At 46.3% G+C, this 115,343-nt stretch carries 95 protein-coding genes, 7 tRNA genes, 2 rRNA genes and 3 pseudogenes (1 of these 107 running past the window's edge); 39 read left to right on the top strand and 68 right to left on the bottom strand.

The window, feature by feature from the left end; all coding sequences use genetic code 11:
• Window positions 1-1,202, top strand: partial view of an ATP-dependent DNA helicase RecG gene (gene recG / locus B853_RS00560; protein ID WP_038883411.1) — the 3' portion only. The gene continues 880 nt to the left of window position 1, outside the view; the window shows 1,202 of its 2,082 coding nt (coding positions 881-2,082); its start codon lies beyond the left edge, outside the window; the stop codon is at window positions 1,200-1,202.
• Window positions 1,203-1,436: 234 nt separating this feature from the next.
• Entirely contained in the window at window positions 1,437-2,828 is a 1,392-nt protein-coding gene (locus B853_RS00555; protein WP_038883408.1) for a uracil-xanthine permease family protein, read from the top strand.
• 77 nt (window positions 2,829-2,905) lie between these two features.
• Here the strand turns inward: B853_RS00555 and envZ are convergent, their stop codons facing one another.
• Window positions 2,906-4,198: a two-component system sensor histidine kinase EnvZ gene (gene envZ / locus B853_RS00550; RefSeq protein ID WP_005448471.1), complete on the bottom strand. Its 1,293-nt coding sequence runs from the start codon at window positions 4,196-4,198 to the stop codon at window positions 2,906-2,908.
• A gap of 125 nt (window positions 4,199-4,323) precedes the next feature.
• Window positions 4,324-5,043: an osmolarity response regulator transcription factor OmpR gene (gene ompR / locus B853_RS00545; protein ID WP_005430151.1), complete on the bottom strand. Its 720-nt coding sequence runs from the start codon at window positions 5,041-5,043 to the stop codon at window positions 4,324-4,326.
• A gap of 511 nt (window positions 5,044-5,554) precedes the next feature.
• Between ompR and greB the strand changes: the two genes are divergently transcribed.
• Complete coding sequence (gene greB, locus B853_RS00540) at window positions 5,555-6,040, top strand: transcription elongation factor GreB (protein ID WP_005448472.1); 486 nt, start codon at window positions 5,555-5,557, stop codon at window positions 6,038-6,040.
• 71 nt (window positions 6,041-6,111) lie between these two features.
• On the opposite strand, the gene B853_RS00535 is transcribed toward greB, so the two are convergent.
• Window positions 6,112-7,992 (bottom strand): putative ATP-dependent zinc protease, encoded by a 1,881-nt coding sequence (locus tag B853_RS00535; protein WP_038883405.1) that lies wholly within the window; start codon window positions 7,990-7,992, stop codon window positions 6,112-6,114.
• A 212-nt stretch (window positions 7,993-8,204) separates the two neighbouring features.
• Here B853_RS00535 and B853_RS00530 point away from each other — a divergent pair, with 212 nt between their 5' ends.
• On the top strand, window positions 8,205-10,523 hold the full coding sequence (locus B853_RS00530; RefSeq protein WP_038883403.1) for a Tex family protein: 2,319 nt from the start codon (window positions 8,205-8,207) through the stop codon (window positions 10,521-10,523).
• 105 nt (window positions 10,524-10,628) lie between these two features.
• Here the strand turns inward: B853_RS00530 and B853_RS00525 are convergent, their stop codons facing one another.
• A complete protein-coding gene (locus B853_RS00525) occupies window positions 10,629-11,093 on the bottom strand; it encodes a hypothetical protein (RefSeq protein WP_038883402.1) in 465 nt (154 codons plus the stop codon).
• Window positions 11,094-11,220: 127 nt separating this feature from the next.
• Window positions 11,221-11,991 (bottom strand): pimeloyl-ACP methyl ester esterase BioH, encoded by a 771-nt coding sequence (bioH, locus tag B853_RS00520; RefSeq protein ID WP_038883400.1) that lies wholly within the window; start codon window positions 11,989-11,991, stop codon window positions 11,221-11,223.
• A gap of 79 nt (window positions 11,992-12,070) precedes the next feature.
• Here bioH and B853_RS00515 point away from each other — a divergent pair, with 79 nt between their 5' ends.
• The 4 genes from B853_RS00515 to cysQ all read left to right on the top strand — a co-directional run bounded on the left by B853_RS00515 (window position 12,071) and on the right by cysQ (window position 15,067).
• The gene (locus B853_RS00515) at window positions 12,071-12,793 is read left to right on the top strand and encodes an amidophosphoribosyltransferase (RefSeq protein ID WP_038883398.1); all 723 of its coding nucleotides are present in this window, start codon (window positions 12,071-12,073) and stop codon (window positions 12,791-12,793) included.
• Between the two features lie 97 nt (window positions 12,794-12,890).
• On the top strand, window positions 12,891-13,475 hold the full coding sequence (gene nfuA, locus B853_RS00510; protein ID WP_010445007.1) for a Fe-S biogenesis protein NfuA: 585 nt from the start codon (window positions 12,891-12,893) through the stop codon (window positions 13,473-13,475).
• Window positions 13,476-13,626: 151 nt separating this feature from the next.
• A complete protein-coding gene (gene nudE, locus B853_RS00505) occupies window positions 13,627-14,196 on the top strand; it encodes an ADP compounds hydrolase NudE (protein ID WP_010445006.1) in 570 nt (189 codons plus the stop codon).
• Between the two features lie 43 nt (window positions 14,197-14,239).
• Entirely contained in the window at window positions 14,240-15,067 is an 828-nt protein-coding gene (gene cysQ / locus B853_RS00500) for a 3'(2'),5'-bisphosphate nucleotidase CysQ (RefSeq protein ID WP_038883396.1), read from the top strand.
• Window positions 15,068-15,356: 289 nt separating this feature from the next.
• Here cysQ and B853_RS00495 read toward each other — a convergent pair whose 3' ends face one another.
• The 12 genes from B853_RS00495 to gspC are packed head-to-tail and all read right to left on the bottom strand — an operon-like array spanning window position 15,357 to window position 26,668.
• The gene (locus tag B853_RS00495; protein WP_038883394.1) at window positions 15,357-16,118 is read right to left on the bottom strand and encodes a type II secretion system protein N; all 762 of its coding nucleotides are present in this window, start codon (window positions 16,116-16,118) and stop codon (window positions 15,357-15,359) included.
• Window position 16,119: 1 nt separating this feature from the next.
• Entirely contained in the window at window positions 16,120-16,611 is a 492-nt protein-coding gene (locus tag B853_RS00490) for a type II secretion system protein M (RefSeq protein WP_045386204.1), read from the bottom strand.
• A gap of 7 nt (window positions 16,612-16,618) precedes the next feature.
• Entirely contained in the window at window positions 16,619-17,818 is a 1,200-nt protein-coding gene (gspL, locus tag B853_RS00485) for a type II secretion system protein GspL (protein WP_038884249.1), read from the bottom strand.
• On the bottom strand, window positions 17,787-18,797 hold the full coding sequence (gspK, locus tag B853_RS00480) for a type II secretion system minor pseudopilin GspK (RefSeq protein WP_010444994.1): 1,011 nt from the start codon (window positions 18,795-18,797) through the stop codon (window positions 17,787-17,789). The genes gspL and gspK overlap by 32 nt, the downstream gene beginning before the upstream one ends.
• Window positions 18,790-19,467 carry a type II secretion system minor pseudopilin GspJ gene (gspJ, locus tag B853_RS00475; RefSeq protein WP_038884248.1) on the bottom strand — a complete coding sequence of 226 codons (678 nt, stop codon included), beginning with the start codon at window positions 19,465-19,467 and terminating at the stop codon, window positions 18,790-18,792. The genes gspK and gspJ overlap by 8 nt, the downstream gene beginning before the upstream one ends.
• Window positions 19,454-19,849: a type II secretion system minor pseudopilin GspI gene (gene gspI, locus B853_RS00470; protein ID WP_045386198.1), complete on the bottom strand. Its 396-nt coding sequence runs from the start codon at window positions 19,847-19,849 to the stop codon at window positions 19,454-19,456. The genes gspJ and gspI overlap by 14 nt, the downstream gene beginning before the upstream one ends.
• Window positions 19,830-20,429 (bottom strand): GspH/FimT family pseudopilin, encoded by a 600-nt coding sequence (locus tag B853_RS00465; protein ID WP_038884247.1) that lies wholly within the window; start codon window positions 20,427-20,429, stop codon window positions 19,830-19,832. The genes gspI and B853_RS00465 overlap by 20 nt, the downstream gene beginning before the upstream one ends.
• A 31-nt stretch (window positions 20,430-20,460) precedes the next feature.
• Window positions 20,461-20,904: a type II secretion system major pseudopilin GspG gene (gene gspG / locus B853_RS00460; protein ID WP_010444986.1), complete on the bottom strand. Its 444-nt coding sequence runs from the start codon at window positions 20,902-20,904 to the stop codon at window positions 20,461-20,463.
• Between the two features lie 60 nt (window positions 20,905-20,964).
• Entirely contained in the window at window positions 20,965-22,185 is a 1,221-nt protein-coding gene (gene gspF / locus B853_RS00455; protein WP_038884246.1) for a type II secretion system inner membrane protein GspF, read from the bottom strand.
• On the bottom strand, window positions 22,185-23,684 hold the full coding sequence (gspE, locus tag B853_RS00450) for a type II secretion system ATPase GspE (protein ID WP_038884244.1): 1,500 nt from the start codon (window positions 23,682-23,684) through the stop codon (window positions 22,185-22,187). Before gspE ends, gspF begins: the two co-directional genes overlap by 1 nt.
• Window positions 23,684-25,708 (bottom strand): type II secretion system secretin GspD, encoded by a 2,025-nt coding sequence (gene gspD / locus B853_RS00445; protein WP_038884243.1) that lies wholly within the window; start codon window positions 25,706-25,708, stop codon window positions 23,684-23,686. The genes gspE and gspD overlap by 1 nt, the downstream gene beginning before the upstream one ends.
• A gap of 36 nt (window positions 25,709-25,744) precedes the next feature.
• The gene (gene gspC, locus B853_RS00440) at window positions 25,745-26,668 is read right to left on the bottom strand and encodes a type II secretion system protein GspC (protein ID WP_038884241.1); all 924 of its coding nucleotides are present in this window, start codon (window positions 26,666-26,668) and stop codon (window positions 25,745-25,747) included.
• A 250-nt stretch (window positions 26,669-26,918) separates the two neighbouring features.
• Here gspC and hslR point away from each other — a divergent pair, with 250 nt between their 5' ends.
• The 4 genes from hslR (at window position 26,919) to B853_RS00420 (ending at window position 32,481) form a co-directional block, all read left to right on the top strand.
• Complete coding sequence (gene hslR, locus B853_RS00435; protein ID WP_029560895.1) at window positions 26,919-27,305, top strand: ribosome-associated heat shock protein Hsp15; 387 nt, start codon at window positions 26,919-26,921, stop codon at window positions 27,303-27,305.
• 31 nt (window positions 27,306-27,336) lie between these two features.
• Complete coding sequence (gene hslO, locus B853_RS00430) at window positions 27,337-28,212, top strand: Hsp33 family molecular chaperone HslO (RefSeq protein ID WP_010444980.1); 876 nt, start codon at window positions 27,337-27,339, stop codon at window positions 28,210-28,212.
• Between the two features lie 336 nt (window positions 28,213-28,548).
• A complete protein-coding gene (pckA, locus tag B853_RS00425) occupies window positions 28,549-30,177 on the top strand; it encodes a phosphoenolpyruvate carboxykinase (ATP) (RefSeq protein WP_038884239.1) in 1,629 nt (542 codons plus the stop codon).
• 120 nt (window positions 30,178-30,297) lie between these two features.
• The gene (locus tag B853_RS00420; protein WP_038884237.1) at window positions 30,298-32,481 is read left to right on the top strand and encodes an AsmA family protein; all 2,184 of its coding nucleotides are present in this window, start codon (window positions 30,298-30,300) and stop codon (window positions 32,479-32,481) included.
• Here the strand turns inward: B853_RS00420 and B853_RS00415 are convergent.
• From B853_RS00415 to B853_RS00405, 3 genes are all read right to left on the bottom strand, one after another.
• Window positions 32,467-33,384 (bottom strand): bifunctional GNAT family N-acetyltransferase/hotdog fold thioesterase, encoded by a 918-nt coding sequence (locus tag B853_RS00415; RefSeq protein ID WP_038884236.1) that lies wholly within the window; start codon window positions 33,382-33,384, stop codon window positions 32,467-32,469. The genes B853_RS00420 and B853_RS00415 overlap by 15 nt on opposite strands.
• Before the next feature lie 108 nt (window positions 33,385-33,492).
• Window positions 33,493-33,927, bottom strand: coding sequence for a D-aminoacyl-tRNA deacylase (gene dtd / locus B853_RS00410; protein ID WP_038884235.1), 435 nt, complete (start codon window positions 33,925-33,927; stop codon window positions 33,493-33,495).
• Window positions 33,899-34,843: a virulence factor BrkB family protein gene (locus B853_RS00405; protein WP_010444975.1), complete on the bottom strand. Its 945-nt coding sequence runs from the start codon at window positions 34,841-34,843 to the stop codon at window positions 33,899-33,901. The genes dtd and B853_RS00405 overlap by 29 nt, the downstream gene beginning before the upstream one ends.
• Before the next feature lie 35 nt (window positions 34,844-34,878).
• On the opposite strand from B853_RS00405, the gene B853_RS00400 reads away from it, so the two are divergent.
• Window positions 34,879-35,520: a DUF2959 domain-containing protein gene (locus B853_RS00400; RefSeq protein WP_005448522.1), complete on the top strand. Its 642-nt coding sequence runs from the start codon at window positions 34,879-34,881 to the stop codon at window positions 35,518-35,520.
• A gap of 95 nt (window positions 35,521-35,615) precedes the next feature.
• Here the strand turns inward: B853_RS00400 and B853_RS00395 are convergent, their stop codons facing one another.
• Together B853_RS00395 and typA are read right to left on the bottom strand one after the other, a co-directional pair.
• Window positions 35,616-36,167, bottom strand: a complete 552-nt coding sequence (locus B853_RS00395) for an AAA family ATPase (RefSeq protein ID WP_038884233.1) — start codon at window positions 36,165-36,167, stop codon at window positions 35,616-35,618.
• A 75-nt stretch (window positions 36,168-36,242) separates the two neighbouring features.
• Complete coding sequence (typA, locus tag B853_RS00390; protein ID WP_010444969.1) at window positions 36,243-38,072, bottom strand: translational GTPase TypA; 1,830 nt, start codon at window positions 38,070-38,072, stop codon at window positions 36,243-36,245.
• A gap of 530 nt (window positions 38,073-38,602) precedes the next feature.
• On the opposite strand from typA, the gene glnA reads away from it, so the two are divergent.
• The 6 genes and pseudogenes from glnA (at window position 38,603) to add (ending at window position 47,190) form a co-directional block, all read left to right on the top strand.
• Window positions 38,603-40,012: a glutamate--ammonia ligase gene (gene glnA, locus B853_RS00380; protein WP_038884230.1), complete on the top strand. Its 1,410-nt coding sequence runs from the start codon at window positions 38,603-38,605 to the stop codon at window positions 40,010-40,012.
• Window positions 40,013-40,210: 198 nt separating this feature from the next.
• Window positions 40,211-40,798, top strand: coding sequence for a DUF4124 domain-containing protein (locus tag B853_RS00375; protein WP_038884229.1), 588 nt, complete (start codon window positions 40,211-40,213; stop codon window positions 40,796-40,798).
• Between the two features lie 157 nt (window positions 40,799-40,955).
• Window positions 40,956-41,966, top strand: coding sequence for a nitrogen regulation protein NR(II) (gene glnL, locus B853_RS00370; RefSeq protein ID WP_216604290.1), 1,011 nt, complete (start codon window positions 40,956-40,958; stop codon window positions 41,964-41,966).
• A gap of 60 nt (window positions 41,967-42,026) precedes the next feature.
• Entirely contained in the window at window positions 42,027-43,430 is a 1,404-nt protein-coding gene (gene glnG / locus B853_RS00365; RefSeq protein WP_010444958.1) for a nitrogen regulation protein NR(I), read from the top strand.
• A gap of 97 nt (window positions 43,431-43,527) precedes the next feature.
• A pseudogene (gepA, locus tag B853_RS00360) lies at window positions 43,528-46,073 on the top strand (phosphodiesterase GepA).
• 112 nt (window positions 46,074-46,185) lie between these two features.
• Window positions 46,186-47,190 carry an adenosine deaminase gene (gene add, locus B853_RS00355; RefSeq protein ID WP_010444953.1) on the top strand — a complete coding sequence of 335 codons (1,005 nt, stop codon included), beginning with the start codon at window positions 46,186-46,188 and terminating at the stop codon, window positions 47,188-47,190.
• Between the two features lie 67 nt (window positions 47,191-47,257).
• Here the strand turns inward: add and hemN are convergent, their stop codons facing one another.
• From hemN to B853_RS00330, 5 genes are all read right to left on the bottom strand, one after another.
• Complete coding sequence (hemN, locus tag B853_RS00350) at window positions 47,258-48,649, bottom strand: oxygen-independent coproporphyrinogen III oxidase (protein ID WP_010444951.1); 1,392 nt, start codon at window positions 48,647-48,649, stop codon at window positions 47,258-47,260.
• A 183-nt stretch (window positions 48,650-48,832) separates the two neighbouring features.
• Window positions 48,833-49,321, bottom strand: coding sequence for a DUF2489 domain-containing protein (locus tag B853_RS00345; RefSeq protein ID WP_038884226.1), 489 nt, complete (start codon window positions 49,319-49,321; stop codon window positions 48,833-48,835).
• 7 nt (window positions 49,322-49,328) lie between these two features.
• The gene (yihI, locus tag B853_RS00340) at window positions 49,329-49,871 is read right to left on the bottom strand and encodes a Der GTPase-activating protein YihI (RefSeq protein ID WP_010444947.1); all 543 of its coding nucleotides are present in this window, start codon (window positions 49,869-49,871) and stop codon (window positions 49,329-49,331) included.
• Window positions 49,871-50,509: a class I SAM-dependent methyltransferase gene (locus B853_RS00335; RefSeq protein ID WP_038884225.1), complete on the bottom strand. Its 639-nt coding sequence runs from the start codon at window positions 50,507-50,509 to the stop codon at window positions 49,871-49,873. The genes yihI and B853_RS00335 overlap by 1 nt, the downstream gene beginning before the upstream one ends.
• Before the next feature lie 743 nt (window positions 50,510-51,252).
• The gene (locus B853_RS00330; protein ID WP_010444943.1) at window positions 51,253-51,870 is read right to left on the bottom strand and encodes a c-type cytochrome; all 618 of its coding nucleotides are present in this window, start codon (window positions 51,868-51,870) and stop codon (window positions 51,253-51,255) included.
• 159 nt (window positions 51,871-52,029) lie between these two features.
• On the opposite strand from B853_RS00330, the gene yihA reads away from it, so the two are divergent.
• Window positions 52,030-52,689, top strand: coding sequence for a ribosome biogenesis GTP-binding protein YihA/YsxC (gene yihA / locus B853_RS00325; protein WP_010444941.1), 660 nt, complete (start codon window positions 52,030-52,032; stop codon window positions 52,687-52,689).
• Between the two features lie 516 nt (window positions 52,690-53,205).
• On the opposite strand, the gene spfP is transcribed toward yihA, so the two are convergent.
• From spfP to hemB, 4 genes are all read right to left on the bottom strand, one after another.
• A complete protein-coding gene (spfP, locus tag B853_RS26960; protein WP_438356636.1) occupies window positions 53,206-53,253 on the bottom strand; it encodes a small protein SpfP in 48 nt (15 codons plus the stop codon).
• Between the two features lie 193 nt (window positions 53,254-53,446).
• Complete coding sequence (gene polA / locus B853_RS00315; RefSeq protein ID WP_010444938.1) at window positions 53,447-56,239, bottom strand: DNA polymerase I; 2,793 nt, start codon at window positions 56,237-56,239, stop codon at window positions 53,447-53,449.
• Window positions 56,240-56,843: 604 nt separating this feature from the next.
• Window positions 56,844-57,278, bottom strand: coding sequence for a GNAT family N-acetyltransferase (locus B853_RS00305; RefSeq protein WP_038884224.1), 435 nt, complete (start codon window positions 57,276-57,278; stop codon window positions 56,844-56,846).
• Window positions 57,279-57,403: 125 nt separating this feature from the next.
• The gene (gene hemB, locus B853_RS00300) at window positions 57,404-58,465 is read right to left on the bottom strand and encodes a porphobilinogen synthase (RefSeq protein WP_010444934.1); all 1,062 of its coding nucleotides are present in this window, start codon (window positions 58,463-58,465) and stop codon (window positions 57,404-57,406) included.
• Between the two features lie 186 nt (window positions 58,466-58,651).
• On the opposite strand from hemB, the gene B853_RS00295 reads away from it, so the two are divergent.
• On the top strand, window positions 58,652-59,416 hold the full coding sequence (locus tag B853_RS00295) for a TatD family hydrolase (protein WP_038884223.1): 765 nt from the start codon (window positions 58,652-58,654) through the stop codon (window positions 59,414-59,416).
• A 64-nt stretch (window positions 59,417-59,480) separates the two neighbouring features.
• On the opposite strand, the gene B853_RS00290 is transcribed toward B853_RS00295, so the two are convergent.
• From B853_RS00290 to rmuC, 8 genes are all read right to left on the bottom strand, one after another.
• A complete protein-coding gene (locus B853_RS00290; RefSeq protein ID WP_038884222.1) occupies window positions 59,481-59,930 on the bottom strand; it encodes a lysozyme inhibitor LprI family protein in 450 nt (149 codons plus the stop codon).
• Between the two features lie 271 nt (window positions 59,931-60,201).
• Window positions 60,202-60,951 carry a twin-arginine translocase subunit TatC gene (gene tatC / locus B853_RS00285; protein WP_005429982.1) on the bottom strand — a complete coding sequence of 250 codons (750 nt, stop codon included), beginning with the start codon at window positions 60,949-60,951 and terminating at the stop codon, window positions 60,202-60,204.
• A 68-nt stretch (window positions 60,952-61,019) separates the two neighbouring features.
• Window positions 61,020-61,418 (bottom strand): Sec-independent protein translocase protein TatB, encoded by a 399-nt coding sequence (gene tatB / locus B853_RS00280; protein WP_005430029.1) that lies wholly within the window; start codon window positions 61,416-61,418, stop codon window positions 61,020-61,022.
• A 3-nt stretch (window positions 61,419-61,421) separates the two neighbouring features.
• Window positions 61,422-61,670, bottom strand: coding sequence for a Sec-independent protein translocase subunit TatA (gene tatA / locus B853_RS00275; RefSeq protein WP_005429959.1), 249 nt, complete (start codon window positions 61,668-61,670; stop codon window positions 61,422-61,424).
• Between the two features lie 48 nt (window positions 61,671-61,718).
• A complete protein-coding gene (gene ubiB / locus B853_RS00270) occupies window positions 61,719-63,353 on the bottom strand; it encodes a ubiquinone biosynthesis regulatory protein kinase UbiB (protein WP_038884221.1) in 1,635 nt (544 codons plus the stop codon).
• Window positions 63,350-63,985: a ubiquinone biosynthesis accessory factor UbiJ gene (locus B853_RS00265; protein WP_038884219.1), complete on the bottom strand. Its 636-nt coding sequence runs from the start codon at window positions 63,983-63,985 to the stop codon at window positions 63,350-63,352. The genes ubiB and B853_RS00265 overlap by 4 nt, the downstream gene beginning before the upstream one ends.
• Window positions 63,986-63,996: 11 nt before the next feature.
• A complete protein-coding gene (gene ubiE / locus B853_RS00260; protein WP_010444918.1) occupies window positions 63,997-64,776 on the bottom strand; it encodes a bifunctional demethylmenaquinone methyltransferase/2-methoxy-6-polyprenyl-1,4-benzoquinol methylase UbiE in 780 nt (259 codons plus the stop codon).
• 78 nt (window positions 64,777-64,854) lie between these two features.
• Window positions 64,855-66,387, bottom strand: coding sequence for a DNA recombination protein RmuC (rmuC, locus tag B853_RS00255; RefSeq protein ID WP_038884217.1), 1,533 nt, complete (start codon window positions 66,385-66,387; stop codon window positions 64,855-64,857).
• A 169-nt stretch (window positions 66,388-66,556) separates the two neighbouring features.
• Between rmuC and B853_RS00250 the strand changes: the two genes are divergently transcribed.
• The 3 genes from B853_RS00250 (at window position 66,557) to B853_RS00240 (ending at window position 70,692) form a co-directional block, all read left to right on the top strand.
• Entirely contained in the window at window positions 66,557-67,462 is a 906-nt protein-coding gene (locus tag B853_RS00250; RefSeq protein WP_038884216.1) for a DMT family transporter, read from the top strand.
• 199 nt (window positions 67,463-67,661) lie between these two features.
• Window positions 67,662-70,109 (top strand): sensor domain-containing protein, encoded by a 2,448-nt coding sequence (locus B853_RS00245; protein ID WP_010444911.1) that lies wholly within the window; start codon window positions 67,662-67,664, stop codon window positions 70,107-70,109.
• A 142-nt stretch (window positions 70,110-70,251) separates the two neighbouring features.
• Window positions 70,252-70,692: a hypothetical protein gene (locus B853_RS00240; protein WP_038884214.1), complete on the top strand. Its 441-nt coding sequence runs from the start codon at window positions 70,252-70,254 to the stop codon at window positions 70,690-70,692.
• A 51-nt stretch (window positions 70,693-70,743) separates the two neighbouring features.
• Here B853_RS00240 and B853_RS00235 read toward each other — a convergent pair whose 3' ends face one another.
• The 3 genes from B853_RS00235 to ftnA form a co-directional block, all read right to left on the bottom strand.
• Window positions 70,744-71,937 (bottom strand): BaiN/RdsA family NAD(P)/FAD-dependent oxidoreductase, encoded by a 1,194-nt coding sequence (locus B853_RS00235; protein ID WP_010444909.1) that lies wholly within the window; start codon window positions 71,935-71,937, stop codon window positions 70,744-70,746.
• Between the two features lie 147 nt (window positions 71,938-72,084).
• Window positions 72,085-72,408: a universal stress protein UspB gene (gene uspB, locus B853_RS00230; protein WP_010444905.1), complete on the bottom strand. Its 324-nt coding sequence runs from the start codon at window positions 72,406-72,408 to the stop codon at window positions 72,085-72,087.
• Between the two features lie 90 nt (window positions 72,409-72,498).
• A complete protein-coding gene (gene ftnA / locus B853_RS00225; RefSeq protein WP_010444903.1) occupies window positions 72,499-73,026 on the bottom strand; it encodes a non-heme ferritin in 528 nt (175 codons plus the stop codon).
• 210 nt (window positions 73,027-73,236) lie between these two features.
• Between ftnA and uspA the strand changes: the two genes are divergently transcribed.
• Both uspA and B853_RS00215 read left to right on the top strand, forming a co-directional pair.
• Window positions 73,237-73,662: a universal stress protein UspA gene (gene uspA, locus B853_RS00220; RefSeq protein WP_010444901.1), complete on the top strand. Its 426-nt coding sequence runs from the start codon at window positions 73,237-73,239 to the stop codon at window positions 73,660-73,662.
• A gap of 70 nt (window positions 73,663-73,732) precedes the next feature.
• Window positions 73,733-74,611, top strand: a complete 879-nt coding sequence (locus B853_RS00215) for a carboxylate/amino acid/amine transporter (protein WP_010444899.1) — start codon at window positions 73,733-73,735, stop codon at window positions 74,609-74,611.
• A 74-nt stretch (window positions 74,612-74,685) separates the two neighbouring features.
• Here B853_RS00215 and B853_RS00210 read toward each other — a convergent pair whose 3' ends face one another.
• The 3 genes from B853_RS00210 to B853_RS00195 all read right to left on the bottom strand — a co-directional run bounded on the left by B853_RS00210 (window position 74,686) and on the right by B853_RS00195 (window position 79,803).
• The gene (locus B853_RS00210) at window positions 74,686-75,285 is read right to left on the bottom strand and encodes a hypothetical protein (RefSeq protein ID WP_038884213.1); all 600 of its coding nucleotides are present in this window, start codon (window positions 75,283-75,285) and stop codon (window positions 74,686-74,688) included.
• A gap of 516 nt (window positions 75,286-75,801) precedes the next feature.
• Complete coding sequence (locus tag B853_RS00200; protein ID WP_038887271.1) at window positions 75,802-76,581, bottom strand: class I SAM-dependent methyltransferase; 780 nt, start codon at window positions 76,579-76,581, stop codon at window positions 75,802-75,804.
• An 87-nt stretch (window positions 76,582-76,668) separates the two neighbouring features.
• Window positions 76,669-79,803 carry an ABC transporter substrate binding protein gene (locus tag B853_RS00195; protein ID WP_038887269.1) on the bottom strand — a complete coding sequence of 1,045 codons (3,135 nt, stop codon included), beginning with the start codon at window positions 79,801-79,803 and terminating at the stop codon, window positions 76,669-76,671.
• A gap of 116 nt (window positions 79,804-79,919) precedes the next feature.
• Here B853_RS00195 and asnC point away from each other — a divergent pair, with 116 nt between their 5' ends.
• Entirely contained in the window at window positions 79,920-80,384 is a 465-nt protein-coding gene (gene asnC, locus B853_RS00190; protein ID WP_038887268.1) for a transcriptional regulator AsnC, read from the top strand.
• Between the two features lie 85 nt (window positions 80,385-80,469).
• Here asnC and prlC read toward each other — a convergent pair whose 3' ends face one another.
• Window positions 80,470-82,512: an oligopeptidase A gene (gene prlC / locus B853_RS00185; RefSeq protein ID WP_038887266.1), complete on the bottom strand. Its 2,043-nt coding sequence runs from the start codon at window positions 82,510-82,512 to the stop codon at window positions 80,470-80,472.
• A 405-nt stretch (window positions 82,513-82,917) separates the two neighbouring features.
• Between prlC and B853_RS00175 the strand changes: the two genes are divergently transcribed.
• The 3 genes and pseudogenes from B853_RS00175 to gorA all read left to right on the top strand — a co-directional run bounded on the left by B853_RS00175 (window position 82,918) and on the right by gorA (window position 86,236).
• Entirely contained in the window at window positions 82,918-83,757 is an 840-nt protein-coding gene (locus B853_RS00175; protein ID WP_005533522.1) for a 23S rRNA (adenine(2030)-N(6))-methyltransferase RlmJ, read from the top strand.
• Between the two features lie 152 nt (window positions 83,758-83,909).
• A pseudogene (locus tag B853_RS00170) lies at window positions 83,910-84,607 on the top strand (glutathione S-transferase family protein).
• 273 nt (window positions 84,608-84,880) lie between these two features.
• Window positions 84,881-86,236 carry a glutathione-disulfide reductase gene (gene gorA / locus B853_RS00165; protein WP_038887265.1) on the top strand — a complete coding sequence of 452 codons (1,356 nt, stop codon included), beginning with the start codon at window positions 84,881-84,883 and terminating at the stop codon, window positions 86,234-86,236.
• Window positions 86,237-86,347: 111 nt separating this feature from the next.
• Here gorA and B853_RS00160 read toward each other — a convergent pair whose 3' ends face one another.
• Window positions 86,348-86,959, bottom strand: a complete 612-nt coding sequence (locus tag B853_RS00160) for a bifunctional 4-hydroxy-2-oxoglutarate aldolase/2-dehydro-3-deoxy-phosphogluconate aldolase (RefSeq protein WP_005430025.1) — start codon at window positions 86,957-86,959, stop codon at window positions 86,348-86,350.
• 9 nt (window positions 86,960-86,968) lie between these two features.
• Window positions 86,969-88,345, bottom strand: coding sequence for a GntP family permease (locus tag B853_RS00155; protein ID WP_038887263.1), 1,377 nt, complete (start codon window positions 88,343-88,345; stop codon window positions 86,969-86,971).
• A 152-nt stretch (window positions 88,346-88,497) separates the two neighbouring features.
• Between B853_RS00155 and B853_RS00150 the strand changes: the two genes are divergently transcribed.
• A complete protein-coding gene (locus B853_RS00150; RefSeq protein ID WP_010444873.1) occupies window positions 88,498-89,019 on the top strand; it encodes a gluconokinase in 522 nt (173 codons plus the stop codon).
• A complete protein-coding gene (edd, locus tag B853_RS00145) occupies window positions 89,016-90,812 on the top strand; it encodes a phosphogluconate dehydratase (RefSeq protein WP_038887261.1) in 1,797 nt (598 codons plus the stop codon). The genes B853_RS00150 and edd overlap by 4 nt, the downstream gene beginning before the upstream one ends.
• 298 nt (window positions 90,813-91,110) lie before the next feature.
• Here edd and B853_RS00140 read toward each other — a convergent pair.
• The 9 genes and pseudogenes from B853_RS00140 to B853_RS00100 all read right to left on the bottom strand — a co-directional run bounded on the left by B853_RS00140 (window position 91,111) and on the right by B853_RS00100 (window position 100,680).
• Window positions 91,111-91,442 (bottom strand): annotated as a pseudogene (locus tag B853_RS00140) (SMR family transporter).
• A 2-nt stretch (window positions 91,443-91,444) separates the two neighbouring features.
• A complete protein-coding gene (locus tag B853_RS00135; RefSeq protein ID WP_038887259.1) occupies window positions 91,445-91,822 on the bottom strand; it encodes an SMR family transporter in 378 nt (125 codons plus the stop codon).
• Between the two features lie 203 nt (window positions 91,823-92,025).
• Window positions 92,026-92,952 (bottom strand): LysR family transcriptional regulator, encoded by a 927-nt coding sequence (locus B853_RS00130; protein ID WP_038887258.1) that lies wholly within the window; start codon window positions 92,950-92,952, stop codon window positions 92,026-92,028.
• A 54-nt stretch (window positions 92,953-93,006) separates the two neighbouring features.
• On the bottom strand, window positions 93,007-94,014 hold the full coding sequence (locus B853_RS00125) for a substrate-binding domain-containing protein (RefSeq protein ID WP_038887256.1): 1,008 nt from the start codon (window positions 94,012-94,014) through the stop codon (window positions 93,007-93,009).
• Between the two features lie 133 nt (window positions 94,015-94,147).
• Window positions 94,148-95,074 carry an SPOR domain-containing protein gene (locus B853_RS00120; protein WP_038887254.1) on the bottom strand — a complete coding sequence of 309 codons (927 nt, stop codon included), beginning with the start codon at window positions 95,072-95,074 and terminating at the stop codon, window positions 94,148-94,150.
• A gap of 148 nt (window positions 95,075-95,222) precedes the next feature.
• The gene (locus B853_RS00115; RefSeq protein WP_038869936.1) at window positions 95,223-96,179 is read right to left on the bottom strand and encodes an ABC transporter permease; all 957 of its coding nucleotides are present in this window, start codon (window positions 96,177-96,179) and stop codon (window positions 95,223-95,225) included.
• A gap of 2 nt (window positions 96,180-96,181) precedes the next feature.
• Entirely contained in the window at window positions 96,182-97,159 is a 978-nt protein-coding gene (locus B853_RS00110; RefSeq protein WP_010444857.1) for an ABC transporter permease, read from the bottom strand.
• Between the two features lie 146 nt (window positions 97,160-97,305).
• On the bottom strand, window positions 97,306-98,859 hold the full coding sequence (locus B853_RS00105) for an ABC transporter substrate-binding protein (RefSeq protein ID WP_038887253.1): 1,554 nt from the start codon (window positions 98,857-98,859) through the stop codon (window positions 97,306-97,308).
• Between the two features lie 105 nt (window positions 98,860-98,964).
• A complete protein-coding gene (locus B853_RS00100; RefSeq protein WP_005434636.1) occupies window positions 98,965-100,680 on the bottom strand; it encodes an ABC transporter ATP-binding protein in 1,716 nt (571 codons plus the stop codon).
• Between the two features lie 686 nt (window positions 100,681-101,366).
• Between B853_RS00100 and B853_RS00090 the strand changes: the two genes are divergently transcribed.
• Window positions 101,367-102,092 (top strand): HAD family hydrolase, encoded by a 726-nt coding sequence (locus B853_RS00090; protein WP_038887251.1) that lies wholly within the window; start codon window positions 101,367-101,369, stop codon window positions 102,090-102,092.
• A gap of 337 nt (window positions 102,093-102,429) precedes the next feature.
• Here B853_RS00090 and B853_RS00085 read toward each other — a convergent pair.
• The 5 genes from B853_RS00085 to B853_RS00065 form a co-directional block, all read right to left on the bottom strand.
• Window positions 102,430-102,506, bottom strand: a tRNA-Pro gene (locus tag B853_RS00085).
• A gap of 64 nt (window positions 102,507-102,570) precedes the next feature.
• Window positions 102,571-102,646 (bottom strand) — tRNA-His (locus B853_RS00080).
• Window positions 102,647-102,693: 47 nt separating this feature from the next.
• Window positions 102,694-102,770 (bottom strand) — tRNA-Pro (locus tag B853_RS00075).
• A 76-nt stretch (window positions 102,771-102,846) separates the two neighbouring features.
• Window positions 102,847-102,922, bottom strand: a tRNA-His gene (locus tag B853_RS00070).
• 33 nt (window positions 102,923-102,955) lie between these two features.
• Window positions 102,956-103,032: transfer RNA gene (locus tag B853_RS00065), tRNA-Arg, on the bottom strand.
• Window positions 103,033-103,393: 361 nt separating this feature from the next.
• Between B853_RS00065 and B853_RS00060 the strand changes: the two genes are divergently transcribed.
• A complete protein-coding gene (locus B853_RS00060) occupies window positions 103,394-103,807 on the top strand; it encodes a c-type cytochrome (RefSeq protein ID WP_010444846.1) in 414 nt (137 codons plus the stop codon).
• A gap of 72 nt (window positions 103,808-103,879) precedes the next feature.
• Here B853_RS00060 and rep read toward each other — a convergent pair whose 3' ends face one another.
• Window positions 103,880-105,895, bottom strand: coding sequence for a DNA helicase Rep (rep, locus tag B853_RS00055; RefSeq protein ID WP_038887249.1), 2,016 nt, complete (start codon window positions 105,893-105,895; stop codon window positions 103,880-103,882).
• Window positions 105,896-106,065: 170 nt separating this feature from the next.
• Between rep and B853_RS00050 the strand changes: the two genes are divergently transcribed.
• The 4 genes from B853_RS00050 to ubiK all read left to right on the top strand — a co-directional run bounded on the left by B853_RS00050 (window position 106,066) and on the right by ubiK (window position 111,289).
• Window positions 106,066-106,647 carry a TetR/AcrR family transcriptional regulator gene (locus B853_RS00050; RefSeq protein ID WP_010444841.1) on the top strand — a complete coding sequence of 194 codons (582 nt, stop codon included), beginning with the start codon at window positions 106,066-106,068 and terminating at the stop codon, window positions 106,645-106,647.
• Window positions 106,648-106,665: 18 nt separating this feature from the next.
• Window positions 106,666-107,772: a multidrug efflux RND transporter periplasmic adaptor subunit VmeC gene (gene vmeC, locus B853_RS00045; protein ID WP_010444839.1), complete on the top strand. Its 1,107-nt coding sequence runs from the start codon at window positions 106,666-106,668 to the stop codon at window positions 107,770-107,772.
• 11 nt (window positions 107,773-107,783) lie between these two features.
• The gene (vmeD, locus tag B853_RS00040; protein ID WP_038887247.1) at window positions 107,784-110,906 is read left to right on the top strand and encodes a multidrug efflux RND transporter permease subunit VmeD; all 3,123 of its coding nucleotides are present in this window, start codon (window positions 107,784-107,786) and stop codon (window positions 110,904-110,906) included.
• Between the two features lie 131 nt (window positions 110,907-111,037).
• On the top strand, window positions 111,038-111,289 hold the full coding sequence (gene ubiK / locus B853_RS00030; RefSeq protein ID WP_005427244.1) for a ubiquinone biosynthesis accessory factor UbiK: 252 nt from the start codon (window positions 111,038-111,040) through the stop codon (window positions 111,287-111,289).
• Window positions 111,290-111,754: 465 nt separating this feature from the next.
• On the opposite strand, the gene ilvC is transcribed toward ubiK, so the two are convergent.
• A complete protein-coding gene (gene ilvC, locus B853_RS00025; RefSeq protein ID WP_038887245.1) occupies window positions 111,755-113,239 on the bottom strand; it encodes a ketol-acid reductoisomerase in 1,485 nt (494 codons plus the stop codon).
• A gap of 142 nt (window positions 113,240-113,381) precedes the next feature.
• Between ilvC and ilvY the strand changes: the two genes are divergently transcribed.
• Window positions 113,382-114,272, top strand: a complete 891-nt coding sequence (gene ilvY, locus B853_RS00020; RefSeq protein ID WP_038887244.1) for an HTH-type transcriptional activator IlvY — start codon at window positions 113,382-113,384, stop codon at window positions 114,270-114,272.
• Between the two features lie 205 nt (window positions 114,273-114,477).
• Here the strand turns inward: ilvY and B853_RS00015 are convergent.
• The 4 genes from B853_RS00015 to B853_RS26150 form a co-directional block, all read right to left on the bottom strand.
• Window positions 114,478-114,554 (bottom strand) — tRNA-Trp (locus tag B853_RS00015).
• 68 nt (window positions 114,555-114,622) lie between these two features.
• A tRNA-Asp gene (locus tag B853_RS00010) sits at window positions 114,623-114,699 on the bottom strand.
• A gap of 32 nt (window positions 114,700-114,731) precedes the next feature.
• Window positions 114,732-114,848: ribosomal RNA gene (gene rrf / locus B853_RS00005) — 5S ribosomal RNA — on the bottom strand.
• Window positions 114,849-114,935: 87 nt separating this feature from the next.
• Window positions 114,936-115,343: ribosomal RNA gene (locus tag B853_RS26150) — 23S ribosomal RNA — on the bottom strand; the annotation flags it as partial.

Below are 115,343 nucleotides of genomic sequence, written 5' to 3'. Positions count from 1 at the left end.
TTCAAGGTGACGTAGGCTCGGGGAAAACTCTAGTTGCTGCGCTTGCTGCCGTCAGAGCCATTGAACACGGCTATCAAGTCGCTTTAATGGCACCGACCGAGCTGCTCGCCGAACAGCACGCGATTAACTTCGCTAATTGGTTTGAGAAAATGGGCATTCAAGTCGGTTGGCTGGCGGGCAAATTAAAAGGTAAAGCCAAAGAAGCCGAATTGGCGCGTATTGCCAGTGGTGAAGCGCAAATGGTCGTGGGCACTCACGCCCTCTTCCAAGAACATGTTGAGTTCCATCATCTTGCTTTGGTCATTATTGATGAACAGCACCGCTTTGGCGTCCACCAGCGCTTAGAGCTGCGCGAGAAAGGTGCTAAACAAGGCGCTTATCCACACCAGCTCATCATGACAGCAACGCCAATTCCGCGAACATTAGCCATGACAGCTTATGCTGACTTAGAAACCTCAGTGATTGATGAGTTACCGCCAGGTCGAACACCAATCCAGACCGTCGCGATTCCAGACACTAAACGCGATGATATCGTCGAACGAGTGCGCAATGCTTGCTTAAACGAAGGCAAACAAGCGTATTGGGTATGTACCTTAATTGATGAGTCCGAAGTCTTGGAGGCTCAAGCCGCCGCCGACACTGCAGAAGAGCTGCAACGTAAACTTCCTGACGTAAAAATTGGTCTCGTGCACGGACGAATGAAACCCGCAGAGAAGCAAGCGGTGATGCAAGACTTCAAAGACAACAAGCTGCATTTGCTAGTCGCAACGACCGTGATTGAAGTTGGCGTAGACGTACCCAATTCTAGCTTGATGATCATCGAGAACCCAGAGCGTTTAGGTTTGGCTCAGTTACACCAGTTAAGAGGACGTGTCGGTCGAGGTTCAGTCGCCAGCCATTGTGTCCTGCTATACCACTCACCACTATCAAAAACCGCGCAAAAACGTTTAGGCGTATTACGAGAAAGCAACGACGGCTTTGTGATTGCACAGAAAGATTTGGAGATTCGCGGCCCGGGCGAACTTCTTGGTACCAAACAAACTGGCTTGGCAGATTTTAAAATTGCCGACTTGGTGCGAGATCAGCGCTTAATTCCAGAAGTTCAACGCATTGCGCGCTACATTCATGACAATTACCCAACTAATGCAACAGCGATCATTGACCGTTGGCTAGGTGAACGCGACATTTACTCCAAAGCGTAAGAGATTAAGGCGAGCAATTTGGTTCGCCTTTTCTATCAACACCAAAGCAAACGTTTGCTTTTTGAATAAATCCATCTATAATCCCGCACAAAATTTATGGTGTGCGCCTTGTCACATCAAACCAACCTGAGTTGACACTGATTAACAGCAATCACAGGTCATAACGTCAACTCCACCCAGCACTCCCATTCAGCGAGCTCTGGGGCAAGAATTATTGCGACTAGCGAGACAAACATGACAACTTCAAACCGAACTTCGGAACTGGTCTATCAGTTAAACGATCGTCCACCACTACCTCAGACCATTTTTGCTGCACTTCAGCACTTATTGGCGATGTTCGTAGCCGTTATTACCCCTTCTCTGATCATTTGTCAGTCTTTGGGTGTGCCTGCTGACCAAACCAACACCATCATCAGCATGTCGCTGTTTGCATCTGGCGTATCTTCCTTTATTCAAATTCGAACCTTTGGCCCTATCGGCTCTGGCTTGCTTTCAGTGCAAGGCACCAGCTTCAACTTCCTTGGTCCAATCATTGGTGCGGGTCTTTCTCTTAAAGCCGGCGGCGCGGACATCAGCACCATGATGGCAGCGATTTTCGGTACTATCTTGGTAGCGTCTTTTGCAGAAATCCTGCTATCTCGCGTTTTAGAACACGCACGCCGCATCATCACTCCATTGGTATCTGGCATCGTCGTGACGCTTATCGGTCTGACGCTTATCCAAGTGGGTTTGGTATCAATGGGCGGAGGCTATGCGGCGATGAGCGATGGCTCTTTCGGTAGCCTAGACAAGTTAGCCCTCGCAGGCACAGTGCTTGGCTTGATCGTTATTCTTAACCGCTCAAAGAACCCATACCTACGTGTAGCTTCTATCGTAATTGCAATGCTGGTTGGCTACATCATGGCGTACTTCATGGGCATGGTCGACACATCAACACTGGGCGAAACTGACCTCATCGCACTGCCGATTCCAATGCAATACGGCTTAAGCTTTGACTGGTCGCTGTTTATTCCACTGGTTCTGATTTTCTTTATCACGGCACTAGAAGCGATCGGTGACATTACCGCAACGTCTGAAGTTTCCGGTGAGCCAGTGAAAGGTCCGGTTTACATGAAGCGCATCAAAGGCGGCGTATTAGCTGACGGTCTGAACTCAGCGATTGCAGCAGTATTCAACAGCTTCCCGAACTCTACCTTTAGTCAAAACAACGGCATCATTATGCTCACTGGCGTAGCCAGCCGTTACGTAGGTTACTTTATCTCAGGCATGCTAGTGATTTTGGGGCTGTTCCCGGGTGTGGCAAGTTTTGTGCAGTTGATTCCTGAGCCAGTTCTGGGCGGCGCGACTATCGTGATGTTCGGTACCATTGCCGCAGCGGGCGTACGCATCATCTCTCGTGTCGACCTCGATCGCCGCGCAATCCTGATTATGGCGCTGTCATTCTCAATGGGCTTGGGCATTGCACAAAAGCCAGAAATTCTGCAATTTATGCCTGAGTTCATTAAGAGCATTTTCTCCACCGGCGTAGCAGCAGGCGGCATCACCGCTATCGTATTGAACCTACTGCTTCCTGAGAAATTGGAAGAGGAAGATGAGCTGGTAGCTCAAGAGGTAAAAGAATCCTAACCTTGCCTAGGATGATCGGGAAGCCCAACCAGCAATAGGTTGGGCTTTTTTATTGGAAGTGATTGAGCGAAGAACGCTTACTTGGTTGGGAAACTGATTTGTGCGCTTAACCCGCCTTCACTGCGGTTACGTACCACAACCGAACCAGAGTGTTGACTGACGATACGTTTAACAATGGCTAAGCCCAAACCTGTTCCTTCACTACCACGTGCAGTATCACCACGAGTAAAAGGTTCAAACAAGCGTGCGATTTGCGATTGCTCGATACCTGGACCATTGTCTTCAACGCAAACCCACACCAACTGTTTGTCGGCGGTGACGCCCGTACTGATTTTCACCCAGCCATTACCATAACGCAGAGCATTAACCACAAGGTTACTCACCGCACGTTTAATTGCGATTGGGCTACCCTTAGCGGTTGGCATCGTAGGGTTGAGATCAGTTTCGATTTCGACTTCATAGCCCCCTTCCGACGTTGCTACATCGCTGGTGATGGTGTTGATATCCACCTGCTCAAACGACTCTTTGTTTACCGGCTTGAGGTAGTCCATAAACTGGCTGATGATCTCGTTACACTCTTCAGTATCACTGATGATACCTTCGGCTAGGTAACTGTCTTCAGGTGACATCATTTCTGTCGCAAGGCGAATACGCGTCAGTGGCGTGCGTAAGTCGTGGCTGATGCCTGCCATCAGTAACGCACGATCTTCTTCCAGTTCTTGAATGCCTTTCGACATCTGGTTGAATGCGCGAGTGACAGAGCGGATTTCTGAAGCACCTTTCTCCGGCAACGGCGGTGGAATTTCGCCTCGACCGACTCCTTTCGCGGCTTTTTCTAGCGCAATCAAAGGTCGGTTTTGTAAACGGATAAACAACCAGCCACCAGCAATGATCAGAAGCGCCATGATCAAGCTATTACGGAACAGCGGAGCAAAGTCCTCTTCTTGCAGTTCAGAAAGCGGAATACGGATGATGGAGTTCGGCAACTGATCGATGCGCATCCACAGAATGTAGCTTTCACTGCCAAGCAGCAAACGCACTTCCGTTGGAGAGCCGAGCTCTTGCGTCATCTCTTCCGACATCAAGTCAATCGACATCGCATGATTGAACTCATTCATCATCTCGCTATCGACGCTATGTACCGTCACACCCAAGTTTTCCAGCAGTTGATGGCGCAGTGGCGCATCGGACTTGAGTAAGCCATCTTCATCGAGCACCAGATTCAATTCATGGGCGAGAATTTTGTTGAACTGCTGCAAACTTGGCATCAACGCGTAGTTAAAAACGGCGTAGTAAGAAAAGACTTGGCTAGCGAGAAGCAAAGAGATGAACAGCAGAATGGATTGTGTAAATGAACTTCGGATTCGCATGGAGGATCCCTAATGGACTGTTCCTAGTGAACAACATTAATTGCGAGTTTCCAGCCCTCAAACAGGAAGGAGGCTTGAGGGTGGAATATGAGCAGCCGAGTATTATCGGCAGGCCTTAGAAGGTATTACGCTTCTTTGCCGTCTGGGACGAACACGTAACCTAAGCCCCATACCGTTTGGATGTAGCGTGGTTTGCTTGGATCGTCTTCTAGCATGCGGCGTAGACGTGAGATTTGAACGTCGATAGAACGCTCCATCGCTGAGTATTCACGACCACGAGCCATGTTCATCAGCTTATCACGCGACATCGGCTCACGAGCGTTGGTCACTAGCGCTTTCAGCACTGCGAATTCACCCGAAGTCAGTGGCATCGCTTCGTCACCACGGAACATTTCACGCGTACCTAAGTTCAGACGGAAGTCGCCGAACTCAACCACTTTCTCTTCCGTGCTTGGCGCACCTGGCAGTTCAACCGTTTGGCGGCGAAGTACTGCTTTAATTCGAGCCAGCAGTTCACGCGGGTTGAACGGCTTTGGTAAGTAATCGTCTGCACCGACTTCAAGACCAACGATACGATCAACTTCATCGCCTTTCGCCGTCAGCATAAGAATAGGTAGCATGTTGTTGGCGTGACGTAGACGACGACAAATCGATAAGCCATCTTCGCCCGGCAACATTAAATCCAACACCATAAGGTGGAAGTTTTCACGGGTCAGAAGACGATCCATCTGCTCGCCGTTAGCGACACTTCTCACCTGAAAACCTTGCTCAGAAAGGTAACGCTCCAATAGAGCACGCAAACGAGCATCGTCATCAACCACTAATATTTTATGATTTTCCTGCATTGAAACATCCTTTCAGAGGCATCTATAGTCAAAAATGTATCACTGTTTTTTCAAACGTGCTTGTTCAAATTGTTACTCTTTTTATCTTAACCACGATTTTGATGGATTATTTCGATGTTTCACGTTGTTTTTCTTCTCATCACAACAATTTACAGTCAGACAAAATCAAGGCTTCTATACCCAAGTGACTTCAAGATGCAGGATTCAGAGCGCTGTCATTGATTCGAGTTCAAGGAAAACAACGCAGCGTAATAGCCAGCTCTTTCCAAGTTGTTTGACACAGCCATTGGTTTAATAAAAAAAGCGGGTCAATTACACGCTCCCGAAGGGCTCTCTTTACAAATGCTAAGGCTCTTGGCTTGTATACTTTGTTGCCGATTCTTGATTTAGGCCCACTAGACCTTTAAATCGCCGCCGCATCTACAAACCAAGTCATTCTCGCTGAACCTAGCATCTTGAGGTTACTTGGGTATATGATCAACAGAATCCAATAACGGCTGATTTACTTCTAATGAAAACCAATTTAATTACCCGTGAAGGCTACAATCGCCTAAAAACCGAACTCGACTTTTTATGGCGAGAAGAACGCCCAGAAGTCACCAAAAAAGTTACTTGGGCAGCAAGTTTGGGCGACCGAAGCGAAAACGCAGATTATCAGTACAACAAAAAACGCCTGCGTGAAATTGACCGTCGTGTCAGATACTTACGTAAGCGCCTAGAGCAAGTCAAAGTGGTGGATTACTCACCTCAGCAAGAAGGCAAAGTGTTCTTTGGTGCTTGGGTGGAAATTGAGAATGAAGCGGGCGATGTGAAGAATTTCCGCATCGTTGGTCCTGATGAAATCTATGGTGATGCGAAAGGCTATATCTCGATTGATTCCCCAATGGCTCGTGCACTACTAAAAAAAGAAGTCGATGACGAATTCGCAGTAAGAACGCCGGAAGGCTACAAAGAATGGTTTATCAACAGCATTCGCTACCAAGCCGAAGAACATTGATTCTGCGACCGGATAAAAGAAAGCCGCACTTTTTAGTGCGGCTTTTGCGTTTTGAATATCAACCTTGAAGGTTACTCTTCGTAGTCAGGCTTCTCGGTCACAATGTAGTTGGTATCGCTGGCAACGATCGCACCGTGCTTCAAGAAGTTCTTACCCAGAATCATGCTGTAATGGAAGCGGCTACGATCTTGCAAGTTAACGCGAATCTTCTTCTCCAGTTCACCCAGCTTAACGTGCATTTCCACCACCGGACGTACGTTGGCTTTCTCACCTTTCTTGGCTTTGATGCGCATCACGTCAACAACGGGCTTGGTAAATTCTTTCTTCATGCCGCTGTCGTTCTCGTAGGTGAAGCTCACCATGTCTTTGCCATCTTTCTCGAACTGTTTGATGTTCTTGGCATTAATTGAGCTCACATCCGCGCCCGTATCCAATTTCACCGGGAAAGACATGCCTTCTACTTCTGCCACTTCAATATGACCGGCTTTAAACAGCGGACGCGCATCCAATAAGTGATCAGCGCGTGTATTCAACAGCACACCACCTTTCGCCATGTTGTGGCCGAAGACAAAGAACGGCTGTTCTTGATCGTCTTTCTTCAATACATCAATGGCAAATTCGATGCTCTTCTCTTCATCACCAAATAGGAAGTCACCCTCAACGACTGGGCGAACCGAGTCACCCACTTTGAGCTTCTTCAATACGCGTTTAGTGATTTTCTCTTCCTTGCCTTTCGCGCTTGGCAGATAGAAGGTCACCACTTCTTTCTTGTCTTTTTCCGTCAATTCAAAGCCATCCACACGCAACAATGGCGTTTTAACCGCGAAGGTGGGATACGCAGGCAGTACATGACCATCAATATTGACTGACTCTTCAGGTGAGATAACCAATGGCTTAGATTTCAGAGCATTCTTAAATGACTTCTCAACGCCACCGAGCAAGTTCTCTTTGTCGGTGTCAATCACGAAGTGCTGGCTTGCAACGTCTTTACCCAGACGAATTTGCGAGCTAAAGCTGCTGCGATCACGCAAGTAAACCAGCCATTGTTGCGTCTCAGTTTCACTCACTTGCACCGGAAGATAAACCAAAGGACGCTCACTCTTGCTGGTTTTCAACATACGTACTAATGGTCGGGTCATTGGATGACGCTTGCCGTTCTCACCTTCTAAAGTGAAAGAAACTTGTTTTTTCTTCTTATCCACTTTGATATTCAGCGCATGCACGTTGGTGTAACGGCTAGAAGTTGAAATGCTCACCTTGTATGGCACCCCTTCCACTTCAACCGTTTCTTTCTTACCGATCATCTGCGCCTTTTGTTGCTCTTGCAGGTAATCGTAACCAGCAAATACCCACGCGTTGTTGTCGAGGTAAGTCTTACCGATCAAGATAGGTGCTGAGAATTGAGTGCGCTTGGTCAGGTTAACCACGGTGTCCACAGTGTGTCCTGCAATGGTCATCGGCATTTTCACCGTCGGGCGGAGAATTGGTTTTTCGCTGGTACGGCTGCGGATCGCACTGATGCGTTCAAGATCATCAGTTATCTTAATTTCTTTGCCTGTGTACGGATGATGAATAGTGAAACTCACGGTCACTTGGTACGGCTTAAAACTGTCAGCATCCCACTTGGCTTTGGTGCCACCAAGATCATCAATGATTGCCCACATCAGCTTGTTATCTTTGAGGCTTTTGTATTCTGGGTTGCTGCTGCTGACGTGAATGTTTTCTGCGTGCATTGAGGTCGTGTCGGCGCCGGTATCAATCTTGCCGATGAAAGGAACATCACTTAGCTCTGGAATCTCGCTGTAATAAACGCTTTCAACACGACCGAGAACCACTTTGCCGTCAAGTTGATAGATTGGATATTGAGTAGTCGCAGATAAAGATTGCGACCAAGAAAATGGAGCGACTAACAAGGCACCTGAAAGCGCCACAGCCAAAGACATTTTTTTCATTATTGTTTTCCGTAAGTGCCAAGGTACAGAATATAGGCAGTCATTTTTGAATAAGTTCTGAATTTAATTACAGTTTTGACACAAAATTGACCAATGTCCACCGACGCTCAGTAAATTTTTGAGTTACTAGTTTAAAACATTGCAAATTCCATGAATGACCCCAATGTTCTATACACAACCAATACCCAAACAGAATTAAAGAGAATACACGGATGAGCCAAGCTATCTGTCGCATGATTGCTCAAGAGCTGAATGTTCGCCCTGAGCAAGTCAATGCCGCTGTAACCCTTATCGATGACGGTAACACAGTCCCATTTATTGCTCGTTACCGTAAAGAGGTGACGGGCGGCCTTGATGATACCCAACTGCGTACTCTAGACAGCCGTCTGTCTTACCTTCGTGAACTGGACGATCGCCGTCAAACCATCCTGAAATCGATCCAAGAACAAGGCAAACTCACGCCAGAACTCGAACAAGAGATCACTCAGGCAGACAGCAAGACTCGTCTTGAAGACTTGTACTTACCTTACAAACCAAAGCGTCGCACCAAAGGTCAGATCGCGATTGAAGCCGGTCTTGAGCCACTTGCAGACCAGCTTTGGAATCATCCGCAAACTGAGCCAGAAAGCGAAGCAAGCAAATACCTTGATGCAGACAAAGGCGTGGCAGACACCAAAGCCGCACTGGATGGCGCGCGCGCGATCATCATGGAACGCATCGCTGAAGACGCGAACCTGCTAGAGAAAATTCGTGGCCACCTAAACCGCAATGCGGAAATGGGCGCTCGCGTCGTTGAAGGCAAAGAGCAAGAAGGTGAGAAGTTTAAAGACTACTTCAACCACAACGAACCACTAAGCAAAGTACCATCACACCGTGCGTTGGCGATGCTGCGTGGTCGCAATGAAGGCTTCCTGACATTGGCAATGAATGCCGATCCAGAGCAAGAAGAAGGCGTACGTCAGTCTTACTGCGAAACCATTATTGCTGACCACTACGGCGTGACACTCAGCAGCGCACCGGCGGATGCATGGCGCAAGCAAGTGATCAGCTGGTCATGGCGTATCAAAGTATCGATGCACATGGAAACCGAGCTAATGGGCGCAATGAAAGAGCGCGCAGAAATCGAAGCGATCGAAGTATTCGCCACTAACTTAAAAGACTTGTTGATGGCAGCACCGGCAGGCCCTCGTGCAACACTTGGCCTCGATCCGGGTCTGCGCACAGGCTCGAAGATCGCTATTGTCGATCCGACTGGTAAAGTGCTTGCAACCGAAACCATCTACCCTCACCCACCACAAAAGCAATACGACAAGTCAGCGCAAATCGTTGATCAGTTGGTGCGCAAGTACAACGTCGATTTGATTGCGATCGGTAACGGCACGGCTTCACGTGAAACCGACAGCTTTGTCGCAGACGTCATCAAACGTGGCAACTTGAAAGTTCAGAAAATCATCGTGAGTGAAGCGGGTGCATCGGTTTACTCAGCGTCTGAGCTTGCAGCAAAAGAATTCCCAAATATGGACGTGTCTCTGCGTGGTGCGGTGTCGATTGCCCGTCGTCTACAAGACCCGCTAGCGGAACTAGTGAAAATTGATCCTAAGTCGATCGGCGTGGGTCAGTATCAGCACGATGTTAGCCAATCTATGCTGGCAAAACGCCTAGATGCGATTGTGGAAGACTGTGTAAACGCGGTCGGTGTTGATGTGAACACCGCCTCAGCGGCACTACTGACGCGCGTAGCGGGCTTGTCGAGCACCATCGCGCAGAATATTGTCGACTTCCGTGATGAAAACGGTCGTTTCGAAGCACGTACAACCTTGAAGAAAGTACCTCGTTTGGGTCCTAAGGCGTTCGAGCAGTGTGCGGGCTTCCTACGAATCATGGATGGTAAGAACCCACTTGATGCGTCTGCGGTTCACCCAGAAGCGTACCCAGTGGTAAAAGCAATCTCGGAGAAGAACAACAAAGACATCAAAGCACTGATTGGTGATTCAAGCTTCCTAAAAGGTCTACATGCGGTGGATTACACCGACGATAACTTCGGTGTGCCAACCATTACCGACATCATTAAAGAGCTAGATAAACCGGGTCGTGACCCACGTCCAGAATTCAAAACGGCGACGTTTGCAGAAGGCGTGAACTCAGTTTCTGACTTAGAGCCGGGCATGATTCTAGAAGGCGTAGTATCGAACGTAGCAAACTTTGGTGCCTTCGTTGATATCGGCGTTCACCAAGATGGTCTCGTACACATCTCAGCACTGACAGACCGCTTTGTGTCTGATCCACGTGAAGTGGTGAAAGCGGGCGACATCGTCAAAGTGAAAGTGATGGAAGTCGACGTACAACGCAAGCGTATCGCTCTATCCATGCGTTTGAACGATGAACCTGGCCAAGACAATCGCAGCCAACGTTCCGCTGCGCCGCGTCGTAATGACCAGCCACAACGTCGCCAGCCTCGCCGTGATGATGCAGCCTCAAACAACGCAATGGGTGGTGCATTTGCAGCCGCGTTTGCTAAAGCGAAAAAGTAATCTCGCCTAGGCCTCCACCGCTAACGAACTCTCACAGCGAAAAAGAAAACGCTCCAATCAGTCAGCCTGCTTGGAGCGTTTTTGTTTGAATAGGATATTGAGTCGTCATAATACTGCTATCACTTCTGACGGTGTATGGGGCGCAACCGAATGACCATAATGAAACTTGATCACCTTCCTGCGTTTTTCCATTAATCCTTCTTTGACCGCAGCATCCAAAATGCGCTTAGGCAAGCGGAATCGAATCGCGTAACTCTTTCCTTGGCTGTTACTATAAGTACTCAGTGCGAGAAGGTCGAAAAGTCGCGCTAAGGCATCTTTCGGTTCCTCATGATATTGAGTATCAACCTCTGTCTCCATTTCATAATCGGGATGCTCGGAAGGATCCCAAGAAGACTGACGTCGCCTTTTATCATCACTTTTGACTTTTCTTTCAGCGTTGGTTTTCGCTAAAGCGACCGTTGGTGCAACAGGTTCACGAACTTTATTATCTCGTGCAGCCTGCTCCGTCTGCACATTCACGGATGGGGCGATCAGTGGCACACTCACAGTGGTCGGTGACACAATCATTGCGAATCCTCCTCAAAGAATCGCCCAAACTCGCCAATTCAGCCAAAACACAAAAATGACACCTTGCGCTTTAGCAACTTCTTTATCGACCAATTTTTATACAACTTTAGCAACTTGTTGCATCCAATTATCGTTCAGTGACAAATTCAATAAGCTGATCGCAAAAAGACTTCGATTCCGTCATAAAGGGAGCATGAGATGATTGAGCAAAAATATATTGCTTCGAGTCCGGCATAACCTCTTGTAGATCGTGCGCTACTTTGATCGGAACCAACCCATCTAAACGACCGTACAAACGCAATACAGGCATTGCTAATTGCGCAAGCTGATCGCGCAAATCGACATCCGCCAAAATATTTAAGCCTACCAGCAAAGAGTCTGGATTTGGTTGAGGTCGAGACAGCACGGCTTGTTTAAGTTGCCTAACATCTTGACGAGCAGAAGGGCTACCCATCGCCTGTAACGCCATAAAACGCTCAATCGTTTGTGAGAAGTCTTCCATTAACTGTTCAGTAAACGCACTCAGCACATTAGGTTGAATGCCACGCCATGGACGTTGTGCCGCGAACTTAGGCGAGCTTGCTACCGTAATTAACTTATTCACTCTGTCTGGCGCATTCAATGCCACATGCGTAGCCACTAATCCACCTAATGACCATCCGAGCCACACCGCCTTTTCTGGTGCGCCTTGAAGTACCATTTCTGCTATCTCAGCGAGATCTTGCGCATGACTGCTTGCACTATGTCCATAGCCGGGTAAGTCCACAACATGCAATGTAAACTGAGACTGAAGCGCTTCTACCGTTTGCTGCCAAACCGCGCCATTCATGCCCCAGCCATGAAGCAATACTAAATCCGGCCCTTGGCCAAACGACTGCCAGTGCAATTTCGTGCTCATGCTCTCAACCTCTCCTACTAATTTGAACGGATAACCATTTCAATGCTGATAAGCTAGTTTTCTCACTAAAGGAAACTGTATGTTATCTCATCACTGGCAAAACATCATGTTTCGCCTTCTCGGTAGCCAATGTGCACTTTGCCAGTTCCCGCTCGAAAGTGGGCAACCTTCCATTCTGCGTTGGTGTTCCAGCTGTACTGAACTACTACAACCTCAGCCAAGGTGTTTGCGCTGCGGACTCCAACTTCACTCTACAGATTCAGAGCAGGTATTAGTCTGCGGCGCTTGTTTAGCGGATCCACCACCCTGGCAAAAACTCTACACCTTAGGTGATTACAGCTTCCCACTGGCTGGGGAAATTCAGCGGTTTAAAGATCGCCGTGAATTATGGCAAGTGTCGGGGCTTTGCCATCAACTTGCAGAGCAAATCTCGGACCCTGCCCCACTATTGACAAGCGTCCCCATTCATTGGAAACGCTACCTCACCAGGGGCTTCAATCAAAGTGCAATCTTAACGCGCTACCTTGCACAAAACTTATCGCAAGCACACGATACTCAACTTTTTAGCAAAGTGCGTTATACCCGCTCGCAACGACACTACCGAAAACAGCTTAGAAAAGAGAATCTCGCTCATGCCTTTAAGCTAAATCGAATCCCAGAACAAAAACACATCGCCATTGTTGATGATGTGGTTACCACAGGCAGTACGGTCCGACAATTATGTCAATTACTACTTGAAGTTGGGGTCGAAAGAATTGATATTTACTGCATCTGCCGAACTCCTGTTCCAAATACGATCTAGAACGCTTTGCCATGCCTTAGTAGCAAAAATACTAGACCGTTACGCTAACAAGAGTAAAATAGCAGCAATAGCCTACAAAATTACTCAGGTATTCGTCGTGTCAAATATTACTATTACAGAAACAGCGCAAACACATTTCGCTAACCTTTTGGGCCAACAGCCTGAAGGTACTAACATTCGAGTGTTCGTCGTTAATCCAGGAACACAAAACGCTGAATGCGGCGTATCTTACTGCCCACCTGAAGCGGTTGAAGGTACTGACACTGAAATCCCTTACAGCGGTTTCTCTGCATTCGTTGACGAGCTAAGCTTACCGTTCCTTGAAGATGCTGAAATCGACTTCGTGACAGACAAGATGGGTTCACAACTGACCCTTAAAGCGCCTAACGCCAAAATGCGCAAAGTGTCTGACGACGCACCGCTTGTAGAGCGTGTTGAGTATGTCATTCAAACTCAAGTGAACCCACAGCTAGCAGGTCACGGTGGCCACGTAAACCTAGTTGAAATCACAGAAGATGGTATTGCTATCGTCGCATTTGGTGGTGGCTGTAATGGCTGTTCAATGGTTGATGTCACTCTAAAAGAGGGCATCGAAAAAGAACTGCTAAACCAATTTGTTGGTGAACTAACAGCAGTTCGTGATGCGACTGAACACGATCGCGGTGATCACTCTTACTACTGAGCTAATTTAAGCTAAGTAAAAGTAAATTAGGGAGGCGTTTGCTTCCCTTTTTTATTATTGACGTTTTATCAAACTAGAAACTCAAGCGTTCTTTTCATATATTAGGAAATCTCACTGACTCAGTGAGCAACCGACACAAAGGAGCCAGCGCATGTCGAAACGGACCCCACCAGAGATACTCTCTTGTCAGACGGTCGCACAATCTAAGCTGTTTGCCGTGGAAGCCCTCGACCTTCGCTTCTCCAATGGTGAGCTTCGCACTTATGAGCGTATGAAGCCAAGTGGCCGTGATGCCGTGATGGTTGTCCCGGTGACTGAGCAAGGAGACTTGCTCCTTGTTCGAGAATTCGCAGCTGGCACCGAACGCTACGAACTGGGCTTTCCGAAAGGATTGATTGACCCCGGAGAAACGCCACACCAAGCCGCAGATCGAGAGCTCAAAGAAGAAATCGGTTTTGGTTCGAACATTCTCACACCATTAAAGCAAGTCATCCTTGCTCCTTCTTACTTCTCAAGCAAGATGACTTTGTTCTTGGGACAAGGTTTATACCCTGAAAGACAACAAGGTGACGAGCCAGAACCATTAGAGGTAGTTCGCTGGCCGCTAGCACAAGCAGAAGAGTTACTTACTCACCTCGACTTTTGTGAGGCACGTAGTATCACTGCACTGATGTTGGCACTAAAGCACTTACCAAACACCACTCACAACCAAAATCAATAAGGCCAACCAGCCGCGCAATAATTGTGAGAAAGGACTATTACTTATGCCAATGACAAAAGATCTATCACATTTACTTCCACAAGTTATCGAGATCGCTCGCAGTGCGGGTCAACTGATTCTCGATATCTACGAAAACAAGCAATATGAAGCGTATACCAAAAGCGACGAAACCCCAGTCACTAGTGCCGACATTGCTGCTCATAAACTGATTACGAAGCAATTGAGTGAGCTAACACCCGATATCCCGGTACTTTCAGAAGAAGCGGCAGATATCAGTTTAGAACAGCGAGCGAAATGGGATCGATACTGGCTCGTCGATCCACTTGATGGCACGCAAGAGTTCATCGCTCGCAGTGGCGACTTTGCGACCATCATTGCACTGATCGACAACAACAAACCAACCATGGGTGTGGTTTATGGTCCTGTTTCTGGTGTCACTTACTATGCCTACAGCGGCAAGGGAGCATGGAAAACTCCTGACATGTCTGAAAGCGTGAAGATTCAGACTCACAAGCACGAAAGCCCGGGGCAAAACATCGCTATCGCCATCAGTCGTCGTCAAGATATCAACCGTATTACTGGTCGCATGAGCAGCGCTTGGAACTATGACTTGATCCCACTCGGTTCTGCCGCGCTTAAAGCGTGTCTTGTTGCTGAAGGCGCTGTGGACTGTTACTTACGTCTAGGTCCAACTGGCGAGTGGGATACTGCTGCTACGCAGTGCATTGTGGAAGAAGCGGGCGGACGTATTCTCAGCACACAACTTGAGCCGCTGTCTTACAATGAGCGCGAGACGTTGGAGAATCCAAACTTCATCGTACTGGGTGACGCGGATTTACCTTGGGACGAGATTCTACAGCGCAAGGATTGATCACAATCCAACCTTCATTACTAGGTTTCAAAAAGGCCACGAATCGACTTCGTGGCCTTTCTTTTTGCCTCTTGTACAGCGACAGGAGCATTTAGCCTACGATAACCCAAATGCTCTCTTAGCTGTACGCATCAATACTATTAAGTTAAAAATCATAATCTTATATAAGCAGCCAATCATCTACTGAATTTCTTGTACAGCGAATGGAGGGTTTGGCCTACTATGATCCAAAAGCAAAAAGAGCTGCACAGTGGCAGCTCTTTGATGACGCTATGAATTCCAAGTTTGGCTAAAAGCGCCCTTGATAATTAAACTCGTATTGACCTTGAGCATTTGGATTACCTAGCCACTTAAGCTGCTCACCCATGCTCGATGGAAATTCCGCACCAGGTTTGAACCAAGCTTTAGTTGAATAGCGCTGATTTGGCATTAGCTCAGCAGAAAACGCTGCTGATACTTGCTTACTCTTCTGGTCACCAGATGCTGATAGCACGCTGTCTTTGCAACTCAGATCGGCAATCACAGGACCAAGCTCAAGGCTGCCTAGCGGGCTTTGAATACCACTTGCATTCCAAACTAACGTACCTTCGCCAGTCTTACACCAAGGAGCCGTATACGTCGCATGGCGAATATTCAGCTCAAGTTGGCCATCTACGCTCACAGGTACAGGAAGGCGCGTCTGCTCAACGACCTTTGCTGCAGGAATTGAAGCCACAAGATTTTCGGCATACGGACCGCTCGTTAGGCTATAACCAACCAAACCACGACCACGTACATCCATATCGCTACCACGACCAAAACGTACAGCAAACTCAGCTTTACCTGTAAATAAGCCCGATAGTTGAAAATCCCAGTTAACTTCACCTAAGTTTTGGCGCTGCCAATACACGGAAGAGGCTTTACCCTGCCACACGGTGCCCTGAGCGTTTTGAATATCCAGCCCTCTCACCTGAGGTACCTGTTGCAGAACCCAAGATACAGGCAACCCTGCAACTAAACTAAATGAGAAAAAGGCAACAAATATAAAGACGTAAAGAAGTACTCGCTTCACCCTAACCTCGCTTAAACTGCAATCGATTGACATCAATCATACCGGCTTGCTCGGTACGATCGATATCCAAAAACTCCACTTCAATACCCTGTTGTTCTTTTAGGTAACGGAGCCAATCCACGAATTGATTAAACGCAAGTGGTTTAATCCACACTTGCACACTTTCATTTCGTGGCTGGACTCGAATCAGCTCAACCTTATAACGACGAGCAGAAGAAGAGACAATCTGGTTCAGTGGTTGAGTGGAATAGCTTACACCGCCACTTCTACGTAAAGCAGTAATATCATCGGCTTTATCTTCGACCCAACTAAGCAACTGTTTTTCAGTTTGAATTCGAGATTGAGCTAACTCGGCTCTTTGGGTGATAGGTTGCAATATCCCCCAGTAGATAAGCCCGATGGTCACCAAAGCACCGCACCCCAGCACTAACCGTTGCTCACGTTGCGAGATGCCACTCCACCAAGCCTGAATCGACATGATTAAATTTTTCATCCTGACCTCACAAACGCTTCAATACAAAGCTGCCCATCACAACATTATCACTGCGATTGAGCTGCCCTTGTTCTACATTGAATTTTTCTGACAACTTCACTCTTGCTTGTTCGAATGGTTGGAAATCAGAGCTTCGAGCTTGAATTCTTACTTCACCTCGATTGCCATCATATTTAAAGCTTGTGATCTCTAAATCTTTTACTTGCCCCAATGTAGACGGCAGCGCAGCTAGCCACGCCATCATGGCCTCACCACCAGCACCACCTGATAAGCGACGCTCTTCATCGTTCATTTGACGCTTTAAGTAACTCACGGTTGGTATGCGCTTTTTACCGGGGAAGACTTGTCGGAAGATACGTTCACTTTCAGCGCGATAGGCTTGGGCTTGCGCTTCATACTTGTGTACAGTAAAGAGCTGTTGAGCCACCAAGACCACCAGCAGAACTCCAGCTGCCACCGCTGTTTTTTGCCATACTTTCCAGTGCTTACCCCATGATGATTTGGGCTTGAACTCCCCAACCAGTACGTTGACATTGCTTTGCACACTGCCTTTTGCTAACAAGGCCATTGGCATTTCAACTGGCTTTGCCACCCATACATCAGGTACGTTGTTATCTGGGATAGTACTGTAGCTTTCGAGTTTCCATTCTGTTTGCTCTTGCCCATAGGCAGAAAGATAAAGATCAAGCCATGCGCTATCTACGGCAGCACCGTGGTATTCGTTATGACGAATCAACCATTGCTCTCCCAGTGATAGAGCCGTACTGTGCTCACTGACTGGCAGTGCCAAGACATCAGGAAGGATACGTTTGATAGTCAAACCTTGGCTAGCAAAACGCTGCAAAATGGTATGAATCCAAGCGCGCTCCACAGCGCAAACATGAGCGCTATTCGCTTGCTTCTCTAAAACAGTAAAGTGCAGACTATCTACATCCTGTGCCACTTCGTCTTCAACCAAGTAAGGCAGCATACTATCAAACTGACGTGCAGCTCCCGGAGGAATATCCACCTCGGTCAGCACGACATCGCTAGCAGCAAGTAGTGCAATGATCTGACGTTGCTCTGCGTAAGCCGCCAATTCATCTAAGTGTTCCCAACCAGCTAACTCTCCACTGGCGATCACTTCCTGCTGTTGTGTAGACCATACCACCCAAGGTATGGTGCTTTGTTGTTCGCTACTCAGCCGAACGGTCAGAAACTCGCTCACTGATCCCTCCAAAACGACGGCGGACAACCGTCACTGTTTCTCGATTCGTACTTTGCAAAAGACTGCGGATTCGCACACGCGATTCATCCACTAAGACCTGAGCATCCAATTCAAAATAAGCACTATCTACACCCAGATAGCCTTTTGCTTTCTTCTTAATATCACCGCTGACGCCTGTCAGTTCAGACTCAGCCAAAAAATCATCAATACTGTCCCACCCATCGAACGGTCGCTTCTCTATCAGTTGTACAGCTTCACTGCTGCTCAAACCCGGAGAAAACATCGCAACCAATATCGGCGCTTGCTCAACTTCAATGGTATTCACGTTCAGTCGCCAATCGTCTGTCGGTATCGCACAAACCATCGGCGCAACATTTTGATATATCTCGCCACTTACTTGGTAAATTGAGCGTAGTTCGCTACTGTCGGCCATCAATCCATTGGGTGGCAAATAAGCAGGGTTCATACTTTCATAAGTGCTATCTTCAACCCCGGCAGTCGAACGTACCGAAGTGTCACTGTCAACATACTCCCATGTAGAGTCTGCGATCACCTCAGCTTGATAGGGCTCAACATTCGCTTCTTCCAAGAGTTTCAACCACGTTTGTACTAAGTATGGCCGAGCGGTTGGATCATTCGTTGGTTGAACACTAGCGAGAGCATTAAGGTTAAAGCACGCCTGTTTATCAACGATTCTTCCCGCAGCTTGCCCATAATCCAACGGATAAATTTGATCTTTTATTGCCCATGGTTGGCTCAAATTGATGGTGTCACTGTCTTTGTAACTCTGCTCTATACCAATTTTAGCTAACGCTTCTACACCTAGACTGTACCAATAGGCTTGCTGGTAGTTTATTTGATTAGTTGCGCGCTGAAACTGCAAAAACAACCGTTCAGACATACTGGCAGCAACCGTCGCCATGATTGCTAGAAGCATCAATACAATAATTAAAGCAACACCACGCTGACGATTAGCCATTGTTGTTGCCTCCTGATTCACTCTTCTCTCCCGATTGGAATTCACCATCTGGAGTAAGATACGTTCGGCTGATCTCACCATAATCCTTTAGCGTCAGCACAACAGACACCGCTTTGGGTAGCGAATCGGCGGAATCCCAGTCTTTTTTCCACTGTTTACCGTCATAAAATCGGAGGTTGAACTCTTCAACCTCTGTCAGCAAAGGCGTCACAATACCTTGTTGAGCCACTGGTGTATCAGGATAGCGCCACCACACTCGCTGAAGAACGTTATCTTTAATCCGATAGCCGACTTTTGTCACTTCACCACGCGGAAACTGCTGTTGCGGGTTATGCCAACCTAAACGAGTAAACATGACGCCTTTGGCGTCGGAATCTAATAAGTAGTCTGACCAAAAAATCAGCTGTTTTGCTGGCTCTTCATCATTCGTGCGACTGTGTCTGATGGCCATTTGGCGAAAGTCATTATCCATCATGACCATCGCTCGTTGCAGCTCATTAAGACGTTGGATCTTTTCTTGCGATAAAACGTCACTGCGCTGAACCTGGCTAACCACTTGGTATGCAGCAACACTTAAACTGGCAAAAATAGCAATGGATACCAACACCTCAATTAAGGTGAAACCTTTATGGCGAGTGGTTCGCCTCGCCGTGTATTTACTTGTCCACATAACTTCGTACCGTTACGATTGGACTGGCGCTTTTTTCTACCGCAACACTGACATCAAATGCTTTCAGCAATGGCTGCGTTGTCGCAACTGGCGTCACTTTCCAATACCACGTTCGACCGGCAAGTTCTTCGGTGCCCTTTTTCGCTTTCAACGCACTGCTGTCTAACATTACGTTGGCCATTTGGTTATCAACAACCATTGCTGCAAACATTTTTTCTTCTAAATAACTGACGGTATTAATGTGTTGGCTGACTGAGCGAATGACACTGATTGCTGCCGTTGCAAAAATGGCTAATGCAACCAATACCTCTAGTAAAGTCATGCCTCTAGCTCGGTGATGCGATATCCCCATAATGCTTGCTCTAGAAGATCGCATTGTCATCCTCTTCCACCTCGTCACCAGGAGCGTATAGTTTTATTTCCCCAGTTTCTTTACCAATAACACGCCAACCGTCATTCTCTGCATCACCGTCTTGTGGATAAAATGACAACGTGAAAGGGGTTAGCTCGGCACTGGAAAAGACAAACACTTGTGGTGGCTTCTCTTTCTTCTTTTCCTCTTCATCAGCAAACATATCTTCATCAAATAATGAACCCGGCTCAAATAAGCGGTCATCTTTATCCCAAGCACCACCGCCTAATTCAAGTTGGATTGCGATTCCATCTTCCAACTTGGTACTACTTGGAATCTGCTTCAACTCCAAAGGTTGCCAGCCATCCTCAGTTAGGTTTAATAAAGCATAGGTTGATTTTGCGTCATCAACGCGAACGCCAAAGTCTTTACCACTCAACACGGCTTCTTCATTTAGCAATTGCACTCGCTGATAAAAGCTTTGTGCGTATTGTTTGGATAAATCTTTCTGACTGGTAGGTAAAGTAGTAATAACCGCCACAGCGGTAAGAGATAACAAAACCAGCACCAATAGAATTTCTATTAATGTAAAACCGAGGTGTTTTTGCATTCGCTTCATCAGTGCTGGTTTAAGCTAGGGCTTATTGGAAATCTTGCATGTTCCAGTTGCCAATATCAGCAGCTGGACCTTCACCACCCTCTTGACCATCTGCACCTAACGTGAAGATATCAATGGTGCCATTGTCACCAGGGCTTAGGTACTGGTACTCGTTACCCCATGGGTCATTTGGTAGACGCTTGATGTAACCACCATCACGGTAGTTGCGAGGCTCTGGGTTAGACGGCTTAGAAACTAATGCTTCCAAACCTTGATCCGTTGTTGGGTAAACGCTGTTATCCAACTTGTACATGTCTAATGCGTTTTCTAATGCCACGATGTCGGTAATCGCTTTTTGTTGATCGGCTTTCTCTTTATTACCTAGCAAGTTAGGCACAACAAAGCTTGCCAAAATACCCAAAATAACAACAACAACCATCACTTCTAACAGCGTAAAGCCCTGTTGTTTACTACGTTTCATTTTCATTATTTTCTCCGAAAGTTAGATTCAAGCCATTGTCACTATAGACAAGCCTTGACCCAGAATTTATCCACTCATTAAGTTATTCATTTCAAGCATTGGCATCAATGTCGCCATAACAATAAACAGTACGAGTCCTGCCATCAAAGCAATCAGGGCTGGCGTAAAGATGCCTAATGCAATATTGACCGTCGATTCAAAGTTTTGATCTTGGTTATCCGCTGCACGAGTCAACATACTCTCCAACTCACCACTTTGCTCACCACTGGCAATCATATGCAGCATCATTGGCGGGAATAAACGAGTTTGATCTAAGGCTTTACGTAAGCTGGCGCCTTCACGCACATTGTCTGCGGCTAATAAGACTTGCTGCTTCACAAAGCGGTTTGACATTACGTCAACAGCCACTCTCATACCCTCTAAGATAGGGATGGCACTAGATGTACAGATAGATAATGTACGAGCAAAACGAGCCGTGTTGAGCCCTTTCGAAATTTTTCCAAGCAAAGGTAAGCTAAGGATTTTTCGATCCCATGCTAGGCGGAAGTTAGGTTTTTGTAGTGCTAATTTTAAACCGTAGAATAACACCACCAGCACGACAAAAATCACTAGCCCCCACTCTTGAACAAACTCACTGGCAGCCAGCAAAATTTGTGTAGACTGAGGTAACTCTTGTCCCATCTGAATAATTGGTTCAATAATCTTTGGCACCACTGTTGCCAGTAGGAAGGAGACAATACCGACAGCAAATACCACCAACACCACAGGGTAAATCATGGCTTGCATCAGCTTAGAACGCATTTTCTGACGATTTTCTACGTAATCAGCCAAGCGTTCTAGAACCGTATCGAGATGACCAGACTTTTCACCTGCGGCCACCATTGAGCGAAATAGCTCATCAAAGATATGTGGATAATCAGCCAAGCTGTCCGCCAACGGATAGCCTTCCGTTACTTTAGAGCGCACAGCAGCGATCATGGTGCGAATACGAGGCTTTTCTGCTTGTTCAGATACCGCTTTTAAACACTCTTCCAGTGGCATACCAGACTGAACCAATGTCGAAAGCTGACGCGTGATAAGCGCAAGCTCTGCGGTTTTAATACTACGTTTGAACCCACCGGAAGCGCCTGAAGACTTAGCAGCTTTCGCTTTAGCTTCAACGACTTCAATCGGCACCATTCCTTGTTCTTTCAAACGCTGACGGACTTGGCGAGCGTTGTCACCTTCAATAGTGCCTTTCTTTCGCTTCCCCGTCGCATCGAGTGCTTTGTACTCAAAAGCCGCCATTACGCTTCCTTAGTCACCCGCATCACTTCCTCTAGAGAGGTGATACCACGGCGCACTTTGCTCAAACCATCACTGCGAATGCTTGGCGTATGTGAACGAATCATTTTTTCAATTTCTTGTTCACCCGCTTCGCGATGAATCAATTCTTGAACGTTCTCATCCAGCATCAAGAGTTCATGAATACCAGTACGGCCGCGATAGCCTTTTTGGTTACAGGTTTCACACCCTTTCGCGCGATGCAATGTCAGTGAGTCATGCTCTGTTAAACCAAATAACTTCTTCTGTTCATTGTCGGCTTCATAAGGTTCTTTACAGTCTTGGCAAAGTGTTCTTACCAAACGCTGAGCAAGGACACCTAGCAATGAAGAAGATATTAAGAATGGCTCGATACCCATATCACGCAGACGCGTTATCGCGCCAACCGCGGTATTGGTGTGCAGAGTCGACATAACCAAGTGGCCAGTCAAAGACGCTTGAACCGCTATCTGTGCGGTTTCTAAGTCACGAATCTCACCAACCATTACAACGTCCGGGTCTTGACGAAGAATCGCACGTAGACCACGAGCAAACGTCATATCAACTTTCGGGTTCACTTGCGTCTGGCCGATACCATCAATATCAAATTCGATCGGATCTTCTACAGTAAGGATGTTGCGTTCGTTGCTGTTGATCTCTTGTAAGCCAGCATACAAGGTTGTTGATTTACCTGAACCTGTTGGACCAGTAACCAAAATAATGCCGTGCGGACGACCAATCAGATGACGGAAGTTATCATGAACAGAAGGCGTCATGCCCAAGCTGTGTAAGTCTAGACGAGTCGCGTTCTTATCTAACAAACGCATTACCACTCGCTCACCATGCGATGAAGGCATGGTAGAAACACGAACATCGACAGCTCGGCCACCAATACGCAGAGAAATACGACCATCCTGTGGCACGCGCTTTTCTGCAATATCCAGTTTTGCCATTACTTTTACACGAGACACAAGTAATGGCGCGAGTTTACGACTTGGAGCTAAGACTTCACGCAAGACACCATCTACCCGAAAACGGATAGACAATGTTTTTTCAAACGTTTCGATGTGAATATCTGATGCCCCTTCTTTGATTGCCTCGCCAAGCATGGCGTTGATCAACTTAATAATGGGCGCATCATCTTCCGACTCAAGCAAGTCTTCATTTTGCGGCAGCTCTTCAGCTAATGAGAAGAAGTCATCATCGGCACCAATGTCTTCCATCAGTTGACGCGCTTCTGAAGAGTCACGTTGATAAGCTTCAGTCAGTTTTTTGTCGAACGCCTCTTTATCAAGGGGCTGAGGGACAAATGCATGTTTCAGCACGCGTCTAACTTCAACCAAAGCCGCTGCATTAAGCGGCTCTACGTAATACAGCACTGGAGGGCGCTCAGGGTGTTCTGTCTCCAATACCAGTTTAAAGCGGTTAGCAAAACTGAATGGCAGACGACGCAAGCTTGGCGCGGTGTCTAGCATATCAACCATTACTTCACTTCCATTTGATCGATAAAGGCTTGGATTTCAGGCGCCAATTGACGTTCATGGCCAAACTCAGGCATTACCGGAATCTTAGAATCTTCCATCAACTTCAGGCCTTCTTGCGCTTTGTATAGCTGCTCAGCACGGATAAAGTTGTACTTACGCTGGGTAATACCATCTGCGGTCATGCCATCACGAATAATCGTTGGCTTGATGAAAACCATCAGATTACGCTTTTCAGTTTGAGTACTGGTTGACTTAAATAAGTGACCAATCACTGGAATGTCACCCAGTAGTGGCACTTTAGATTCACTTTCTAATGCGCGCTCATCAACCAAACCACCAAGAACTAGCATTTGACCATCTTGAATAATGACCGACGTGTTTAGCTGACGTTTAGCAAAGCGAACATCTACTGCACCATTTGCGCCCAGTACATTTGATACTTCTTGTTCAATGTTCAACTGAACAGAATCGCCTTCGTTGATCTGTGGTACCACTTTTAGCTTGATACCGACCTCTTTACGGTCAACCGTTTGGAATGGGTTATCGTTATTCGAGCCAGCAGTTGAACCAGTAATAACCGGAACTTCTTCACCAACGATGAATGACGCTTCACCGTTATCCATAACAGTAATGCTTGGAGAAGATAGAATGTTTGAGTTTGAGTCAGAAGCAACGGCACTAATTAACGCTGTCCAGTCGCCCATTACGATGCTCATCGCAGCGCCGTTCACTCCACCTAGAGCTTTAGCTAGCGTTGTATAATCACCTTGCTCGGTAGTGGTCTCGTTACGTAGGAAGTCACCATCACTATCATAAACCGCTTTTGTGGTTGTGGTGTCTTTCGCTTCTTCTAAGCCAACCATGACCTGACCAATCGGAGCACCAGTGTTGCCATACTGAATCATCGCACCCGTTTCTAGCGAGCCCCACTGAACACCTAAGTTAATGCCATCACCTTCGGACATCTCTACAATAAGTGCTTCAATCAGGACTTGAGCACGACGAATATCCAGTTGAGAAATCACGTCTTGGAGTGCCATCATGATATCTGGCGGCGCCGTCAGCACTAGAGAGTTGGTCGCTTCATGGGCAGCAATCACCACTTCACCACGCTTGGCAGAAGAGGCACCTTTTTGACCCGCTTGTTTTTCCGCTTGCAGGTTATCAGATACGCCTTTCAGTACATCCACCAAATCTTCCGCTTTAGCATACTTAAGGTAAACCACACGGTTGTTGCCTTTGGTTGCCATTTCTACGTCAAGTTGGCGAATCAAACGTTTCAGACGCGCGCGGACTTTAGGGTCACCAGAAATCAGAATCGAGTTAGTACGCTCATCCGCTACGATTTTTGGCTCTAGGAACTCTGGCGTGCTCTTTTGATTAGTCGTTTTATTCAATGCTTCAACGATACGTACCATCTCAGCTGCTGAAGCATTACGTAGTTCTACCAGCTCAATTTCTTTATCACCCGCTTGGTCAACACGCTTAATGATTTCAGCAAGACGGTTTACGACCGCAGCACGTCCTGTGATCAAAATGATATTCGCAGGGTCGTAATGAACCACGTTACCAGCACCAGCGTTGTCGATCAGCTGACGAAGCAAAGGAGACAGCTCACGTACAGACACATTACGTACCGCAACAACACGTGTAATCACACTGTCGCCTTTGGCACTCGCATCGCCGAGTACAGGAATAGCCGATGTTTTAGAGTCTTTCGCTTTGATAACTTTTAATACGCCATTGTCCATTTCCACAACTGCGTAACCGTACACTTCAAGTACGTTAAGAAAGAAGCTGTAATATTGCTCTTCATTCAGTACATCGTAGCTGCGTACGTCGATCTTACCGCGCACCGATGGATCAACAATAATGGTCTTCTCTAGATTTCGACCAACAATGTTAATGAACTCTTGAATGTCCGTGCCTTTGAAGCTCGCGCTAAAATCATTCGCGATTGCGCCTGGGGTGCAGAGTAGGCTGCCAGCAAGTAGCCACGCGCTTTTGCTTAACCAATGTTTCACGTATGTCTCCCTGAACTTACGCTTAGTGCCTAAGTATTAAAATTGGATATAGATGTCGTACTGTTGGCCATCTCGCTCAACAGTTAAGTTCAATTCTTGCAGGTTACTCATTTCCTGAGCGAGTTTTGCTAGTGAAGAAGGATCACGTAAGTCGATACCATTTAGCTCCACAGCAATATCACCTGCTTGCAAACCTACATCATTAAATAAAGAAGCTTCACGCCCTGGTGAAACGCGATAGCCGATCGTACTGCCATCCTTCTTGACTTCTGAAATGCTGATGTAGTTAAAAACTCGTTTAGGGTCACGTGCAATCTCAGCACGGATCTGATCCAGCTTCTCTTCAGAAACAGAAGCCTTTTCAACATTACTTTTTGCCACGGGTCTTGATTGTGCGCTCTGGGAGAGCTTCTTGTACTCAACCCCTTCAAGCATCAAGGTTTCATCTCGTCCTTGGTTATCGATAATCACACGATCTACCAAGACAGCTTTTAATTTCGCTCGAGTACCTTCAATTTCCTCACCAATACCATAAGTCGCTTGCTTACCACGATTGGCAATAACCGCGAGGCTGGTATTCGCATTCGAACTTGCCACAGCACCTACCAAGGTAAGGTTCAAACGCGTTTTAGGGGCGTCTTTTACGATCGGTTGCTCAACCACAACGGGCTTTTGCTCATTGTACTTTCCAAATAGGTTGGCATTTTGGATCGCTGAGAAGTCGATGGCATCAGATTTATTGGTACTGACCGAAGAACTAGAAGATGGCTGCCATTTAGCAATGCCAGAGGATTGAGGCATTGCAAGCCAAACCAATTGACCTAATACCCACCCGATCATTGCAATCAATATGCACGTTGCTACCAAACTGAGTTTAGATTGAATAGCGAGATTGTTGGACTTAATCCGAGCCAATAGCGGGCTACTCAACAATCCAGCATTTAGCTCCAAACGCTTCACTTAATAAATTCCTTTATTGTTACGCTCGCCGATGAACACTCAAAATGACCGACGTTACCCTGAAAAATTTGCAACAACTTTACTAGTCAACAAAGAGCAGTGAACTATATCACAAGATAGTTTTTGCTCTGTTTTCTTATGCCGTTTTTGCCAACTCCCTTGAAAAAATTAGGCCTTGACTCCATTTGTAGGTGAATAATCCACCACTCGATATCACATTTATCGCAGTGATTAGATACGACAGAGTTATATGAGTTCCATAAATGAAGCCGTAAGGCTAGATAAATGGCTGTGGGCGGCCAGATTTTACAAGACACGCTCCATCGCTCGGAATATGGTCGATGGCGGCAAAGTCCATTATAATGGACAACGAAGCAAGCCAAGCAAGATCGTTGAACTTGGAGCCGAGGTGCGCTTACGCCAAGGTAATGAAGAGAAAATCGTGATAATCGAGAAAATCTCAGATCAACGTCGTGGTGCACCGATCGCTCAAACGCTTTACAGCGAAACCACTGAAAGTATAGCTAAACGTGAAGAACACGCTAAGCAGCGTAAGCTTAACGCCCACAATCCAAGTCCGGAACGCCGCCCTGATAAAAAGCAGCGCCGAGACATCATTAAGTTCAAACACCAATAAAAGCCGGAATTACTGACGAGGAAAGCACTCCATGGCAAACAATGTTTTAAACCGCTACTTATTCGAAGATCTTTCAGTACGTGGCGAGTTGGTACAATTGGATGAAGCATACCAACGTATTATCTCCAGCAAGGAATATCCGGCAGCACTACAAAAACTGTTGGGTGAGCTACTCGTTTCGGCCACTCTTTTAACTGCAACTTTGAAGTTCGAAGGCTCAATCACTATCCAGCTGCAAGGTGATGGTCCTGTATCACTCGCAGTAATCAACGGCGACCACGATCAGAAAATCCGCGGCGTTGCTCGCTGGGAAGGCGACATTGCTGATGATGCAAGCCTGCACGACATGATGGGTAAAGGTTACCTAGTGATCACTATTGAGCCGAAGAAAGGCGAACGTTACCAAGGTGTGGTTGGCCTAGAAGGCGAAACATTGGCTGACGTAATCGAAGGCTACTTCGCAAACTCAGAGCAGCTAAAAACGCGTTTGTGGATCCGCACTGGTGAACACGAAGGCAAAGCGCACGCAGCTGGTATGATGATTCAAGTCATGCCTGATGGTACTGGCACGCCAGAAGACTTCGAACACCTAGAGCAACTCACGGACACGGTAAAAAATGAAGAGCTGTTCACGCTACCAGCAAACGAACTGCTATACCGTCTCTACAACCAAGATAAAGTTCGTCTATACGAACCACAGCCTGTGGAATTCCACTGTGGTTGTTCTCGTGAGCGCAGTGGTGCAGCGATCATCACGGTTGATAAAACTGAAATTTATGACATTTTAGCAGAAGAAGGATCAATTTCTTTACATTGTGATTACTGCGGCACGTCATACACGTTCGACGAATCTGAAGTAACGGATCTGTACACTCAGTCAACTCCAGACAATAAAATCGTGCATTAATTTTCATAGCTTAACAAGCTTGTAATTTACCCTTCAAAAGGCCAGCATCATGCTGGCCTTTTTGTGATCAAACCCACGTATAACCTTGCTTCCAACGTAATAAAGCAACTGCTTAATTTTAAATAATTAATAATTATTTTGCTCTAGCGCAAAGGTTTGCGCGCACGATAAACTATTCGTACCGATATGTGACGGGTTACCTAAAACCACAATGAAATCATGGATATTTTTTGAGCTATCTCCCTGTTTTCTCCCCGCCCCGTTGCTAGCATGGTGAGCAGATAAAATTAAAACATTCTTACAAAATCCCTACAAAAATCCTTATAAGGAGCACCTATGACCGTTATGGAACATACAAAGGCTGCAACACTTGATCTAACCAAACACGGATTGCACAACGTGAAAGAGGTTGTTCGCAACCCAAGCTACGAAGTGCTGTTCGAGGAAGAGACCCGTGCTGACCTAACTGGTTATGAACGTGGTGTGGTTACAGAACTCGGCGCGGTTGCCGTAGACACTGGTATCTTTACTGGTCGCTCACCAAAAGATAAGTACATTGTTAAAGATGCAACGACAGAAGAGCACATGTGGTGGACTTCTGACGCAGTGAAAAACGACAACAAAGCAATAAACAAAGAAGTATGGGACGACCTAAAAGAGCTAGTAACTAACCAGCTTTCAGGTAAGCGCCTATTTGTGATTGACGGTTATTGCGGTGCAAACCCAGACACTCGTTTGAGTATTCGAGTGATCACTGAAGTAGCATGGCAAGCACACTTCGTGAAAAACATGTTCATCCGCCCAACAGAAGAAGAATTGGCAACGTTTGAGCCTGATTTCGTGGTAATGAACGGTGCGAAATGCACCAACGAGAAGTGGGAAGAGCACGGTCTGAACTCAGAAAACTTCACTGTATTTAACCTAACAGAGCGCATGCAACTGATCGGTGGTACGTGGTACGGCGGAGAAATGAAGAAAGGTATGTTCGCCATGATGAACTACTTCCTGCCGCTTAAAGACATCGCATCGATGCACTGTAGTGCAAACATGGGTGAAGAAGGCGACGTTGCGATCTTCTTCGGTCTATCTGGCACAGGTAAAACCACCCTATCAACTGATCCTAAACGCGCACTGATTGGTGATGACGAGCACGGTTGGGATGACGACGGCGTATTCAACTTCGAAGGTGGCTGTTACGCTAAGACCATCAAGCTATCGAAAGAGGCAGAGCCTGATATCTACAACGCGATCCGCCGCGACGCACTACTAGAGAACGTGACGGTTCGCAGCGATGGTTCTATCGACTTTGATGATGGTTCTAAGACTGAGAACACCCGTGTGTCTTACCCACTTCATCACATCGACAACATCGTTAAGCCAGTATCGAAAGGTGGCCACGCAAACAAAGTGATCTTCCTATCGGCTGACGCATTTGGCGTACTACCTCCAGTGTCTAAGCTGACACCAGAGCAAACTAAGTACCACTTCCTATCTGGCTTTACTGCTAAGCTAGCGGGCACAGAGCGTGGTATCACGGAGCCAACGCCTACCTTCTCAGCGTGTTTCGGTGCAGCATTCCTAACACTACACCCAACTAAATATGCTGAAGTACTAGTAAAACGTATGGAAGCAGCAGGTGCTGAGGCTTACCTAGTCAACACTGGTTGGAACGGTAGCGGCAAGCGTATTTCTATCCAAGATACGCGCGGTATCATTGACGCCATCCTAGATGGTTCGATTGAAAACGCTCAAACTAAACATATCCCTATCTTCAACCTAGAAGTGCCGACTGCTCTACCAGGTGTAGACCCAAGTATTCTTGATCCACGCGATACTTATGTTGACCCACTACAATGGGAAAGCAAAGCCAAGGATTTAGCAGAACGCTTTATCAATAACTTTGATAAATACACGGATAATGCAGAAGGCAAATCACTTGTAGCTGCTGGCCCGCAAGTTGACTAAGCTCAACGTGATTTAGTTACAAAAACACTTCACAAGCCCCTCTTTTGAGGGGCTTTTTATTGAAACCTCTTCAATATTGATACACTCTAAGCAGCAAGCTGGCCAAAGGTTCTCAATGGAATGAAGACAGTAATAAGGATTCTCACACTCGCTCTTGTCATATTGATTTGTGTACCAATCGTACTCGCGGGTTTGTTGACGACATCATACGCACCACAAACATGGCAGCTTATCTCACAGCCATTCCCCCTTAATTGGCAAGCCAAAAGTGTCCATTACCAGTTTCCTTATCATGTTTCTCTGCAGGGGGTAACAACATCCTCAGAGCAAATACCCTACATTGAACAAATCGACCTCTGGTTCAATCCAGATATCAGACGCGATAACCAATGGATACTAGACAGCCTGTTAATTGATGGCGTTGAAGCGCAGCATGGCCTGCCAGAAGTCCAAGTTCCAAGCAATATTTTGCTTCACCAACTCGCTCTAAAGAACATCAACTATGCTGATGACCGTTATACTGCTCGAAACGTAAATATTCAGGTCCAAGATCCAACCTGGCTAACAAAAACACAAACCATACCCTATGGTGAGATTCAGTTGTCTGCTGACCAACTCTACTGGAAAGGGGAAGCGTTCAATCAACTGCTGCTTGATATCGATTACAAAGCGCAAGACAGCACGCTTTATGGCGCTTCATTTAACTGGCGTGGCAGTGAGGTTTCCGGTCAGGGAGAGCAGTACTCGCAAGGCTGGTCACTGGTAAATGTGACCGTAGATAAACTGAAAATCGATAACCTACAACTGCAATCTTTACTCACCAAACCATGGCAAGCACTGCCAATTAATATCACTCATATCAATAGCCTCGATCTATTGAACGCAGATATCGAGTACGGCGATTGGCACTGGCAAAACCTAGAATTGTCACTCGAAAATGCCTCCCTACCACTGTCACTGTGGAACACAACGGCACAGATTTCTCTGCAAGCCGACAGTGTCAGCTTTCAAGATCAAACTGCGGTAGAGCCTCGCTTGAATGCCCAGTTCAAACCGGGGGCGATTCAACTGCAAGAGCTGAGCTTGGATTGGCAACAAGGCACAATACAGCTATCAGGCATGTTTGAGCCAAAGCATTGGACAATTAACAACGCCACCGTCAGTGGATTAAAATGGGCTATCCAGCCTGATGATAAAACCGACTGGTGGCAAATCACCACAGAAACGCTCCAGAAAGTCAATGTGAAGCAATTAGAGATTGAACGCAGCCAAGTTATCCAGTTATCTAAACAACCTTACTGGCAGCTTTCTGGGTTGAATTTGGAAGGTAACCAACTCGAAGTAAAACACAGCAATGGCCATTGGGGTATTTGGAACGGCAAGCTTGATGCCAGCGTCGTCAACGCGAGTTACGATCAAGTCATCACATCACACGCAGCAATTTCAACACAAAGTGACAATGGCTTGTGGCAACTGACGCGTTTGTTCGCCCCTCTGGAGCAAGGCTATATTGAAGGCTTAGGACAAATCGACCTTAGCACCACCAGCCAACCTTGGACGCTTAACCTCAACGCCGATGGACTCCCTCTGCAACTGCTCCACCCTTACTTACCAACGGTGCTCGCGGTCAATGGTTTCTCTGACCTAAGCCTCGACTTAAAAGGTTTAGCCGGCGATCAAAACATGCTTGCTTACAGCTTGTCAGGCGAAGTGGAAGCCAATCTGCGCGATACCACCTTAAAGTCACAAGCGGATGATTCACTCAAGGCGATCACCTTCAGCCCGCTACGTTTACATGCCCAACGCGGCGAAGTGAAGTTTCAACCAGTGACCATTTCAGGCAAAGCCATCTCGGGTAACCTTTCCGGAGAGTTTGATATGGCGAACAACCCAATTAGGGGTGTGATTTATCAGCTCAGAGAAACATGTGGTTCGATTCAAGGTGACCTGCTGAGTGGAGTAGTCAAAGCAAATGAATGCGTCAATATGTCAAAACAGACTGAGCCAGAAGAACCCAAACAGAGTTCACCGAAAGCGACGAACAGCACAAGCATTAAACCAATCAACTTAGAGCAATATGAAGAAGAATTAAGTGAAGAAGTAGTAGAAGAAAAAGAACCTACTGCTGCGCCGCCCTCAGAAGAGCAACTTATCTCTGTTCAAGAAAGCTCCCTTATCGAAGAAAAGTCATCTGAAGAAAGCGCTACTTCAGAAGCAGATAACTCCAAGGTAGAACTGGGCGCATCGCAAGAGCAAGATGCGCCACAAGAAGCACTAAAATCAACGGACCTAACAGCTGAGTAGCTTAGAGTAATTCGGCAGCAACATGTACGTACCAACAAAATCCACCGCAGGCACGTCGCCGCTGTAAATCACCACGTGGATAACAATGCGCGCTTTACGTCCTGACGCGAGTCTATCCAAGTCACCACTGATACCATCTAGTGATGTACTCGCGACAGGGTTCTCTTCGACAGGATGGCGATAACGAATCGAACTGTCTGCCAATACAATATCACCGTGCAAACCACGCTCTTTCATTAACAACCACGCCATCCCCCAACCTGTAAGCGTCGCCAAGGTAAAGGCTGAACCAGCAAACATGGTATTATGTGGATTCAAATTCGGGTTAAGCTGTGCGCTGCATTCAAACTGATAGCCGGTATATTGGTTAATTTTAATCCCCATTTTATCGGCAATTGGGATCTGCGCTTCCCAACGTTGTTGCAGCTCAGTACACCATTCAGGTCGACGAAGCACATCGGCCATCGGATCAAGCGGCTTTACCATTTGTTGGTGACGCACGGGACCACGCTCATCGGTCAGCTCACCGCGACGCTCGAAACCATTCTTCTCATAGAAGGCAATGGCATCTTCACGAGCATTACATACCAGACGCTTCGCCCCTTCTTGTCGTGCCAGAGACTCAAGCGCCACCAGCACCAGTGAACCCATGCCTTTGCTGCGACGGTTGTTTTTTACCGCCATGTAACGGATCTGACCGTCGTTATCTGGGGTAATGTACAAACGACCGATCGCCATCGGACGGCCACGACCGTCGGTAATCATCCGGTGATGGCTCATACCATCATACTCATCACGCTCAGAGCCTACAGGCATGCGCCATGGTTCTCGCAGCATCTGCCAACGAAATTGATAGTACTTGTTAAGCTGATTTTCAGTTTTTGGAGTTATAAGTTTGAACATATCAATCCTTTGAAAGCACAAATCAAATACAAGCCATAAGGCAAATAACCCAAGTAAAATCAATTCACTTGGGCTTAAAGCTTAGACTATGCAGCTAAGGTTTCCAGATTAGACCTGTAACCAAAAAGTCACCGGGCCGTCATTAATCAATGACACTTTCATGTCTGCTGCAAAGCGGCCACGTTGCGTTGGCAGTACTTCCTCACACAGATCTGAAAAGTAGTCATACAGACGTTCTGCATCCGCAGGATGCGCGCCGCGAGAAAAGCCTGCGCGAGTGCCCTTTTTGGTGTCGGCTGGTAACGTAAATTGAGACACCACCAAAACCTTACCGTTCACTTGTTTGACGTTGAGGTTCATTTTGCCTTCATCATCTTCAAACACACGATAAGTGGTTACACGCTCCATCAAACGTTTTGCTTTTGCTTCATCATCGTCCTTTTCTACCCCAAGTAGGACAAGTAGACCTTGGTCGATTTCACCGACAACTTCACCGTCTACACGAACGGCGGCTTCACTGACTCGTTGAATTAGCGCTATCACGACTCTCGCTTCCTTCATCTGTTAATTGCAATTCAGCGGTCGAGTGTATCATTTCTAGGTCGTCACTCCAGTGCTCTCTTTCGCCCAGAGCGGCCGTGACTTCCGCGCCAATCAATACGATCAGCCAACACAAATACACCCACACAAACAGGATCGGAATCGCGGCAAGTGCGCCGTAAATCAGCTGGTATGACGGGAATTGGGTAATGTAGAACGCAAAGCCTTTCTTACTCAATTCAAACAGCACCGCGGCGATAGCTGCACCAATGGCACCGTGAGAGAGATAAACTTTTTTGTTTGGCACTAAGAAGTACAAACCCATGAATGCAAAGAATGACAATAACAATGGCAGCCAGCGCAAAAACAGGTTGTAAGCGCCCGATAAGGTTTCGTTTTCAATCAGCTTAAGCGATGTTACGTAAGAGGTTGCAGCAATACTCGCACCGACCAGAATCGGACCAAGGGTCAGCACCATCCAATACATGGAGAAAGAAAACACTGGGCGACGTTTGTCTTTCACTCGCCAGATGTAGTTTAAGTTCTTATCGATGTTGGAGATCAGCATCAGGGCTGCAACAAACAAAAACGCACCACCCACGGCGGTCATCTTGCCTGTGTTTGAGACAAACTCTTGCAGCGCGGTTCTGACTGCATCACCAGAAGCGGGGACGAAGTTATCGATGATGTAACCCTGCAGCACTTCGCCGACATTCTCAAATACCGGAAACTTTGACAAAATCGACAGTAATACCGTCAACATCGGCACAATAGACAACAAAGTGATGTAAGCTAGATAGCCTGCATTAACGTTGACGCGATCGTGCGTCATACGCTTGAGCAAATATTTGAAAAACGCGACGCTCCCCGGCACGAGCTTGCTCAATCTCACCTTGTAACTCTCTGATAACTGGTTCATAGTTCATCCCATAAATTAGCGTCGAGGACATAAGAATGCCTTATTTATTAGCAATTGTACTATCAATTTTCACTTTGACAGGATGTCAGTCCGCATATTATTCAGCAATGGAGCAAGTGGGTTACCACAAGCGCGATATCATGGTAGATCGCGTGGAAGACGCCAAAGAGTCACAACAAGATGCACAAGAAGAGTTCACCAGTGCATTAGAAGCACTTTCTGCGCTGACCAACTTTGATGGTGGTGAATTGGAAAGCGTCTACAACAACATTAACGATAAATACGAAGACAGCGAAAAAGCGGCGCAAGACGTGCGCGACCGTATTGCTGCGATTGAAGATGTATCGGATGCCCTGTTTGATGAGTGGCAAGGCGAGCTAGACCTGTACACCAGTGCGAAACTGCGTCGCTCTAGCGAACAGAAGTTACGTGAAACCAAAGCGTCTTACAAAACCATGCTTAACGCCATGAAGCGTGCGGAAGACAAGATGACACCGGTTCTGAATACACTGCGTGACAATACGCTTTACCTAAAGCATAACTTGAACGCGAGTGCGATTGGCTCACTGAAAGGTGAATTCTCTAGCTTAGAGAAAGACATTCAATACGCAATTAAGCAAATGAATGCCGCGATTGCTGAATCAGACAAGTTCTTACAGCAGCTGAATCAAAAGTAATTCGATAAAGCCTCCTCCTCGTGAGGAGGTTTTGCTATTTAGCGGAAGAGCTAACTTATTCACCACGTAGTCACCCGTTTATCTTCCGAGCTCTATCAGCGTTTCTCACCTTCTACCTCAGCAACTAAGCCCATTACTTGTCGAACAAACGCCACTCGTTCAGCTACGCTTCCCCATGGTACTTCAACCACGTCATACCCCAGTTCAGTATAGGTATCGACTAAGATTTGATGAATTTGTAGCGCCTCTTCAAAACTGTGTGGACGCACATCATCTTGAACATAAATAGAGGCTTCAGGTCGGCATGTGAGCACCTTACTCTGGTAGCCTGCACTCTCAATCAAGAAAGTGTGTTCAACGGGACAACCGCCTACCTGTAAGTATGCCACGATGTCTGGGATAGCACGGTCAACAAAAGCCACATCATGATTGAGCGCTTCTCGCTTTTGCTTCTCCATTAACTCAAGGCATAAGTTGGCGAACTCCGGCAGATTCGTCCAAGGCAAAATACCGTTGTCCAACTGGCTTTGCTGCTCAATCAAGCTACGAGAACCTTCAGCAAAGGTGGCATAGCCCAACTGACCTAACGCATTCAGCAAGGTGGTTTTACCTGCACCTGGACCACCCGTAATCACGATTGGCTTCATAGTGTTATTCCTTCAGATACACAAAGCCCCGAGCATAACTCGGGGCTTGTTCTTAATCGAATCCGTTACAGCAGATTATTTTGCTGAACGTGAAGCACGCTTACGATCGCTTTCCGTTAGGAACTTCTTACGGATACGGATGCTTTCAGGTGTTACTTCTACTAGTTCGTCATCATCGATGAACTCTAGTGCTTGCTCAAGAGTCATCTTGATTGGCGGAGTAAGAACCTGTGCGTCATCTGTACCAGATGCACGAACGTTGGTTAGCTGCTTACCTTTCAGTGCGTTTACTGTTAGGTCGTTGTCGCGGCTGTGAATACCGATAACCATGCCTTCGTAAACTTCAACACCGTGACCGATAAATAGACGACCACGTTCTTGAAGGTTGAATAGTGCGTTAGTTAGCGCTTTACCCATCGCGTTTGCGATTAGTACACCGTTTACACGTTGACCGATGTTACCGCCTTTGTGTGGCGCGTAGCGATCGAACGTATGGTAAAGAAGACCAGAACCAGAAGTCAGCGTCATGAACTCAGTTTGGAAACCGATCAGACCACGAGATGGCATTTCGAAGTCCATACGTACACGGCCTTTACCATCTGGAGACATGTCTTTCAGCTCACCTTTACGCAGGCCGATGTTCTCCATGATGCCGCCTTGGTGCTCTTCCATAACGTCGATAGTTACTGTCTCGAACGGTTCCATTAGCTGACCATCTTCTTCTTTGATGATTACTTCTGGACGAGATACAGCAAGCTCGAAGCCTTCACGACGCATGTTTTCGATCAGGATAGATAGGTGAAGTTCACCACGGCCTGATACGCGGAATTTGTCTGGATCGTCTGTTTGCTCTACGCGCAGTGCAACGTTGTGTACCAGTTCCTTCTCTAGACGCTCAAGGATGTTACGTGAAGTAACGAACTTACCTTCTTTACCAGCGAATGGAGACGTGTTTACTTGGAACGTCATTGTTACTGTTGGTTCATCAACAGACAGCGGCGGTAGTGCTTCTACTGCGTTTTGTGCACAGATAGTGTCAGAGATTTTTAGCTCGCCAAGACCAGTGATCGCAATGATATCACCCGCGTTAGCTTGCTCAACTTCGTGACGCTCTAGGCCAAGGTAGCCCATTACTGTACCTACTTTACCGTTGCGAGTTTTACCGTCAGCACCGATAACAGTTACTTGTTGGTTTGCTTTCACGCTACCACGAGTTACACGAGCAACACCGATAACACCAACGTAAGAGCTGTAGTCTAGCTGAGAAACTTGCATCTGTAGTGGACCGTCTAGGTCAACTTCTGGAGCCGCTACTTCTTCAACGATAGTTTCGAATAGTGGTTCCATGTTTTCGCCAGTTTCGCCCTCTTCTAGAGTAGCCCAACCGTTTAGTGCTGAAGCGTAAACCACTTTAAAGTCTAGCTGTTCGTCAGTTGCACCTAGGTTGTCGAATAGGTCGAATACTTGATCCATAACCCAATCAGGACGAGCACCCGGACGGTCAATCTTGTTGATTACAACGATTGGCTTAAGGCCGTGAGCAAATGCTTTTTGCGTTACGAAACGCGTTTGTGGCATTGGGCCATCAACAGCGTCAACGATAAGTAGTACTGAATCTACCATCGACATGATACGTTCTACTTCACCACCGAAGTCCGCGTGTCCCGGAGTATCTACGATGTTGATACGGTAATCATTCCAGTTGATTGCTGTGTTCTTAGCAAGAATGGTAATACCACGTTCTTTTTCGATGTCGTTTGAGTCCATGACTCGCTCTTCAGCTTCGCCGCGAGACTCTAGAGTACCTGATTGTTGTAGTAGTTTATCAACCAGTGTTGTTTTACCGTGGTCAACGTGCGCGATGATCGCGATATTTCTTAATTTATCAATCTGTGGAGTAGCCATGGATTAGATTCACTTAGATAGATGAAATGCCCCCACGCTGAGAACGGGTGCTCTCTGGTGACATTTGCTGATTAAAAAAACGGCCATAATGTACCAGATTTTAGCAAAAAGCCTAGAAATATGTGATCTACTCCCGAGCTTTTCTGCGAAATTTACGCTTAATGCCCACTTTCCCGAGCAAAGCGAATTGATTCAAAGCAATTTTATTCCAATCGTTGCTTATTAGAAATTGACTCTTGCTCAAAAACTGGGCTAGATAAGCAACGTAGTTGTCACATTGTGGTGCAACAATCAAAAGATGCACCATTACAGTGCAATTAAAGATCATTTTGGTGCAATCGTTTGCACCAAACTTGCTCCTTAAAACATAATTCCTTGAAATTAATGGAATAATTTTTTTGGCACGGTTTTGGCTTTAGAGAAACCAGCATCGATTAATAAAATTTCAAGCAAATTAATCAATGCTGGATTTAATCAAGAACTCATAAATCGAGCTTTTACCGCTTTATTAACACTGGAGGTTATCCAAGATGTCAGTAGAAAACGTTTTATCACTGATCCAAGAAAACGAAGTTAAGTTTGTTGACCTACGCTTCACTGATACAAAAGGTAAAGAGCAGCACATTTCTATTCCTGCTCACCAAATCGACGCAGACTTCTTCGAAGAAGGTAAAATGTTCGATGGTTCATCAGTTGCTGGCTGGAAAGGCATTAACGAATCAGACATGGTTATGATGCCAGACGCATCTTCTGCAGTGCTTGACCCATTCACTGAAGATGCAACACTAAACATCCGTTGTGACATCCTTGAGCCTGCAACAATGCAAGGCTACGACCGCGACCCTCGCTCTATCGCTAAGCGCGCTGAAGACTTCATGCGTTCTACAGGCGTTGCTGACACAGTACTGATTGGTCCTGAGCCAGAGTTCTTCCTATTTGACGACGTTAAGTTCGCAACTGACATGTCTGGTTCTTTCTTCAAGATCGATGACGTAGAAGCAGCTTGGAACACAGGTTCTGATTACGAAGAAGGTAACAAAGGTCACCGTCCAGGCGTTAAAGGTGGTTACTTCCCAGTAGCGCCAGTTGATTCATCTCAAGACATCCGTTCTGCTATGTGTCTAGTAATGGAAGAGATGGGCCTAGTTGTTGAAGCGCACCACCACGAAGTAGCAACTGCGGGTCAAAACGAAATCGCAACTCGCTTCAACACGCTAACAACTAAAGCTGACGAAATCCAAATCTACAAGTACGTTGTACACAACGTTGCACACGCATTTGGTAAGACAGCGACATTCATGCCTAAGCCACTAGTTGGTGACAACGGCTCTGGTATGCACGTACACCAATCTCTAGCAAAAGATGGCGTAAACCTATTTGCTGGAGATAAGTACGGCGGCCTATCTGAAATGGCACTTTACTACATCGGTGGTATCATCAAGCACGCTCGCGCAATCAATGCGTTTGCTAACCCAGCAACTAACTCGTACAAACGTCTTGTACCAGGCTTCGAAGCGCCAGTTATGCTTGCTTACTCTGCACGTAACCGCTCTGCTTCAATCCGTATCCCAGTGGTACCAAGCCCGAAAGCACGTCGTATCGAAGTTCGTTTCGGTGACCCAGCGGCTAACCCATACCTATGTTTCGCAGCAATGCTAATGGCTGGTCTTGACGGCATTAAGAACAAGATCCACCCAGGCGAAGCGATGGATAAAGACCTTTACGATCTACCAGCTGAAGAAGCAGCAGAGATCCCAACAGTGGCATACTCACTGAAAGACGCGCTAGAAGAACTAGATGCAGACCGTGAGTTCCTAACTGCTGGCGGTGTATTCTCTGATGACTTCATCGATTCTTACATCGACCTTAAAGCGCAAGATGTAGAGAAAGTAAACATGACAACTCACCCACTTGAGTTTGAACTTTACTACTCTGTATAAGGTCTCAACTGTGTAAAATGTAAACACAGAAACAAAATATTAGGCTCGCCTCGCAGGCGGGCCTTTTTTGTATTCGCCTGATTAACCCAGACCTTTAGCATGGAGTGATAATGAGAATATGCCAAGTCACCCTCACAGAGCCAATCGCGGGGATGTTACTTGAGTCAATAACGTGGAATCATAAAAAGAAGGTGAGCAATGAAAGTTCAGCTTTTACCAACCTTAATCATACTCAGCGGCCTAGTCACGGCTGCATCTCCCTTTGCACAAGTTGCATACACATGGGTCGATAAAGATGGCGTAATACACTTCAGTGATACGCCTCAGAATGGAGCAAAGGCAATCGCTTTACCTGACTTACAAGGTCAGGCACCAGCACCAAAGGTAGAAAGTACCGAAGCGCTTTCTACGTCACAACCACCCAACACGGTCAAGAAAGATAAACCAAAACAGCCAGAAGCTCCCAAGCCTCTCTCTTTAGCTATGCTGACCCCTGTGCATGACGAGACGATTCGTAGCAATCAAGGCTTGATTAACATCCAATTGGAAGCCAACCGCAAACTGGGTATTGGAGAACAACTGCAGCTAATGCTCGATGGAAAGCCGTACGCAGCCCCACAAACTCGACTCACTTGGCAAATTAACAATATCGATCGAGGCACCCACACCCTTGCTGTTCACGCCAAAAGAAGCGGCAAGCTTATTGCATCTACTAGCCCTATAACAGTGCATTTACATAGAGCGAGTGTGAAGCCTAAATTACCAAGGCCGAAACCAGAAAAATAGCGCAAATAACAGATGCTCTGAGTGCTATTTTACTTTTTCTTCTGAGATTTATTCGCCATACTTACGTTCTATCGCACCAATTTGGTGCAACGCACAACAATAACGCAAACAAGGACGTAATGTGGATACCAGTCTCTCCAGTGCCATTCTCAATAACATGGTGGCAGCAACGTTGATTCTTGATGACGGATTAGCGGTGCGCTATGCCAACCCTGCGGCAGAGTTATTGTTTTCGCAAAGTGCTAAGCGCATTGTTGAGCAGTCGCTGTCTCAGCTAATTCAACATGCGTCGTTGGATCTCGCGCTACTCACCCAACCACTACAAAGCGGCCAAAGCATTACTGACAGTGACGTTACCTTTGTCGTCGATGGGCGCCCTTTGATGCTGGAAGTGACTGTCAGCCCAATAACTTGGCAGAAACAATTAATGCTGTTGGTAGAGATGCGCAAAATTGACCAACAACGCCGTCTCACTCAAGAGCTTAACCAACACGCCCAGCAACAAGCGGCAAAGCTGTTAGTGCGTGGGTTGGCGCATGAAATAAAAAACCCACTCGGCGGTTTACGCGGGGCGGCACAACTATTAGAAAAAATGCTTCCCGATCCTTCATTGAAGGAATATACCCAAATCATTATCGAGCAAGCAGACCGATTAAGAGCCTTAGTCGATCGTCTGCTCGGGCCGCAAAAGCCGGGTAAAAAGACCCAAGAAAACCTTCACCAAGTACTGGAGAAAGTGCGCCAGTTAGTGGAGTTGGAATCTCAACATTCGATTGTGATCGAGCGCGACTACGATCCGAGCTTGCCAGAAATCTTGATGGATGCTGACCAAATCGAGCAGGCGATGCTCAACATCGTCAGTAACGCAGCACAGATTCTGTCCCACCAAGAACACGGAAAAATAACCATACGCACCAGAACGGTGCATCAAGCTAACATTCATGGTCAACGCTGCAAACTCGCCGCACGTGTTGAGATCACGGACAACGGTCCGGGTATTCCACCAGAACTACAAGATACCCTTTTCTATCCAATGGTCAGTGGTCGAGAAGGCGGTACGGGTCTTGGCCTGTCTATTTCACAAAATCTGATCGACCAGCATAACGGCAAGATTGATGTCGAAAGCTGGCCCGGTCACACCACTTTTACGATTTATTTGCCAATCTGACTTGATTAAATGGCTTTTCGATTCGTCAGTTTTTAGGCTTTTGCTGCAAGGATTTATTACATGAGTAAAGGATATGTTTGGGTCGTCGACGACGACAGTTCGATTCGCTGGGTAATGGAAAAAACCCTTTCCTCCGCCAACATCAAATGCGATACCTACGCGGATGGAGAAAGTGTGCTGATGGCGCTGGAACGTGAAGTACCAGATGTGTTGGTTTCCGATATACGCATGCCAGGTATCGATGGTTTGGAGCTGTTAAAGCAAGTTCAACGTGATTATCCCGATTTACCCGTGATTATCATGACGGCGCATTCCGATTTAGATGCTGCGGTGAACGCTTACCAAAAAGGCGCGTTTGAATACCTACCTAAGCCATTTGATATCGATGAAACACTCACGCTGGTAGAGCGAGCGATAGCTCATAGCCAAGAAACCAAGCGTGAGCAGATGTCTCACGAAGAGCTCCCAACCGATACGCCAGAAATTATCGGTGAAGCGCCAGCCATGCAAGAAGTGTTTCGTGCAATTGGCCGCTTGTCTCGCTCTTCCATCTCCGTATTGATCAACGGTGAATCAGGTACGGGTAAAGAGTTAGTTGCTCATGCCCTGCACCGTCATAGTCCGCGCGCCAACAAACCTTTTATCGCCCTCAATATGGCCGCGATTCCAAAAGACCTGATTGAATCCGAGCTGTTTGGCCACGAAAAAGGCGCATTTACTGGTGCAAACAGCGTGCGACAAGGCCGCTTTGAGCAAGCCAATGGTGGCACACTGTTTCTAGATGAAATTGGTGATATGCCACTAGACATTCAAACCCGATTATTGCGCGTATTAGCAGACGGGCAGTTCTATCGCGTAGGGGGTCACTCTCCTATTCGCGTTGACGTGCGTATCGTCGCTGCCACACACCAAAACCTTGAAAAGCTGGTCCATGAAGGCGATTTCCGCGAAGATTTGTTCCATCGACTCAATGTAATTCGCGTTCAGATCCCCGCCCTAAGAGAGCGAAAACAAGACATTGAGAAACTCACTCAACACTTTCTCGTTCGCGCAGCCGATGAGCTAGGCGTTGAAACCAAAACACTGCATCCATCTTCAGTCGAAATCCTTAACCGCCTTGATTGGCCGGGCAACGTCCGCCAATTGGAAAACATCTGTCGTTGGTTAACAGTCATGGCCAGTGGCAGTGAAGTGCTACCTAACGACCTGCCGCAAGAATTACTAGAAGAAAAGAAAGTCAAACCGGAGTCTGCTGGGGAAAGCTGGCAAGAACAACTTGCTGACTGGGCAAAACATGCTCTCGAAGCAGGGGATAAAGAGCTATTATCTTATGCATTACCTGAATTTGAGCGAATCTTACTAGAGGCTGCGTTAGAACATACTAAAGGTCACAAACAAGATGCCGCTAAAGTATTAGGCTGGGGAAGAAATACATTAACCAGAAAACTAAAAGAGTTGTACTAGTTTGATATTTAGTCACTAAGCGAGTAAAAATTGACTCGCTTGGTGACAAGAACGCCAGTACAATTACAGTATAGCAACCCATAATAAATACTAGGCCATGTCATCACCGACTACACAAATCACTTTACGCACTGCTGTTTTGATTCCTTTCTTGCTGATATTTCTGTTTGCAATCGGGGTGATCATTTTTGTCCAAAAGCAGAGCTATGAAGAGGTCGTCACTGACATCAGTAACAAACAGCTGACGGTGTTAACGGAAGGCGTTCATGATCACCTGAATGACTACCTAAGAAAACCATTTGCAGCGGTTCAAGCACTGGGCCATAGCGTCAGCTTTCACAATCTATTCCACCCAAATAATACTGCCGATATTGAATCGTATTTATTAAGCGCCTTCCAAGATCTTTACAGCTCCATTCCTCAGTTGGATGTTATTGGCTTTGGTTCGATCACCGGAGACTATGCCGGCTTTCGTCGCGAAGCAAACGGTGAATACACCTTAATGATTCAAGACAAGCGAACTGATGGTAATTTAGCAATCTATAACGGGAAGACGCCAAGTACAGGTTTACGATCGGTTATCTCACAGTATGACCCCCGAGTTCGGCCTTGGTATACGCCCGTGGCAGAAGCCCATCAGCCGACTTGGTCGCCAATCTATGCGAACGCAGATGAACGTCAAGAAATCACGCTATCCGCGATGACTCCTGTTTTCGAGCATGGCGACTTTGCTGGTGTGCTCGTCACAGATATTCGCATCAACACACTCAATGCCTTCTTAAGAGAGCTGCAACAGAATACCAAAGCTTCCGTGTTTATTATGGATGAAGAGCATCGCTTAGTAGCGCAATCAAGTGCAGGTAGCGTCGTTTCTTGGGGAACCAAATTCACACATAAGGGCCAGCGCTTGCTTGCTAAAGAAAGCACCGACTCAATCATCCAAATCAGTGCATCTAGGGTGAGTGCACTTGCTTTAAACTCAACTTCACAGCCTTATACTTTTCAGCTAGAACACTCGGGTGAACGCTTGTTTAGCCGAATAACACCTTACACTGATGATTATGGACTCACCTGGTTTATTGGCATTTCTGTCTCTGAATCAGATTTAGTAGGAACACTTCCAAACAGCCAAAGAAAAAGCTGGTTGGTGGGTTTACTTGTGACCCTACTGGGTATTTCGATCACTTGGTTTATCTTTAACCGAGTCACTCGTCCGATCAATGCTACTGCCTCAGCAGCGCAAAACCTAGCCAAAGGCAACTGGATGGCTCAATGCCTCGTCCTGGCTACGTTTATGAAACCACGACGTTGGTGCACGCGTTCAATGAGATGGCGAATAACCTAAAAGTATCGTTCAAAGCATTAAGAGAGCAGTTGATATACGACTCATTGACACGCCTGTATAGCCGACAAGGCTTAATTGAAATCAGCAGTACCATGCCAAGCCAACAAGGTGGCAGTGTATACCTGCTCGGAATTAACCGCTTCAGAGATATCAATGACAGCGTCGGTCACCATAATGGTGATCAACTATTGCTCCGTATTGCAGAGCGACTCGATCAGCAGTTTGGTGATGAGTTTGTATTAGCTCGTATTGGTGGTGATGAATTTGCAGTTTACGCACCCAACTTGCAAAAAGAGCAGGAAGTTCGCCTAACCGTTAGACGGCTGCAACAAGTCTTCGCCTCTCCGTTTCTCTGCGCAGATGAAACTGTCATCATGAATATTGCCATTGGTGTTGTGGAAACGCAGCCTGAATACCAAATGCAGCAATGGTTACGTAATGCCAGTATTGCATTGAGTTACGCCAAGCAAGAAACCCATTCTGGGGTGTGTTATTACAGTCCAGAAATGGCCAGCGCCTCTAAGTTCCGAACTCAGATGATTGCCAAAATACAGCAAGGTATTGAGCAAAAAGAGTTTATACCGTATTACCAATCAATCATTGATTTATCTAGTGGTGAGGTTGTTGGTGCAGAGGCTCTAGCACGTTGGCACAGTGCCGATGGCGTAGTCTCGCCTTTGGACTTTATTGCTCTTGCTGAAGAGAGTGGCATGATCAAACAAATCGGTCACCAAATCTTACTTAAGGCCTGTCAAGAAACTCAAACCGCAATTGAAAATGGTCGTTGGCATAAAGATTTCCAACTGCACGTGAATGTTTCAGTCAACCAACTTTCATGTCCTGAGTTCATCTCAGATGTTGCCCAAATATTATCTCAGACAGGATTGTGCGCTCAAAACCTCACACTTGAAATCACTGAGTCCAAAATTGTTGGCGGAGACCCAACAACCCTAGACAATATGCTCAAGCTACGCGAAATGAACGTTGGGATTGCCATTGATGATTTTGGCACAGGCTACTCCTCGCTAGCGTACCTAGATAGCTTGCCATTTACTTGTCTGAAGATAGACAGAACGTTCACTAATAGATTAAACCCAAATAATCTGGAAAACTCCGTTTTCGCAGCAATCATTACCATCACTAAAGGTTTGAAAGCAAACGTGGTCGCGGAAGGTGTGGAGACGGCAGAGCAAGCACGGCTTTTACGCTCATTAGGCTGTACACAAGTTCAAGGGTTCTATTACAGCCGTCCATTACCTATCGAAGAATGGCCAACACATTTGGTTAACATGAAGTAGAAAAGAGCTGAAATTGTTGATTTCGTAGTCATCCTCTACTGACAATCTACCGAACTGTTATTTATACTTAACTGCAATTCTATTCCTGTTCACAATTATCTGGATCGACATAATGATAACTAAGAATCTACCCCTAACAGATTTGCACCGTCACCTCGACGGTAATATCCGCACTCAAACGATTCTCGAACTTGGCCAAAAGTTCGGTGTAGCGCTTCCGGCATACGATATTGAGTCTCTTACACCACACGTTCAAATTGTCGAAGCAGAACCATCTCTTGTAGCTTTCCTTTCTAAGCTAGACTGGGGTGTGGCGGTATTGGGCGATCTAGATGCATGTCGCCGTGTTGCCTACGAAAACGTAGAAGACGCACTTAACGCACAAATTGATTACGCAGAACTTCGCTTCTCGCCTTACTACATGGCAATGAAACACAAACTACCAGTAGCTGGCGTAGTTGAAGCCGTCGTTGATGGTGTGCAAGCGGGCATGCGTGACTTCGGTATTAAAGCAAACCTAATCGGTATCATGAGCCGTACTTTTGGTACAGATGCTTGTCAACAGGAACTGGAAGGTATCCTAAGCCAGAAAGATCACATCGTAGCTGTAGACCTTGCTGGTGATGAACTTGGTCAACCTGGCGATCGTTTTGTTTCTCACTTTAAACAAGTGCGTGATGCTGGTCTAAACGTCACGATTCACGCAGGTGAAGCAGCAGGCGCGGAAAGCATGTGGCAAGCAATTCAAGAGCTTGGTGCAACGCGTATCGGCCATGGCGTTAAAGCAATCCAAGATCCTAAATTGATGGACTACCTTGCAGAAAACCGTATTGGTATTGAATCGTGCCTAACATCAAACTTCCAAACCAGTACGGTTGAGTCACTAGCAAACCACCCACTGAAGCAATTCCTAGATCACGGTGTGCTAGCGTGTCTAAACACGGACGATCCAGCGGTTGAAGGTATTGAGCTACCTTACGAGTACGAAGTGGCAGCACCAGCAGCAGGTCTAACCCAAGAGCAAATTCGCCAGGCGCAAATCAATGGCCTAGACATCGCTTTCCTATCAGATGCAGAAAAAACTGAACTGAAAGAAAAAGTGAAAGATCGCGTTTAATTGCCGCAAAAACATAAAAAAATGCCAGCATCTGCTGGCATTTTTTGTATCCGGAATCTGTAAGAGATTAAATCACGCGAGAGAATTGCTGCTGACGTGCCTTCGCGCGCAGGTACTTGTCAAAACACATACAGATGTTACGAATCAATAGACGGCCACGAAGAGTTACGCGAATTTCGTTGTCATCCACTTCCACCAACTCATCATTGATAAAAGTTTGTAGCAACTCTAAATCTTCTTTGAAGTATTGCTCGAACTTCACGCCAAATTCAGACTCAATCGCTGTCTTATCTAGCTTGAAGTTACAGATAAGCTGTTTGATGACTTCACGACGTAGTAAATCGTCGGCATCCAAAGACACCCCTTTCCACAGCGCATGACGCAGGTCATTCACTTGCGCGTAGTATTTCTTCAACTCTTTTTGGTTTTGCGCATACGCATCACCAATCATTGAAATCGCCGAAACACCAAAGCCTACCAAGTCGCATTCGCCTTGTGTGGTGTAGCCTTGGAAATTACGATGCAAAATGCCTTCACGTTGAGCGACAGCCAGTTCGTCATCCGGCTTAGCAAAGTGATCCATACCGATGAACTGGTAACCTGCACCCGTTAGCGTTGCGATGGTGTCTTGCAGAATCGCCATCTTCTCTTCTGCTTTAGGTAGGTCTTCGTCTTTAATCTTGCGTTGTGCAGCAAATAGTTGAGGCATGTGCGCGTAGTTGAACACGGACAAACGACCCGGCTGCATTTCTAGCACTTGCTCTAATGTCTTAGCAAAAGACGCCTTGGTTTGCTTAGGTAAGCCGTAAATCAAATCAAGGTTAGTAGAGCGGAAGCCAAGTTCTTTCGCACGCGCAACCATAGCAAAGATAAATTCTTCATCTTGTTCACGGTTCACAAGCTGTTGAACTTCTTTGTTGAAGTCCTGCACACCGATGCTCAGGCGATTGAAACCTTCACCACGTAGATGATCCAGCATAGTTAGCTCGATTTCACGTGGGTCGACTTCAATACTAATTTCCGCATCAGCGCTAAAAGAGAACTCTTGGCGCAGCAAGTTCATCACTCGCGTGATTTGCTTTTCAGATAGGAAAGTTGGCGTACCACCACCAAAGTGCAATTGAGTGACTTTACGCTCCCCCAGCAACGATGCACGTTGACGGATCTCGTGCTCAAGTACATCTAGGTATTCGTCTGCTTTGTGCGAATGGCGAGTAATGACTTTATTACAGCCACAGTAGTAGCAAAGCTTATGACAGAACGGAATATGAACGTACAGTGATAACGGACGCTCTGGGTACTGAGTGCATGCCATATCGTAGTCCGAAATGGTGAATGCTTCATGAAACTCCAGTGCCGTTGGGTACGAGGTGTAACGCGGACCGGAATAGTTGTACTTATCCAATACCGTTTGGTCCCAGACGATTTGCTGTTTCGATTCAATATGTTGATTCGACATGGTGGTACTTTCCGTTAAATGCTAGGGAGACGAAAGCCGTCACCCGATATTCAGAAACCGTTATTTTGCCATACCATGATGACAACTACGGTAACCACTGGCGGCTTTTTAAGTATAAAACCAAAGAAGTGCTAGCGTGATCACGTACCCCCGTGACGATAAAGAAACCGTTGGGGGTATCAGTTAGATCATCTGAATATTGATTTGGTTATTCAGTGGCTGAACGCTTTTCTGCAACACTTTGAGCTCTTCGATGATCGCGTCTGTTAAGCGCTGTTCTGCTTTGTGACGCGTCAGGTTCTGCTGCATACGCTCTTTCTTCGCAAGTTGCTGACGATCTTCGCCACGCGCCATATCTTTCACAACATGGTAAAGCTCAGAAATAGCAGGATATGTGGTGTCGAAATCGACACGGTCTTCACCTTGAACATAGTCCATGATGTTGTAAACACGGATACTGATTTCAGACAAATCACACTGACCTTGGATTCCCGCCTGACACAGGGTATGCACGTTCTCAAAAATGTTGGCATTACGCTTATCAATCGCCAACTTTTGATGCTTCAGCTGCAATTCCTTTTGCTTTTTCAATTGAAGCAGAAGGTAACCTGCATAAGAAGCCAGCGCGATAATTATCACTGCACCTGCAATCGCTAATAAGGTTACATTCATGAATTACTTATCCTTTGTAGTCGTCGAAGTTGATATCGTCGAAGTCTGCGAGTAAATCGTCATCGTTACGAGAACCTTTCGCTGCTGGTGCAGTGAAGTCTTCCTCTTCTTCCGGCTCTAGTAGACCTAGTTGGTCCATCAGCTTCTCGATGCGATCTAGCTTCTCGTCTACATATTTCTGTAAACCAGTACCTAGGTTCTCACCCGCTTCGATACGATCCAACAACACGTTCAATTGCGCATCGTTTTCTAGCATCTCTAGCTCTTGCTCAGCAGATAGACGACGCTCTTGTTTGGTTTGCTTCTTCGCTGGCTCAACAATCAGAGGAATCTTCTTCTTGCTGCCTAGGCGAGGATCGCGTTTTTGCGCTGCTGCTTGTTTCTTCTGCTCTTCAGCGTCAGAGTTGCGGCTACCGGTCTTCAAGCCTTTACGCTTTTTCGCGCGCTTGCGTAGACGGCCTTCTACATCTGATTCTGTACGGTTACGAGTTACAACAAACTCAGGTGCGCCAGAGGCACCCGGCTTTCTTGATTTCTTTTTACGGCTCATTACTGGGTCTTCCTCAGTAAAATTACATCATTACCAATAAATTCGAGTTCGAGCTTATCCCGCTCTGCTAGGAACTGGAACGTGTCACGGCTAAAGAACACCACATGCGTAGGATCGTTCTTATAGTGCCATGTCCGAAAGGCTTCTACGTCGATGACCATTTTCGTCATCAGGCCTATCCAGCCACCTGGCTTAACTAAATTCAACCATTGCTTCCACACCATATCTGGGTGGTAGAGGTGTTCGATCACCTCTGTTGCTGTCATGAAATCATACTGCCTTTCTAGCACCGATGTATCTGGGTGGTAGTAAAGATCGTACAACGCCATGTTGTGCCCCGCTTCTTCTAACATTAAGGAAAGCGTTGGGCCCGGACCACAACCAAAGTCGATTCCGTTCGATTGTGGTGAAATTCGCTCTGCGACTGGGTCAGCAATTCGCGCCAAAAAGCGGCGATATCCCATATCTTCAGGATTGTTCTCATGCAGATCATAGTGAGCTTTTTCAGTTTCCGCATCCAAACGTTGGTCTGGATTGACGAATACCAAACTGCACTGCTCACACTGAAGATACTCGCGTTGCTTGTCTTCAAAAAAGTGGTGAGTGCGCTGATTCTGGCATAAAGGACAGGTGTGCATGCTGACTTCCTCAAACAGGGATGCGAAACATACCAGAAAGTAGACTCAGATTGGAGTGTTACTGGATACTTTTTCAGCAGTTTTTGTTAAAAAAGTTTTTATCGGAATTGAAGATATAAAAAAAGCGACAGTGAGACTGTCGCTTTCTGAATGCCACCTATAGCGGCGAAACTGTGTTGCACTCATTTGGTGCACCAAGAATCCTTTTGTTTTTCAAGCTTTCCCTGCCAAAAAGTGTTGTTCTTCATCTTCCTGATGAGTTTTGGCTATCCGTTCACTTCCTGTCTACTGAGCTACTTCCTGAGCTTGATCCATTTCACTGTCTTAACCGTTAGACGAGATGACCATCCATATCTGATAGGCTCCTTGCCTATCTAAGTCCCTTTTCCGACTACCAAACGTCCTTCGTTTGCGTCCTTGGAGACCTTATATCCATGGTCTAAATTCCTGTGATTCACTCCTTGTGAACAGCTTCTACTTTACAGATTGGATAAAAACCGACAAGTCATAGAAAGAAATTATTGATAGGATTTTCTCTCCCAAAACAAATTACCCAACCTATCAACAACTTAAAACAAGAAGCGAGAAATCACATCGATCAAGTATGGCGAATGTCTCACAAAGTACCGAGCTAACTACGCTTTTGGAGGGAAGTTCACGAGTGATCAAAATCACGAACAAAAATGCCCCAGCGAAAACGCTAGGGCATATTTGTATAACTGTGCTCGAACTTTGTAGGGGATTTAGTGCAGACCGCCAACGTATTTCGACAGAGTTTCGATATCTTCATCTGTCATTTTTTTCGCGATATCACGCATCATGGCGTTCATATCGTTTTCACGATTACCATCGCGGAATTTGATCAGCTGAGCTTTGATGTAGTCAGCGTGCTGACCAGAAATTTTAGGGAAACCTGAAAGCTCAGTGCCGTTACCACGAGGGCCGTGACATGCGATACATGCGGTTAAACCGCGCTCTGCATCACCAGCTGTGTACAGTGTTTTACCTTTAGCCACCACATCTTCTGGTGTTGACTGCTCTGAAATAGGCAGCGAGGCATAGTACGCAGAAAGATCAGCGATATCTGTATCGGTTAATGGCATAGCCATGCCACTCATAACCGGGTCGTAACGACCTTGTTTACCACCGCTTGTCATACCAAGCTTTAGATCTTTCAACTGCTTCTCAAGATACTTAGCGTGCTGACCTGCTAGTTTAGGGTACATTGCGATTGCACTGTTGCCATCTGCTCCATGACAGGCGACACAGGTTTGTGATTTTGCTTTACCAGCTTCAATACTACCTTGGGCCCATACTGAGCAGCTGGCTAAAAGACTCAAAATTAGCGCTAATTTCTTCATGACATTCCATTATAATTATCAAGCTTCCAGTACCACGGAATGTGAACATACCGTGTACACTCATGGTACAATAGGCGACCTTATGCCGAGCACGGTTATTTTACACAATTTCACAAAAAAGTAATCAATCGACTACACAAAGTCGAGATGGAGTTAACAGTGAGCGTAAAAATTCATTACCAAAACACGCATTTCATCACCAGCGCACCCGATATTCGTCACTTACCAGAGGACGAAGGTGTCGAAATTGCGTTTGCAGGACGCTCAAACGCTGGTAAATCGAGTGCACTTAACCGTCTAACTAACCAAAAGAGCTTAGCCAAGACATCAAAGACCCCTGGTCGTACTCAATTGATCAACCTTTTCAAAGTGGAAGAAGGTTGTCACATTGTTGATTTGCCTGGGTACGGTTTTGCTCAAGTTCCTGTTGAGATGAAAAATAAGTGGCAGAAATCACTAGGTGAATACCTGCAAAAACGCGAATGTCTGAAAGGCTTAGTGGTTCTGATGGACATTCGCCACCCAATGAAAGATCTCGACCAGCAAATGATCTTCTGGGCTATCGACAGCCGCATCCCTGTTCAAGTTCTTCTGACTAAAGCAGACAAACTGAAAAGCGGTGCTCGCAAACAAACGCTACTAAAAATCCGCAAGCAAGTGGAGACATTTGGTGGTGACGTATCAGTTGACGTGTTCTCTTCACTGAAAGGTCTGGGTGTCGATCAGCTGCGTGCCAAACTGGACACTTGGTTTGCACCTGCATTTGCACACTTGATTGAAGAAGACGAGCAAGATGCTCAAGAGAGCGGCGAAGAATAATTAACAAAATTTGTTAAAACTTTTCGACACAGCCCTGCCTTTTGGTGGGGCTTTTGTTTATTTGCTACCCAAAACTGTGAATTTCAGGCAATAAAAATCCCCACCTTCCTGGCAGGGATAACGGGAGAGAAAAATTGGTAATTATTGTTATGTGGCGAAGCATTACCGAACTAAGATTCGATTTCAATAGGTTAAAAAGTAATCTTATTTCCTGCCTCGAGCCAAACACTCCCACCCCAACCTTACAATAATTTTAATATTCAGATAGTTAAGTCAGGTTGAACATCAAAAATGCGTCACTTAGTTTCTTTCAAGAAAAAATAATAGTGTGACTGGTGTAAATTTACAGGATGAATAACGCAATAAATTTGAGGGAAAAATCGAGACTTTGCAGTGACTTAGAAACGTCAGAAGAGAAGATTTTTGAGGGTTTAATTTAAATTACTGATCAATAAGAAAAATTTCCTTTCGCCCAATAAAAAACGCCCCAGTCAAAAACTGACTGGGGCGGCTGAATCAGCCTAATCCAATAACGTGAAACAAAAGGTCTGAAAGATAGAACATCTTACCTCTGTACCCTACGAGAGATAATGTACAACAATTGGTCAGATTTGCAAAGAACTTTTGTAGTTTTTTTTCATTAATCTTTTATTAAGCAACAACAATTATCACAATCAAATCGCTTTTTTATTAGCACAAAAAAGCCAGCGTTTGTGCGCTGGCTCATAATAAATCGACCAAATTGGCTTAAAAATGACTAGTGTGCTTGATCCCAGTTATCGCCATGACCAGCATCAGCGACTAGAGGCACTTTCAGCTCTGCTGCAGATTCCATCAAATTCTGTACTTTACTTTCAATTTCGGACAAAGACGACTCTTCAACTTCAAACACCAATTCATCGTGCACTTGCATCAGAAGTTTCACACGACCGTTGCCTTCTTCTTGAATCCACTGATCAACCAGTAGCATCGCTTTCTTGATGATATCTGCTGCGGTGCCTTGCATCGGTGCGTTGATCGCTGCACGCTCTGCCGCTTTACGGCGCATACCGTTACGCGATTGGATTTCAGGCAGGTGCAGGCGACGACCAAAGATAGTTTCTACATACCCTTGGGCAGAAGCCGCACTGCGCGTGTCTTCCATGTACTGCATCACGCCTGGGTAACGCTCAAAGTACTTGTCCATGTACGCTTGTGCTTCACCACGCGGAATGCCTAGCTGCTTCGCCAAACCAAATGCACTCATGCCGTAGATAAGGCCAAAGTTAACCGCTTTTGCGCGACGACGCTGCTCGCTGGAAACATCCTCAATTGCAACGCCCATAATTTCTGCAGCCGTCGCCGCATGGATATCTTTGCCATGGCGGAATGCATCAAGCAGCGCTTGGTCATCCGATAAGTGCGCCATAATACGCAATTCAATCTGCGAGTAGTCGACAGCCAGAATCTTGTACCCTGTAGGAGCAATAAATGCTTGGCGAATACGGCGACCTTCTTCGTTACGAATTGGGATATTCTGCAAGTTAGGATCGGTCGATGATAGACGACCCGTTGCGGTTACCGCTTGATGATAAGACGTGTGTACACGACCCGTTGATGGATTGATCATCTTCGGCAATTTGTCAGTGTATGTGGATTTTAGCTTCGCCAGACCACGGTACTCCAAAATCAGTTTTGGTAGTGGGTAGTCCAAAGCCAGCTCTTGCAGCACTTCTTCATTGGTAGAAGGCGTACCTGAAGGCGTCTTCTTAATAACCGGTAGACCCATTTTCTCAAATAGGATTGCTTGCAGCTGCTTAGGTGAGTTCATGTTGAACTCTTGTTCCGCAATCTCGTAGGCTTTTTGCTCAAGCTCTTCAAGACGAGCTGCGATTTCTACCGACTGCGCGCCCAACTTCATGTCATCAATCAGTACACCAGTGCGCTCAATACGAGACAACACTGGCACGAGTGGCATTTCAATCTCTTCGTAAACCGTTTTTAGCTTTTCATCTTGATCGATGTTCGCCGATAGACGGTTGTGTAGACGAAGTGTCACGTCCGCATCTTCTGCCGCGTATGGAGAAGCTTCATCAAGCTCAATTTGGTTGAAGGTTAGCTGGTTCTTACCTTTGCCTGCGATTTGTTCGAATGAAATACAGCTGTGCTGCAGGAATCGCAGTGCCAAGCTGTCCATATCGTGCTTACCACCAACACTGTTGTATACGTAAGATGCCAACATGGTGTCGTGCTTGATGCCTTTCATCTCAATGCCGTAGCGAGCCAGCACCGACGCGTCGTATTTTAGGTTCTGACCGACTTTGGCTTGAGCCTCATCTTCAAGAATCGGCTTTAGCTGTGCCAATACCCAATCACGATCCAGTTGCTGCGGCGCATCTAGGTAGTCGTGAGCCACTGGTACATAAGCAGCAATGCCTTCATCTGTTGCAAATGACAAACCAACCAAGTTTGCCACCATGTAATCTAGGCTGTCGGTTTCGGTATCAAACGCGAATAACTCCGATGCTTTTAGTTTGTCTAACCAAGCATTGAATGAAGCTTCATCTAGGATGGTTTCGTATTGGCTACGGTCGATTTTTACCGCTGAGGTATCCATATCGGCTTTAGATGAAGCAGAACCACCACGCGCTGCGCCAGTTGATTCATCCGCTTCAACCACGCCTGTGCCGCCTTCTAAGAGCTCATTTAGCCAAGATTTAAACGTCAACTGACCGTACAGTTTGATCAGCTCATCTGTGCTTGGTTCTGCTTTTAGCAATGATTCTGGCGTCTCTTCCAGCTCCACATCAAGCTTTATGGTGGCAAGCTCGTAAGACAGCATGGCATTGTCTTTGTTGTCGACTAGCTTCTTCGCCATGGTTTTCGAGCCACGGAAGCCAAGTGCAGCGATATCATCAAGGTTTTCGTACAGCTTTGTCAGACCGCCAATGCCTTGTAGCAGAGCCGTTGCGGTTTTGTCACCGACACCCGGAACGCCAGGAATGTTATCAACTTTATCGCCCATCAACGCTAGGTAGTCGATGATCAATTCTGGTGGGATACCAAACTTCTCAACGACACCTTCGCGATCCATCACGACGTTGGTCATGGTGTTGATCAAGGTAACGTTGTCATCCACCAGCTGCGCCATATCTTTATCGCCAGTACTGATCAAAACAGGCATGCCTTGCTGCGATGCCTGATAAGCCAGAGTACCGATCACATCATCGGCCTCTACACCAGGAATACAGATTAGAGGCAGACCCATGGCACGAATGACGTTGTGCAGTGGTTCAATCTGGCAACGAAGATCATCCGGCATTGGTGGGCGATTTGCTTTGTATTCCGGGTACATATCGTCACGGAAGGTTTTACCCTTCGCATCGAAAACCACTGCGATACGATCAGAAGCGAACTGGCGCATCATGCTGCGTAACATGTTCACCACACCGTAAACAGCGTTAGTTGGGATTTCACCGTTACTCATCGTGCCAGGGTAAGCGTGAAAAGCGCGATATAGATAAGAAGAGCCGTCGATCAGAATCAACGGATTTTCAGGAATACTTGCCATAATTGTCTGTATCCAAATCAGTACTTAATAGATCTGCTTAGAATGCCATGACTACTGATCCGAATCTATCTTGTTCGCTCGATCCAGCTCTCGTAAATATCCCCGTTTCATACAAACAAAAGCCACCAAGCTGTGGATAACTCTGTTAGTAGAAATTATCCACTGGTTTTCCTCAACTTAAAAAAACTGCAAAATAGCAATTTAAACCTTTGTTTTTTAAAAAAATATTTATAAAAAGACGAAAAGATCAACGATCCTAAAATGATCATGTTATGTGGAAAAGTTAAAAATGATGGCGTCAAATAGAAAAATTAGAAAAGAAAAAGCGACCCATATAGGGTCGCCTAGCAGAAGCGGTAAAGCTATTTCCATTTGTATGGCAGCTTGACCAAGAAGCTATAAATTACACTGGAAGCAATGTGAGCAATGTCGTGTCAAAAAGAATTCGTGCAAGTTCTGGGAAAATGTTTCATTACCTTCTCAACACTTGGTTAATTAGCAATTCAACGTCCTTGTGAACTTTCCTCATTCCCTAAGACAGGTTTAATAATAATGATTCTCATTTGACAGTCAATAGCTAAATGAGAAAAAATCTCATTTATTTTTATAGCGCCTTAATAAAGTGGACTCGAGACTCACGCAAGTTAGGTTTTTCTTCAAATTTTTCAATGATGTAATCATTTCTTAGCAACAAACGGAGCATGGCAGGAAATTGGTTACGTGATTTCACTTTTAAGGTTTTATAGCCCTGCTCAGCGACCCAGTCCTCTTGAGCTTCTAACAACATCTGCGCAACACCCTCATTGCGCGCTTCTGGCGCTACGCCACCGAACCAGCTGTAGAATGAGTGATCATCTAGCTCATAACCAATTTTAAAGCCAAGGATCGCGCCTGCTTTCTCAGCCACTAAGATTAAACTTTTTTTATCTCCAAGGCGCCCTGCCATGGATTCAACCGTCTCACCACGTGCAAACTCAGTAACACGAGTCACCACTTGGATCGCTTCTTCCAGCGTGCCTTCACGAATCAGCATTGTCATTGTCTTACTCTCCAGAAATAAATATACCCAAGTAACTTCAAGCCGTGTGTATTCCGTCTTGAGGGTACTTGGGTATATTCAGACCGACAACAATTGTCGGCCTGGCTTTTCTCATTGAGCGATAATTACTCTTCTGTCGCTTCTTGAGTCTTTACTAGGTGCTCTGCAGCTTGTGCGTTTTCTTCCGCTAACCACTCAGCTACGTCTTTCGCGAAGTAAGTCAGGATGCCATCAGCACCGGCACGTTTGAAACAAAGCAGAGATTCCATCACGGTCTCACGCTCTTTCAACCAACCATTCATGATGGCCGCTTTGTGCATCGCATACTCACCAGAAACTTGGTAAGCGAATGTTGGAACTTGAAGCTCAGTCTTAACACGGCGAACCACATCAAGGTAAGGCATACCAGGCTTAACCATCACCATGTCTGCGCCTTCATTGATGTCGAGTGCTACTTCATGTAGCGCTTCATCGCTGTTTGCAGGATCCATTTGGTAGTTTTTCTTGTTGCCACCTTTTAGGTTCGATGCTGAACCGACCGCATCACGGAATGGACCGTAGTAGTTTGATGCGTACTTCGCAGAGTAAGCCATGATTTGAGTATGGATGTGACCCGCTTCTTCTAGTGCTTCACGGATTTTACCGATACGGCCATCCATCATATCTGATGGTGCAACCACGTCTGCGCCCGCTTCTGCGTGAGACAGCGCTTGTTTTACAAGAACTTCGGTTGTTTCATCATTCATCACGTAGCCATCTTCATCGATGATGCCGTCTTGGCCGTGTGTAGTGAATGGGTCGAGTGCCACGTCTGTGATCACACCGATTTGAGGTACGTGCTCTTTTAATGCACGTACTGCGCGCTGAACCAAACCTTCAGGATTGTAGGCTTCAGCCGCACATAAGCTTTTAGCGTCTTGGTTTACGACAGGGAAAAGCGCGATTGCTGGTACGCCTAGGTTCGCTAGGTATTGTGCTTCTTCTAGCATTAAATCAATCGACAAACGCTCTACACCCGGCATCGATTCAACACTTTCACGGCGATCTTTACCCATTAAAACAAACATTGGGTAAATCAGATCGTTTACTGAAACTTGGTTTTCAGCCATCAGACGACGACTAAAATCGTGCTTACGCATACGACGCATACGGCGTGCAGGGAATGGACCTTGAATTGATACAGACACCACTTTCTCCTTGTCTGGAAGGTTACGATGATCAAATCATCTGGTGGCAAAATCATATCACTCTTGATGCACCTTGCGAGCAGCAATATGGAAAAACGGCATGAAAAAAACCGAAAATGACCCAGCACTCACACTCAAGTATACTTCTCACTAATTCCATGCACCGATAACCCATAGAGACCAACGATGATCGATACTCACGCTCATATTTACGCTAGCGAATTTGATAACGACCGCGACGAGGTGGTGAAGCGCGCTTTAGAACAAGGCATTGATAAAATTCTGCTGCCGAACATCGATCTTGAATCTATTGAGCCGATGCTAAAAACCGAAGCAACTTACCCTGAGGTTTGTCGTTCAATGATGGGGCTACACCCTTGTTACGTGGACGGCAATGTGGAACAAACACTGGATATCATTCGCGGTTGGTTTGATAAGCACAACTTCATTGCAGTGGGCGAAATCGGTATCGATCTGTACTGGGATAAAACTTTCCGCGCAGAGCAAGAGATGGCGTTTGTGACTCAGTTAAACTGGGCTAAAGAGATGGATTTACCTGTCGTTATCCACACTCGTGATTCGATTGAAGAAACGCTGACCTTACTTCGTCAAGAACAAGACGGTCGCTTACGTGGTGTATTCCACTGTTTTGGCGGTAGCGTAGAAGAAGCGCAAGCGATCAACGAGCTAGGATTCCACTTAGGTCTGGGTGGTGTCTCTACGTTTAAAAATGGTGGTATGGATAAGGTCATCCCGCATCTGGATATGGACTGGGTAATTCTAGAAACAGACTGCCCATACCTAGCGCCTGTACCACATCGTGGTAAACGTAACGAGCCGGCTTATACTTCGTTGGTGGCAGCACGCGTAGCGGAATTGCTTGAAGTGCCAATCGAGGAAGTGGATCGCATCACCACTAATAATGCAGAAAAGTTGTTTGCTCTATCATAAGGCCATCTTTAGATAATCATATTGAAGCGGCAAACTGTTGACCGCTTCAAACAACTGACCAAACCTAGTAGTTCTTCACATAATCATACAGTTGGGTCGTTCTCGATTTAATTACGCTCGCTTTGTAATGGAATCGCGATAACCTTGAGGAAGTACCAAAGTTTTCTTGTACCCAATTAACATCAATAAACTCAAATTCTGCATCGCGATATTTAATCCACTGACGTTGTGATTGCTTTAAGTTATCAAATTCTTTTGAAGGTATTTTTTCTCTAGCCAAACCATAGGCGTTGTTCAATTCTGAATCCAGAAAATCCATATAGTTAGAGTATTTTGCCAACACATCAACACCTGTTGAATCTATTACATTCAACTGACTCTCGTATTGACTCACAACTTCCAAATACCGTTGGGTATAATCAACAGCATCAGGGTTATCGATTGCAAAGCTAGAACTGGAAAAAAAGACAAAACAATAAGTCAGGATATATGTCATTAACTTCTTACCAGCCACGAGAAACTCCTAAAGATATCAATAGATTCATTAACTTACTTTCCTTGTTATTCACAGGATACTAATTCACTCCACTACTTAAGTCTGTAAATGCTATGAGCGTTTATAACTACCTAATAGTTTTTCGACGGCCTTCTACATTATGGGGTTTTCTGTTGCATAACATTGTCAGCACTAACGCCTCCGTACTCCTTATTCCAATACAAAAAACCCTGCTAAAAGCAGGGCTCTATATTCAATTAATGGAAGGTGTAGACCTATAACTTCAGACTTACTCTTCCACTTCTTCTTGTTCGTCGTCTTTACGTGTGTAGAAACGCGCGAAGAACAAACCCACCTCAAACAGCAAACACATCGGAATTGCAAGTAGGGTTTGCGAGATCATATCCGGCGGCGTCAATAGCATGCCGACAATAAACGCACACACAATAATGTATGGGCGCTTCTCTTTCAGATCTTGTGGTGTGGTTGCGCCAGTCCAACATAGCAAGATAATCGCTACAGGCACTTCAAACGCGATACCAAACGCCATAAACAGCGCCAGAACAAAATCAAGGTAACTCGAGATGTCGGTTGCGAACTCTACCCCACCAAGAGAGATAGCAGTAAAGAAGCCAAACACCAGCGGGAATACCACGAAGTAGGCAAACGCCACGCCGCAATAGAACAACAGTGAGCTCGAGAACAGCAGTGGCATGATCAATCGACGTTCATGCTTGTACAAGCCCGGAGCAACAAATGCCCACACTTGGTACAAGATAAACGGCACCGCAATAAACACCGAAGCAATCAAGGTTAGCTTCAAAGGCGTGAAAAACGGTGAAGCCACATCAGTAGCAATCATCGTGGCACCTTCAGGTAGACGCTCTACCAAAGGCGCTGAGACAAACTCGTAAATGTGGTTAGAGAAGTAAATTAGTCCAACAAACACCACCAATACTGCAGCAATGGCTTTGAGCAGTCGGTTGCGAAGTTCTAATAAATGACTAATTAAAGGTTGTGTCTGCTCGACGGTAGACATGGCAAACCTCTTTTTTAAAACCTGATCAAAAAGGAGCTACCAATCACTAGTAGCTCCTCCTAATGAGACTATTCGGCTTTCTTATCTGCCGCTGTAACCTTAATCTCTTCCGCTTTCTCAACGGTTTCAGTCGCAGGTGCCTCTTGTTTAGGCTCCGCTTCTGATTTGGTTGGCTCCGCGTAAGGGCGGTTTACAGATTGCGCCGCTTTCTTCAACTCTTCGACTGAAGATTTCAGCTCAGGAGATAGATCATCCATCCCCATTTGCTCAGCTTTGCGCAAGTTTTCTTGCAGTTCTTGAACTTTCAGCTCGTGTGACAACTCGTCTTTGACGCTGTTTGCCATACTCTTCGCTGCTCCGACAAAACGAGAGACACTGCGGATGGCATGTGGCAAACGCTCGGGACCAAGAACAACCAGACCAACAACAGATATTAATACCAGTTCCCAAAAACCGATATCAAACACGTTTTACGCCTGCTCTTTGTCTTTTTTCGATTCAGGAGCTGCTTCTTTCTTTTGCTGCTCTTCTAGACTTTTTGGCTCGAAGTCTGCGTCTTTGTCGTCTTTCTTCGCAGGCTCATCTTCGCTCATTGCTTTTTTGAAGCCCTTAACGGCACCACCCAGATCGCCACCGATACCGCGTAGTTTCTTAGTTCCGAATAGCAATACAACAATTACAGCAATGATTAGAAGTTGCCAAACACTGATACCACCCATTCTTTTTACCTCGGGTCTTTAAACAAATTTATTTCAAGAGTTTAACGTCTATCGACGATAAGCTCGCCAACTAAGCAACCAAAATGTGACCCCTGCGATACCGCAGGCCATCGATAGCTGCTCATAAGCGTTATCCACCAATATTGCCGAGCATACGACTAAAGTGGCTCCAACACCAAATAAAAACTTTCCTGTCGCCTGCTGACGCTTACTCTGACGGTAACCTTGGTAAAGCAGATCCATGCGTTGATTCATGGCTTTGCCTTGTTTGAGGCTATCGTAAAGCAGCTCCGGCAGTTCCGGTAACTTCTCTGCCCAAAACGGCGCGCGGTCTTTAATGGCATTCACTAAAGCTTGCGGACCGACTTGGTTCATCATCCATTCTTCAAGGAAAGGTTTCGCGGTCTCCCACAAATCAAGTTGCGGGTACAACTGGCGACCCAGTCCTTCGACGTACAACAGCGTTTTTTGTAGCAACACAAGCTGCGGCTGCACTTCCATATTGAATCGACGCGCTGTGTTGAACAGGTTCAACAGTACGTGACCGAAAGAGATCTCACAAAGTGGCTTGGCAAAGATTGGCTCACACACAATGCGAATCGCAAATTCAAATTCATCGACATTGGTATCGGCAGGCACCCACCCCGAATCAACGTGTAATTCCGCTACGCGGCGGTAATCACGATTGAAGAAAGCGAGGAAGTTTTCCGCCAGATATCGTTTGTCTTCACTATTAAGTGTACCAACGATCCCGCAATCGAGCCCAATCCACATAGGATTCTCTGGATGCTCCGGCTTAACAAACACGTTGCCTGGGTGCATGTCGGCATGGAAAAAGCTATCTCGGAACACCTGAGTGAAGAACACACTCACACCGCGTTCCGCGAGCAGTTTCATATTGGTACCATTCGCTTCCAAGCCTTCAATATCAGAGACTTGGATGCCATATATTCGCTCAGAAACCATGACAGTTTCATTACTAAAGTCAGGAAAAACTTCTGGTACGTAAAGCTCTTCACTGCCTTCGAAGTTGCGACGCAGTTGAATCGCGTTCGCCGCTTCGCGACGCAAATCGAGTTCATCAAGTAAGGTTTTTTCGTACTCACGAACCACTTCGACCGGTTTTAAACGACGTGCTTCAGGCATCGCTCCGGCGACTATACGCGCCATTCGGTGCATCAGTTTTAGATCTGAATCAATCACCGGACGAATATCTGGACGGATGACCTTTAATACCACTTCTTGGTTAGTGTCTTTTAAACGCGCGGTATGCACCTGAGCAATCGACGCAGACGCTAACGGTTTGATATCAAATTCAGTAAACCAGTTTTCTAATGGTCCGCCCAAAGCGAGTTCCATTTGCTCCTTCGCAAGCTGCCCATCAAATGGCGCAACTTGGTCTTGCAAAAGCGCAAGAGGATCGGCGATATGCGGAGGGAAAAGGTCACGGCGGGTCGACATCATCTGACCAAACTTAATCCAAACCGGGCCAAGTTCTTGCAGAGCGAGGCGAAGACGCTCACCTAACGGTTTATCTGGGTGCTTGTTCTTAATCCAGAATAGGCTTTTGCGCATCAAAAGCGGTGCTTTGGTCAGTTGATGATCAGGCAACAACTCATCCAAGCCGTATTCCAGCTGAACTTTAATGATTTGGTATAAGCGCTTTATTTCTGCTGGCGTCATGAGTTCTCCAGCGCAGACTTATCCGAGTCGAATTTGTTTAGTAGTGCGTTTAGGCGCACTTCAACGCGAGAAGCTTGGCTGCGAACGTCATCCACTTGGTCACAGAAGTGGGCGATTTCCAGCGGTGCTGGCGCCAGTTTCCACTCTTCTGTTACCACTTGAGCAAGATGGCGTTGATGTTTTTCTGCTTGAGAAGCAAAGAAGCCGCCGACGTTTTTGGTGCCTTGCACAAAAGTATGCGCCACGACATCACCTGTCACGCGAGACAACCATTCTTCGATGTCAGGTTTGCAATCCACCATTAATTGAGAGAATTTCTGTGCCAATTGAATGTCACCTTCAAGCTCAAGTTTGTCTTGCTTGATAAGGCGGGTGATGTTGGCTTGATCGCGCAGCTCAGGCAGGACGCTTAGATTCAGCGACAGATAACAATCTGGCTGACCTTCGTAGTTGCCCAAAACATCGATTTGCTGGCTGAAGATGAACGTCAATGTCTTATTGATTTCTTTCAGATGAATTTGAATCACCTGACCTTTAAGACGTGACAAACGACGACCCAATTCAGGATCGTCTTTAATCAGCGTATTTAGTGTCGTTTCAATAACGGCGGTGATAAGAGGTTCAAATGGCATACCGCTTATCCTTAGAATTTGTAGCCGCGGTGCAGCGCCACAATACCACCCGTTAGGTTGTAGTATTTGGTGTTTTCGAAGCCCGCTTCTTTCATCATGCCTTCCAGCGTATCTTGGTCTGGGTGCATGCGGATAGATTCTGCTAGGTAACGGTAGCTGTCTGCGTCATTTGCCACTAGCTCACCCATTTTCGGCAATAGGTGGAAAGAGTACGCGTCGTACACTTTTGATAGCGGCTCTAGAATTGGTTTTGAGAACTCAAGCACCAACAGACGACCACCTGGCTTCAACACACGGAACATCGAGCGCAGTGCTTTGTCTTTATCAGTTACGTTACGTAGACAGAAGCTGATAGTGATCACGTCAAAGTAATCATCTGGGAACGGCAGTTCTTCTGCGTTCGCTTGCACGTAATGCACGTTACCCACAATACCGTTGTCGCGTAGCTTGTCACGACCCACATTCAGCATTGAGTTGTTGATGTCCGCTAGGATCACGTGGCCTTGATCGCCAACAATGCGCGAGAATTTCGCCGTCAGGTCGCCAGTACCACCACCTAGGTCAAGAACACGTTGACCTGGACGAGCGCCACTGCAATCAATAGTAAAACGCTTCCAAAGGCGGTGAACACCACCTGACATCAGGTCATTCATGATGTCGTATTTTGCTGCCACTGAGTGGAAAACTTCGGCAACTTTGGTCACTTTTTCGTCTTTTGCCACTGTGGTAAAACCAAAGTGGGTAGTGTCATTTTCTAACGCTGTATTTGATTGCACGCTTGTGTCCGTCATTCTGATTCCTCTTGGGCAGCACTTTCTCACTTCGGGGCGGTTGCTGACAAATATAGTCGCCCACTGTACTGCGGGCGATTAGTTTACTTTATCCTCAGCCGGATGTCTTTCTACTAAAGAAGCATTTTCCGAAAATGACTCACTGTGCGCTAACTGGGCAAGATCAGGAGAAATAGGACGTTTTACCTCAACCCCGAGTTGCTTAAAGCTTTCCGCCTGACGGATCACGTTGCCGCGCCCTGTCGCCAACTTATTCATCGCGCCTTGGTACGTTTGGTTGGCTTTGTCTAATGCGCCGCCAAGCCCTTCCATATCGTCTACAAACAAGCGCAGTTTGTCGTAAAGCTTCGCCGCTCGTTCCGCGATCAATTGGGCGTTTTCGTTTTGGCGTTCGTTACGCCACAAGTTATCTATCGTACGTAGCGCCACCAGCAAAGTGGTCGGACTGACCAAAATAATATTTTGTTCCATGGCATCTTTAACCAAGCTCGGGTCGGCTTGAATCGCAACTTGGAATGCAGGCTCCACCGGAATAAACATCAGCACGTAGTCTAAGCTCTGGATGCCTTTTAACTGGTGGTAATCCTTAAGGCTCAAGCCTTTGATGTGCGCGCGCAGCGCGGCTAGATGATCGCTCAGCGCCTGCTCTCGTTGAATGTCGCTCTCTGCGTTGAAGTAGCGCTCGTATGCCACCAACGCCATTTTCGAATCAACCACCACTTGTTTGTTTTGCGGTAAGTGAACAATCACATCCGGTTGATAGCGCTTGCCCGCTTCGTTTTGCAAGCTCACCTGAGTTTGGTACTCATGCCCTTCACGTAAGCCAGATTCTGCCAATACACGAGCCAGAACCACTTCACCCCAGTTACCCTGCTGTTTGTTGTCACCTTTCAGCGCTTGAGTAAGATTGACCGCTTCTCGGGTCATGTGCTCGTTCAAGCGCTGTAGGTTTTTAAGTTCGTGTACTAAGGTATGACGCTCTTTGGCTTCTTGGCTAAAGCTGTCGTTGACTTGCTTTTTGAACCCTTCTAACTGCTCTTTTAGTGGAGACAATAAACCTTCCAAGCTTTGGCGGTTTTGCATGTCGACTTTGGCGGTTTTCTCTTCGAACAACTGATTCGCTAAGTGTTCAAATTGCTGCTTCAAACGTACTTCTGCTTGCTCAAGAATCTGCAGCTTTTCTGCATTGGCTTGGTTGATTTGCTCGTGGCGCGCTTGCTGCTCACCAAGCTGGGTTTCAAGACGTGATTTGTGCTCTCGCATCTGCCCTAGCTCATCAAAATACTGCTGGCGCTCTTGTTTTACTGCTTCGAAGTAGCGCAACTTTTCCATCGCCGCCATCAATTTACCATGGGTTTGGCGCACCTCGAATGCTGCTTTATCGCGTTCATCATCAAGTTCATCTAGTTCTTGCTGCGCCTCAGCAAGGCTTTGCTTCACTTGTTCAAGTTGTTGTTGATGAAGTTGTTTTTCAGAAAAGAGCTGTTGTTCAAGTAGCTGGGTTTGCGTGGCAAAACGTTGTTTAACCCACCAACCCACTGCAATGCCGCTAATAGTCGCGGTAAAAAGAGAAGACAGAATGAGAGATTGATGCTCAAGAATCCATTGCATAATAGCGAGTTAGCCTGTGTTTTTTATCTTTAACAATGGTATTTACATACTGGATAAATGTCCAGTTTGTTGGATGAAAAATCCTCGCATACACTAGGTGCTCCGTACAACATACTCACACCAGCTCAAATCAACAACAATGAGCGGTACTTCATCACACAGAGGCATCATGAACGAGCGTCGCGCCCTAGGATTTGGGCTATCAGCGGTATTACTTTGGTCAACAGTAGCGACCGCATTTAAATTGACTTTAGCGGAATTCACACCAATTCAGATGCTGACCATGGCGAGTATTGTCTCAGCCATCGCTCTCATCATGGTGTGTGGTGTGCAGGGTAAACTCAATCAGCTCAGCTCGACGTTTCTTTCTAATCCTTGGTACTACTTACTGCTCGGTTTAATTAACCCACTGGCTTACTACCTGATTTTGTTCAAGGCCTATGATTTGCTACCCGCCTCCCAAGCACAGGCGATCAACTACAGTTGGGCGATCACCTTGACTCTAATGGCGGCGGTTTTCTTAGGCCAAAAAATCCGAGGTAAAGACTGGATCGCATGCTGTTTTAGTTATTTGGGAGTCATCGTGATTGCCACCAAAGGCAATGTGTTAGGGATGGATTTTGAAAGTCCGCTTGGTGTCGGGCTAGCTCTGCTCTCGACTCTGCTTTGGGCAAGTTACTGGATTCTCAATACCAAAAACAAAGCCGATCCTGTAATTGGCGTACTCCTTGGCTTTTTGGTTGCCATCCCATTCGCGATTGGTTTGAGTATCTACGAAGGTGCAGACTGGGGCCAAATTACCGCGAAAGGCTGGGCGGCAGTGACCTACGTGGGTCTGTTTGAGATGGGGGTCACCTTCGTACTTTGGTTATCAGCACTGAAGCTAACCGAAAACACAGCTCGCATTAGCAACCTGATTTTTGCCTCACCGTTCATCTCTTTAATGCTACTTGCCACCATCATTGGCGAAGAGATTCATCCATCCACTTTGATAGGCTTGGTGCTGATCATCAGCGGCTTGGTGATCCAACAAGTAAAATTTGGCAAAAAGCAGCTTTCAGAGCCCCAGCAATAAATAAAGCGAAACTTTACAAAACCAAATGCAATTTCGTTAAAAAGAGAGATAGCTAACAAATTACTCATCTTATCTCTCATTCTTGACTTGGATTTATGGGGGCTTTGGATACGATATAACCAAAGCCCCAAATTAACTACTCATATTGGTGCACGTGGTAGCGCGCCAAACAGGGGCATGTCAGGATAATTAATTTAATATGTTTCGCTTTGCAATTTCACCAGACCAACTTAATACTTGGCAAGCAGCCCTTGAGCAGTGCTGCCAAGCTTATCAAGCCCAAGGTCAGTTATTTACTTTTAGCTACACTCGTCAATGGCAGTTAAGTGAAGTTAAAACCACCACTGGGCACAGTCGCGATATTGCTGTCCAGCTCGCTTCTGCAACAAGCGATTTCCAAGCCCCAAGTTTAACTGTAGAAAGTATCAGCTTTGCCAATCAAGTATTAAGCTACTGCCCTATCTGGTTGCCCGATGAAACGCTATTTGCAGCGATTGCTCTTGTTCATGATAACCATAACTGCGCTGAGTTAGAGGGCTGGCTATCTTCACTCGCAGGGCGCATTAGCTTTGATGCGGGCACTTGCTTTCATCGCGAGCAATCAAGACACCTGCACCAAGACACGTCGCTGCTACCAAGCTTGCAAGAGTTTGTTGATTGTCTTGATGATCATACATGGATAAAGAGCATTGATGGCCGCTACTCTTTGACCAATCGCAGTGTGGAACAAGCATGGAATATGACCAGCAATGACATTGTCGGGAAAAACGACTTTGAGTTATTTAGCCAAGCTCGCGCGGAAAAGTTCATCGATACCGACCAGTTGGTGATCGCGACAGGCAGCCAAAACACAGTTGAAGAGTGCTCTTTGATTGATGACAACAATAACCCGACTTGGCTAGAAACCATCAAATCACCCGTCCGCAACCATGCTGGTGAGCTGATTGGTATTTTGGGTATGACACGCAACGTTACCCGCAGAAAGATGATAGAAACGCAACTTTCTCTCGCTTCAAAGATATTCAATAACTCTCAAGAAGGGATGGTGATCACCGATCGTCGTGCCAATATCTTAGACGTTAACAGCGCATTTACTCATATCACGGGTTACTCAGCCGCAGAAGTGATAGGAAAAAACCCTAATATTCTTCGTTCTGGACATCATGATGACCGCTTTTATCAAGAGCTGTGGCATCAGCTAGAAACAAAAGGGCAATGGAAAGGCGAATTTATCAATCGCAAAAAGGATGGGTGTATCTATCCGCAGTTAGCGACCATCAGTGCAGTAAAAGATGATAAGAATCATCTGATTAATTATATCTGCGTATTTGAAGATATTACCGTTCGCAAAGCGCATGAAGAGAAGCTTCAACGCATGGCATTTTATGATCCGCTCACTAATCTGCCAAATCGTACACACCTAATCACTCTGCTAGAACAACACATTGAAAGCGGACAAAAAAACCAACAGTCTTTTGCTACGCTATTCCTTGATATTGACCACTTCAAGCATATCAATGACAGCTTAGGTCATTTTTGTGGCGACCAATTGCTAACAAAACTTGCGGAAAGACTGCAACATGTCCTTGATCTATCGGCTCATGTAGCTCGAATTGGTGGTGATGAATTCGTGATCATTTTGCCAGAGATCGATGACAATGAGCACCTAATCACGACGATTAAAGACATTCTCACTGTCTTCAAAAAGCCTTTTTCATTGGCAAACCACGAATCACTGAGAGTATCAACCAGCATCGGTATTGCGCTCTACCCTGAAGATGGTCGAGACAGTGAAACCTTACTTAAAAATGCCGATACGGCTATGTACCTTGCTAAAAAGAATGGACGAAATGGTTATGCTTTCTACTCTCCAGAGCTAACCGATAAGTCGGTATCTCACGTCCGCCTGCAATCTGCTTTGCACGAAGCCATTGAGAAAGACGAACTGTATCTCGTGTATCAGCCACAATATCAACTCAGTAATAAAAGCCTAATCGGCGTAGAAGCCCTACTACGTTGGAAACATCCAGAACTTGGCCAAGTTTCTCCAGCGGATTTCATCCCAATCGCTGAAAAAACAGGCTTGATTCAAGTGATTGGTCCTTGGGTCATGGAGCAAGCATGCAAACAAGGCCGATACTGGTTAGATAAAGGCATCGCCTTCGGAAAAATGGCGATCAACGTTTCAGCACTTCAATTGCAAAAAAACGGCTTTATTGAGCGATTGAAAGACATTCTCGAACGCACTCAATTTCCCGCAAACTTGTTGGATCTAGAAATTACCGAGAGCTTTTTGTTGAACGACCCGCGACATGCCATTGAGTCGTTAAACCAACTAAGAGAGCTCGGCGTTGAGATTTCACTGGATGACTTTGGTACTGGCTACTCTTCATTGTCATACCTAAAAGGCTTACCTATTACTAAGCTCAAAGTAGACCGTTCATTTGTCTCTGATGTGCCAAGTAATGAAGATAGTAAAGCCATTGTTGATGCCATCATCGCAATGAGCAATAGCTTGTCATTGAAAGTAGTCGCAGAAGGTATTGAAACTGACGAACAAGCAAAATACCTAAAAGAGAAAGGATGTTTGTACGGGCAAGGCTACCGATTTAGCGCTCCAGTACTGCCAGAAAGGCTGTTTCACTAGACACACCTCCTAAAACTGGTTTACCCCCAATGAAATAAAGTTTGATTTCATTGGGGGGGGCTCCAAATTTTCATTAATCAGTCCGACACAAAAGCCTGTATTTGAGCATTCTCACTCTAAAAAGAGTGTTAAAGATAATTAAATGAAAAGCTCATTACTATTTGCTGTCGGCCTAGCATACTGTTTCCAGGTATACGGAAAATCTACCTCACCGTCACTCATTGCAGCCTACGCCAGTTATTTAACAAACGCATCAGAGGAAAATATCTCAGAGACTTATTGGCAGTATTTCTCAAAAGAAGCACTCGCTGGTGTCGAGGTAAGTTCTCCAACAACAAAAGAGCAGTTACTGTTCAAACACTTGATGAGGTCAACGAGCAGTGCTTATGAGGCGCATTTCAACGACTATAGCTGCCTTAGCGTAAATGGTAAAAACTCAAACGATGAGCCCATCACGTTCAATATTGAATTTGAGGTAAAAAATAGCCAAGCATTGATATCGCACATCGATGTACAGCTGCATAGCTCAGAAAAAGAGTTCCCGACCAAAGCAACATGCCCACGAGACTATATGGTGTTTTGAAGTGAAGGATAGGCTGAGCTTAAACAATGCTCAGCCTACAGAAAGTTTTGTTTACACCCACTGCCCAGCGACAAAGCCGCTCGACCAACACCACTGGAAATTATAACCACCTAACCAGCCGGTTACGTCCATCACTTCACCGATGAAGTACAAACCTTTGATGTTCTTACATTCCATGGTTTTTGAAGACAGGTGATCAGTATCTACGCCACCTAAAGTAACTTCCGCGGTGCGGTAGCCTTCTGTGCCGTTTGGTGCCACAGCCCAGTTCTCTAGACGTTCAACGATGTTTGCCATCTCTTTCGGGTTGAACTGTTTAAGTGGTTTATCTGCTAATTCTTTACGTTCAATCAGCACTTCAACCAAACGCTTTGGTAGCACTTTCGCCAGTGTATTCTTTAGGGATTGGTTCGGATGCTTCTCACGGCTGCGCTCTAGCAACTCTGCGATGTCGTCGTTTGGCACGAGGTTAATTGTCACCTTCTGACCCGCTTTCCAGAATGACGAAATCTGCAGAACCGATGGACCAGATAAGCCGCGGTGAGTAAACAGCAGCGCTTCTTTGAACATGGTGCCGTCTTGCGCGGTGATTTCTGCCGGGATCGCAATGCCCGATAGCTCAGCGAAATCTTCTTTGTCTTCTTTATGCAGCGTAAACGGCACTAGACCTGCCGTAGTGGTAATCACTGGAAGCTCGAACTGCTCAGCAATCTTGTAGCCAAATGGCGTCGCGCCAAGCTTAGGCATCGACAGACCGCCGGTGGCAACCACCAAAGATTCACATTCGATATTTTCAGTACCCGCATGCAGACGGAAGCCCGCGTCGGTTTTCTCAATCGAATGTACATCACATTGGTAGCGTTGTTGGATGTTTGGCATGTCGCATTCTGCTAGTAGCATCTTAACGATGTCTTTTGCGGTAAACGCGTCAACACAGAATAGCTGTCCGTGATCGCGCTCTTCAAACTCGATGCCATGCTTACTGACCATCGAAATAAAGTCCCAGTTGGTGTACTGCGACAGCGCCGATTTCACGAAATGCGGGTTTTGGCATAAGTAGTTGTTTGCGGAAACATCGTAGTTAGTGAAATTACAACGACCACCACCTGAGATAAGGATTTTACGTCCTGGCTTTTTCGCATGATCCAGCACGAGCACACTGCGTCCGCGCTTACCTGCTTCCGCAGCACACATCAAACCTGCCGCGCCAGCGCCAATTACAACAACATCAAATTTCTTACTCATCGGTAACGCTCAATTACTTATTTAGATTGGTAAATCCAAAAATAAAAAAGGATGTGCGTAATGCACATCCTTGCTTTCTGCGGGCGCTATTCTAACGACAAAAGTCGAGCGGGAAAAGCGCTTAAATTCCAAGCACTGCTTGCTGGCTTATAGAATGAAGGCAGCCAGTAGGGTTACACCGAGTAAAGCGGTCGATAAAATGAAGAGTCCACGTACCCTCTCACACTTACCCGTAAAGATCTCATCGTGGTGATGGTCATATTCTTTACTTTTAATGTAATGGAACAACCTCACTTGTTTGGTGACGTTGCCATGAGTAGTGAAAAATCCATTGCCATCCACCTGCTGATACAGCAAAGGATGTGCTTCACGCATGATGTAAATAAGAGAACGAAGAGCGGTTAAGTAACGAACCATATTCAGTCCCGTTACAACCATTAGCGCAAATAAGATTGTGTCTCCACTGATCATCTTTTCCTCCCTACATCTTCAATGATGCTCAAGAGAAAAAGACGACCAATGCTTCGTCCTTTACCCGCTACTTATCGCGTTGAGAACACGTTATGCAGCTGGAGCATCCATGATTGAAGATGAACCTTCTTTTGCCATTTGTGCCAGATCTTTATCGATGAAGAACAATGCTTTACCATCTTCACCAACCAATTCGATCTTGTCTAAAATCCCTTTAAATAACTTCTCTTCTTCGTGCTGTTCAGCCACGTACCACTGTAGGAAGTTAAACGTTGAGTAGTCTTGGCTTGTAAATGCAACATGCGCTAGTTTGTTGATTTTTTCCGTGATCATTTGCTCATGTTCATAGGTTTCACGGAAAACATCACCTAGGCTCGCAAAATCATGCTTTGGTGCTTCAATTGCACCCAGGATTGGCATTGAGCCAGTTTCACTCACATAAGTGAAAAGACGTTGCATGTGCTCCATTTCTTCTACGGCGTGAGCGCGTAAAAATTCAGCCGCACCTTCAAAACCTTTGTCTTCACACCAAGCACTCATTTGTAAGTATAGATTGGATGAGAAAAATTCTAGGTTAATTTGCTCATTCAATTGTTCAACCATAGTTTGAGACAGCATGTTAACTCCTATTTATGTGCATGCAATATACCCAAATGACCTCAAAAGAGATGGTTCAAAGACAACAAAGTCACTTGGGTATAACGCCACTATAACATGATTCCTTTGCCATGAGATTCTACCTACTAGATTGATATGAGATCACTTCAGCAAAATTATCTTAGACTTAGTGCTAATCTGACAGTATGACCTTATCAAGGAGATGGCAATATGAGTTACAAACACATACTTGTGGCAGTTGACCTATCAGACGACAGTAAAGTGTTGATTAAGAAAGCCGTATCACTGGCTAAACCTCTGGATGCGAAAGTCTCTTTCATTCATATCGATGTGAATTACGCCGAGCTTTACACCGGGCTTATCGATATCAATATGGCGGAGGCGCAACACCAAGCAATGGAAGCGTCGCGCACACAATTGGCCAACTTTGAGGAATATGCGGGATACCCAATCACGCATACTTTGGTTGGTAGCGGTGATTTAAGTAACGAACTGTGCGATACCATTCAAGACTACAGTATCGATTTGGTCGTTTGTGGTCATCACCAAGACTTCTGGAGCAAGATTCTCTCATCGACTCGACAGCTCATTAACTGCTCACCAGTCGACATGCTGGTCGTACCGCTAAAAGACTAATTTGCATTGGCGTGACCTTAAAACTTGGTTAGACTGCGGGCACATTTGTTGTTGATAAAGATTCTCATCCATGGCTTATCTATCCGCAGTTACCCTGCTTTGGGCATTCTCATTTAGCCTGATCGGCGTTTACCTAGCCGGTCAGGTCGATTCTTGGTTCTCCGTTTTCATGCGCGTTGCGTTGGCGAGCCTCGTCTTCATTCCTTTCTTAAAATTCCGTGGCGTAAGCAAGTCTCTGATTGCAAAACTGATGATCGTCGGCGGCTTCCAGCTCGGTTTGATGTATTGCTTCTACTACCAATCTTTCCTACTCCTTTCTGTACCAGAAGTACTGCTGTTCACCGTATTTACACCTATTTATGTCACCTTGATTTATGACTTCTTGAAAGGTCGTTTCTCGCCTTGGTATTTGGTTACCGCTGCAATTGCGGTGCTAGGCGCGGCGTGGATTAAGTTTGCAGGCATCAATGAGAACTTCTTGATGGGCTTTTTGGTCGTACAAGGGGCAAACCTGTGTTTTGCCATCGGTCAGGTCGGCTACAAGTACATTATGGAAACCGAACCGGTGGATCTGCCGCAGCATACGGTGTTTGGTTATTTCTACTTAGGTGCATTGTGCGTGGCGACCGTTGCTTTTGCTCTAATGGGTAACTTAGACAAGATGCCAACCACAGCAACACAATGGGGTATTTTGACGTACCTCGGCTTGATCGCATCAGGCTTTGGTTACTTTGCGTGGAACAAAGGCGCGACTATGGTCAATGCTGGCGCACTTGCGGTGATGAACAACGCGCTTGTCCCTGCTGGATTGATTGTGAATATAGTGATTTGGAACCGCGATGTTGATGTGACGCGACTTGCTATTGGCGGCGCGATCATCATGCTGTCGCTGTGGATCAATGAGACTTGGGTGAAAAAGCGCGTAGAGATGAGTTACGCCAACAAGTAACACATCGATCCCAACAAACATTCCAACCATAAAAAAAACGCTCTCCAGTTGGAGAGCGTTTTTTGTTGATTCGATTAATGCACTTTGGCTTGCGAGCTTGTGCTCATCAACGCATTAGGTGGTGTTGGTAGCAGCACCTCAAGTTTGGCATTACGCGCTTCAAGCTTGCGCTGGCGTTTGAGCAATTTTTGCTGCTTTTTGGCTAATTTAAGCAACTTCTTCTGCTGCTTATAGTGTTTCTTAACCGCTTTTTTCGCCTTTTTCAGCGCTTTCTTATCTGATAAATCAAACATCGCTGACGTCTCTAGCTGAGTGGAAGGAGTTACGGCTGCTACTTTTGTTGCCAATTTTTTCTCTTTCACTCGTTCCACTACGCGCTTCACGATCGCCGCTTTCTCTGCGCTTTGCTCAGGCGCCATAATGATTGGCGTATCTTGTGTAAGGGATGGAGTTGGTAGCGCCTCTGCCAACAAACCACATGCTTGCTGTTCAGACAACGGCTTATCTTGGCATTTTTGAGGAGGAATCGCGGCTGGCTTACATATGGTATCTTTCGAGGCAGAAGAACGAGCACAAGAGCGGCAGACAAACTTAGGTGCTACCACCAAGCGGTGAATGTCACCCAAACTCTCAGCAATCTGTTTACGGCTCATCTTACATAATCGTTTCGCCATGCTACTACTCCAGCTTCCCAATTCTCGACTGTCTTACTCTACGACATCACACAAGTGTAATAATAATAATTCTTAGTTAGATATACAGTCAGTATGCCGAATTAGCAAGAGAAAAGTATCAATAAGCGGAGCAAACGCCAGATACAAATACAGCGCCAAATCAGGCGCTGTGAGAAGAAGCTTTTTGTCGTCAGGTGTTTAGGGTCTGTTGACCTTTTGCGGTTAAATTTTGTTCGGATGGGGACGCCTAGTCAAAAGCGTTTTAATCGCGGCGAGAGGTTTGTAGCCTAGTTATTCTAAGCAAAATCCTCTCAACAAAGAGTAAAACGCTTTTAGTCGGGGGCGCCTAGCCGAACCCTTTGGGCAGCGTTTGTGGCTCCTTTCTACTGCGTTATCGGCTTATCAGGTAGGGCAACTACATTTCAAAGCCTCTGCCTCTTTCTTAGTTTATAAAGAAGGAAGAATCCACAAACGGCTGCAAAAATCAGCTCAAAAGGTCAATAGACCCTAGTTGAATTACGCCATTGACGCCTTCACATACACATCGAAACGGTTCTTTTTGGTTTCGATTGCCATGCTTGGCTTTTGCTCATCAAGCCAGTCCGCATAATCAGGGCGCTTGACCACCACACGCTTGCTCGCCAATGCCATTGCTGGAGCCAGCAAACCATCTGCATCAAGATCTGCACCAACCAAAGATTGGAACACGCGCATCTCTTTCTTTACTAATGCCGATTTCTTTTTGTTTTCAGGGTGTGGGTACATCGGGTCGAGATAAACCACATCTGGCTGAACGAAGTCTTTATCTTGCGCCAATTGTTCCAACGCATCATGGCTAGAAGCGTGAATCAAAGACATGCGCTCTGATACCCAAGTGCCAATTTCTGGATCGTGTTTCGCACGCGCCAAGCCATCATCCAGCAATGCAGCAACCACTGGGTGACGTTCAACCATTTGCACTTTACAGCCTAACGACGCCAATACAAACGCATCACGCCCTAAACCCGCTGTGCCATCCAGTACCGTTGGGATTGCACCTTTGTTCAAACCCGCGGCTTTCGCGATTGCCTGACCTTTACCGCCACCAAACTTGCGACGATGACCTACTGCGCCACCAATCAAATCCACAAAGATTGCACCCAGCTTTGGTTCATCCACTTTACGCAGCTCTAAACGCTCTGTCGTGAGGACTAAGGCAAAGTCACTGTCATCAGTGTGAGAAAGCTGCCAACGCGCAGCGAGTTCATCAAGGTGAGACTGTTGAGATGGGTCTTCACAAATCAATTGCAGTTGCAAAAGGAGGCTCCAGTAAAAATCGGTTTAACTGGCGCTGAGTGTATACCTAATGGCCGGTGAATTGCTAGGCTAGCCTATTCACTCACTCTAGCACGATCGCTCTTGTTCAAGCTCTTCGACTAACTGCGCCAGAGGTTTGGGATGTCCGATAACATAACCTTGTCCATAATCGACACCAAGTTCTAGTAAATGATCGATAATCTGGCTGTTTTCAACAAACTCAGCGACCGTCACTTTACCCATCTGTTTAGCAAGATCATTAATCGAACGAACCATGACTCGATCTGTTTCATTTTTATCCATATCTTTCACGAATAGGCCATCAATTTTCACGATGTCTACTGGAAGTTTCTTTAAATAACCAAAAGAAGATAGGCCAGATCCAAAATCATCCAAAGCAATCATGCAGCCAAGCGCTTTCACTTTGGTAAAAAATGCGATCGCTTGATCAAGGTTACGCATTGCCGCTGTTTCAGTGATCTCTAAACAGATTTTATCGCAAGGCATAGAAGACGTTTCCAAACGCTCTAATAGAAAATCGATAAATTCCTGATTGCCCATTGAGTGACCAGATAAATTTATCGAGCATCGTCCAAGATTCTCCACCTTTTCTGGTCTTTGCTCGAACCACTCCAAGGTTTGATTCACCACTTGTTTATCAATCCAGTGAGCGATGTTGTAGCGCTCTGATGCTGGCATAAAGATACCGGGAGAGATGTATTCTCCTTGAGAATTGCGGATCCGCACTAATATCTCAAAGTTCATCTTCGAATCTTCGTGCTGTAGGCAAAGAATGCGTTGCGCGAATAGCTCCAAACGTTGACCAGCTAGAGCATCGTGTACCAAATTAACACTTTGCATTTCTCGCTGTCGTTGCTGTACTTCTTCATTATCATGGCTAAACAAGTTGTAGCGATTCCGCCCTAGCTCTTTGGCCACATGACAAGCTGAGTCCGCTTGCGCATGCACCATTTGCGGTGTTTCAGCTGTGTGGTCAATAACCCGAATACCAACGGAGCAACTCATATGCAAACGTATATCTTCCCAAATGAATGGCTGTTTACTCAGTGTCGAGATGATCGATTTTGCAATCATGATCGCCCCATGTTCGCCACAATCTTTGAGTAGTACCGCAAACTCATCACCACCCATTCGTGCCAAAATGGCACTATAAGGCAAAACCTCTTCCAACATACTGGCACAAAACTGAATCGCCGCATCACCAGCATCATGACCCGCGGTATCATTGAGCACTTTCAACTGATCAAGATCGAGATACAACATTGCGTGTACACGGCGATGACTTTCCACTTCTCGCAATGCGGTTTGCAGCTCTAGTTCGAAGTGGTTGCGATTGTAAGTGTCGGTCAACAAGTCATAACGTGCTTGATATTCTAGCTGTTTGGCCAGTTTTTTCGTTTCTGAGATGTCTTCACCCACGATCAGTAACTGGTCAGAATCTCGTAACGGACGAATATTTTCGCGGACCCAGACGGAATGACCGTCCGCATGAAGATACTCTATCTCTCTTCGCCACACACCATGGACAACATGGTTTGGCTGAAGCAAAACTTGACGCGGAAACAGTGCCTTGTCGTCTGAATAAAACTCTCGCAAGCGATGACCAAGCATATCCAGCGGTTGATACCCCAACAGTTGCTGAGCAAAGCGGTTTACTTCTTGGATGCAGTTATTGCTGTCCAATGTCACCATCATCACTGGTTGCTGTTCGTAGTAATTACGCAAGCTCGCTTCACGCTGATAAAGCTTGTCTTCCATAAGTTTACGGCTGGTAATATCACGCGCCTCGAACAAGTATTGGTTTTCATTTCCGACCTTCTGAGAGAAAGGCTTGAGTGAAACTTCCAACACCATCGCACCATGCTCTTTACTCCAAATATCCGCTTCAAAAGTCGTCACTTGTCGGTGATGATTCTGAAAGAATTCAGATATTTTCTGGCGTGCATCGACACTCCAGTGCTTGTGGTGCCACAGTGGACGATCGAGTCGTAAATCTTGATGATAGAGGAGAGACTGTAGACGATCGTTACCGGATTTTAATAAACCGTGTTGGTCGAGTATGCCCATATACTGCATGCTTTGGTCGAAAACCGATTCTAAAATCGTTTGAGCCTCGCGAGCAGACGCTTCGCTACGACGGATACGCTGTAAGTAATAACTCAATAGCAAGATTACAATGGACATCAGCACAAATACGCTGCCAAAGACTTTGATTTCTTTTGCAAAACGTTGTGAAAATGGCATCGGCTTATTAAGAAATACAGCCGTCGGCTCTTGCTCTACACCAAGGCCCCAGCGAACCACCGATTGATAATCTAATTTGATTTCTGATTCGCTCTTTATTACGGATGGTAACGGTGCTTTAGGGTTATCTAACACTTGCTCAAGCAGTTGAGCTGCCTCAAACCCCTGTCGGTAACCACTCTGGATTACGCCTCCAACAGCACCATGTCCTAAGCCGACATCGTGCACCATAAAGAGAGGTGCATTCGAAGCTTGGTTCACCTCACGCCAGTCCCGGTCACTACTCACAATGCCATATTTATCGCGATAGTAAGTCCAAAACAACACAACGTTGTCTTGGGTTAATTCTGACACCTGTTGTTTGAGTTCATCGATAGTATCTGGCACAAGATGTACCACTTTGTGGCGATATTTGGGCGTTTGTTCGAGAAAATCGGCAACCTGAGCTCTAAGTGCTGCCCCAGTAACCGAGTGGTCACTAACAATCAGAATTTGTTGGAATTTAGGATGCAGTCGCTCAATCAGATCTAGGTTTGCAGCGAGATCAATATCTTCAATAACACCAGTTGCGTTAAGATTTTGATGAAGTGAAGCATGATAATTGTTGATACCACTAAAGATAACTGGCGTGTCTTTAATTACGGGCGCTAAACGCTGCATTAATGCCAACGCATTGTTGTCGCTAACGACAATCGCATCAAAACGCTCTTTGGACAGCTTAGTGCGATACAGAGAGTCAAGCTGTTGGAAAAAAGTTGGGCTTTGGTTGCGCTTCGAGTCTAGATATAAAACGCGCATATCCAACGACCGGTCAGCCACTTGCTGCGCAATTCCCCTCTGAATAGAGTCCGTCCAGAAAAAGCCTTGATGATAGGAATGCACAACAAGAACTTTTTGCTCTTGCGCGATGGCAACGCTACTCCAGCATATCGCAATAAAAATCAGTAAAACCTGCACATCATCTCCGTGATATCAGAGCCAACTCTCGGTTATCTCTGCTTAAACCTTGTGAATCCTATTCATGGTGAGTATAAAATGAACTCAAAGCCTCATATCCTAACGGAATTACTAATATGAACGCGAGTCTACCTAAACTCGATGACCTTGATCGTGCCATTTTAAAAACGCTGATGGCCGATGCACGCACGCCGTATGCAGAGATGGCAAAGCAATTTGATGTTAGCCCTGCCACCATCCATGTTCGCATCGAGAAAATGAAAGCGGCCGACATCATCGAGGGAACAGAGGTTATCGTCAATACTAAAAAGCTAGGATACGATGTATGTTGCTTTATTGGCATCAACCTTAATGCTGCACGCGACTACCATTCAGCGCTAGAAAAGCTCAATGCCCTCGATGAAGTGGTAGAAGCTTACTACACCACAGGCGCGTATAACATATTCGTCAAATTGATGTGCAAGTCGATTGAAGAGCTGCAATTTGTATTGATTGATAAGCTTCAAGCGATCGACGAAGTGCAATCCACCGAGACGCTGATCTCGCTGCAAAACCCGATCAATCGCAGCGTAAATCCATAACACTCTGAATCAGATACAAAAAGTTGAATCTAAGAACAAAAAAATGGGCAGCCACTTGGCTGCCCATTTTCATTCTCAATCGAGATTACGCTGCGATACCTGAATGACGCAGTAGCGCATCGATTTCAGGCTCACGACCACGGAAGCGCTTAAATAGCTCCATTGGTTCTTCACTACCACCCATTTCTAGGATGTTGTTCAAGAAACTTAGACCAGTTTCTTTGTTGAAGATGCCTTCTTCTTCAAAGCGAGAGAACGCATCTGAAGACAACACTTCTGCCCATAGGTAGCTGTAGTAACCTGCGCTGTAACCACCAGCGAAGATGTGACCAAAGCTGTGTGAGAAACGCGCCCACTCAACCGCTGGTACAACTGCCACTTTCTCTTTCACTTCTGCCAAAGTTTCAAGCACACGTGCACCCACTTCTGGGTCGTATTCAGTGTGCAGAGTGAAGTCGAACAAGCCGAATTCTAGCTGACGTAGGATGCCCATCGCCGACTGGAAGTTCTTCGCTGCTAGCATTTTGTCTAGCATCGCTTTTGGTAGCGGTTCGCCAGTCTCATAGTGACCAGAAATAAACGCCAGCGCGTCTTCTTCCCAACACCAGTTTTCTAGGAACTGACTTGGTAGCTCAACCGCATCCCAAGGCACACCGTTGATGCCCGATACCGCGCCTGTTTCTACTTGCGTCAGCATGTGGTGGATACCGTGACCAAACTCGTGGAACAGAGTCACGACTTCATCGTGCGTAAACAGTGCAGGCTTGTCGCCCACAGGACGGTTGAAGTTACACGTTAGGTAAGCAACCGGTGTTTGTAGCTCGCCCGCTAGCGTCACACGACGACCTCGGCAATCGTCCATCCACGCACCGCCACGTTTGTGTTCACGTGCGTATAGATCTAGGTAGAAGCTGCCGCGCAGTGTGCCTTCGCCATCGAAGATATCAAAGAAACGCACTGATTCGTGCCAAGTATCCACGCCTTCACGCTCTGTCACTGTCATACCAAACACGCGGTTTAGCACTTCAAACAGACCACTTACCGCTTTTGATTCAGGGAAGTAAGGACGCAGTTCTTCATCCGAAATTTGGAACAAGTGCTGCTTTTGCTTCTCGCTGTAGTACGCGATGTCCCATACGTTTAGCTCGCTGACACCAAATTCCGCATTCGCAAACTGGCGTAGCTCTTCGATTTCGCGCTCACCTTGTGGTTTCGCTTTGGTTGCCAAATCGTTCAAGAAGCCAAGAACTTGCGCAGGATTCTCTGCCATTTTAGTTGCCAGAGACTTCTCGCTGTAAGTGTTGAAACCCAACATACGAGAGATTTCATGACGCAGTTTTAGCTGCTCAGTAATGATTTCTGAGTTGTCCCATTTACCTGCGTTTGGACCTCGGTCAGAAGCACGCGTTACGTACGCTTCGTACACTTCTTTACGTAGGTCTTGGTTATCACAGTACGTCATCACCGGTAGGTAAGATGGGATATCTAGCGTGATTAGGTAGCCATCGAGCTCTTTTGCTTCTGCTGCCGCTTTTGCCGCTGCAAGTGCAGATTCTGGCATACCCGCTAGGTCTTTTTCGTCTGCAACGTGTTTAGTCCAACCCATGGTTGCATCTAGCACATTGTTGGAGAATTTTGAGCTCAGCTCAGACATGCGCTTGCTGATTTCGCCGTAGCGATGTTGCTCGTCTGATGGTAAACCGATGCCCGAAAGCTCGAAGTCGCGTAGTGAATCCGAAATGGTCTTCTGTTGTGCACGCGTTAGCGTCGCGTACTCTTCGCTGGCTTTGATCGCTTTGTACGTTTCGTAAAGACCTTTATGCTGACCAACCCAAGTACCGTACTCTGACAGGATTGGTAGGCAGCTTTCATACGCTTCACGCAGCGCTTCGCTGTTCACTACTGAGTTCATGTGACCCACTGGTGACCAAATGCGGCTCAAGCGGTCATCCGCTTCTTCAATTGGCGCGATCACACTGGTCCAGCTTGGGTTTGCGTTGTCTTTTAGTACCTCGTCAATCTTGGCACGACAATCCGCAATCGCCTGCTCCACTGCAGGTTTAATGTGTTCTGGTTTGATTTGCGAAAACGGAGGAAGATCCGTAAACGTAAGAAGTGGATTAGACATGAATAATTCCTTTTGTGTTTTGGCTCTGTATTTGCCCATTCGCATTTGCATAGAAATAGGCGAACTCAATGCACAGGCAAGCCAACAACATGGATGGGGGGGGATCTCCGTTCCCTTTCTCGATGCAGCAATGACCAAATCGGTCAAAGAGTGCTTACTCTGTCCTTGAGTCTTGTTATGCCTAAGTCAGGTTTCGCACTCTATTGGAGCGGTGCAATCCCACTTAGGTTCAATTTGTTTACTCATACTAAGTATGGGTGACTTAAAGAAATTTCAATAGCGAATCCCTATCAGTGATACTGATTTGAATCGAAGTTCTACTTCTTTAAGTTACTTGAGTATAATACCGCCATATCGCGAAAATCACAGACCACACTCAGTCAAAGAGTGTTTCGAGAGTTTAATTTGTTAAGTTACCGCCACAGCTTCCACGCTGGCAACCATGCTGACGTGGTAAAACACATCGTTCAAAGCCTCATTCTTGATGCGCTAAAGCAGAAAGATAAGCCGTTTGTTTATCACGATACCCACTCGGGTGTGGGACGCTACGATCTGACTCACGAATGGTCTGAAAAAACGGGCGAATACAAACAAGGCATCGCGCGCATTTGGGACAACCCAAACATTCCTGAAGACATCGCAAGCTACATCGATTCAATCAAAACATTAAACAACGGTGAGAAGCTGCGTTACTACCCAGGCTCACCGCGTGTTGCACGTGCGCAAATCCGCCCACAAGACCGCATGGTTCTGACTGAGCTGCACCCAGCCGATCACCCGCTGCTAGAGCAAGAGTTCCATCGCGATCGTCAAGTGAGCATCTACAAAGAAGATGGCTTCAAGCGTCTGAAAGGCAGTCTGCCACCGCAAGAACGTCGTGGTTTGGTGCTGATTGACCCACCATACGAGCTAGCAAAAGAGTACCGCGACGTCGTGCAAGCGATTTTCCAAAGCCATAAACGTTGGGCAACAGGCATCTACGCGATTTGGTACCCAGTGGTAAACCGCTGTGATATCGAAGACATGATTGAAGGCTTGGAAGGTCTGGGCATTCGCAAAATCCTGCAAATCGAATTGGGCGTATCTCCAGACACCAACGAGCGTGGCATGACGGCATCGGGCATGATCGTGATTAACCCACCGTGGAAACTGGAAAGCCAGATGAAAGAAATTCTGCCATTCCTGCAAGAAGCAATCGCACCAGCAACCGGCCACTGGAAAGTCGACTGGATCGTTCCAGAATAAAAAACACTGAATTTCATAACCTTAAAGCGCAACGATGACCTCGTTGCGCTTTTTTTATTTATTTTTTCAAACATTATTGTCTGCGCTTCGTCTTTTCTTTTTTGCCTGCGTCTTAGGGATGTAAACAAGCTAAAACATAGAGAGAAATGACCATGCTTAAAGTTATCAGTTTTAAAATTTGCCCATTTGTTCAACGCGTAACCGCGGCACTAGAAGCAAAACAGATCCTTACGAGATTGAATACATCAGCTTAAAAGACAAGCCACAATGGTTCCTAGATATCTCACCAAATGGTCAAGTGCCTGTGATGGTGACAGAGTCTGGCACGGCGCTGTTTGAGTCGGATGCGATCATCGAATACATCGAAGACGAATATGGCCCGTTAGAGCAAGGCGTGACAAACGAACAACGCGCACTAGACCGAGCATGGAGCTACCTAGGATCTAAACACTACTTGCCTCAGTGCGGCACCATGGGCAGTAAAGACCAAGCAACCTTTGAAGAGCGCGCAGAGAAACTGATCAAAGCGTTCCAAAAAGCAGAAAACCAACTGTCTGGTGAAACCAAGTTCTTTAAATCCGATGAACTAAGCAATGTAGACATGGCTTGGTTGCCGCTTCTGCATCGTGCTGCCATCGTCAAAGCTCACTCTGGTTACGACTTCTTCTGTGGTCTACCAAAAATGCAGGCATGGCAAAAGCACATCCTAGAGTCAGGATTAGTAGAGAAGACGGTATCGGAAGACTTCGTAAAACTGTTTAGCGATTTCTACCTAACCAACACTTATCTTGCGGATGGTAAAGACGTGCAAGCCCAGTCAGGCTGTGGCACATCAAGCTGCTGCGGTTAATGAATTTTCCTTACCCTAAGCATGAAAAACACCAAGCGGAATAGCGCCTTATTCCGCTTTGCTATCCTCTCATCGCTATTTGTCATAAGTAATGTCACTTTTTCCCATTTAGGAAATTGCTAGACTCGATTTATGATAGGGACAACGGATCATGCTTAAGTCACTTCAACAGGCTTAGGCAGGTAACAATTTATTTAGGGATGTTGAGTTCATCACCCACTACCCCAATGTAATTGTTGTCAGACAAAAATTAATAAGCTCTTGGAGAAAGTAATGGCGACTCATTTTGATTATATCTGTATCGGTGGCGGCAGCGGCGGCATTGCATCAGCAAACCGTGCGGCAATGTACGGTGCTAAAGTAGCGCTTATCGAAGCTCAAGACCTTGGCGGTACCTGTGTAAACGTTGGTTGTGTGCCTAAAAAAGTAATGTGGCACGGCGCGCAAGTTGCAGAAGCAATGAACCTGTACGCAGAAGACTACGGCTTCGATGTAGATGTAAAAGGTTTCGACTGGAGCAAACTGGTTGAGAGTCGTCAAGCTTACATTGGTCGTATTCACCAATCTTACGATCGCGTTCTTGGCAACAACAAAGTAAATGTTATCAAAGGCTTTGCTAAGTTTGTTGACGAGAAAACAGTTGAAGTAAACGGTGAGCACTACACAGCGGATCACATCCTGATCGCAGTAGGTGGTCGTCCAACGATTCCAAACATTCCAGGCGCAGAATACGGCATCGATTCAAACGGCTTCTTCGAGCTTGCTGAGCAACCAAAACGCGTTGCAGTGATCGGTGCAGGTTACATCGCGGTAGAAATCGCAGGCGTACTGCATGCACTAGGCACAGAAACACACCTATTCGTTCGTAAAGAATCACCGCTACGTAGCTTCGATCCAATGATCATCGAAACGCTAGTAGAAGTAATGGAAGCCGAAGGCCCAACGCTACACACCCACTCTGTTCCAAAAGAAGTGGTAAAAGAAGCAGACGGCAGCCTAACTCTGCACCTAGAAAACGGTGAGAGCCAAAACGTTGATACCCTAATCTGGGCAATCGGTCGTCACCCAGCAACTGACGCTATCAACCTAGCATCAACAGGCGTTGCAACGAACGATCGTGGCTACATCAAGGTAGACGAATACCAAGAAACGAACGTGAAAGGCATCTACTGTGTAGGTGACATCATGGAAGGTGGTATCGAGCTAACACCAGTGGCTGTTAAAGCGGGTCGTCAACTTTCTGAGCGTCTGTTCAACAACAAACCAAACGCGAAGATGGACTACGATTTGGTACCAACTGTGGTATTCAGCCACCCACCAATCGGCACTATCGGTCTAACGACTCAAGAAGCGGAAGAGAAGTACGGCAAAGACAACATCAAAGTCTACACGTCTGGCTTTACTGCGATGTACACAGCGGTTACTAAGCACCGTCAACCATGTAAGATGAAGCTAGTGTGTGCTGGCGAAGAAGAAACGGTTGTTGGTCTACACGGCATCGGCTTTACTGTTGATGAAATGATTCAAGGCTTCGGCGTAGCAATGAAGATGGGCGCAACCAAAGCAGACTTCGACTCTGTTGTGGCTATCCACCCAACGGGCTCTGAAGAGTTCGTGACAATGCGTTAATCACTTTGCTGATTTAAGCAGATAAACAAAAAGGGTCATCAGTTACTTGATGACCCTTTTTCTATTCACGTTTTCTAACGTTCGGGGGTATTTCGGAGCCGTTTGCGCGTTTTACTTAACTGCGCGAACCAATTCAGCAATACCTTCCCAGTCGCCGTTGTCCATCATCGCGGTTGGCACCATCCAAGTACCGCCACAAGCGACAACCGATTTCAGCGCTAGGTAATCTTCCACGTTAGATGGGCTTACACCACCTGTAGGCATGAATTCCACTGGGTAAACCGCCGTTAGTGCTTTAAGCATGTTTACGCCGCCTGATGGCTCAGCAGGGAAGAACTTCAGGGTACGTAGACCCATTTCCATCGCTTGCTCAACCAAGCTTGGGTTGTTCACGCCCGGTACGATTGTCACGTTGCGTTGCTGACAGTATTTCACTGTAGTTGGGTTGAAACCCGGGCTCACGATAAAGTCCACACCGGCTTCAATCGCAATGTCCACTTGCTCAGTTGTCAGCACTGTACCAGCACCGATCAGCAGTTCAGGGTACGCTTCACGCATGATGCGGATCGACTCAGCCGCCGCTTCAGTGCGGAATGTCACTTCCGCACATGGTAAACCGTTTTCTACCAACACTTTTGCCAGTGGCAGAGCGTGTGCTACATCGTTGATTGCGATAACTGGGACGATTTTGATTTCTCTTAATCGTTGTTCAAGTGTTGTCATGGGTAACCTCTAAAGAATAAAGCTTAATGTTGCTACGATAATAAACGCGATACTACCAAGTAAAGTTTCCATTACCGTCCAAGTTTTTAGCGTTGTTTTCTCATCCATCTCTAGTAGACGAGATACTAACCAGAAACCAGAATCGTTGAAGTGAGAAAGCACTGTTGCACCACCTGCAATCGCGATAACGATAAAGCATAGGTCTAGCTCACTCAAACCAGTTGATGCTGCCACTACTGGCGCGATAAGTGCTGCAGTTGTCGTTAGTGCCACGGTTGCTGAGCCTTGAGCAACGCGCAGACAGGTAGAGATAACAAACGCCGCAACGATCACTGGCATGCCAGTGTCAGTTAATACGTCTGCAAGTGCATCACCGATACCACTTGCACGCAGTACGCCACCGAACATACCGCCCGCACCAGTTACTAGGATAACGCCACAGATAGGCGCCAATGAATCGCCACACAGCTTCTCAAGTTTCGCCATGCCGTAGTCTTTTGCAAACACAGCAAGACAGACGATTAAGGTAATCAGTAGTGCAACTGGCGTTTTACCTAGCATACGTAGGAACTCAACCAGTGCTGTTTTGCCATCAATCACACCCGCAACTGCTAGCGTGTTCAATACTGTGTCTAAACAGATTAGCAGTACAGGCAGCACTAGGATGGTCATTACTGTGCCAAATTTTGGCAGTTGTGCATCTTCAACTTGCGTATCACCATTGAAGAAGGCTTTTGATAATGGGATATCGAATTTCTTACCTGCATACAGACCAAATAGGTAAGCGCCTAGGTACCAAGTTGGAATAGCCACTAGGATACCAACAACAAGCAGTAGACCAATGTTTGCGCCTAGGAATTCTGCTGCTGCAACTGGACCTGGATGCGGAGGAACAAAGCCGTGCATCACTGCAAATGCACCTGCTGCTGGTAGTGCGTATTTGATTGGCGAACCACCAAAACGTGCTGCCACACTTAAGATGATTGGCATCATTACGACTAGGCCAGCATCAAAGAAAATTGGGAAGCCGAACAGCAATGACGCGACACCCAATGCAAATGGTGCGCGCTCTTTACCGAAGCGCCCAATCAAAGTATCTGCCAACACTTTTGCACCGCCAGTCACTTCTAAAATTTTACCGATCATTGCACCAAGACCAACCAGCAAAGCAACAGATGCCAGTGTGCCACCGAAACCACTCATCATGGTTGGAACTACTTGGTCAGAAGATACACCAGTCGCCAGCGCTGTACCTAAACTTACTACCGTAAGCGAAGCAAACGCGTGCACTTTGAGCTTAATAATCAATACAAGTAACGCCGCAATCGCGAGGACTGCAATCGTTAGTAGGAACGTAGGGTCTGGAGCTTGGGTTAGCTGTTCCATGGGTTCACCTTTAAGAATTATTGTTTGTGTTGTGGTTCACATTTATTTGAGTTACCGGTAACATGTTACCGATAACATGAATAAGATAAACCCATATTTTAAAGTGAATTCAAAAATTGAGATCACGCGCAAATTTGTTATGAGGATAAGTTATGGCTGGTAGTAGTGTCGTCGTTATGGGCGTTTGTGCGAGTGGCAAAACCACAATTGGTGAGCACTTGGCGAAAAAGCTGGGACGTAAATTCATTGATGGTGATGATCTTCACCCACGAGCAAACATTCAGAAGATGGCATCAGGTCAGCCTCTGAACGACGACGACCGCAAACCTTGGCTAGAACGTATCCGTGACGCTGCTTATAGCTTAGAAAGCAAAAACGAGCACGGCATTATTGTCTGTTCGGCACTAAAAAAGATTTATCGTGACCAAATCCGCGAAGGCAACGAGAACGTAAGCTTCCTCTTCCTAGACGGCAGCAAAGAACTGATCCTTGAGCGCATGCGTGCTCGCCAAGGTCACTTCATGAAAGAGAACATGGTCAACAGCCAATTTGAAACGCTAGAGCGCCCAGAAGATGAGCCTCGCACCATTTTCGTCAGCATTGATGCAACCATCGAAGAAGTCGTATCGAACGCAGCGGAACTCATCCTAACGCAAGATGAGGCGATGGCATGACTCATCAAGTAATTTTAGATGTTACTCAACGCTTAGTTGAGCGCAGCCAAGAAGCGCGTGCGGCGTTTCTTGCTCGCACCGAAGTCCAAGCCGAAACAGGTAAAGGTCGTGTCGGTCTGTCTTGCGGTAACTTGGCTCACGCTGTTGCAGCATCCTGTTCGTCTGAAAAGAAAAATATTCTGGATTTGACTCATTCCAATGTGGCGCTGATCAGTGCTTACAATGATATGTTGAGTGCCCACCAGCCGTACCAACACTACCCTGATCAAATCAAGCAAGTACTGTCTGGTTATGGTCACACAGCGCAAGTTGCAGGCTGTGTTCCGGCAATGTGTGATGGCGTGACTCAAGGTCAAGCTGGTATGGATATGTCACTGTTTTCTCGTGACTTAATTGCTCAATCGACAGCACTTTCACTGAGCCACAATGTGTTCGATGCGACCTTGCTGCTAGGTATCTGCGACAAAATCGCACCGGGACAACTGATGGGCGCGCTGTCTTACGCACATCTACCAACGGCGTTTGTGCCAGCAGGTTTGATGGCAACAGGCATTAGCAATGAAGAGAAAGTAGACGTTCGCCAAAAATACGCGGCGGGCGAAGTAGGTAAAGACGCACTGCTTGATATGGAGTGTCGTGCTTACCACTCGGCGGGGACGTGTACCTTCTACGGAACCGCAAATACTAACCAACTAGTGTTTGAAGCCATGGGTTTGATGCTGCCAGGTTCAGCATTTATCCATCCACATACTGAGTTACGTAAGGCGCTGACTGATCACGCGGCTCTGAAAATCGCGGCAATGAATGCAGGTTCAGCCAATTTCCGTCCATTGTCTGAAGTTGTCACAGAAAAGAGCCTCATCAACGGCATTATCGCGCTGTTGGCATCGGGCGGCAGCACCAACCACACTATCCACATGTTGGCAGTGGCGCGTGCTGCAGGTTTGATTCTGACATGGCAAGACATCAGTGACCTGTCTGAAGTGGTGCCACTGTTGGCGCGTGTTTACCCGAACGGTCCAGCAGACATGAACGCGTTCCAAGAAGCGGGCGGCGTACCTGCTCTATTGCATCGTTTGGACGAGTCTGGCTTGCTTCATCGTGACGTGAAACCAGTATTCGGCGAATTCAAAGACCAAATGACGCTACCTGCGCTAGTCGACGGAAAACTAACTTGGACACCATGTGGTGGCAGCCAAGACGGCGAAGTGATTGCTGCGCCAACGCAAGCTTTCCAAAACACCGGTGGTACTCGCGTACTTCACGGTAACTTGGGTAAAGCCGTGGTGAAAGTATCTGCGGTAAAAGAAGATCAGCGCATCATCGAAGCGCCAGCGATCGTATTCCAATGCCAACACGAAGTGGAAGCGGCATACAAACGCGGTGAGCTAAACCAAGATTGCATCGTGGTCGTGACGCACAATGGTCCTGCAGCGAACGGCATGCCAGAGCTGCATAAACTGATGCCAATTCTCGGCAACGTGCAGAAAGCGGGCTTTAAAGTCGCGCTAGTGACGGACGGTCGACTATCTGGTGCATCGGGTAAGATTCCATCAGCAATCCACGTATCTCCAGAAGCGATTCGTGGCGGCGCGATTGGCTTGGTGCGCAATGGCGACATCATCCGCGTTGATTGCCAAACTGGCGAACTGAATAACCTAAGCGACGTTACGGGTCGGGAACTGTTAGAGGTGGATACTGAAGCCAAGCAACAGACTTGGGGGCGTGGTTTCTTTAGCGTGATTCGTCAAAGCGTTTCGAGCGCAGAAGAAGGCGCAAGCTTTATTGTTTAAGACGGAGAGAAAGATCCCGTCATTCCGACGAGCTTAGGCGAGATCAGGAATCTAATATCAGAGTGCTGTGAAGCGAGAGGAAAGATCTCTGCCACAGCACTTTTTGTTGGTAGATTCTGAATCACGCTCGTCTCTCGCTGTTCAGAATGACGAGCCTAGGCGAGATCAGGAATCTACTATCAAAGTGCTGTGAAGCGAGAGGAAATACCTCTGCCACAGCACTTTTTGTTGGCAGATTCTGAATCATGCTCGTACCTCGCTGTTCAGAATGACGAGCTTTGGGATTCAGCAAACGACATCAAGCCGTCTTCATCACCACAACCGCCGCAATCACAACAAAGATACCAAACCAGCCAATCGGCTTAAGCTTTTGTTTGAACAGCAAAGCACCACCAATCGCGGTACCTAAGATACCTATCGCCCCCCCCAAGAGGCGTAAGCGATAGCAAGATCGATCTCTTTTACGGCTTGGGCAAGTAAGGTAAATGCCGCCATCACTAGCACTATTGCGATAACGCCCCAACCTTTGTGCTCAAAGCCTTTCGAGCGAGTCAGCGCCATGTTCGCCATGATATCGACTAACGCCGCCAACACCACAAATCCAAATGAAACGGTAAAGAATTGGCTCATGATTAACACCTCGCATTCGATGAGTGCGGCAACTCAGCTTTTTGTTGAGGCTGACCGTGTGATTCGCCGAGCGTCACACACATAATACCAACCACCGCCAGCGCTAACCCAAGCAACTGCTGTGTGCTTAAATTGGCATCAAACAAAACGATAGAAACGAGAGTAATCAAGGCAATACCTACGCCTTCCCATGTCGCGTACGCCACACCGATGGAAATTTTCTTTGCCGCAATTGATAAGAAATAATAAGAAATGGCGATCAGAACATACATCACCAAATAGCCTTCCCATGCGTTACTTTCACCGATAAATGACATGGTACTGGTACCGGCAACTTCAGCAACGATGGCGAGCAATAAAAATAGACGTGCAATAAGCATGGTTCATCCTCCCCAGAAATTAAAAAACTGCATAACGGAGAATGGTGAATGCCTTTCAATGATCAGACACTCAAAGAATTGATAAGATAAAAAGAGCCGCTTCTCCTGACTATTTGTAGTCAGATTAGCCCTTCTTCAGCGAAACAGACAGGTAATTGAGATATTCATTTTTGAATATCTTTAGGGATTGTTTGTCTATGAGATCACGTTAATGGTGTATTGAGGGTTTGTTGGACCACTTGATGCAAATGACGATGCAATGGATGGTTACGATACGTCTGCAAATAACCACCCGAGACAACAAATTGGCTGAATTCGCGGTTTACCATCGGCATTGGATAAGAGGCGAGTTCATGCATCAAATGCGCAGTGCTTTGGCTGGCGTACATAATGGCATCAGTCTCAAGCAGCATTTGGCAAGCAACACGCAAATTGTAGGACTTGAGCAGTACCACAGGTTCGTAACCCATGCGACGATATTCCGATTCCACTGTACACAGCGGATTGTATGACGCAGGCCCAGGTAGCGATACCAGCGGCAATTTCGACACCGTTCCCCAGTCATTACTGACTTGCGACAATGTTGGATGGTCTTTACGCGCCAAAATCACGCGCTTCTCGACAAACAGAGGGCGCATGTAGATGTCTTTCGACAATTCAGTTTCTTGATCGAGAATACAGTAGTCGTGTTCGCCCTCTAACATCTCATCTTGGGAATAGATGTTCCAACTTGAGAAAGCAAACGAGGCTTGAGGAAACGCCTGATGGCAGCCGCGCAGAAGGCGTTGACCTTGTTCGTCCATCAGATATGGATCCGTCACAATCGCAATCTGACCTTGGTAGTCGAGTGGATCAAATTCAGAGAACTCCTGCACTACTTTTTCTAGTGGAGACAGCATGTTATCAAACTCCGCCGCTAAGCGAATCGCCATTGGGGATGGCTCTACCCCATGGGCTTTACGCACAAACAGCGGATCATCAAACACGTCTTTGAGTTTCATCACCCCACGACTGGCGCTGGGTTGCGAAATGCCAAGCTGCATCGCCGCCAACTTGATGCTGCGATTTTCTACCACGGCTTTAAGTAAGCGCATTAAATTAAGATCTAACGCATCAAGTTGATGTGGCATGCCCGTGTCCTTATCAGAAACGAATGATGAAAAATAGACGTGAGTCAGAGTGAGTTAGACGCTCTCGCCTGCGGTTATTTGATAGCCCATATCGACAATGGTATCAGCTTGCTCCTCACCCTTGAGGCGTGATATCAGCAGTTCAGCACTCTTCTCTCCGATTGCAAAACGCGGCGTATCGACACTGGTTAACTTGGGACTAATGGCTTGACCGATATCTAATGCGTTATAGCCAACAATGGCAAGTTGCTCTGGTACTTTGATATTAAGTTGCTGTGCATTTAATAAAGTACCGATTGCGATATCATCATTGGTACAAAATACACCGTCCAGATCTGGATAGGTATTTAAAGCGCGTTCTAGTAGATCAGATGCCAAAGAGAAACTTGAGTGTTCGCCAGTTAATATATGCTTGGGCTCTAAACCTGCTTCTGTCATCGCACGATCATAACCTTTCATACGTAGCTTGGTACGCGTATCTAGGCGAGCTCCGAAGTAGACTATCGTACGTTTTCCCGACTCCAACATACGCTTCACCACGTTGTAAGCCGCATCTTCATGATCCAACCCCACTGCCATATCAATCGGGTATTCTGGCAATTCCATCGTTTCCACTACTGGTATGCCTGCATTCTTGATCATCTGCAACGTGCGCTGAGTATGATGGCTTTCCGTCAGGATTAAACCGTCGACTTGGTAAGAAAGCAAAGAGGCAATCTTGCGCTCTTCTTCCAATTCATCATAGCTAAAGTGTGCAAGGAGGGTTTCGTAGCCATTGGCTTTGGTGACTGTTTCAATGCCCTGAACAAAAGACGCAAAAATTTGGTTGGACAATGAAGGCAGCAAGATGCCGATCGCTTTACTGGAAGACTTCGACAACATCGCTGGCGCTCGGTTCTCGATGTAACCCATCTCTTCAATTGCCGCAGCAATCTTCACCCGTGTTTTTTCTGCCACGGAGTCAGGGTTACGCATATAACGCGAGACCGTCATTTTAGTTACGCCAACTTTATCTGCGACATCCTGTAGCGTCGTTCGTGCTTTCTTATTCTGTTGAGCCATAAATATCTCAATTATCAGTAATGTTACATGTAACATTATGCCCAGTCAGTCAAACTTGAACAAGCAGCACTGTTCTTTTATGCAAGCTAGTAAGTAATAAGCCTCGCATTGCGAGGCTTATTACGGGACTGCGTTATTTGACGCACATGACATTGAGTAGTGATATGCCTGTTAATGGGTTCGGCTCACGATCGGCGAATAATCCCAATCGATTTTCTCCCCAATAAGGCAGTTGCAGAGGCCATTCATTCTTTTCCATCACTCCAGAATCACGTAAAGCTTTGAACTCAGATGAAGATACTAAGCCCATCCCTAACTCGCCACATACTTGTTGTGAGCTTGCATAACTCAAGCGATTCCATGGCTTGCCATATTCCATGTAAAACTGATTTCCTGCATCAAGCAAGTAAGGTACGACGTAAGTTTTACCTTGTAAGATGGCCTTCAATCGCACTTCAACATTGTTGCTGACACTCACAGGTTCTGCTGGCTTCACTTTTGCAGAAGGGGTTGCCTCCGGCACGTTTACAGCAGCCGGCTTTGGCTCGAACGCAGAGGTATTCTTAGCCACTGGCTTCGGCTTGCTTACGCTCTTAGTCTTCTTCACTGGCTCAGAGATGTTTGCTCCCACCACACGAATAAAGGCTTCTTTATAACCAGATACGGTCCTAACTTGGGCTAAATCTGTGCTCGCTTGCTCAAAACTTTTGTACGGGCCAATCAAACAGCGGAACCCTTTGTCTTCCGGCTTCATCCAAACATCAGTACTGATTTTGTTATAGAGTGGCTTAGCTTTGGCTAACGGCATTTTTTTAGGTAACAAACCGCATTGAACCCAAAATAAATTGCCTCCTTGCGGCACTTTCTTTCCCCATACTCCCTTCCCAATAGGACAAGTCTTATCCAGAACAGGCAACTCTTGGTGACTCGCTTGTGTCGCCTGGCACAGGAATTCTTGTGCACTCACCGTCTCTGCGAACGGCGCGCAGGCTAGCAGTAAAGCTAAGCTCAAAGTTGGATGGGCGATACGTGATGGCTTAAGCGCCTTCTTCATTTCCATACGCTTCACTCTAATAAGGTTTAGTGATGAAATTATCGCGACAAAGCGTCAATAAAACATGAATGATAAAACAACAAGCAAAAAAAGAGCCGGATTTTCATCCAGCTCGTATTTTATACTCAACTTGTTGTTTTCTTAACTACTGAGATCAACCTTTATAAATTTTTGGGTTGAATACATCACGTAACCAGTCACCCAAGAGATTGATCACCAATACTAGCGTTACTAGTACGATACCTGGGAAGGCAGTAATCCACCAAGCACCTGAGAAGATGTAGTTAAAACCGATGCTGATCAACGCACCCAATGACGGCTGGTCGACTGGCAGCCCCAGACCTAGGAATGACAGCGCTGCTTCCGACATGATTGCGTTTGCTACCTGCACCGTCGAGATAACCAAGATTGGCGATAGACAGTTCGGTAGGATATGGCGGAACATGATGCGAGGTGCTTTAAAGCCCATAACACGCGCCGCTTCGACGTATTCTTTCTTCTTCTCTGCCAGTACCGAAGCACGAATGGTTCGTGCGTATTGCGGCCATTCTGCCACACCAATAATCACCACCAGCATGACTACTGCATATTGGCTGTAGAAATCACTACCAAAACTGGCTTTGAAGATTGCCGAGACGATGATCGCTACCATCATGGTCGAGAACGATAACTGTACGTCTGCAAAGCGCATCAAGAAGCTATCAATACGGCCGCCGAAGTAACCCGCAGACAAACCAATGATGATGCCCAGTACCAACTGAAGACCAACTGCAAGAAAGCCGATAGTCAGAGACAAGCGAGAGCCGTAAAGAATGGTCGATAAAATATCGCGGCCTTGCTCATCGGTACCTAACACAAAGCGCTCATCGCCATCTTCCATCCAAGACGGTGGCAACTCAGAATCCATGATGTCGATAGACGTCAGATCGTACGGGTCTGTCGGAGCAAGTACAGGGGCAGCAATCGCCAACACCAAAAACACCATAAATACGGTGAAGCTGGCCATCGCGACTTTATCGCGCTTAAAGTAGTACAAGAAATCCGAGTTTTTAAAACGTTGCCACGCAGAAGGTACAGCTTCAGGAGCGGCCGTTACATTTGATTGGCTCATGATTAAGCTCCTTTTCCAGTTAGGTTCACTGTTGGGTTGATGATGCCGTACAGCAAATCAACAATGGTATTGGTTACCACGAAAATCAGACCAACAAAGATAACGTAAGCAGTGATCAACGGTGTATCTACACGGTTGATTGCCTCAAGGAAAAGAAAGCCCGTACCCGGCCATTGGAACACGGTTTCAGTCAGGATGGTGTAAGCCACCATGGTACCAATCTGCACACCACCAACCGTCAGAACTGGTAGCATGGTGTTCTTAAGTGCATGTTGGTAATAAATTTTGTTTAAGTTCAGGCCTTTTGCTTTGGCGAACTTGATGTATTCAGAGCTCAGCACTTCCAACATTTCTGAACGGACCAAACGGATGAACAACGGCAACATGATCGAAGCCAGTGCCACACAAGGTAGAATCAAGTGCTTGATGCCATCAATGGTAAAGAAGCCTGATTCCCAACCGAGAACATTAGCCGTTTCACCCCGACCGTAGGAAGGTAGCCAACCGAGCTCTATGGAGAAGACGTACATCAGCATGATCGCAGTTAAGAACACCGGAATCGAGATACCGACACTACTCATCGCCATAACGAATTTAGTAAAGATACTCTTCGGATGAATCGCAGAGTACACCCCAAGCGGAATCGATAAAAAAACAATAATCAGCGTCGCACCAAATACGAGCTCTAATGTTGCCACCAGCTTGTCGAGAATCACCTCAACTGCAGGTCGCTTGAAGAAGTAAGATGTACCTAAATCACCTTGTAGCGCATTGCCCACAAAGCGAGTGTACTTTGTGATAAAGGGATCGTTCAGGCCCAATTCATCACGCAGCGCTTGGCGCTCCGATTCTGAAACCGACTGACCTACAAGCTCACGCAGCGGGTCACCCAGGTTATCCTGAATGGCAAACGCCACCAAACTGATCACAAACATCACTATCAGTGCCTGAAACAGGCGCTTGACCAGAAACGAAAACATTCCTTGCCCCTTAACTATCCATAGATCTCTATTCAGAGAGAAAATTCAGTCTGTAAAACCAACTCAGTCCGACTGAAACAAAACTGAGTCGAGTGCTTTAAGTTGAGGAGGGACACCTATCCCTCCTCAAAATCGACTAACCGTGATTATTCAACCACTAGGTCACCGAAGTAAGGCATTACCATTGGGTTCACGATGTCTGCCGCTTTCACGTTAGACTTCGCGCCCCACGCTTCACTTTGCCAGTGTAGCGGTACGAATGCTGCATCGTTGTATAGCGTCGCTTCTACACCTTTCAGCATTTCAGCACGTTTCGCAGGATCCGTTTCTACGTTTGCCGCTTCAACCACTTTGTCCATTTCTGGGTTTGAGTAGTAACCACAGTTGTACTGACCACGGCCCGTTTCTTCGTTACGAGTCATGGTTAGGAACTCGTTGAAGTTCGCTGAATCTTCCGTATCTGAGTGCCAACCAATCATCAACATGTCTGCCGCACACTTGTCGAACTCAGGCCAGTATTGCGCTTTAGGCATAGTCTTCAGATCAACCTTGATGCCGATCTTAGACAGCATTGCTGCCGCCGCTTGCGCAACTTTCGCATCGTTCACATAACGGTTGTTTGGCGCCATCATGGTCAGCGTAAAGCCTTTCTCATAACCCGCTTCTTTCATCAGCTGTTTCGCTTTCTTCAGATCGTAGCGAGGAACCAATTTGTCATCGTGACCTACATAACCAGCAGGGCTCTGTTGACCAGCTGCCGTTGCGAAGCCTTTCATAATCTTCTTCACGATGCCTTCGTTATTGATTGCGTGAACAATCGCTTGGCGAACGCGAACATCTTTCAGTGCTTCATTGCTGTTTTGGTTCATTTGGAATGTGATGATACGCGTACCTGGTAGCGTCACTAAGTCGATGCCGTCTGCATCTTTCACACGTTTGTGATCGTTTGGTGCTACTGGATGAATCATGTCAACGCCGCCAGAAAGCAGTGCTGCTACACGAGTCGCGTCTTCTTTGATTGGTACAAGCGTTAGCTTATCAACGTTACCTTTCGACGCTTTATCCCAGTAATCTTTAAAGCGTTCGAATTCCACTTTTACGCCCTGCTCACGTGAAGTCACAATGAATGGACCCGTACCAGATACGTTAGTCGATGCAAATGAGTTACCGTGCTTAACTAGCTCAGACTTATCTTTTCCGTCTGCCGTCTGACCTGAGTAGAATTTGCTGTCCATTGGGAAAATGTACGTAGCGGTTTGTAGCACTAGTGGGTATGGCCCCTTAGTTACTAGATCAAACGTAAAATCATCCACCTTCACGATTTTCTCGTACGGGTCGAAGATCGCTTTGAAGTCTGGAGAGCTTTGTAGACGCTCAAAAGTCCACACTACATCATCTGCTGTTAGAGCATTGCCTGAGTGGAACTTAACACCTTGGCGAAGCTTGAAACGTACCGTTGTATCGTTCACACGCTCCCAGCTTTCTGCTAGACGAGGTTCAAAATCCATTTCTTGAGTGAAACGAACTAGTGGGTCAAATACCATGTGTGACATTTGCAGCGTACCGCCTGATAGCTGCTCATGCGGGTCTAGCGATACTGGGTCAGCGGCGTAGCCAACTTTGATATCTGCTGCCAATGCGTTAAAGCTTAGACCTGCTGCCATTAGCGCCACTGCTAATTTGCTTTTCATGGTTTTCATTTGCATAACTCCTTCATGCGGGAATTCGAATCCCTTGTTGTGTTTGCGTCTTTGTTATGACTAAGGTTTGTTGACCTTGATGGTCAGCCAAGCGAAAAACTTGGTTTATGCCGTTTTGATCTCTTCTCTCAAACCTGTGAACTCAGGCATCAGAGAAATCAGTTTCTTACTGTATTCATGCTGAGGAGCAGTAAATAGCTGCTCGGTTGGCGCTACTTCCAGTAGCGTCCCCATCTGCATCACACCCACTCGGTCACACATCTGACGAATCACAGGTAAATCGTGACTAATAAACAGCATGGTAAGGTTGAGCTCACTTTGCAGATCTTTCAGCAAGTTTAGAATCTGTGCCTGTACCGATACATCTAGCGCTGATGTCGGTTCGTCACAAATCAGTAGTCGAGGACGGGTCGCCAGTGCACGCGCAATTGAGATACGCTGACGCTGACCACCGGAGAATTCATGAGGGTATTTCACACCCGCCATTTTGCCCAAACCTACGTGATCAAGTAGGTCATTCACAATCTGACGCGTTTCCGCTTCATTCTTAGTGAGCTTATGGAAACGAATTGGCTCCGCGATGATGTCGAAAATCTTCATACGCGGGTTCATTGAGGTGTATGGGTTTTGGAAGACCATCTGCATTTGACGACGCAGCGGACGACGCGCTTTTTCTGATTTCAGTGCAGTTAGGTCAATGCCTTCAAAACTTACTTGTCCTGAGTTTGGTTCGTACAAACCGGCAATCACACGTGCAATGGTCGATTTACCTGAGCCAGATTCACCCACCAAGCCAAACGTCTCGCCTTCGTGCACTTCAAAGCTGACATTGTTCGAGGCCTGCACGTATTCGCGGCGGCTTTCAAACAACGAATCTTTGGTCACAAAGCGAAGATTCACGTTCTTCACGTCCAATAGAGGACCCGTGTACTCACGCTGATCTTGGCTTTGACCTAGCCAGTGGTTCTTAATGTCCAGTTCTTGTAGCTCTGTCGCTTCTTCGATATAGCTTACCAACGGGAAGCGATCGAGTTTGATATCAGAACGAGGAACGGCTGAAATTAGGCTGCGTGTGTATGGGTGATCAGGATCGCCCAATACCTTAGCGGTTGGACCAAACTCCACCAAATCACCGCGATACATAACCGCAACACGGTCAGTCACGTTTGAAACCACACCCATGTCGTGCGTCACCAACATACAACCGACGTTGTTCTTGATACACAGTTCGCGGATAAGGTTTAGGATTTGGTCTTGGATTGATACGTCGAGTGCCGTGGTTGGTTCATCGGCGATGATCAAATCTGGCTCCCCAGCCAATGCGATAGCAATAACCACACGCTGACGCATACCGCCAGAGAATTGGTGTGGGTACTGTTTTAGGCGGTTTTCCGGTTGAGGAATGCCAACCTGCTGCATGAGAGAAAGCGCGCGTTGATACGCCTCTTCATCCGACACCTTCATATTGGCGTGGATGGTCTCTTTCAGTTGCTGCTCAACCGTAAATAGAGGGTTAAGCGAGGTCATTGGGTCCTGAAAGATAAAGCCAATCTTAGAGCCGCGAACCTTACGCATCGCTTCCGGTGTTAAGCCAGAAATTTTCTCCCCATCAAGGTACACGTCGCCACTAGCAACGCGTCCCGGGGGACTAAGCAAATCAATAACGGCGTTACCAACGGTGGATTTACCCGCACCTGATTCGCCAACAACACCCACTATCTCGCCACGATCAATATGAAAGGAAAGCGACTTCACGGCCGCATGGACACCGTGACGGGATGGATATTCAATACGAAGGTTTTTCACCTCTAATAGTGACATTTCAGACCTCTACTGCCTTGTCTGTGGTATTAAATCGCGCCATAAAAGCGCCATTCATCACCTGAATGAATCCGTTCAAATTCAGAATAATACTCTGAAATCTTAATGCGGAGACAATTTGGCAAAAATTACACAAAAAAGCAACAATTAAAGTATATTCCGCCGAAAAAACATTAATTACACGCACAATGAGCGAATAGAAATGCATTAACAAGTATTTAACCATTTTCATACCACACCATTTTTGTGCGCCACGCACCATTAAAAACAGAAAAATGCTCTAAATTTACGCATAAACTCACTATTGATAGTATCCCTATTATTCACGTGTCATCATTAACATTTACCAAACAATATTCCGTTCTTATTAGGACTTTTCGACATAAAATGTTACTAACAAAATAGTCTGCATACATAAAAAGCCAAAATTCACTCACCAACGGTAAGGCTAAAACGTGAGCAGTTTTGCAAAACACATGAAATATGCCATCGAACTTAAGTTATGCGTCTGTTATGCGGTTTTGTGATTAAAGCAATTTTGTTGCTGTCAGAAATTCGGAGTGACCTACCTAATTCAAGGTAAAAAATCACAAGTTGAAGCGGTAATTTTGCGCATTCCCCTGTCATTTTGGATGAGATAAGAGATAATCAAACTTCAACGCAGAGTAGTGAATAAAGGAGCCCTTGTGCTTAAAGCGATTTTTTTTGATATGGACGAAACTTTATGTGGCACATCCCAAGCCGATAAAGTGGCAGGACAAGAGTTTGCTGATTGGATAGCTCGAACATACCCACAAGTCGCCGATTCAACTGCCTTTGTTCAGCGCTACTTGCAAGGCGTATACAAAAAGCTCAATGACGAATTTCCTCAGCTGATTGCTCTATTACCAGATGAAAATGCTTTCCGCTGTGGTTTAATTCAAACCATCCTGGCAGAGCAAGGTATCGAGATCGACGGAGAACAAGCGCAGCAGGCACAGAGCTTCTTCGACTCAGCTCGAATGGGCGCTTTTACCTTCTTCCCTGGCGTGAAGGAGATGCTGACCGAGCTTCGCCAGCACTACAATTTAGTGGTGATCACCAACGGGCCAATCTTCTCCCAGCATCCAAAGCTCAAAGCGACGCAGATGCACGAATGGGTGGATCACATCATCGTGGGTGGCGAAGAGCCCGAAGAGAAGCCTGCTGCAAGTATCTTCCACAAAGCACTCAACCTTGTTGATGCGAAACCAGAAGAAGCGATTCATATTGGTGATTCTCTACCAGCCGATATTGCGGGAGCCAACAACATGGGCATTCTGAGTGTGTGGGTTAACGAGGCAGGCACAGCGAATCCAACCGATATAAAACCAAGCTATGAAGTGAAAGAGACGGTTGAGCTCAAAGAAATTCTAAAAACGCTCGCTCAATAAAGCGCTCAACTCAAGAAATAAAAAGCCCCAGCCATCGTGCTAGGGTTTCTTTTATCAGCTCGAAAAGCATTTGGATCATGGGTTGTCAAAAGCTCCCAGAGCTGTACATTTGTGGTGACTTTGAAATGGAATGCAGATTTTTGAGGGTGGGAAATGCAAAAAGCCCCAGTCTTTCAACTGAGGCTTTAAATCGTAGTCGGTGAAGAGCCATATTCTAACTTCAGGCAAAACCCCACTTGGGTTCAAATCCATTGAAATACCGCCGACTTATCTAGTCCAAGCGAGATAATAAGCTCTAAAACGACGAAAGCCTGCTAAAAAGCAGGCTTTCTAATAGTGGTCGGTGAAGAGGGATTCGAACCCCCGACCCTCTGGTCCCAAACCAGATGCGCTACCAAGCTGCGCTATTCACCGAACTGTATTTGCTGATTCTCTCAAATCAGACTGGATACTTCAACTAAGAAGTCACCTAAATTAATGGGGTGGCTAACGAGATTCGAACTCGCGACCACCGGAATCACAATCCAGGGCTCTACCAACTGAGCTATAGCCACCATCAATTTTGCTGTTTACCGCTCTATTATAGCCATAAACTAAATAGTGGTCGGTGAAGAGGGATTCGAACCCCCGACCCTCTGGTCCCAAACCAGATGCGCTACCAAGCTGCGCTATTCACCGACGAATTTTGTTTCGACTCTTGGGATATCTGAATCAAAACTGGAAACTTCATTAATTTAATGAGTTACCTAAATAATGGGGTGGCTAACGAGATTCGAACTCGCGACCACCGGAATCACAATCCAGGGCTCTACCAACTGAGCTATAGCCACCACTATTTTGTGCCGTTAATTTGTATTCCGGAATGGCACGCCCGAAAGGATTCGAACCTTCGACCTTTGGCTCCGGAGGCCAACGCTCTATCCAACTGAGCTACGGGCGCATGCCCCATCGGCGGAGAGGAATAATACGGATATCACACTATGCCGTCTAGTACTTTTTTTACTTTTTTTCTCGTTTGGTCTCTTTTTCGACAGTTATCTGCCTTTAAAGTGAATTTTTGATGTGATTCACGCCCTGTCATGGATAACTTGTTGTTTATTGCAACAACTTATCGGGATATAATCACCCATTATTTACATTGATTTAACAGTCGCAACCAGATTGTTCAATCACTTTAGACTGTTAGAGATGGTATTCTGCATAGTATTCAAGCCATGCATCGAAACTTTCTCTAACCGCGCTAAATACTCTAACTATATAAATAGGTAAGTCACTTACCTTTGGAATGTGAAGTGGGTTTAATGGATATGTCTCGACGAATGATTAGCGTTTTGTTCGCTGCCTTAACTTTTTCTACGGCAGCTTTAGCTTCTGACATCAGCCAAACTGAATACGATGCGATCGCAGAACGCATCAAGCCTGTCGGTGATGTTTATCTTGCAGGTGCAGAACCAGTAAAAGCAGAACCAACTGGTCCCCGCGACGGCGCGTCAGTTTATGGTACTTTCTGTATTGCTTGTCACGCATCTGGCGTAAACGGCGCACCGAAGACTGGTGATGCTGGAGATTGGGCGCCGCGTATTGCACAAGGCAAAGACGTGTTGAACAACCACGCAATCCAAGGCTTCAATGCAATGCCTGCAAAAGGCACGTGTATGGATTGTTCTGATGACGAAATCATCGCGGCAATCGACCACATGATTGAAGGTCTATAATAAAGACATCAACGAAAAAGGCTTGCCACTTGGCAAGCCTTTTTGTTTTAAGCAAGTTAGAACAACGTTGTTCTACTTCTTAAACATAGCTCGAATATTGGCGATGTGTGCTTGGCCCTTTGCCATGCGTTCTTCTGCCGACACTGGCTTCTTGTTTGCTTCCCATTCAACATCATCAAATGGCAGTTCATCCAAGAAGCGGCTTTGAGTTGGTTTAAGCAGCTCACCAAACTGTCGACGCTCTTTACACATAGTAAAGGTAAGCTCACGCTGAGCTCGAGTGATGCCCACGTACATTAGTCGGCGTTCTTCTTCAACGTTGTCTTCATCAATACTGGTTTGATGCGGCAAGATACCCTCTTCCGAACCAATCAAGTAAACATAAGGAAATTCTAGACCTTTCGACGCGTGCAATGTCATTAGCTGAACGGCATCGCTGTCTTCGTCCTCCTCACCCCGCTCCATCATGTCACGCAGAGTAAGGCGTTGAACGACCTCTTTTAACGTTTTCTCTTCTTGGTCATAGTTGTCGCCTTCTAAATCCGCCACAATCCACGAGTAGAGATCAGAAACGTTCTTCATGCGCATTTCTGCCGCTTTCGGACTTGCTGAGGTTTCGTATAGCCAATCTTCATAATGAATATCACGCACAAGCGAACGCACCGCTTCGACCGTATCACCACGCTCTGCTTGATCAGCAATCGCCACCAACCATTGCGTGAAACGGCGCAGGTTTTCTAAGCCACGGCCAGTAAGGTGCTGCTCCAGTCCCATCTCAAAGCTGACTTCAAACAGGCTCTTACCACGCATATTGGCGTAGCTGCCTAGCTTCTCTAGTGTGACCGGACCGATTTCACGACGGGGCGTATTCACAATACGTAGAAATGCATTGTCATCATCTGGGTTCACCAACACGCGTAGGTAAGCCATGATGTCTTTGATTTCCGCACGAGCAAAGAAAGACGTGCCACCAGATAGCTTGTATGGCACACGGTTTTGCATCAGTGACTTTTCAATCAGACGTGACTGGTGGTTACCACGGTATAAAATCGCGTAGTCTTTATAATCGGTGCGGTTTAGGAACTTGTGCGCAATCAATTCACCCGTTACGCGTTCTGCTTCGTGCTCTTCATTCTTCGCCAGCAACACTTTGAGTTTTTCACCGTCAGGAATTTCCGAAAACAGTGATTTCTCATACACGTGAGGGTTGTTGGCAATCAAGATGTTTGCCGCACGCAGAATACGACTGGTCGAGCGGTAATTCTGCTCCAACTTAATCAAGCGCAAATTTGGATAATCTTCACCAAGCAATACTAAGTTTTGCGGTTTAGCACCACGCCATGAATAGATAGATTGGTCATCGTCGCCTACTACGGTCAAACGACCACGCTCGCCAACGATTAACTTCACCAAGTCATATTGGCTAGTGTTGGTATCTTGATATTCGTCCACCAATAGGTAACGAATGCGGTTCTGCCAACGTTGACGCACTTCTTCATTGTTACGTAGCAATTTCACTGGCAGAGAAATCAGGTCATCAAAGTCGAGCGCGTTGTACGCCTTCATCTGCTTCTGATACATTTCAAAACAGAACGCAAACAGCTGTTGTTGCTCACCTTGAGCCAACGCTTTGGCTTGCTCTGGTGTCAGCATGTCGTTCTTCCAGTTAGAGATACAACTTAGCAACTGACGCAGCAGATCTTTGTCGCCATCTAGCTGCTTTTCTGTCAGTTCTTTAAGAAGCGCAAGCTGGTCTTGATCATCAAACAGTGAGAAACCGGCTTTCAAGCCGAGATGTTTGTACTCACGCTTGATGATGTTAAGCCCCAAGGTGTGGAAGGTCGAGACCATCAGACCTTTCGACTCACTCTTACCCAACGTCTGGCCAACGCGCTCTTTCATTTCACGCGCCGCCTTATTAGTAAAGGTTACCGCAGCAATATTGCGAGCCTTATAGCCACACTGCTGAACCAAATAAGCAATTTTATTGGTAATTACACGAGTTTTACCCGAACCAGCCCCAGCAAGCACCAAGCATGGGCCTGATACGTACTTAACGGCTTCGTCTTGTCTAGGGTTCAGCTTCATAAAAATTCTCTGCGGGTGGAAATAGTGGCGCCTATGATAAAGGGGTGTCCTTGTGAAAGCTACGCTGATTTTCACGTAAATTTTACACGGATAGTTGCAACATTTTGTTGCATAAGTGACCAGTCTTTACGCTATAATGAATGAACGTTCATTCATTGGGTGGTGGGGTTATGACCAATAACACTACTGGAGATAAATACCAGCAAATCATTACAGCTGCTGAACGCTTAATCGCTGAGTCAGGTTTTCATGGTCTTTCCATGCAAAAACTTGCGACTGAAGCCGGTGTCGCTGCAGGCACGATTTACCGATATTTCTCAGATAAAGAACATCTTTTGGAAGAAGTTCGTCTTACTGTTACCAAACGTATTGCGGACGCCGTTCAAGCAGATGTGACTGACGATATGCCATTGAAAGAGCGTTACCGCACTATGTGGCTCAACATTTGGCACCTTGCTGGTTCAAACTTAGACACTTTAAGCAATCGTGTCCAATATGAATCACTGCCTTGTGCAAGTCGTGGAAATACTAGGGAACTTGAACGACAAATGTTTGCCCAAGTAGATCGTCTTTTTAATCAAGGCAAAGCGGAAGGGGTATTCAAACCTCTTGATAACGAAATTCTTTCAGGGTTGAGTTTCGAAGCTAGTGTTGCGCTTGCTAGAAAACATGCTTTGGGATTTTATCAGCTGGATGACGATGCGCTGGAAGCAGCCGTTGAAGCCAGCTGGGATGCAATTATTAAACACTAACTTGGAGTTCTTAATAGAATGAAAAAGTGGACTTTCTTTATGTTGCTTATCGCAATTCTACTATTCGGTAGCGTGATAGGTTTCAACTTATTCAAGCAACAGAAAATTGCTGAATACATGGCGAATCGTCCAGAGCCAGAATTTCCAGTAACCGTCACAGATGTAAAAGCGGTTGATTGGATTCCGGTGATCGAAGCGATTGGTTTTATCGAGCCGAACCAAGGTGTCACTGTTGCGAATGAAACCAGCGGTGTCATTGATAAGATTTCTTTCGATTCAGGCACTCAAGTTGAAGAAGGCCAACCTCTAGTACACCTAGATTCGGAGGTAGAAAAGGCTAACCTTAAGAGCTCTCAAGCAAAATTACCAGCAGCTCAAGCGAAGTACAAACGCTACCAAGGTCTTTTCAAGAAAGGCTCTATCTCTAAAGAAGCGTATGACGAAGCTGAAGCAAACTACTTCTCACTTAAAGCGGATATCGAGAGCCTGAAGGCAACCATCGACCGCCGTGAAATCAAAGCACCTTTTGCTGGTGTTGTTGGTATTCGTAACGTTTACCTTGGTCAGTACCTACAAGCAGGTACCGATATCGTACGCCTTGAAGACACTAGCGTCATGCGTCTGCGCTTCACTGTGCCGCAAACAGATATCTCTCGTATCACACTTGATCAAGAAGTGGATATCTTCGTTGATGCTTACCCAGACAGACCTTTCAAAGGTTCTATCTCGGCAATCGAACCTGCGGTTAACGTTCAAAGTGGTCTGATCCAAGTTCAAGCTGACATTCCAAACAGCGATGGCAAACTTCGCAGCGGTATGTTTGCGCGTGCAAACATTATTCTGCCTAAGTTAGAGAACCAAGTAACGCTACCGCAAACGGCTATCACGTTTACGCTTTACGGTGACAACGTGTACATCGTGACTGAAGAAGATGGTGAAAAACGCGTTAAACAACACGTAGTAAAAGTTGGCGAACGCACTAAAGACATCGCGCATATTCTAGAAGGCGTGAAACCAGGTGATGTGGTGGTAACTTCGGGGCAAATCCGTCTAAGTAACCATGCGAAAGTGACCATCGTTGAAGATTCGGCACTGACACCACCTGCTGAAACACCAATGCTTTAATTGGAGGCATCATGCGCTTTACTGATGTTTTTATTAAACGTCCAGTTTTAGCGGTATCGATCAGCTTTTTGATTGCGTTACTTGGTTTACAAGCCGTTTTCAAAATGCAGGTTCGTGAATACCCTGAAATGACAAACACGGTAGTTACAGTAACTACTAGCTATTACGGTGCTAGCGCCAACTTGATCCAAGGCTTTATTACCCAGCCTTTGGAGCAAGCGGTGGCTCAGGCCGATAATATCGACTACATGACTTCACAGTCGGTACTTGGTAAATCAACCATTACCGTCAACATGAAGTTGAACACCGATCCGAATGCAGCACTATCTGATATTCTGGCCAAAACCAACTCGGTTCGTTCACAGCTTCCAAAAGAAGCGGAAGATCCAACAGTAACCATGTCTACGGGTTCAACAACGGCGGTTTTGTATATTGGTTTCACTAGTGATGAGCTGTCTTCAAGCCAGATCACCGACTACCTTGAACGTGTAATCAACCCACAGCTATTCACGGTTAACGGTGTATCAAAAGTTGACCTATACGGTGGTATGAAATACGCATTACGCGTATGGCTAGATCCAGCGAAAATGGGTGCACTTAAGCTGACCGCAACAGATGTGATGGGCGTTCTAAATGCCAATAACTACCAATCAGCGACCGGTCAAGCAACAGGTGAATTCGTTCTTTACAACGGTAGTGCTGATACTCAGGTATCGAATGTTGCCGAGTTAGAAGCACTGGTTGTAAAAACGGGTGACGGTGACGTAATTCGTCTTGGCGATATTGCAAAAGTAACGCTAGAGAAGAGCCACGATGTTTACCGCGCAAGTGCAAACGGTCAGGAAGCGGTGGTTGCTGCGATTAACGCGGCACCAAGTGCTAACCCGATCAACATCGCTGCAGATGTGCTAGAGCTACTGCCTCAGTTAGAGCGTAACTTGCCAAGCAACATCAAAATGAACGTGATGTACGACTCTACTATCGCTATCAACGAATCAATTCACGAAGTTGTGAAAACTATTCTTGAAGCGGCGATCATCGTACTGGTGGTTATCACCCTATTCCTTGGTTCATTCCGAGCGGTAATTATCCCTATCGTTACTATCCCACTATCATTGATTGGTGTTGCGATGGTAATGCAGGCGATGGGCTTCTCGTGGAACTTGATGACACTTCTGGCAATGGTACTCGCCATCGGTCTGGTGGTGGATGATGCGATCGTGGTTCTTGAGAACGTCGACCGCCACATCAAGGAAGGGGAATCGCCGTTCCGCGCAGCCATCATCGGTACACGTGAGATTGCGGTACCAGTAATTGCAATGACGCTGACACTAGGTGCGGTATACGCACCGATCGCGCTAATGGGCGGTATCACAGGCTCACTATTTAAAGAGTTCGCGTTAACCCTAGCTGGTGCGGTATTTGTGTCTGGTATCATCGCTCTGACTCTGTCGCCGATGATGTGTTCAAAAATGCTTAAGGCAAATGAAGAGCCAAGCAAGTTTGAACAAAAAGTACATCACGTATTGGATGGCATGACCAACCGCTACGAGAAAATGCTGACCGCTGTTATGGCGCACCGCCCAGTGATCATCGCTTTCGCGATCATCGTATTCGCAACGCTCCCAATTCTGTTTAAGTTCATTCCAAGTGAATTAGCTCCTTCAGAAGATAAAGGCGTTGTCGTACTGATGGGTACTGCACCATCGAACGCGAACTTGGATTACATCCAAAATACCATGAATGACGTAAACAAGATTCTGTCTGATCAACCAGAAGTGGAATACGCTCAGGTGTTTAACGGTGTACCAAACTCTAACCAAGCGTTCGGTCTTGCGACTCTAAAACCTTGGAGTGAACGTGAGGCAAGCCAAGCAGAGATAACCAAACGCGTAGGTGGGCTAGTTTCTCAGGTGCCGGGTATGTCTGTTACTGCATTCCAGATGCCAGAACTTCCTGGTGCAGGTTCAGGTCTGCCTATTCAGTTCGTTATTACTACACCAAATAGCTTTGAAAGCTTGTTTACGATCGCAAGTGATATTCTAGCGAATGTGTCAACTAGCCCGATGTTTGTCTACTCGGACTTGGATCTAAACTACGATTCAGCAACGATGAAGATCAGCATTGATAAGGACAAAGCTGGCGCGTACGGCGTGACCATGCAAGATATTGGTGTAACGCTAAGCACTATGATGGCGGATGGTTACGTAAACCGTATCGACCTAAATGGTCGTTCTTATGAGGTAATCCCTCAGGTTGAACGTAAATGGCGTCTAAACCCAGAGTCAATGAAGAACTACTACGTACGTTCTGTTGATGGCAAAGCTGTGCCGCTTGGTAGCTTGATTACTATTGATGTGGTCGCAGAGCCTCGCTCTCTACCTCACTTCAACCAGTTGAACTCTGCTACAGTTGGTGCAGTACCATCACCGGGTGTTGCGATGGGTGATGCCATAAATTGGTTCGAAGATATCGCGCAGAGCAAGCTACCTGCAGGCTACAACCATGACTACATGGGTGAGGCTCGTCAGTTTGTAACGGAAGGTAGCGCACTATACGCCACATTTGGTTTGGCACTGGCAATCATCTTCTTGGTACTGGCGATTCAATTTGAATCTATCCGCGATCCAATTGTAATCATGGTATCGGTACCGCTAGCAGTATGTGGTGCATTGATTGCTCTGGCGTGGGGTACGGCCTCGATGAACATCTACTCGCAGGTTGGTTTGATTACTCTGGTTGGTCTGATTACCAAGCACGGTATCTTGATCTGTGAGGTAGCGAAAGAAGAGCAGTTACACAACAAACTGTCTCGTATCGATGCGGTAATGGAAGCGGCGAAAGTTCGTCTACGTCCGATCCTGATGACAACGGCGGCGATGATTGCAGGTCTGATCCCACTGATGTATGCAACGGGTGCAGGTGCGGCTCAGCGCTTCAGTATCGGTATCGTAATCGTTGCTGGTCTAGCAATCGGTACACTGTTTACGCTATTCGTACTTCCTGTGATTTACAGCTACCTAGCTGAGAAACACAAACCACTGCCAGTATTTGTTGAAGACAAAGACTTGGAAAAGCTAGCTCGAGTGGATGAAGCAAAAGCTGCTCATCGCGAATTAGCTGATAACAAGTAAGCATAAAGCACTAAGAAAAAGGTCACTTCGGTGACCTTTTTTATTACTGCTCTCTTTTTTGCCATCTAAATGGCGACTTTCCCGTATCATTTACATAGAATGTGGGCAAATCAAAAGGAGTTTTAGCCACTATGTTTGACCCAAAGAAATTAGAGCAAATCGCTAAACAAATTCACGAATCAATGCCACAGCCAGTAAAAGAACTAGGCGCGGATGTTGATCAAAAAGTTCGCCAAGTAATCCAAGGTCAGCTAAACAAGCTAGACGTAGTTAGCCGCGAGGAATTCGACGTACAAACTCAAGTTCTGCTGCGTACTCGTCAAAAGCTGACAGAAATGGAAAAGAAATTGGCAGAGCTTGAAGAAAAGCTAGCTGATAAATAAGCGAGAAGCGACAAGAAAATTCTAAGGGCTGATGTGAAAACGTCAGCCCTTTTTGCTTATTGGGATTCGGTTCCATTTTGTCTTTTTAGTAACAAATTCAGTCAACTCCTCCCAAATTAAGGCTTTGACCCAGAATCTCCGAAATACTCCTATAGATTTCCAAAGCCAAGCATTCCCGCATCTCGAAATCTCTCTCAAAAACAAAAAGGCTTGGTCAACGGAGACCAAGCCTTTTAATTAGATGTTGTGTTTTATTTTGTATTTATTGACCCCAGTCTATCTGGAGTTCTTCCTGCTTTGCTTTAATGCAATTATGCAATTATGCAGATTGTATATTCGAAGCTAAGAGCTTTAGTCCCTTAAACGAATTGCGCTGAATTAAGGTTTCATTTCTAGGAGAAGGCGCAGAGTTTACGATAGTAAATGAGCACCTTCGACACCGAAATGGAACCTTAAGGCAAGTAATTAGCCTCCTACCGCGATGTTCTTCATATCAGTCATGTAACCACGTAGCTCTTCACCAATGTACTCCACTGGGTGGTTACGGATAGCATCATTTACAGCGATAAGAGTCGCGTTATCTACTTGGTTAGAAGTTTCACCTAGACCCTTACCAATTACGTCAGTATTTACTGCTGGCATAAACTTCTCACGTAGAAGCGGTGTTGCTACGTTAGCGAACAGGTAGTTACCGTATTCCGCAGTGTCTGAGATAACCACGTTCATCTCGTATAGACGCTTACGTGCGATAGTGTTCGCAATCAGCGGTAGCTCGTGTAGAGACTCGTAGTAAGCAGACTCATCGATAATGCCAGATGCTGTCATTGCTTCGAACGCTAGCTCAACACCAGCACGAACCATAGCAACCATCAAGATACCGTTGTCGAAGTACTCTTGCTCAGAGATTTCTACGTCAGTTTCTGGGTAGTTTTCGAAAGCAGTTTCACCCGTTTCTGCACGCCAGCCTAGTAGGTTCACATCGTCGTTTGCCCAGTCAGCCATCATAGTGCTAGAGAAGTGACCTGTGATGATGTCATCCATGTGCTTGTTGTATAGCGGACGCATCAGCTCTTTTAGCTCTTCAGAAAGCTCAAATGCTTTCACTTTTGCAGGGTTAGTTAGGCGATCCATCATGTGAGTGATACCACCAAACTTCAGTGCTTCAGTGATGGTTTCCCAACCGTACTGAAGAAGCTTACCTGCGTAGCCAGGATCGATACCATCAGCAATCATCTTCTCGTAACATACGATAGAACCAGCCTGTAGCATGCCACAAAGGATAGTTTGCTCACCCATTAGGTCAGATTTCACCTCAGCAACAAAGGAAGACTCTAGACAGCCAGCACGGTGACCACCTGTTGCTGCAGCCCAAGCTTTCGCGATATCCCAACCTTCGCCTTTAGGGTCGTTCTCTGGGTGAACAGCGATAAGAGTCGGTACACCAAAACCACGTTTGTATTCTTCACGAACTTCCGTACCCGGACACTTAGGTGCAACCATTACTACCGTTAGGTCTTTACGGATTTGCATGCCTTCTTCAACAACATTGAAACCGTGTGAGTAACCTAGTGCTGCGCCTTCTTTCATTAGCGGCATTACTGTCTCAACAACGTTTGTGTGCTGCTTATCTGGAGTAAGGTTTACGACTAGGTCAGCTTGTGGAATTAGCGTTTCGTAGCTACCTACTTCAAAACCGTTGTCTTTTGCGTTTTTGAATGACTGGCGTTGCTCATCAATCGCGGCTTGGCGAAGCGCATAAGCAACGTCTAGACCAGAATCGCGCATGTTCAGACCTTGGTTAAGGCCTTGAGCACCACAACCTACGATGACCACTTTCTTACCTTTTAGGTAATCTGCTTCTGATGCGAATTCTTCGCGGTCCATAAAGCGACAACGACCAAGTTGGTCCAATTGCTCACGCAAGTTTAGGGTATTGAAATAGTTAGCCATCTGGGCGCTCCTTAACATTCTTCCATAGAGGTCGGTATTTGTGTTACCGAATGAGTTCATACTAAAACAGACATCCTGTTGCTGAAAGTGATATATTCACAATTACTTATTGCAATTAATGCAACATGGAAGTGAAGATTTAATGAACATCAAAAGCCTGCAATTATTCATTCATCTATGTGATAGTAAGAGCTTCGCTAAGACAGCAGCAGCAATGCATATAAGCCCTTCAGCACTGAGTCGACAGATCCAGAAACTAGAAGAAGAAACACACCAACAACTGTTCTTGCGTGACAATCGAAGCGTTGAATTAACGGTTCAAGGTAAGAAGCTATTACCTGTTGCCCTAAAGATCTTAGGTGAGTGGCAGCAATACCAAAGTTACGTCAAAGGAACAGAAGGCGAGTTAAAGGGGGAGATACGTTTATTTTGCTCGGTAACCGCCAGTTACAGCCACCTCCCAGAGCTTATTTCTGAATTCCGCCTACAGCACCCATTTATTGAATTCAAACTTTCTACTGGTGATCCAGCTCAAGCCATCGATAAGATATTAGCGGATGAAGCTGATATCGCTATCTCTGCTAAACCTGAACAACTTCCAGCAAAAATTGCATTCGAGCCGATCAGTGAAATTCCGCTATCTGTTATTGCTCCTCTCGGGGTCAGTAGCTTCGCTGAAGAACTCCAAAAGGAAAGCCCAGACTGGTCAACGATCCCCTTTATCTTGCCAGAAGCAGGCACCGCTAGGGAAAGAGCTAACGTGTGGTTTAAACAAATGAAGATTAAGCCGAATATCTATGCTCAAGTTTCAGGGCATGAAGCTATTGTCAGTATGGTAGCTCTAGGCTGTGGTGTTGGCATCGCACCTGATGTGGTAATCAACAACAGCCCCGTCAGAGAAAAGATAAATAGGCTTAAAGTACTTCCAATTAAGCCATTTGAACTCGGTGTCTGCTGTACTAAAAGTCAGTTAGAAAACCCATTAGTCAAAGCTCTTTGGGAGATAGCAGAAAGCAAATACATCTCCTTATAAGCCAAAGGCTTCTTATGAAGATTGCGAGTAGCTTTGGTCAGTGGTGAAAAATGATAAAAGTAGTTCAAGCAAAAGCAACGCCTAGCAAGAACAAGAAAGGCTCCAGTATTTCTGCTAGAGCCCTAAATATGGCAGGGGTAGATAAGTTGATAGTTTTTATTCAGACGTAAAAAAGCCCCAGCATTGCTGCTGAGGCTTTAGAAGATGGCAGGGGTGGAGAGATTCGAACTCCCAACACGCGGATTTGGAATCCGCTGCTCTGCCAATTGGAGCTACACCCCTGTAGAAACTACAGTTTATCACATTGTAGATTCAAAAAAACCTCGCATAAGCGAGGTCTTTGAAATAAGTGGCGGAGCGGACGGGACTCGAACCCGCGACCCCCGGCGTGACAGGCCGGTATTCTAACCAACTGAACTACCGCTCCGCACTGGTTAGACATTTAAGTCTAAATTTAAAGCCTGGCGATGTCCTACTCTCACATGGGGAAGCCCCACACTACCATCGGCGCTAATTCGTTTCACTTCTGAGTTCGGAATGGAAATCAGGTGGGTCCAAATCGCTATGGTCGCCAAGCAAATTCTTTAATTCGGAAAGCTGTTTTCAGTTCTTAACACATTCAATGTTCTTACATTGAGTCCATCAAAACCCCTTGGGTGTTGTATGGTTAAGCCTCACGGGCAATTAGTACAGGTTAGCTCAACGCCTCACAACGCTTACACACCCTGCCTATCAACGTTCTAGTCTCGAACAACCCTTTAGGATACTTAAAGTATCAGGGAAGACTCATCTCAGGGCTCGCTTCCCGCTTAGATGCTTTCAGCGGTTATCGATTCCGAACTTAGCTACCGGGCAATGCGTCTGGCGACACAACCCGAACACCAGAGGTTCGTCCACTCCGGTCCTCTCGTACTAGGAGCAGCCCCCTTCAATCTTCCAACGCCCACGGCAGATAGGGACCGAACTGTCTCACGACGTTCTAAACCCAGCTCGCGTACCACTTTAAATGGCGAACAGCCATACCCTTGGGACCGACTTCAGCCCCAGGATGTGATGAGCCGACATCGACGG

The organism is Vibrio rotiferianus CAIM 577 = LMG 21460 (assembly GCF_002741985.1).
Lineage (GTDB): Bacteria > Pseudomonadota > Gammaproteobacteria > Enterobacterales > Vibrionaceae > Vibrio > Vibrio rotiferianus.
Note: the sequence above shows the minus strand (reverse complement) of the source record. Positions and strands in the feature narration are given on the sequence as shown.

What these genes read in the sequence shown, in the direction of transcription:
- yihI (WP_010444947.1), bottom strand. Translation starts at nt 49,871, where the DNA reads ATGAGCCGTAAAAAGAAATCAAGAAAGCCGGGTGCCTCTGGCGCACCT.
- glnA (WP_038884230.1), top strand. Translation starts at nt 38,603, where the DNA reads ATGTCAGTAGAAAACGTTTTATCACTGATCCAAGAAAACGAAGTTAAG.
- asnC (WP_038887268.1), top strand. Translation starts at nt 79,920, where the DNA reads ATGAACGCGAGTCTACCTAAACTCGATGACCTTGATCGTGCCATTTTA.
- B853_RS00530 (WP_038883403.1), top strand. Translation starts at nt 8,205, where the DNA reads ATGAGCCAAGCTATCTGTCGCATGATTGCTCAAGAGCTGAATGTTCGC.
- gspK (WP_010444994.1), bottom strand. Translation starts at nt 18,797, where the DNA reads ATGGCTAATCGTCAGCGTGGTGTTGCTTTAATTATTGTATTGATGCTT.
- B853_RS00215 (WP_010444899.1), top strand. Translation starts at nt 73,733, where the DNA reads ATGGCTTATCTATCCGCAGTTACCCTGCTTTGGGCATTCTCATTTAGC.
- gorA (WP_038887265.1), top strand. Translation starts at nt 84,881, where the DNA reads ATGGCGACTCATTTTGATTATATCTGTATCGGTGGCGGCAGCGGCGGC.
- nudE (WP_010445006.1), top strand. Translation starts at nt 13,627, where the DNA reads ATGTCGAAACGGACCCCACCAGAGATACTCTCTTGTCAGACGGTCGCA.
- gspI (WP_045386198.1), bottom strand. Translation starts at nt 19,849, where the DNA reads ATGACAATGCGATCTTCTAGAGCAAGCATTATGGGGATATCGCATCAC.
- gspJ (WP_038884248.1), bottom strand. Translation starts at nt 19,467, where the DNA reads ATGTGGACAAGTAAATACACGGCGAGGCGAACCACTCGCCATAAAGGT.
- tatC (WP_005429982.1), bottom strand. Translation starts at nt 60,951, where the DNA reads ATGTCTACCGTCGAGCAGACACAACCTTTAATTAGTCATTTATTAGAA.
- B853_RS00115 (WP_038869936.1), bottom strand. Translation starts at nt 96,179, where the DNA reads ATGAGCCAATCAAATGTAACGGCCGCTCCTGAAGCTGTACCTTCTGCG.
- ompR (WP_005430151.1), bottom strand. Translation starts at nt 5,043, where the DNA reads ATGCAGGAAAATCATAAAATATTAGTGGTTGATGACGATGCTCGTTTG.
- B853_RS00240 (WP_038884214.1), top strand. Translation starts at nt 70,252, where the DNA reads ATGAAAAGCTCATTACTATTTGCTGTCGGCCTAGCATACTGTTTCCAG.
- ubiE (WP_010444918.1), bottom strand. Translation starts at nt 64,776, where the DNA reads ATGACGGACACAAGCGTGCAATCAAATACAGCGTTAGAAAATGACACT.
- typA (WP_010444969.1), bottom strand. Translation starts at nt 38,072, where the DNA reads ATGGCTACTCCACAGATTGATAAATTAAGAAATATCGCGATCATCGCG.
- B853_RS00330 (WP_010444943.1), bottom strand. Translation starts at nt 51,870, where the DNA reads ATGAAGAAATTAGCGCTAATTTTGAGTCTTTTAGCCAGCTGCTCAGTA.
- gspF (WP_038884246.1), bottom strand. Translation starts at nt 22,185, where the DNA reads ATGGCGGCTTTTGAGTACAAAGCACTCGATGCGACGGGGAAGCGAAAG.
- uspA (WP_010444901.1), top strand. Translation starts at nt 73,237, where the DNA reads ATGAGTTACAAACACATACTTGTGGCAGTTGACCTATCAGACGACAGT.
- B853_RS00105 (WP_038887253.1), bottom strand. Translation starts at nt 98,859, where the DNA reads ATGAAAACCATGAAAAGCAAATTAGCAGTGGCGCTAATGGCAGCAGGT.
- B853_RS00490 (WP_045386204.1), bottom strand. Translation starts at nt 16,611, where the DNA reads ATGAAAAATTTAATCATGTCGATTCAGGCTTGGTGGAGTGGCATCTCG.
- pckA (WP_038884239.1), top strand. Translation starts at nt 28,549, where the DNA reads ATGACCGTTATGGAACATACAAAGGCTGCAACACTTGATCTAACCAAA.
- B853_RS00110 (WP_010444857.1), bottom strand. Translation starts at nt 97,159, where the DNA reads ATGTTTTCGTTTCTGGTCAAGCGCCTGTTTCAGGCACTGATAGTGATG.
- rep (WP_038887249.1), bottom strand. Translation starts at nt 105,895, where the DNA reads ATGAAGCTGAACCCTAGACAAGACGAAGCCGTTAAGTACGTATCAGGC.
- hslR (WP_029560895.1), top strand. Translation starts at nt 26,919, where the DNA reads ATGAGTTCCATAAATGAAGCCGTAAGGCTAGATAAATGGCTGTGGGCG.
- ubiB (WP_038884221.1), bottom strand. Translation starts at nt 63,353, where the DNA reads ATGACGCCAGCAGAAATAAAGCGCTTATACCAAATCATTAAAGTTCAG.
- B853_RS00420 (WP_038884237.1), top strand. Translation starts at nt 30,298, where the DNA reads ATGAAGACAGTAATAAGGATTCTCACACTCGCTCTTGTCATATTGATT.
- tatA (WP_005429959.1), bottom strand. Translation starts at nt 61,670, where the DNA reads ATGGGTGGTATCAGTGTTTGGCAACTTCTAATCATTGCTGTAATTGTT.
- prlC (WP_038887266.1), bottom strand. Translation starts at nt 82,512, where the DNA reads ATGTCTAATCCACTTCTTACGTTTACGGATCTTCCTCCGTTTTCGCAA.
- uspB (WP_010444905.1), bottom strand. Translation starts at nt 72,408, where the DNA reads ATGATCAGTGGAGACACAATCTTATTTGCGCTAATGGTTGTAACGGGA.
- B853_RS00400 (WP_005448522.1), top strand. Translation starts at nt 34,879, where the DNA reads ATGCCTTATTTATTAGCAATTGTACTATCAATTTTCACTTTGACAGGA.
- B853_RS00405 (WP_010444975.1), bottom strand. Translation starts at nt 34,843, where the DNA reads ATGAACCAGTTATCAGAGAGTTACAAGGTGAGATTGAGCAAGCTCGTG.
- polA (WP_010444938.1), bottom strand. Translation starts at nt 56,239, where the DNA reads ATGGCAAGTATTCCTGAAAATCCGTTGATTCTGATCGACGGCTCTTCT.
- ilvC (WP_038887245.1), bottom strand. Translation starts at nt 113,239, where the DNA reads ATGGCTAACTATTTCAATACCCTAAACTTGCGTGAGCAATTGGACCAA.
- gspG (WP_010444986.1), bottom strand. Translation starts at nt 20,904, where the DNA reads ATGAAAATGAAACGTAGTAAACAACAGGGCTTTACGCTGTTAGAAGTG.
- ubiK (WP_005427244.1), top strand. Translation starts at nt 111,038, where the DNA reads ATGTTTGACCCAAAGAAATTAGAGCAAATCGCTAAACAAATTCACGAA.
- B853_RS00130 (WP_038887258.1), bottom strand. Translation starts at nt 92,952, where the DNA reads ATGCCACATCAACTTGATGCGTTAGATCTTAATTTAATGCGCTTACTT.
- ftnA (WP_010444903.1), bottom strand. Translation starts at nt 73,026, where the DNA reads ATGCTGTCTCAAACTATGGTTGAACAATTGAATGAGCAAATTAACCTA.
- envZ (WP_005448471.1), bottom strand. Translation starts at nt 4,198, where the DNA reads ATGCGAATCCGAAGTTCATTTACACAATCCATTCTGCTGTTCATCTCT.
- vmeC (WP_010444839.1), top strand. Translation starts at nt 106,666, where the DNA reads ATGAAAAAGTGGACTTTCTTTATGTTGCTTATCGCAATTCTACTATTC.
- B853_RS00100 (WP_005434636.1), bottom strand. Translation starts at nt 100,680, where the DNA reads ATGTCACTATTAGAGGTGAAAAACCTTCGTATTGAATATCCATCCCGT.
- glnG (WP_010444958.1), top strand. Translation starts at nt 42,027, where the DNA reads ATGAGTAAAGGATATGTTTGGGTCGTCGACGACGACAGTTCGATTCGC.
- cysQ (WP_038883396.1), top strand. Translation starts at nt 14,240, where the DNA reads ATGCCAATGACAAAAGATCTATCACATTTACTTCCACAAGTTATCGAG.
- B853_RS00060 (WP_010444846.1), top strand. Translation starts at nt 103,394, where the DNA reads ATGGATATGTCTCGACGAATGATTAGCGTTTTGTTCGCTGCCTTAACT.
- edd (WP_038887261.1), top strand. Translation starts at nt 89,016, where the DNA reads ATGACTCATCAAGTAATTTTAGATGTTACTCAACGCTTAGTTGAGCGC.
- B853_RS00265 (WP_038884219.1), bottom strand. Translation starts at nt 63,985, where the DNA reads ATGCCATTTGAACCTCTTATCACCGCCGTTATTGAAACGACACTAAAT.
- B853_RS00135 (WP_038887259.1), bottom strand. Translation starts at nt 91,822, where the DNA reads ATGCTTATTGCACGTCTATTTTTATTGCTCGCCATCGTTGCTGAAGTT.
- hemN (WP_010444951.1), bottom strand. Translation starts at nt 48,649, where the DNA reads ATGTCGAATCAACATATTGAATCGAAACAGCAAATCGTCTGGGACCAA.
- B853_RS00210 (WP_038884213.1), bottom strand. Translation starts at nt 75,285, where the DNA reads ATGGCGAAACGATTATGTAAGATGAGCCGTAAACAGATTGCTGAGAGT.
- greB (WP_005448472.1), top strand. Translation starts at nt 5,555, where the DNA reads ATGAAAACCAATTTAATTACCCGTGAAGGCTACAATCGCCTAAAAACC.
- B853_RS00160 (WP_005430025.1), bottom strand. Translation starts at nt 86,959, where the DNA reads ATGACAACACTTGAACAACGATTAAGAGAAATCAAAATCGTCCCAGTT.
- B853_RS00335 (WP_038884225.1), bottom strand. Translation starts at nt 50,509, where the DNA reads ATGCACACCTGTCCTTTATGCCAGAATCAGCGCACTCACCACTTTTTT.
- B853_RS00050 (WP_010444841.1), top strand. Translation starts at nt 106,066, where the DNA reads ATGACCAATAACACTACTGGAGATAAATACCAGCAAATCATTACAGCT.
- B853_RS00515 (WP_038883398.1), top strand. Translation starts at nt 12,071, where the DNA reads ATGTTATCTCATCACTGGCAAAACATCATGTTTCGCCTTCTCGGTAGC.
- B853_RS00150 (WP_010444873.1), top strand. Translation starts at nt 88,498, where the DNA reads ATGGCTGGTAGTAGTGTCGTCGTTATGGGCGTTTGTGCGAGTGGCAAA.
- B853_RS00305 (WP_038884224.1), bottom strand. Translation starts at nt 57,278, where the DNA reads ATGACAATGCTGATTCGTGAAGGCACGCTGGAAGAAGCGATCCAAGTG.
- B853_RS00395 (WP_038884233.1), bottom strand. Translation starts at nt 36,167, where the DNA reads ATGAAGCCAATCGTGATTACGGGTGGTCCAGGTGCAGGTAAAACCACC.
- add (WP_010444953.1), top strand. Translation starts at nt 46,186, where the DNA reads ATGATAACTAAGAATCTACCCCTAACAGATTTGCACCGTCACCTCGAC.
- bioH (WP_038883400.1), bottom strand. Translation starts at nt 11,991, where the DNA reads ATGAGCACGAAATTGCACTGGCAGTCGTTTGGCCAAGGGCCGGATTTA.
- gspE (WP_038884244.1), bottom strand. Translation starts at nt 23,684, where the DNA reads ATGGTTGATATGCTAGACACCGCGCCAAGCTTGCGTCGTCTGCCATTC.
- hslO (WP_010444980.1), top strand. Translation starts at nt 27,337, where the DNA reads ATGGCAAACAATGTTTTAAACCGCTACTTATTCGAAGATCTTTCAGTA.
- B853_RS00465 (WP_038884247.1), bottom strand. Translation starts at nt 20,429, where the DNA reads ATGCAAAAACACCTCGGTTTTACATTAATAGAAATTCTATTGGTGCTG.
- glnL (WP_216604290.1), top strand. Translation starts at nt 40,956, where the DNA reads ATGGTGGCAGCAACGTTGATTCTTGATGACGGATTAGCGGTGCGCTAT.
- rmuC (WP_038884217.1), bottom strand. Translation starts at nt 66,387, where the DNA reads ATGCAATGGATTCTTGAGCATCAATCTCTCATTCTGTCTTCTCTTTTT.
- vmeD (WP_038887247.1), top strand. Translation starts at nt 107,784, where the DNA reads ATGCGCTTTACTGATGTTTTTATTAAACGTCCAGTTTTAGCGGTATCG.
- B853_RS00245 (WP_010444911.1), top strand. Translation starts at nt 67,662, where the DNA reads ATGTTTCGCTTTGCAATTTCACCAGACCAACTTAATACTTGGCAAGCA.
- B853_RS00555 (WP_038883408.1), top strand. Translation starts at nt 1,437, where the DNA reads ATGACAACTTCAAACCGAACTTCGGAACTGGTCTATCAGTTAAACGAT.
- B853_RS00250 (WP_038884216.1), top strand. Translation starts at nt 66,557, where the DNA reads ATGAACGAGCGTCGCGCCCTAGGATTTGGGCTATCAGCGGTATTACTT.
- B853_RS00155 (WP_038887263.1), bottom strand. Translation starts at nt 88,345, where the DNA reads ATGGAACAGCTAACCCAAGCTCCAGACCCTACGTTCCTACTAACGATT.
- B853_RS00295 (WP_038884223.1), top strand. Translation starts at nt 58,652, where the DNA reads ATGATCGATACTCACGCTCATATTTACGCTAGCGAATTTGATAACGAC.
- B853_RS00415 (WP_038884236.1), bottom strand. Translation starts at nt 33,384, where the DNA reads ATGTTCAAACTTATAACTCCAAAAACTGAAAATCAGCTTAACAAGTAC.
- ilvY (WP_038887244.1), top strand. Translation starts at nt 113,382, where the DNA reads ATGAACATCAAAAGCCTGCAATTATTCATTCATCTATGTGATAGTAAG.
- B853_RS00120 (WP_038887254.1), bottom strand. Translation starts at nt 95,074, where the DNA reads ATGGAAATGAAGAAGGCGCTTAAGCCATCACGTATCGCCCATCCAACT.
- B853_RS00235 (WP_010444909.1), bottom strand. Translation starts at nt 71,937, where the DNA reads ATGAGTAAGAAATTTGATGTTGTTGTAATTGGCGCTGGCGCGGCAGGT.
- B853_RS00375 (WP_038884229.1), top strand. Translation starts at nt 40,211, where the DNA reads ATGAAAGTTCAGCTTTTACCAACCTTAATCATACTCAGCGGCCTAGTC.
- B853_RS00345 (WP_038884226.1), bottom strand. Translation starts at nt 49,321, where the DNA reads ATGAATGTAACCTTATTAGCGATTGCAGGTGCAGTGATAATTATCGCG.
- B853_RS00525 (WP_038883402.1), bottom strand. Translation starts at nt 11,093, where the DNA reads ATGATTGTGTCACCGACCACTGTGAGTGTGCCACTGATCGCCCCATCC.
- B853_RS00125 (WP_038887256.1), bottom strand. Translation starts at nt 94,014, where the DNA reads ATGGCTCAACAGAATAAGAAAGCACGAACGACGCTACAGGATGTCGCA.
- B853_RS00535 (WP_038883405.1), bottom strand. Translation starts at nt 7,992, where the DNA reads ATGAAAAAAATGTCTTTGGCTGTGGCGCTTTCAGGTGCCTTGTTAGTC.